This window comes from Streptomyces sp. Qhu_M48 (assembly GCF_051305195.1).
Classification (GTDB): Bacteria; Actinomycetota; Actinomycetes; order Streptomycetales; family Streptomycetaceae; genus Streptomyces.
Genome location: NZ_CP195433.1, coordinates 114,220 through 211,279, shown reverse-complemented (window position 1 = coordinate 211,279; position 97,060 = coordinate 114,220). Strand labels below are relative to the sequence as shown.

73 protein-coding genes, 1 tRNA gene and 3 pseudogenes (1 of these 77 cut by a window edge) are annotated in these 97,060 nt (G+C 72.4%); 31 read left to right on the top strand and 46 right to left on the bottom strand.

What is annotated here, in order from left to right; translation table 11 throughout:
- Nucleotides 1–161 precede the first annotated feature (161 nt).
- Nucleotides 162–1,076: an NAD(P)-dependent oxidoreductase gene (locus tag ACRRSS_RS37260; protein WP_435975665.1), complete on the bottom strand. Its 915-nt coding sequence runs from the start codon at nt 1,074–1,076 to the stop codon at nt 162–164.
- A gap of 324 nt (nt 1,077–1,400) precedes the next feature.
- Between ACRRSS_RS37260 and ACRRSS_RS37255 the strand changes: the two genes are divergently transcribed.
- Entirely contained in the window at nt 1,401–3,401 is a 2,001-nt protein-coding gene (locus ACRRSS_RS37255) for a BTAD domain-containing putative transcriptional regulator (protein ID WP_435975664.1), read from the top strand.
- Nucleotides 3,402–3,471: 70 nt separating this feature from the next.
- On the opposite strand, the gene ACRRSS_RS37250 is transcribed toward ACRRSS_RS37255, so the two are convergent.
- The 3 genes from ACRRSS_RS37250 to ACRRSS_RS37240 all read right to left on the bottom strand — a co-directional run bounded on the left by ACRRSS_RS37250 (nt 3,472) and on the right by ACRRSS_RS37240 (nt 7,509).
- Nucleotides 3,472–4,314: an NmrA family NAD(P)-binding protein gene (locus ACRRSS_RS37250; RefSeq protein ID WP_435975663.1), complete on the bottom strand. Its 843-nt coding sequence runs from the start codon at nt 4,312–4,314 to the stop codon at nt 3,472–3,474.
- A 303-nt stretch (nt 4,315–4,617) separates the two neighbouring features.
- A complete protein-coding gene (locus ACRRSS_RS37245) occupies nt 4,618–5,799 on the bottom strand; it encodes an acyl-CoA dehydrogenase family protein (RefSeq protein WP_351906772.1) in 1,182 nt (393 codons plus the stop codon).
- Between the two features lie 279 nt (nt 5,800–6,078).
- Nucleotides 6,079–7,509, bottom strand: a complete 1,431-nt coding sequence (locus ACRRSS_RS37240; protein ID WP_435975674.1) for an MFS transporter — start codon at nt 7,507–7,509, stop codon at nt 6,079–6,081.
- A gap of 222 nt (nt 7,510–7,731) precedes the next feature.
- Between ACRRSS_RS37240 and ACRRSS_RS37235 the strand changes: the two genes are divergently transcribed.
- On the top strand, nt 7,732–8,169 hold the full coding sequence (locus tag ACRRSS_RS37235) for a winged helix-turn-helix transcriptional regulator (protein ID WP_351906770.1): 438 nt from the start codon (nt 7,732–7,734) through the stop codon (nt 8,167–8,169).
- A 49-nt stretch (nt 8,170–8,218) separates the two neighbouring features.
- On the opposite strand, the gene ppk2 is transcribed toward ACRRSS_RS37235, so the two are convergent.
- The 14 genes from ppk2 to ACRRSS_RS37165 form a co-directional block, all read right to left on the bottom strand.
- Entirely contained in the window at nt 8,219–9,262 is a 1,044-nt protein-coding gene (gene ppk2, locus ACRRSS_RS37230) for a polyphosphate kinase 2 (protein ID WP_435975662.1), read from the bottom strand.
- Nucleotides 9,263–9,365: 103 nt separating this feature from the next.
- Nucleotides 9,366–9,542 carry a hypothetical protein gene (locus ACRRSS_RS37225; protein ID WP_435975661.1) on the bottom strand — a complete coding sequence of 59 codons (177 nt, stop codon included), beginning with the start codon at nt 9,540–9,542 and terminating at the stop codon, nt 9,366–9,368.
- Nucleotides 9,543–9,605: 63 nt separating this feature from the next.
- Nucleotides 9,606–9,773 (bottom strand): hypothetical protein, encoded by a 168-nt coding sequence (locus tag ACRRSS_RS37220; protein ID WP_435975660.1) that lies wholly within the window; start codon nt 9,771–9,773, stop codon nt 9,606–9,608.
- Between the two features lie 91 nt (nt 9,774–9,864).
- On the bottom strand, nt 9,865–10,401 hold the full coding sequence (locus tag ACRRSS_RS37215) for an ArsR/SmtB family transcription factor (protein WP_435975659.1): 537 nt from the start codon (nt 10,399–10,401) through the stop codon (nt 9,865–9,867).
- An 88-nt stretch (nt 10,402–10,489) separates the two neighbouring features.
- Nucleotides 10,490–10,705 (bottom strand): MbtH family protein, encoded by a 216-nt coding sequence (locus tag ACRRSS_RS37210; RefSeq protein ID WP_435975658.1) that lies wholly within the window; start codon nt 10,703–10,705, stop codon nt 10,490–10,492.
- Nucleotides 10,702–20,169, bottom strand: coding sequence for an amino acid adenylation domain-containing protein (locus tag ACRRSS_RS37205; protein WP_435975657.1), 9,468 nt, complete (start codon nt 20,167–20,169; stop codon nt 10,702–10,704). The genes ACRRSS_RS37210 and ACRRSS_RS37205 overlap by 4 nt, the downstream gene beginning before the upstream one ends.
- Nucleotides 20,166–27,125: an amino acid adenylation domain-containing protein gene (locus tag ACRRSS_RS37200; protein ID WP_435975656.1), complete on the bottom strand. Its 6,960-nt coding sequence runs from the start codon at nt 27,123–27,125 to the stop codon at nt 20,166–20,168. Before ACRRSS_RS37200 ends, ACRRSS_RS37205 begins: the two co-directional genes overlap by 4 nt.
- Nucleotides 27,118–28,044, bottom strand: coding sequence for a 3-hydroxyacyl-CoA dehydrogenase family protein (locus tag ACRRSS_RS37195; protein ID WP_435975655.1), 927 nt, complete (start codon nt 28,042–28,044; stop codon nt 27,118–27,120). Before ACRRSS_RS37195 ends, ACRRSS_RS37200 begins: the two co-directional genes overlap by 8 nt.
- 38 nt (nt 28,045–28,082) lie before the next feature.
- Nucleotides 28,083–32,840: a condensation domain-containing protein gene (locus tag ACRRSS_RS37190; protein WP_435975654.1), complete on the bottom strand. Its 4,758-nt coding sequence runs from the start codon at nt 32,838–32,840 to the stop codon at nt 28,083–28,085.
- 16 nt (nt 32,841–32,856) lie between these two features.
- Entirely contained in the window at nt 32,857–34,821 is a 1,965-nt protein-coding gene (locus ACRRSS_RS37185; RefSeq protein WP_435975653.1) for a non-ribosomal peptide synthetase, read from the bottom strand.
- Between the two features lie 11 nt (nt 34,822–34,832).
- Complete coding sequence (locus tag ACRRSS_RS37180; RefSeq protein ID WP_435975652.1) at nt 34,833–35,984, bottom strand: HAD-IIIC family phosphatase; 1,152 nt, start codon at nt 35,982–35,984, stop codon at nt 34,833–34,835.
- Entirely contained in the window at nt 35,981–37,135 is a 1,155-nt protein-coding gene (locus ACRRSS_RS37175) for an acyl-CoA dehydrogenase family protein (protein WP_435975651.1), read from the bottom strand. The genes ACRRSS_RS37180 and ACRRSS_RS37175 overlap by 4 nt, the downstream gene beginning before the upstream one ends.
- Nucleotides 37,119–37,400 (bottom strand): acyl carrier protein, encoded by a 282-nt coding sequence (locus ACRRSS_RS37170; RefSeq protein ID WP_435975650.1) that lies wholly within the window; start codon nt 37,398–37,400, stop codon nt 37,119–37,121. The genes ACRRSS_RS37175 and ACRRSS_RS37170 overlap by 17 nt, the downstream gene beginning before the upstream one ends.
- On the bottom strand, nt 37,397–38,440 hold the full coding sequence (locus ACRRSS_RS37165) for a 3-oxoacyl-ACP synthase (protein WP_435975673.1): 1,044 nt from the start codon (nt 38,438–38,440) through the stop codon (nt 37,397–37,399). The genes ACRRSS_RS37170 and ACRRSS_RS37165 overlap by 4 nt, the downstream gene beginning before the upstream one ends.
- Nucleotides 38,441–38,586: 146 nt before the next feature.
- On the opposite strand from ACRRSS_RS37165, the gene ACRRSS_RS37160 reads away from it, so the two are divergent.
- A complete protein-coding gene (locus ACRRSS_RS37160; protein WP_435975649.1) occupies nt 38,587–39,417 on the top strand; it encodes a M23 family metallopeptidase in 831 nt (276 codons plus the stop codon).
- On the opposite strand, the gene ACRRSS_RS37155 is transcribed toward ACRRSS_RS37160, so the two are convergent.
- The 8 genes from ACRRSS_RS37155 to ACRRSS_RS37120 form a co-directional block, all read right to left on the bottom strand.
- Nucleotides 39,402–40,250: a nuclear transport factor 2 family protein gene (locus ACRRSS_RS37155; protein ID WP_435975648.1), complete on the bottom strand. Its 849-nt coding sequence runs from the start codon at nt 40,248–40,250 to the stop codon at nt 39,402–39,404. The genes ACRRSS_RS37160 and ACRRSS_RS37155 overlap by 16 nt on opposite strands.
- Nucleotides 40,247–41,731, bottom strand: coding sequence for a phytoene desaturase family protein (locus tag ACRRSS_RS37150; RefSeq protein WP_435975647.1), 1,485 nt, complete (start codon nt 41,729–41,731; stop codon nt 40,247–40,249). Before ACRRSS_RS37150 ends, ACRRSS_RS37155 begins: the two co-directional genes overlap by 4 nt.
- On the bottom strand, nt 41,728–43,464 hold the full coding sequence (locus tag ACRRSS_RS37145; protein WP_435975646.1) for an ABC transporter ATP-binding protein: 1,737 nt from the start codon (nt 43,462–43,464) through the stop codon (nt 41,728–41,730). The genes ACRRSS_RS37150 and ACRRSS_RS37145 overlap by 4 nt, the downstream gene beginning before the upstream one ends.
- Nucleotides 43,461–44,216 carry a class I SAM-dependent methyltransferase gene (locus ACRRSS_RS37140; protein WP_435975645.1) on the bottom strand — a complete coding sequence of 252 codons (756 nt, stop codon included), beginning with the start codon at nt 44,214–44,216 and terminating at the stop codon, nt 43,461–43,463. Before ACRRSS_RS37140 ends, ACRRSS_RS37145 begins: the two co-directional genes overlap by 4 nt.
- A 50-nt stretch (nt 44,217–44,266) precedes the next feature.
- Nucleotides 44,267–44,845, bottom strand: a complete 579-nt coding sequence (locus ACRRSS_RS37135) for a hypothetical protein (RefSeq protein WP_435975644.1) — start codon at nt 44,843–44,845, stop codon at nt 44,267–44,269.
- Nucleotides 44,842–46,575: an alpha/beta fold hydrolase gene (locus tag ACRRSS_RS37130; RefSeq protein ID WP_435975643.1), complete on the bottom strand. Its 1,734-nt coding sequence runs from the start codon at nt 46,573–46,575 to the stop codon at nt 44,842–44,844. The genes ACRRSS_RS37135 and ACRRSS_RS37130 overlap by 4 nt, the downstream gene beginning before the upstream one ends.
- Nucleotides 46,576–46,930: 355 nt before the next feature.
- The gene (locus tag ACRRSS_RS37125; protein WP_435975642.1) at nt 46,931–47,122 is read right to left on the bottom strand and encodes a hypothetical protein; all 192 of its coding nucleotides are present in this window, start codon (nt 47,120–47,122) and stop codon (nt 46,931–46,933) included.
- Nucleotides 47,123–47,165: 43 nt separating this feature from the next.
- Nucleotides 47,166–47,357 carry a hypothetical protein gene (locus ACRRSS_RS37120; RefSeq protein WP_351906710.1) on the bottom strand — a complete coding sequence of 64 codons (192 nt, stop codon included), beginning with the start codon at nt 47,355–47,357 and terminating at the stop codon, nt 47,166–47,168.
- A gap of 755 nt (nt 47,358–48,112) precedes the next feature.
- Here ACRRSS_RS37120 and ACRRSS_RS37115 point away from each other — a divergent pair.
- The gene (locus ACRRSS_RS37115; protein WP_435975641.1) at nt 48,113–48,715 is read left to right on the top strand and encodes a hypothetical protein; all 603 of its coding nucleotides are present in this window, start codon (nt 48,113–48,115) and stop codon (nt 48,713–48,715) included.
- A 161-nt stretch (nt 48,716–48,876) separates the two neighbouring features.
- Here ACRRSS_RS37115 and ACRRSS_RS37110 read toward each other — a convergent pair whose 3' ends face one another.
- From ACRRSS_RS37110 to ACRRSS_RS37100, 3 genes are all read right to left on the bottom strand, one after another.
- Nucleotides 48,877–49,860, bottom strand: a complete 984-nt coding sequence (locus ACRRSS_RS37110) for a phosphotransferase family protein (protein WP_435975640.1) — start codon at nt 49,858–49,860, stop codon at nt 48,877–48,879.
- Between the two features lie 98 nt (nt 49,861–49,958).
- A complete protein-coding gene (locus tag ACRRSS_RS37105; RefSeq protein WP_435975639.1) occupies nt 49,959–51,254 on the bottom strand; it encodes an MFS transporter in 1,296 nt (431 codons plus the stop codon).
- Nucleotides 51,251–51,790, bottom strand: a complete 540-nt coding sequence (locus tag ACRRSS_RS37100; RefSeq protein ID WP_435975638.1) for an ArsR/SmtB family transcription factor — start codon at nt 51,788–51,790, stop codon at nt 51,251–51,253. The genes ACRRSS_RS37105 and ACRRSS_RS37100 overlap by 4 nt, the downstream gene beginning before the upstream one ends.
- Nucleotides 51,791–52,022: 232 nt before the next feature.
- On the opposite strand from ACRRSS_RS37100, the gene ACRRSS_RS37095 reads away from it, so the two are divergent.
- Nucleotides 52,023–53,735: an FG-GAP repeat domain-containing protein gene (locus ACRRSS_RS37095; protein WP_435975637.1), complete on the top strand. Its 1,713-nt coding sequence runs from the start codon at nt 52,023–52,025 to the stop codon at nt 53,733–53,735.
- A 149-nt stretch (nt 53,736–53,884) separates the two neighbouring features.
- Here the strand turns inward: ACRRSS_RS37095 and ACRRSS_RS37090 are convergent, their stop codons facing one another.
- From ACRRSS_RS37090 to ACRRSS_RS37080, 3 genes are all read right to left on the bottom strand, one after another.
- A complete protein-coding gene (locus ACRRSS_RS37090; protein ID WP_435975636.1) occupies nt 53,885–55,306 on the bottom strand; it encodes a mycothione reductase in 1,422 nt (473 codons plus the stop codon).
- Nucleotides 55,307–55,644: 338 nt separating this feature from the next.
- Nucleotides 55,645–57,714, bottom strand: a complete 2,070-nt coding sequence (locus ACRRSS_RS37085; protein WP_435975635.1) for an ATP-binding protein — start codon at nt 57,712–57,714, stop codon at nt 55,645–55,647.
- Nucleotides 57,715–57,864: 150 nt separating this feature from the next.
- Nucleotides 57,865–58,083, bottom strand: coding sequence for a hypothetical protein (locus ACRRSS_RS37080; RefSeq protein WP_435975634.1), 219 nt, complete (start codon nt 58,081–58,083; stop codon nt 57,865–57,867).
- Between the two features lie 174 nt (nt 58,084–58,257).
- Between ACRRSS_RS37080 and ACRRSS_RS37075 the strand changes: the two genes are divergently transcribed.
- The 4 genes from ACRRSS_RS37075 to ACRRSS_RS37060 all read left to right on the top strand — a co-directional run bounded on the left by ACRRSS_RS37075 (nt 58,258) and on the right by ACRRSS_RS37060 (nt 61,241).
- Nucleotides 58,258–58,797 carry an EF-hand domain-containing protein gene (locus ACRRSS_RS37075; RefSeq protein WP_435975633.1) on the top strand — a complete coding sequence of 180 codons (540 nt, stop codon included), beginning with the start codon at nt 58,258–58,260 and terminating at the stop codon, nt 58,795–58,797.
- Between the two features lie 84 nt (nt 58,798–58,881).
- Nucleotides 58,882–59,451: a dihydrofolate reductase family protein gene (locus ACRRSS_RS37070; RefSeq protein ID WP_435975632.1), complete on the top strand. Its 570-nt coding sequence runs from the start codon at nt 58,882–58,884 to the stop codon at nt 59,449–59,451.
- Nucleotides 59,452–59,686: 235 nt separating this feature from the next.
- A complete protein-coding gene (locus ACRRSS_RS37065) occupies nt 59,687–60,358 on the top strand; it encodes a DUF4097 family beta strand repeat-containing protein (protein WP_435975631.1) in 672 nt (223 codons plus the stop codon).
- Nucleotides 60,359–60,425: 67 nt separating this feature from the next.
- Nucleotides 60,426–61,241: an alpha/beta fold hydrolase gene (locus tag ACRRSS_RS37060; RefSeq protein WP_435975630.1), complete on the top strand. Its 816-nt coding sequence runs from the start codon at nt 60,426–60,428 to the stop codon at nt 61,239–61,241.
- On the opposite strand, the gene ACRRSS_RS37055 is transcribed toward ACRRSS_RS37060, so the two are convergent.
- Both ACRRSS_RS37055 and ACRRSS_RS37050 read right to left on the bottom strand, forming a co-directional pair.
- The gene (locus tag ACRRSS_RS37055) at nt 61,227–61,763 is read right to left on the bottom strand and encodes a GNAT family N-acetyltransferase (protein WP_435975629.1); all 537 of its coding nucleotides are present in this window, start codon (nt 61,761–61,763) and stop codon (nt 61,227–61,229) included. The two genes, ACRRSS_RS37060 and ACRRSS_RS37055, sit on opposite strands and share 15 nt — an antisense overlap.
- A 393-nt stretch (nt 61,764–62,156) precedes the next feature.
- On the bottom strand, nt 62,157–62,786 hold the full coding sequence (locus ACRRSS_RS37050) for a TetR/AcrR family transcriptional regulator (protein WP_435975628.1): 630 nt from the start codon (nt 62,784–62,786) through the stop codon (nt 62,157–62,159).
- A 92-nt stretch (nt 62,787–62,878) separates the two neighbouring features.
- On the opposite strand from ACRRSS_RS37050, the gene ACRRSS_RS37045 reads away from it, so the two are divergent.
- Nucleotides 62,879–63,532, top strand: coding sequence for a CatB-related O-acetyltransferase (locus tag ACRRSS_RS37045; RefSeq protein WP_435975627.1), 654 nt, complete (start codon nt 62,879–62,881; stop codon nt 63,530–63,532).
- Between the two features lie 274 nt (nt 63,533–63,806).
- Here ACRRSS_RS37045 and ACRRSS_RS37040 read toward each other — a convergent pair whose 3' ends face one another.
- Nucleotides 63,807–64,208: a RidA family protein gene (locus tag ACRRSS_RS37040; protein ID WP_435975626.1), complete on the bottom strand. Its 402-nt coding sequence runs from the start codon at nt 64,206–64,208 to the stop codon at nt 63,807–63,809.
- A 100-nt stretch (nt 64,209–64,308) separates the two neighbouring features.
- On the opposite strand from ACRRSS_RS37040, the gene ACRRSS_RS37035 reads away from it, so the two are divergent.
- The 3 genes from ACRRSS_RS37035 to ACRRSS_RS37025 all read left to right on the top strand — a co-directional run bounded on the left by ACRRSS_RS37035 (nt 64,309) and on the right by ACRRSS_RS37025 (nt 66,964).
- A complete protein-coding gene (locus ACRRSS_RS37035) occupies nt 64,309–65,382 on the top strand; it encodes a helix-turn-helix transcriptional regulator (protein ID WP_435975625.1) in 1,074 nt (357 codons plus the stop codon).
- Between the two features lie 124 nt (nt 65,383–65,506).
- Complete coding sequence (locus tag ACRRSS_RS37030) at nt 65,507–65,986, top strand: hypothetical protein (protein ID WP_435975624.1); 480 nt, start codon at nt 65,507–65,509, stop codon at nt 65,984–65,986.
- A gap of 66 nt (nt 65,987–66,052) precedes the next feature.
- Nucleotides 66,053–66,964 (top strand): ADP-ribosylglycohydrolase family protein, encoded by a 912-nt coding sequence (locus ACRRSS_RS37025; RefSeq protein ID WP_435975623.1) that lies wholly within the window; start codon nt 66,053–66,055, stop codon nt 66,962–66,964.
- Between the two features lie 280 nt (nt 66,965–67,244).
- Here the strand turns inward: ACRRSS_RS37025 and ACRRSS_RS37020 are convergent, their stop codons facing one another.
- Nucleotides 67,245–68,015, bottom strand: coding sequence for a hypothetical protein (locus tag ACRRSS_RS37020; protein WP_435975622.1), 771 nt, complete (start codon nt 68,013–68,015; stop codon nt 67,245–67,247).
- Between the two features lie 56 nt (nt 68,016–68,071).
- On the opposite strand from ACRRSS_RS37020, the gene ACRRSS_RS37015 reads away from it, so the two are divergent.
- The 4 genes from ACRRSS_RS37015 (at nt 68,072) to ACRRSS_RS37000 (ending at nt 72,505) form a co-directional block, all read left to right on the top strand.
- Nucleotides 68,072–68,785, top strand: a complete 714-nt coding sequence (locus ACRRSS_RS37015) for a bleomycin resistance protein (RefSeq protein ID WP_435975621.1) — start codon at nt 68,072–68,074, stop codon at nt 68,783–68,785.
- A gap of 28 nt (nt 68,786–68,813) precedes the next feature.
- Nucleotides 68,814–69,287: a nuclear transport factor 2 family protein gene (locus ACRRSS_RS37010; protein ID WP_435975620.1), complete on the top strand. Its 474-nt coding sequence runs from the start codon at nt 68,814–68,816 to the stop codon at nt 69,285–69,287.
- An 846-nt stretch (nt 69,288–70,133) separates the two neighbouring features.
- Nucleotides 70,134–71,366, top strand: a complete 1,233-nt coding sequence (locus ACRRSS_RS37005) for a ParA family protein (RefSeq protein WP_435975619.1) — start codon at nt 70,134–70,136, stop codon at nt 71,364–71,366.
- A complete protein-coding gene (locus ACRRSS_RS37000) occupies nt 71,363–72,505 on the top strand; it encodes a ParB/RepB/Spo0J family partition protein (RefSeq protein WP_435975618.1) in 1,143 nt (380 codons plus the stop codon). Before ACRRSS_RS37005 ends, ACRRSS_RS37000 begins: the two co-directional genes overlap by 4 nt.
- A 219-nt stretch (nt 72,506–72,724) precedes the next feature.
- Here ACRRSS_RS37000 and ACRRSS_RS36995 read toward each other — a convergent pair whose 3' ends face one another.
- The gene (locus ACRRSS_RS36995; RefSeq protein ID WP_435975672.1) at nt 72,725–73,312 is read right to left on the bottom strand and encodes a GNAT family N-acetyltransferase; all 588 of its coding nucleotides are present in this window, start codon (nt 73,310–73,312) and stop codon (nt 72,725–72,727) included.
- A gap of 233 nt (nt 73,313–73,545) precedes the next feature.
- On the opposite strand from ACRRSS_RS36995, the gene ACRRSS_RS36990 reads away from it, so the two are divergent.
- A complete protein-coding gene (locus ACRRSS_RS36990; protein WP_435975617.1) occupies nt 73,546–73,971 on the top strand; it encodes a hypothetical protein in 426 nt (141 codons plus the stop codon).
- A gap of 911 nt (nt 73,972–74,882) precedes the next feature.
- Here ACRRSS_RS36990 and ACRRSS_RS36985 read toward each other — a convergent pair.
- Complete coding sequence (locus ACRRSS_RS36985; RefSeq protein ID WP_435975616.1) at nt 74,883–75,557, bottom strand: hypothetical protein; 675 nt, start codon at nt 75,555–75,557, stop codon at nt 74,883–74,885.
- Between the two features lie 273 nt (nt 75,558–75,830).
- A pseudogene (locus ACRRSS_RS36980) lies at nt 75,831–76,300 on the bottom strand (hypothetical protein).
- 896 nt (nt 76,301–77,196) lie between these two features.
- Between ACRRSS_RS36980 and ACRRSS_RS36975 the strand changes: the two are divergent.
- From ACRRSS_RS36975 to ACRRSS_RS36965, 3 genes and pseudogenes are all read left to right on the top strand, one after another.
- Nucleotides 77,197–78,174 carry a bifunctional DNA primase/polymerase gene (locus tag ACRRSS_RS36975; RefSeq protein WP_435975615.1) on the top strand — a complete coding sequence of 326 codons (978 nt, stop codon included), beginning with the start codon at nt 77,197–77,199 and terminating at the stop codon, nt 78,172–78,174.
- Nucleotides 78,171–79,832, top strand: a pseudogene (locus ACRRSS_RS36970) (phage/plasmid primase, P4 family); the annotation flags it as partial. The gene ACRRSS_RS36975 and the pseudogene ACRRSS_RS36970, both read left to right, overlap by 4 nt.
- Before the next feature lie 254 nt (nt 79,833–80,086).
- A complete protein-coding gene (locus ACRRSS_RS36965) occupies nt 80,087–80,461 on the top strand; it encodes a DUF6009 family protein (RefSeq protein WP_435975614.1) in 375 nt (124 codons plus the stop codon).
- 122 nt (nt 80,462–80,583) lie between these two features.
- Here the strand turns inward: ACRRSS_RS36965 and ACRRSS_RS36960 are convergent, their stop codons facing one another.
- From ACRRSS_RS36960 to ACRRSS_RS36950, 3 genes are all read right to left on the bottom strand, one after another.
- Nucleotides 80,584–80,799 carry a hypothetical protein gene (locus ACRRSS_RS36960; RefSeq protein WP_435975613.1) on the bottom strand — a complete coding sequence of 72 codons (216 nt, stop codon included), beginning with the start codon at nt 80,797–80,799 and terminating at the stop codon, nt 80,584–80,586.
- 31 nt (nt 80,800–80,830) lie between these two features.
- Nucleotides 80,831–81,067: a hypothetical protein gene (locus ACRRSS_RS36955; protein ID WP_435975612.1), complete on the bottom strand. Its 237-nt coding sequence runs from the start codon at nt 81,065–81,067 to the stop codon at nt 80,831–80,833.
- A 104-nt stretch (nt 81,068–81,171) separates the two neighbouring features.
- Nucleotides 81,172–81,678 carry an ankyrin repeat domain-containing protein gene (locus ACRRSS_RS36950; RefSeq protein ID WP_435975611.1) on the bottom strand — a complete coding sequence of 169 codons (507 nt, stop codon included), beginning with the start codon at nt 81,676–81,678 and terminating at the stop codon, nt 81,172–81,174.
- Nucleotides 81,679–81,738: 60 nt separating this feature from the next.
- Between ACRRSS_RS36950 and ACRRSS_RS36945 the strand changes: the two are divergent.
- A pseudogene (locus tag ACRRSS_RS36945) lies at nt 81,739–82,496 on the top strand (histidine kinase); the annotation flags it as partial.
- 88 nt (nt 82,497–82,584) lie between these two features.
- On the opposite strand, the gene ACRRSS_RS36940 reads toward ACRRSS_RS36945, so the two are convergent.
- Nucleotides 82,585–83,118, bottom strand: a complete 534-nt coding sequence (locus tag ACRRSS_RS36940) for a VOC family protein (RefSeq protein ID WP_435975610.1) — start codon at nt 83,116–83,118, stop codon at nt 82,585–82,587.
- Nucleotides 83,119–83,455: 337 nt separating this feature from the next.
- On the opposite strand from ACRRSS_RS36940, the gene ACRRSS_RS36935 reads away from it, so the two are divergent.
- A complete protein-coding gene (locus tag ACRRSS_RS36935) occupies nt 83,456–84,031 on the top strand; it encodes a transcriptional regulator (RefSeq protein WP_435975609.1) in 576 nt (191 codons plus the stop codon).
- 27 nt (nt 84,032–84,058) lie between these two features.
- On the opposite strand, the gene ACRRSS_RS36930 is transcribed toward ACRRSS_RS36935, so the two are convergent.
- A complete protein-coding gene (locus ACRRSS_RS36930; protein WP_435975608.1) occupies nt 84,059–86,740 on the bottom strand; it encodes a DUF6185 family protein in 2,682 nt (893 codons plus the stop codon).
- 845 nt (nt 86,741–87,585) lie between these two features.
- Between ACRRSS_RS36930 and ACRRSS_RS36925 the strand changes: the two genes are divergently transcribed.
- Both ACRRSS_RS36925 and ACRRSS_RS36920 read left to right on the top strand, forming a co-directional pair.
- Nucleotides 87,586–88,245, top strand: a complete 660-nt coding sequence (locus tag ACRRSS_RS36925) for a peptidoglycan-binding domain-containing protein (RefSeq protein ID WP_435975607.1) — start codon at nt 87,586–87,588, stop codon at nt 88,243–88,245.
- Between the two features lie 175 nt (nt 88,246–88,420).
- Complete coding sequence (locus ACRRSS_RS36920; RefSeq protein WP_435975606.1) at nt 88,421–89,821, top strand: choice-of-anchor A family protein; 1,401 nt, start codon at nt 88,421–88,423, stop codon at nt 89,819–89,821.
- 183 nt (nt 89,822–90,004) lie between these two features.
- On the opposite strand, the gene ACRRSS_RS36915 is transcribed toward ACRRSS_RS36920, so the two are convergent.
- Nucleotides 90,005–91,171 carry a competence protein CoiA family protein gene (locus ACRRSS_RS36915; RefSeq protein ID WP_435975605.1) on the bottom strand — a complete coding sequence of 389 codons (1,167 nt, stop codon included), beginning with the start codon at nt 91,169–91,171 and terminating at the stop codon, nt 90,005–90,007.
- A 115-nt stretch (nt 91,172–91,286) separates the two neighbouring features.
- Here ACRRSS_RS36915 and ACRRSS_RS36910 point away from each other — a divergent pair.
- Nucleotides 91,287–91,361, top strand: a tRNA-Trp gene (locus tag ACRRSS_RS36910).
- 126 nt (nt 91,362–91,487) lie between these two features.
- The gene (locus tag ACRRSS_RS36905; protein WP_435975604.1) at nt 91,488–92,765 is read left to right on the top strand and encodes an MFS transporter; all 1,278 of its coding nucleotides are present in this window, start codon (nt 91,488–91,490) and stop codon (nt 92,763–92,765) included.
- 984 nt (nt 92,766–93,749) lie between these two features.
- Here the strand turns inward: ACRRSS_RS36905 and ACRRSS_RS36900 are convergent.
- Nucleotides 93,750–94,130: a winged helix-turn-helix transcriptional regulator gene (locus ACRRSS_RS36900; RefSeq protein WP_435975603.1), complete on the bottom strand. Its 381-nt coding sequence runs from the start codon at nt 94,128–94,130 to the stop codon at nt 93,750–93,752.
- A 74-nt stretch (nt 94,131–94,204) separates the two neighbouring features.
- On the opposite strand from ACRRSS_RS36900, the gene ACRRSS_RS36895 reads away from it, so the two are divergent.
- From ACRRSS_RS36895 to ACRRSS_RS36880, 4 genes are all read left to right on the top strand, one after another.
- Complete coding sequence (locus ACRRSS_RS36895) at nt 94,205–94,957, top strand: NADPH-dependent F420 reductase (RefSeq protein ID WP_435975602.1); 753 nt, start codon at nt 94,205–94,207, stop codon at nt 94,955–94,957.
- Nucleotides 94,917–95,567, top strand: a complete 651-nt coding sequence (locus ACRRSS_RS36890; RefSeq protein ID WP_435975601.1) for a hypothetical protein — start codon at nt 94,917–94,919, stop codon at nt 95,565–95,567. Before ACRRSS_RS36895 ends, ACRRSS_RS36890 begins: the two co-directional genes overlap by 41 nt.
- Nucleotides 95,568–95,751: 184 nt before the next feature.
- Entirely contained in the window at nt 95,752–96,009 is a 258-nt protein-coding gene (locus tag ACRRSS_RS36885) for a hypothetical protein (RefSeq protein ID WP_435975600.1), read from the top strand.
- 573 nt (nt 96,010–96,582) lie between these two features.
- Nucleotides 96,583–97,060, top strand: the start of a protein-coding gene (locus tag ACRRSS_RS36880) for a threonine synthase (protein ID WP_435975599.1). It continues 707 nt past the right edge of the window; only the first 478 of its 1,185 coding nucleotides appear in the window; the start codon lies at nt 96,583–96,585; its stop codon lies off the right edge, out of view.

Sequence of the window (97,060 nt, the reverse complement as noted above, 5' to 3'; positions counted from 1 at the left end):
ATCGATTCCTCTCGGCGTCCGATTTTCGATGGCATTCTCTGAAGGGGTGGGGAGACCCCTTCTGGTATCAGAATGCAGCACGGCCTCCGGTCGCGGAAGAAGGCACTTTGAAGTCACCTACTTCTCCCGCGGTTACCGTGCCTTCCACCGCGTGTCCACCTTCAGGGACGCGGGCGGAACCGGTCCACGACGGCGGCATAGCTGTCGCCGCCCCGGCCGTCCGCGAGCGCCTCGTCCACCAGGCCCCGGAAGAACCGCGGCAGCGAGACGTCCACCCCGGCCGCCTCGCTCTCCTGGACGAGGTGGTCCATGGCGGCGGCATGGGTGTCGAGGGTGGCGTCCTTCGCCACCGGGGCGCCGGCGTCGATCTGTTCGGCGTAGGCCGAGACGAACTCGGTGATCGAGGAGATCCACCGGTTGGCGAGCACGGCGAAGTCGGCGGCCGGGACCTTGGCCGTCCCCACCAGGGCCGCCCCGTGCAGGAAGCTGTTCAGGACGCCCCACATGAGGTGGAGGAGGGCCACGTCGTGAAGGGCGGCGATCCCGGGATCGGTGCCGAGGTGCAGGCAGGTGCCCAGGTCACGCAGGACGGGCAGGTGCCTGAGGTAGACCTCCTCGTCCCCGCTGTGGAGCAGGACGGCCTCCGGGCCTCCCATGGACCGCGGGACGGCCATGATCGCCCCGTCGAGGTAGGAGGCGCCGTGGCCGGAGGCCCAGGCGGCGAGCTCGCGTGCCTGGTCGGAGGTGCTGGACGTCAGGTTGACGACGGTGCGCCCGCGCAGGGACTCCCCCAGGGGGTCGAGGACGGACCGGACCGCCTCATGGTCCTTGAGGCACACGATCACGAGGTCTCCGCTCGCCGCCAGCGCGGCCGCCGCGGTGGGCGCGACCCGGGCGCCCTGGGTGATCAGGTCGCCGTCCCTGCCGGGGGTCCGGTTCCACACGGTGGTGGTGCGCCCCGCCCTCAGGTGCGCGGTGGCGATCGCCCGCCCCATCAGGCCGAGACCCAGAATCGCCACGTCCGCTTCGGCGTCGGCTCCGTCGCGGATCACCGAAGCCGCCTCGTTGTCGATCATGAATTTCACCTTCTCTTTTTCCTGGCCTGTCCCGCCCGGGAAAAAATATTCCCGTCACGCACTGCTCAAGATTCTTTCAAGGGACTGGTGAGAGAGTGGCGGAAAATCTGCGGGAAGTGCATCACAGGCCTTCCGGCGCGTCAAGGATTGCCAACCTGATTCGGCCCGTGGGTATTTCCGAATGCACGTCAAACCTTGGAGCGGGGGGCAATGAGGTTCAGATTGCTAGGGCCGTTGGAAGCGATATCGGCGGACGGGCCCGTTGCCCTGGGTGGGACGAAACAGCGCGCGACACTCGGCTATCTGCTGCTGAATGCCAACCGCGTGGTGGCCACGAGCGAGCTCGTCGAGGCCCTCTGGGAATCGGAGGACGTTCCGGCCACGGCCCGGAAGATCCTGCACAACGCGATATGGGGACTCCGGACGATTCTGGCCGAGAACACCGGCCCCGGAAACCACCCGGCCCCCGAGCTGGTGACCAAGGCGCCCGGCTACATGCTGCGGGTCGACCCCGACGACGTGGATCTGCTGGTCTTCCGCCGATGGGTGGCCGCCGGCCGCGCCGAACTCGCGGCGGGAGCGCCGGAGGAGGCCTCGCGGCGGCTGCGGAAGGGCCTCGACCTGTGGGGTGGGCCGCTCCTCGCCGACCTCGCCGAATCGGGTATCACCTGGCCGGAGCTCGACGCGGCACGCCGGGACCGGCTCGACGTCCTGGAGGACCTCTTCGAAGCCGAACTGGAGTGCGGTCGCCACCATTCGATACTCGGCGAGCTGACGATGATGGCCGAGGCGGAGCCCTGGCGAGAACGGGCACGCGGGCAGCTGATGCTCGCGCTGTACCGCTGCGGACGGCAGGCCGACGCGCTGAACGTCTACGAGCGGGTGCGGTCCTCCCTGGTGGAGAACCTCGGTCTGGAACCGGGCCACGGTCTCCGTACGCTCCAGCACGCGATCCTGACCCACGACCCCGCGCTCGCCGCGGACGCCTCGACTCCGCCGCGCGAGGCCCTCGCCCCGGCCCTCGCGCGGCGGCCCCCCGTCGAACAGCCCGCCGGCGCGCCGCTCGTGGTGCCGCGTCAGGGCGGCACGGCCGTGACCGAGCGGATCCCGGTGAGCGCGCTGCTCGTGGGACTGCGGATGGACAGTCTCGACGAGGTGTCGCCCGGGGAGATCGAGACGGCCCTGCACACCGTCGAGGACGTCATCACCCGCTTCGGCGGCACCGTGGTCGCCGCGATCGGATCGCTCACCCTCGCCCTGTTCGGTGTCGACGGGCCGGGCGACGACGATCCCGAGCGGGCCGTCCGGGCCGCCCTGGCGCTGCGCGAACGGTTCTCGGTCGACGCGCAGACGGCGCTCAGGGCGGCGGTGACCACCGGCAGGGCCCTCGTCCGCCTCAGCCCGGCCGTCGAGGCCGGCCGTCCCTCGGCCGTGGGCACGCTCCTCGACGACGGCCGGGCGATGCTGGGGCGCGTACCGGACGGCGACGTGTGGATGAGCGGTGCGGCGCGCCTCGCGACCGCGGCCTCCGTCGCTGCGAAGTCGGCCGACGACTCCTCCGACGCGTGGCAGGTCCTGGGCCTCCTCGGCGACGAGACCGCGTTCCGTACCGACCGCGAACACGAACTGGGGGTGCTCAACGGGCTGCTCGACTGGGCCCGGCACAGCTCGGTCCCCCACCTGGTGACCGTCCTCGGCGCGCCGGGTGTGGGCAAGTCCCACCTGCTCGCGGAGTTCGAGCGGAGCATCGCCGTGCAGTCCCCGGCGCCGGTGCGGGTCCTGACCGCGCGGGCCACCGGCGAGGGCGAGCCGCTCTCCGTGGCGGGAGTGATCCTCGCCCGCTACTGCGGTGTCCTCGCCGAGGACGCGGTCGAGGTCGCCCGGGCCAAACTGGCCGCGGCGGTCTGGCGGCTGCCCATGGCCAAGGCCCGCCGCGCCCAGACGTACCGGCGGCTCCTGCCGCTGCTGCCCGCGGGGGGCGCCCCGGTGGACCCGGCCGACCGGGTCGAGGTCCTGAACGTGTGGGCGGAACTCCTGACGGCGGCCGCCGCGCTCGAACCGGTCGTGGTCGTCGTCGACGACGCCCACCGGGCGGCGGACGCCGTGCTCGACCGGCTCGAATCGCTCTCCGACGGCGCCGGTACGGCCCCGCTGCTCGCCGTCGCCACGGCTCGGCCGGAGCTGCTCGACCGCCGGCCGGGCTGGGGCGGCGGGAAGCACCGGGCGTCGACCCTGACGCTGCTGCCCCCGCGGACGGACGGGTCGGCGGTGTCGGCGGCGGCCCGTCCGCAGGCGCCCTGGCGCGGGCGGAGCATCGCCGTCTGAGGCGGTACGTCACCGCGAAGGGGCCCCGCCGGACGACCGGCGGGGCCCCTTCGGGCCGGACTCCGGGGGCTCAGACGTTCCAGACGCCGCGCGCGGCGGCGTCCTTCACGAAGTCGGAGAAGTCGCGGGGCTCACGGCCCAGCACGCGCCGGACGGTGTCGGTGGGGACGGCGTTCTTGTTGTCGCGGATCTGGGCGACGAGGTCGGCGACGAAGAGCGCGTAGTCGGCGGGCACGTCGTAGCCGACGAGCTCGTCCACGTAGGCCTGGTGCTCGACGGGGACGTAGCGGATGTCGCGGCCGGTGGCCTGGGCGATCTCCTTGACGGCCTCGTCCAGGGTGAGGGCGCGGGCGCCGCTCAGCTCGTAGGTCTGACCGGCGTGGCCGTCCTCCAGCAGGGCCTCGACCGCGACGGCGGCGACGTCCTCGGTGTCGACGAACGGCTCGCGGCCCGAGCCGGCGGGCAGGGACACCTCGCCGGCGAGGACGCCGTCGAGCAGGACGCCCTCGTCGAAGTTCTGGAAGAACCAGTTGGGCCGCAGCACGGTCCACTCGGCGCCGGACTCCTGAACGGCGCGCTCGCCGGCTATCAGCGACTTGCCGCCGACCAGATCGGTGACCCGGGCCTGGAGCAGCACGATGCGGCGTACCCCGCTGCCGACCGCGAGGCCGGACAGCTCGCGCAGCGCGGCCTCGGCGTCCCAGGCGCCGGGCTTGTCCTGCGCGTCCACGAAGTAGGCGACGTCGGCGCCGGCGAGCGCGGGCTCCCAGGTGCTCTTGTCGTCCCAGTCGAAGCGGACGTCCCCGGAGCGGCTGGCCGCGCGGACGGTGGCCCCGCGCTCCTTCAGCCGGTTCACGACGCGGCGGCCGGTCTTTCCCGTACCGCCGAGGACGAGGACGGTGGTGTCGGTCATGGCGAGATGCCTTCCTGCACAGAGGGATGTACGAGATCACTCACGGGGGCGTACGAGCTCACGGGACGTACGAGATCAGGGGGGTGTACGGGACCGGGGCTGTACGAAACCCGGGGGTGTACGGGACCGGGGCTGTACGGGACCCGGGGGTGTACGGGACCGGGGCTGTACGGGACCCGGGGGTGTACGGGACCGGGGGGTGTACGAGGCCGCCCGGGGCGTACGAGACCGGGCCGCCCGCGCGTGCGGGCGGCCCGGTCTGGCCTGTGCGGCCGGTGTGTTCCGGTCAGCCGGAACGGCGGCTCACAGGAACGGGGTGTCCGGGGCGAGCCCGAGGATGGCCCGGCCGTGCACTTCCTGGTTGGTGTTGAAGGCGAACAGGGCGTGCAGGGCGAGGCCCCGGATGTCCCGGTGGAAGCGCTGGAAGGGGACGTCGCGCAGGATCACCGACGCGCCGCTGGCCTCGAACAGCTCGTCGACGGCCTCCTTCGCGAGCTGGATGGCGAAGGCCGCGGTGCCACGGGCGGCGGCCCGCTCGTCCACGGACGGGCTCGTGCCGGCGTCGGCGTGCTCCTGCAGACGGCGCAGCCAGTTCTCCTGGAGCGCCTCGGCGGCCGCGATCTTGTTGGCGGCGACGGCGACCTGGATCTGGGTGACCGGGGACTGGCTCTGGTCGGTCCAGGAGGTGTAGGTGATGCCGCGGCCCGGGAGCCGGTCGAGGAACAGCTCGTAGGCCCCCTTGGCGATGCCGATGTAGGCGGAGGCGCCCTGTGCCATGAAGAAGGGGACGAAGGCGTAGTTGCGGCCGGTGGCGCCGGTGTTGGAGCGGTCGCCGGTGGTCCCGCCGAGGATCTCGATCAGGCTGACCACGCGGTGGGCCGGGACCGTCACGTTGTCGGCGGTCGCCGTCGAGCTGCCGGTGCCGGCACCGTAGGCGGCGTGCCAGTCGTCGGCGATGCTCAGCTCGCTGAAGGGGACGAGGGCGGCGAAGGGGGCCGGGGTCCCGTCCGGGCCGACGAGCAGGGCGGAGAGCAGACCCCAGTTGGCGCCGCGGGCGCCGGAGAGCCACTTCCAGGAACCGCTGAGGGAGTACGAGCCGTCCTCGTTCGCCGTCAGGGTGCCGGAGGGGGTGAAGCCGGTGGAGACGCGGACTGCGCCGCCGGCGTACACCTCCTCCTGGGCCTTGTCCGGGAAGAGGCTGGGAACCCAGGAGCTGGACACCCAGATCATCGAGACCCAGCCGGTGGCCGTGTCGGCACGGGCGATCTCGCTCAGGATCCTGACCTGGTCGGCGACCGGGGCCTCGATGCCGCCGAAGCGACGCGGGACCGCCAGGCGGTACACGCCGGCCTTGTCGAGCAGCTCTATGTTCTCGTCCGGGATCCAGCGACGCTCCTCGCCCGCGGGTCCGCTCTTGCGAAGCGTGTCGACGAGGGCTGTCACCTCGTCCAGCACCGCGGTCACGGCACTGTCGGTCGTGGTCATCCTGTCTCCTCAGAATTTGCCACAGCAACTTAACGGCGCGAATTTCCTGCGCCGACGGGCATTTGTATTCTCTCGGAAGAGGGGTCACGTGCAGGTAATTCGATGCTCTCGAAGAAATCGAGCGGCCGGTTACCGGGGAACGGTTCCACGCCGGAGACGCAAGAGGGGCGAGGAGAGGGAGGGAGAACCGGAAAAGGAAATGGCATTGCCCTGGCCAACCGGGGCATGGAGGCCAGGGCAATGCGGCTCGCGCGCGGTGCGGGCGCGAGGTGGGGGGACCTACCGCGACGCCTCGATGCGCTGGGCCGTGTCGGGGACCTCCACGGCGGCCGGCTCGGCGTCGGTCGCGCCGGCTCGGCTGCGGAGGCCGAAGGCGCTGATGAAGGCGGCGATGAGGGCGGCGACCAGCGGCACGACCAGGGCGGCCTGGTAGCCGTCGAGGAGTGCCGCGGGCGAGGTGCCGTCCGTGGCCGCGATGTTGACGGCCGCGACACCGGACAGACCGAGGGCGGCGCCGAACTGGAAGGACGTGTAGAGCAGACCGCCCGCGACGCCCTGCTCCTCCTCGGCGATGCCGTCGGTGGCGACGATGGTGAGCGGTCCGTAGGCCAGGGAGAAGGCCAGGCCCAGGATGATCAGGCTCGGGAACATCGCCAGGTACGTCCAGTCCGCGCCGACCGGCAGGAACAGGGCGTAGGAGAGGGCGGCGAGGAGCAGACCGCCGAAGATCACCCGGGCGTTGCCGAACTTGGCCACGAGCTTGGGGGTGAGGGTCGGCGAGAGGATCGCGTCCACACCGATGACGATGAGGGCGAAGCTGGTCTGCAGGGTCGACCAGCCGCGCAGCTCCTGGAGGTAGAGCACCGCGATGAACTGGAAGCCGAAGAAGCCCGCCGCGAAGAGCATGCCGGCCAGGTTGGAGCGGACCAGCGACCCGTTGCGGAAGATGCCCAGGCGCACCAGCGGCGAGGACGACTTGCGTTCGACGGCGATGAAGATGAGGAAGAGCACGATGCTGGCCGCGATCGTGCCGATCGTCCAGCCGGCGGAGACGTGCGTGGCGCGCTCGACACCGAAGACGAGGAGCAGGATGCCGCCGGTGACGGTGATCGCGCCGGCGAGGTCGACGCCCTGGCCGGTACGGTCCGGACGCGCCGACTTCGGGATGAGGGCGATCGCGGCGATGAGGATGAGCAGGCTGAGGATGACCGGGGCGAAGAAGACCCAGCGCCAGTTGATGGCGGCCAGCAGACCACCGACGACCAGGCCGATGGAGAAGCCGCCGGCGGCGGTGCCGGAGTAGACCAGCAGGGCCTTGTTGCGCTGCGGGCCCTCGGCGAAGCTCGTCGTGATGATGGACAGACCCGCCGGGGTCATGAAGGCGGCGGCGACACCGGTCACGAAGCGGGCGACGATGAGCATCCAGCCCTCGGTGGCGAAACCGCCCAGGCCCGAGAAGAGCAGGAAGACCACGAGCCAGAAGACGAACATCTGGCGGCGTCCGAACAGGTCGGCGGCGCGGCCGCCCAGCAGCATGAAGCCGCCGTAGCCGAGAACGTAGGCGCTCATCACCCACTGGAGCATGCCGGTGGACATGTCCAGGTCCTCGCGGATCGAGGGCAGGGCGACGTTGAGCATGGCCACGTCGATGCCTTCGAGGAAGATCGCGCCACACAGCACGAACAGCACGCCCCACGCGCGCCCGCTCATGCGGTCGGTGCCGCTGCTCGAGGATTGCAGTGTGGACACAGAATTTCTCCTTGTACGCGAAGGGATAGCCATAGGGAATCAGCCGCATTGTTGCGGCAGGTGCTTGGAGTTCCCTTGAAGTTCGCGTGAGGACGCGGCAGGCTTGGGGCGAGTTGCAGAAGAAAGCGCCTTGTACCGGTTCCCACTTGTAACCACTGGCATCATGCGGCACGGTGGGGAACCATGGAAGAACGCACTTTAAAGTCACCAAGTCACTGCACGGGTACCGAGCAGGACTACGACGTACGCCAGTGGGACGCCCGTGAGGGATGCGAGGTGAGGCAGATCCTCGACCGCGTCGCCGACAAGTGGTCACTGCTCGCCATCGCGCACCTGGAGCGCCAGACACTGCGCTTCTCCGAGCTGCGCCGCCGGATCGAGGGCATCAGCCAGCGCATGCTGACCGTGACGCTGCGTCAGCTCGAACGGGACGGCCTGGTCCGGCGCACGGTGCACCCGGTCGTTCCCCCGCGCGTCGAGTACGAGCTCACCCCGCTCGGCGCGACCCTGCACACCACGATCAGGGCCCTGGTGGACTGGACGGAGAACCACCAGGAGGAGATCGCCACGGCCCGGGCCGCGTACGACACCCGTCTGGACGCCCTGGAAGCGGCGAACTGATCCCCCTCCGCCGGGGGCGTCGGCCCGAGGACGTCCGACAGAACTCCGTTCAGTGGGCGTCGTCAGGCCCGGGGTGCTCCCCCGGGCCGTCGTGGTGCGCGGCCAGGGGGGTGGGAGAGAGCGTCGAGGTCTCCTCGCCGGCTTCGAGGAGGGTGTCCGCGGCGCCGACCACCAGCGGGTCGGGCTCACCCACGGCCTCGGGGTCCTTGTTGGCGTAGTCGATGCGCCACAGCAGGCTGCGCATGGCCTCCAGGCGCCCACGCCGCTTGTCGTTGCTCTTGACCACCGTCCAGGGCGCGTAGGCGGTGTCGGTCGCCCTGAACATGGCGACCTTGGCGGCGGTGTAGTCGTCCCAGCGGTCGAGCGAGGCGAGGTCGGTGGGAGAGAGCTTCCACTGCCGCACCGGGTCCACCTGCCGGATCGCGAACCGGGTGCGCTGCTCGGAGCGCGAGACCGAGAACCAGAACTTCACCAGGTGGATGCCGTCGTCGACCAGCATCCGCTCGAAGAGCGGGCACTGACGGAGGAACAGTTCGTACTCCTCGTCCGTACAGAACCCCATGACGCGTTCGACCCCGGCCCGGTTGTACCAGGAGCGGTCGAAGAACACGATCTCGCCGGCGCCGGGGAGGTGGGCGACGTACCGCTGGAAGTACCACTGGCCCGTCTCCCGCTCGGTCGGCCTGTCCAGGGCGACGATCCGGGCGCCTCGGGGGTTGAGCCGCTCCGTGAACCGCCGGATGGTGCCGCCCTTTCCGGCGGCGTCCCGGCCCTCGCACACCACGACGATCCGCGCGCCGGTGTCCTTGGCCCACCGCTGGAGCTTGAGCAGTTCGATCTGCAGGATCCGCTTGGTCCACTCGTACTCGCCCCGGCGCACCTTGCGGTCGTAGGGGTAGTTCTCCCGCCAGGTACGGATCGGGTCGCCCGCCGCGCTGAGCAGTACGGGCTGCTCGGGGTGGGTGTGGTCCACGCTCAGCCCCCGGAGCAGATCCTCCCGGTTCTCGTCCCGGTCCTCGTCCCGGTTCTCGTCCCGGTCCTCGGTCTGCCCGTCCTGCCCGTCCTTGCCGTTCATCCCGGTCACGTCACTCACCTCGTCGTCCTGCGGCCTCCTCGGCCCCATGCCCCGATCATCGCGGTCCGACACGGTCGGCGGCGGTTCGGCACGGCTTGCGAGGGCGTGCTCCGGACGGGCCTCAGTGGTGGTGCCTGGCCAGACTGTGGACAAGGACGATCGCGGCGAGCACGATCACCACGATGTGGAGCCAGGCGGGGGCGGCCGACGCGTCGGCGGCGGTCACCATCGCCGAGGGGTCGGCGTACCCGGCGGCGTGGGTGTACGTCTCGGTGTACGTGGGGGTGAACGAGGACATCGTTGCCTCCTGAGGGGGGATCGGTCGAAGGCCGCCGCCCGTCCGGGAACGGGCGGGGCGGCGTCAGGGCCGACGGGACCGGCCGCCGCCGATTCCGGCGACGTGCAGGGCGAGCAGCCCGAGCCCGAGCAGCATGATGTTCGCCGAGGTGAAGACGTCGTTCGTCGCTATCTCGGCGGCGTTGATCAGAAACGCGATGACGAAGAGCACCGCTGCGCCTATGGCCAACATGGCCCAACTCCTCTGTCCGGTCGGGGTCAGAGGGTCCGTCTACCCCCGATCCCGCAGGGCAGCCCGATCCGCGCCGATCGGTTCGACGGGATCAGCGCCGCGCCGCCGTGACCATGATCAGCAGGGGTACGAGGCGGGTCGGCGGGATCTGGTAGCGGCCGCGCCCGGCCGTCTCCAGCCAGCCGGCGGAGACGAGCTGCCGCAGGTGGTGGTAGATCTGGCCGGTCGTGCCGAGCCCCTCCAGCTCGATGAGTTCGGCGACCGCCGTGCGTCCCCCGGCCAGCGCCTGGATCAGCCGCAGCCGCACCGGATGGCCCAGGGCGCCCAGCGCGTCGGCCGCCTCCGACCAGTCGGAGCTCAGGACCGAGTCCGTAGCGTCGGAGCGCTCCCACTCCACGAGCTCACCGTCCAGGCCGACCACGGAACCGGCGAACAGCACCCCGCCGCGCGCCACTTCCTGCAGGCGCTCCCGCAGCTGCGGCAGCGCCCAGTAGGCGTCGGCCGGAGCCTCGTCGGTGCCGGGGCCGCGGGGGTCGCCCCCCAGCCTGGCCTCCAGCTCGGAGAGCCGCCGCGCCATGTCGGCGACCTGCCCGGCCAACGCCTCCAAGGAGGGCGCGTACTCACTCATCCGCCCAGCCTATCGGTGGTCCTCCACGCCGTCCCCGCCGCGGCGGACGCACCGCGGGGGACCGTCGGCGGGCCGCCCGCGGGGTGCACTACGTGTCCGTCGGCAGGGCCGCGACGAGGCTCCTCGGACGCATGTCGGTCCAGGTCTCCTCGATGTGCCGGAGGCACGCCGCGCGGCTGTCGGGCCCGAAGGTACGGGTCCAGCCGGCCGGCACCCCGGCGAACCTGGGCCAGAGGGAGTGCTGTCCCTCGTCGTTGACGAGCACCAGGAAGACGGCGCTCTCGTCGTCGAACGGGTTGGTCATCGGATGACCTCTCTCTTGTCGTCGTCGTTCCGGAACTCCGCGCCGAGCAGATCGTCCACCGGCTGCCCGGGCCGCTCGGCGACGGCGTCCAGCAGGTGGGTCAGCTCGCGCAGAAGATCGTGGGCGGCCCCGGGCTCCAGCGCGTCCGGCCGGTGGTCGAGGCGCAGGTGCAGCAGGTCGTCGGCGGCGAACGCCACCAGGGTCAGCGGGTAGTGGGTGGCGTCGCGGCCCGTCACGGAGGTCACACGGAGCCCCGCCACGGGGCGCGTGAGCGCGGCCCGGTCCAGCGGATAGTTCTCGAACACCAGGTGGGTGTCGAACAGTTCCCTGCGCCCCACGGCGCGCTGGATCTCGCTCAGCCCGATGTGGTGGTGCGGCAGCAGCCGGGCCTGCTCGTCCCGCAGGCGGCGCAGACTCTCGCGTACCGTCTCCGAACCGTCGAGGCGCAGCCGCACCGGTACCGCGTCGATGAACAGGCCGATCATCGAGCCCATCCCCGGAAGGTCCGGCTGGCGGCCCGACGCGGTCGTGCCGAACACGACGTCCCGTGTCCCGAGGCGCCGGGCCAGCAGCATGCCCCACGCACTCTGGACGACGGTGTTGAGGGTGATCCCGTCGCTGCCCAGACCGCGCAGCGCCTTGGTGGTGGTGTCGGACAGGACGGCGCTCAGGGAGGCGGCGTGCACGGCGCCCCCGGGCACGGCGCGGGTCAGGCGCCGTGCCGCGGCCGTGCCGTCGAGGGCGGCGCGCCACGCCTCGCGGGCGGCGGGCGCGTCCCGGGTGGCCAGCAGCGCGAGGTGGTCGCGGTAGGGGGTGACCGGGGCGAGCGCCGTGGGGTCGCCCCCGTGGGCGTACAGGTCGAGGAGTTCCCCCACGAGCAGCGGCATCGACCAGCCGTCGATCACCAGATGGTGGTTGGTCAGGACGAGCCGGTGTTCGTCGGGGCCCCACCGGGTGAGGGTGAAGCGGAGCAGCGGGGGGCGGTCGGGGTGGAAGCGGCGGCCCATGTCGGCCTGGTTCAGCCGGTCGAAGACCCGCTCCCGGCGTGCCCCGGACACACCGGTGAGGTCGAGCTCGCGCCACCCCGGGACGGGCGCGGCGGGGACGACCTGGACCGGATGGCGCAGGCCGTGGTGGACGAACGCGGCGCCCAGGTGGGGATGGCGGGACAGCAGGGCGGTGGCCGCCGCGCGCAGGGCGTCCCGGTCCAGGTCGCCGCGGAGTCGCAGGACGCACTGCGCCTGGTAGACGTCCGGTGCGTTCGGCGCGTACAGGGCGTGGAAGAGCAGCCCCTCCTGGAGCGGGGTGAGCGGCAGGACGTCCGCCAGGTCGGGGTAGGCGTCCTCCAGCCGGTCGATCTCGCGCTGGTCGAGCCGGACGAGCGGCAGGTCGGAGGGGCTGCGGCCACCGCTGCCCCGGGTCCGCGCGTGCAGGACGAGGGAGTCGAGGGCCGCGAACCACAGGTCGGTGAGGAGACGGACCTCGGCCTCGGTGAGCTGACCGGCCGTCCAGCTCACCGAGGCGGTGAGCCGCGGTCCCTCGGGTCCGTCGGTCGTCAGCGCGTTGATGTCGAGGACGTGCTCCCCGAGGCGGCCGGCGGGTCCGGCGGCGCGGGACGTGGCCTGCTCCCCGGTGATGCTCCAGTCGGTGTCGGTGGCGGTGGCGAGCCGGCCCAGGTAGTTGAAGCCGAGCTGGGGCGGGACCCGGCCGTCGAGCGCGGGCCGGGCCACCGGGTCGAGGTGGCGCAGGACGCCGTAGCCGACCCCGCGGTCGGGGACCGCGCGCAGGGTCTCCTTGACCTGTCGGAGCGCGTGGCCGAGGGCGGGTCCCGCGCTCCGCACGTCGGTCCAGGAGCAGCCGGTGGGCGGCAGCCGGACCGGGTACAGGGCGGTCAGCCAGCCGACGGTCCGGGTCAGGTCGGTCCCGGGCAGGTCGGGGCGGCCGTGCGACTCCAGATCGACCGGCAGCCCGTTCGGGCCGGCCGGCCGGCCCCTGCGGCGGCGCCACTCCTCGACCGCGAGGGCCAGGCCCGTGAGCAGGACGGGCTCCACGCCGCAGTGGAAGGCCGCGCCGACCTCGGTGAGCAGGGGCAGGGTCCGGCCGGGCGGCAGCGTCGCGGTCAGTTCGCGCGCCGGCCGGGCCGCGCCGGGGGCGAGCGGCTCGGCGAGTCCCGGATCCGTCCCCGTCACCGTCTCCGTCCACAGCGGCAGTTCCGCACGCCGGGTCCCGTCCGCCCCCTGGGCCTCCAGCGTGCGGGCCCAGTCCGGGAAGCGCACGGGCGGCGCGGTGAGACCGGGGGTGGTTCCGGCGGCGAGGGCCCGGTCGGCGGCGGCGAGGTCGGACAGCAGGATCCGCCAGGAGACGCCGTCGACCGCCAGGTGGTGGACGACGAGCAGCAGACGACCGGTCAGGCCGGGTCCCCGGTCGAGGAACTCGGCGGCCAGCAGGTGCCCGGACCTCGGGTCGAGCCGGCCGCGGGCCTCGTCCAGGGCCCCGGCCCGCAGGACGGGCGGCCGTCCGTCGGCCGGGGCGAGGACCCGGCGCACCCGGTCGGCCACGCGGATCCGTCCGGTCGGCAGGACGTCGAGCCGCCAGTCCTCGCCGGTGGTGTCGAGGCGCATCCGCAGGGCGGCGTGCCGGTCGACGACGGTCTGGAGGACGGCGGTGAGCCGGTCGGCGGTCAGTCCGGCCGGGGTGCGGATGACCATGTGCTGGCTGAAGGTGTCGATGTCACCGGCCTGTTCGCGCCACCAGCGGATGATGGGGGTCGGCGGCAGCGGTCCGGCGCCGTCGTCCGGGCCCGTGGCGGGGGTGGTCGCCGGGTCGCCCACCGGCCGGGCGCGTTCGGCGAGTCCGGCGACGGTGGGTGCGCGGAAGATGTCGTTGACGGTGATCGCCAGACCGGCCTCGTACGCGCGGCTGACCAGCTGGATGGCGACGATGCTGTCGCCGCCCGAGTCGAAGAAGCCGTCGTGGACGCCGATCGCCGGGGTACGGAGCAACTCGGCGAAGAGGGCCCGCAGGACGCGCTCGCGTGCGGTACGGGGGTCGGCGGCGTCCCCGGGCCGTACGGTGCCGGGCGGGGTGTGCGGGCGGGACGCCGGGGCGGGCTCGGGCAGGGCGGCGCGGTCCAGCTTGTCGTTGCGGGTGAGCGGCATCGCGTCGAGCACCGCCCACACCGCCGGGACCATGTAGTCGGGGAGCGTCTCGGCGAGGTGTCGCCGCAGGGTCTCCGGGTCGGCCTCCGCGCCCTCGGCGGGGACCACCCAGGCGGCCAGCCGCTTCGTGCCCGGCCCGTCCTCGCGGACCGCCACGACGGCCTGGCCGACGGTGCCGTGCTCGATGAGCGCGGCCGCGACCTCGTCGGTCTCGATGCGGAAGCCCCGCAGTTTGACCTGCCCGTCGGCCCGTCCGCCGAACGCCAGGGTGCCGTCCGGCAGCCAGCGCGCCAGGTCCCCGGTCCGGTACATGCGGGCGCCGGGCGGGCCGTAGGGGTCGGCGACGAAGCGTTCCGCGGTCGGCCCGGGCCGGCCGAGGTAGCCGCGCGCGATGCCGGTCCCGGCGAGGTAGAGCTCTCCCGTCACCCCGACGGGCACGGGCTGGAGCCCGGCGTCCAGTACGTAGCTCCGGCCGCCGTCCAGCGGGCGGCCGACGGGGATGCCCCGGCGGCCCGCTCCGTCGGCCAGGTCGGCGTCCGTGACCTGGTGCCAGGTGGCGCAGGTCGTCATCTCGGCCGGGCCGTAGCCGTTGACGATCGCGGTGTCCGGGCAGTGGTGCCGGACGGCCCGGACGGCCCGGGGGGAGACGACGTCGCCGCCGGTCCACACCACGTCGAGGCCGCTCAGACAGGCCGGGTCCTCCTCCGCGACGAGCTGGAAGAGTCCGGCGGTCAGCCACAGGCTGGTGGGGCGGGTCTCGGTGATCAGCCGCCGCAGGGTCCGCAGGTCCAGGTCGCCGGGCGGGGCGACGACGACCTCGCCGCCGTTGAGCAGGGGCACCCACAGCTCCATGGTGGAGGCGTCGAAGGAGTGCGGGGAGTGCATCACCATGCGGCGGGCGGTGGTGGGTTCGTAGCAGGCGTCGGCGGCGAGGGCGAGGATGCCGCCGTGGGTGATGGCGACGCCCTTGGGCACGCCGGTGGACCCGGAGGTGAAGATGACGCAGGCCAGGTGCCCGGGGTCCGTGGGCTCGGCGGGACCAGCTGGACCGGTGAGGTCGTTGGAAACGGCAGGACCGGCGTCCGGGGGTGTGGAGCACGGCGGGGGCGGTGCGGCCAGGGCTTCGACGGCGTCGAGGACCGTCGGCGCCTCCAGGGGCGGCTCCCCGGCCGGCAGGCCCGGGCCGACGACCAGGACGGCGGCACCGGCCTCGGCGACGACGCGGGTCCGCCGCGCGTGCGGCGCCCGGATGTCGAGCGGTACGTAGACGCCGCCGCTCTTGAGGATCGCGAGGGCGGTGACGGCGTACAGGACGCCGCGCTCCATGAGGACGGCGACGCGGGTCTCCCGGCCCACCCCGGCGGCGACGAGGTGACCGGCCAGCCGGTCGGACCTGGCCGCCAGCTCCGCGTACGTCAGCGTCTCCGTGTCCGAGCGCAGGGCCACGGCGTGCGGCGCGCGGCGGGTGTGGGCGGCGATCCGCTCCGCGACGCTCCGGGCGGGGTCGCCGGGCGGGCCGGGCCTCGCCGGTGTCGCGCCCCACCGGAGCAGGAGTTCGGCGCGTTCCTCCGGGGCGAGCAGGTCGGCCGTACCGACGGCGGTGTCGGGGGCGTCGGCCAGTCGGCCGAGCAGCCGGACCAGCCGTTCGCCCAGGGTGCGGGCGGTCTCCGGGGTGAACAGGCCCGTGCGGTACTCGAGTACGCCGTCGAGCCCCTCGCCGTCGCCCCCGGGGCCGCGGCGCTCGTACAGGCTGAACGCCAGGTCGCACTTGGCGGTGCCGGTCGCGACCGTCGTGACCTCGGCCCGCAGACCGGGCAGGTCGAGCCGTTCGGGCGGTGGCGGGGTGAGGACCAGCATCACCTGGAAGAGCGGCGGGCCGGTCTCGGGGCGGTGCGGGCCCAGGGCCTCCACGACCCGCTCGAAGGGGACGTCCTGGTGGGCGAAGGCGTCCAGGTCGCCCGTACGGACCCGGCCGAGCAGCTCCCGGAAGGTGGGGTTCCCCGAGGTGTCGGTGCGCAGGACGAGCGTGTTGACGTAGAAGCCGACCGACGCGTCGAGCCGGGGGTCGGGCCGGTCGGCGACGGCGGTGCCGACCGGGATGTCGGTTCCGGCGCCGAGGCGGGTGAGGAGCACCGCGAGCGCGGTGTGGACGACCATGAACAGGCTGGCGCGTTCGGCGCCGGCGAGCCGGGCGAGCCGCCGGTGCAGCGCGGCGGGGACCCGGAACGCGGCGGTCGCCCCGTCGTCGGTGGGCGGCGCCGCCCGGTCGGCGGGCAGGGCGATACGGGACGGCAGGCCGTCCAGCGCACGCGTCCAGTACGCGAGCCGGTCCTCCTCGGCGGAGGAGCCGCCCCCGGGTCCGGGGTCCGGGGCGCGGTCGAGCGCGAAGTCGGCGTACTGGTACGGCAGGGGCGGCAGGCCGGTGGGCGGCGCACCGCGCAGCCGCGCGGCGTAGGCGGTCTCCAGGTCGGCGGTGAGCGTGCCGAGCGAGGCGTGGTCGCAGGCGATGTGGTGGAGGAGGAGCAGCAGCGTGTGGGGGCGGCCAGGGCCGGTGCCGAACAGGGTCGCCCGCAGCGGGGTCTCGCGGTCGAGCCGGAAGGTGTGCCGGGCGGCCCGGGCCAGCAGGGCGGGCAGTCCGTCCGGGGTGGTGTCCGTCTCGACAAGGCGGGGGCGGCCCGCCTCGGGCGGCAGGATCCGCTGGTGGGGGCGGCCGTCCTCCTCCTCGATGACGGTCCGCAGGATCTCGTGCCGGTCGGTCACGTCGCCCAGGGCGGCCGCGAGGGCCGCGCGGTCCAGGACGCCGGTCAGCCGGACCGCCAGGGGCACGTTGTAGGCGCGGTCGGCGCCGGTGTGGCGGTGCAGGAACCACAGACGTCGCTGCCCGGGGGAGAGCGGGACGCGCTCGGGGCGGCCGGGTGGCACCCGCGGGGCGGGCGCGGGGGCGTCGGCGGGGGCTTCGGCGGGCGCGGTCAGCCGGGCCGCGAGGGCGGTGACCGTGGGGTGGTCGAAGACGTCGCGGACGTCGATGTCGGCGTGGTGGGCGGCGCGGAGGGCGGCGGCCAGCCGGGCGGCCCGCAGGCTGTCTCCCCCGAGGTCGAAGAAGTCGTCCTCGGGGCGCACCCGGGCCGCTCCGAGGAGCCGCGAGAACAGGTCCGCGACGTGCCGTTGGAGCGGGGTCGCGAACACCGGGTCCGGCGTGGGGGGCTCGGTGTCGCGGGCCGCGAGGTCGCCCGGCGGGGGCAGGGCGGCACGGTCGAGCTTGCCGTTCGGGGTGAGCGGCAGCGCGTCGACGAGCACCAGTTCCGCCGGCAGGAGGTGGGCGGGCAGCCGGGTCCGCAGGGCTCGACGCAGCCGGTGGGCGAGGGGTTCGAGCTGCCGGCCGCGGTCGGTGACGGCCCGCGCGGGGTGGTCGGGGTGGGTCTCGGTCGGCGGGGCGTCGGCGGGAGGCGGCTCGGTCTCCGGGCTCCGGTCGGCGAGGGCCCGCGCGGGGTGGTCGCCGACCGGGACGACGTAGCCGACCGGGTGGTGGTCGCCTTCCGGGACGACGTAGCCGACCAGGCGGGGGTCGCCGTCCGGGGACGGTACGGCGGCGACGGCGGCGGCGGTCACGCCGTCCAGCGCGAGGAGCGCCGCCTCGATCTCGGCGGGCTCGACGCGGTGGCCCCGGATCTTCAGCTGGTCGTCCGCGCGCGCCAGGTACTGGAGTTCCCCGTCCGCCGTCCACCGGGCCAGGTCGCCGGACCGGTAGAGCCGGGAGCCGGGCGGGCCGAAGGGGTCGGCGACGAAGCGTCCCGCGGTGAGGCCGGGCCGCCCGAGGTAGCCGTGGGCGACGCCCGGGCCGCCGACGTACAGCTCGCCGGGGGTCCCCGTGGGCACCGGGCGCAGGCTGTCGTCCAGCACGTGGAGCCGGGTGCCGGGCAGCGGGACGCCGATCGGGCTGCCGTCGTGGCCGGCGTCGGCGGGGGCCAGGTCGCGGCGCGTGGTGTGGACCGTGGTCTCGGTGATCCCGTACAGGTTGACGAGGGTGGGGGCGGTGCTCCCGCCGTGGCGCCGGTACCAGTCGCGCAGGGTCCGCGGCCGCAGCGCCTCTCCCCCGAACACCACCCACCGCAGGGCGAGTCCGCGGCCGCGCGCCGGGTCCTCGGCGTCGGCGCGGTCCAGGGCGGCGAAGGCGGACGGGGTCTGGCTCAGTACGGTGACGCGCTCGCGGACGAGGAGGTCGAGGAAGGCGCGGGGCGAGCGGGCCACGTCGTGCGGGACGACCACGAGACGCCCGCCGTGGGCCAGGGCGCCCCACAGCTCCCAGACGGAGAAGTCGAAGGCGCAGGAGTGGAAGAGGGTCCAGACGTCGCTCGCGCCGAAGCCGAAGGGGGCGGCCGCGTCGGTCAGCAGGGCCACCGGGCTCGCGTGGGGGACCACGACGCCCTTGGGCCGTCCCGTCGATCCCGAGGTGTGGATCACGTAGGCGGGGTGCGCGGGCAGCAGCGGGGTCACACGGCCGGCGTCGTCGAGGTGCGTGGCCGTGGCCGCGCCCGCGTCCGTAAGCGTGACCGCGACCGTGGCCGTACCCGAGTCCGCGTCCGCGTCCGCGTCCGAGGACAGGACCTCAGAGGACAGGGCGGTCAGTTCCTCGGGCGTCATGACGCAGACCGGCCGGGTGTCGGCCAGGACCAGGCCGATCCGTTCGGCCGGCCACTCCGGGTCGAGGGGGACGAGGGCGGCGCCGGACAGGGCCACGGCGACGATCGCGGTCACCAGGTCGACGGAGCGCGGGAGCTTCACGGCGACGGTGCGGCCGGGCCCGGCCCCGCGCCGGACCAGGGCCCGCGCCAGGCGGTCGGCCCGCGCGCCGAGTTCGCGGTAGGTCAGGGCGGTGTCGGCGTCCTGCACGGCCACGGCGTCGGGGAAGCGGGACGCGGCCCGCTCGAAGAGCTGGGGAAGCGTGCCCGGCGCGGCGGTCCCACGGTGCTCGGGGCGGGGCGCCGAGCGGCGGCGTTCGGCCGCGGAGAGCGGGTCGTGGTCGCGGAGGGCGTCGTCCTGACCGGTGGTGAGCCGGTGCAGCAGCCGGGCGTAGCGGCGGGCCTCGGCGGCCGCCTCGGCAGGGCTGTAGCGGGTGGGGTCGGCGTCCAGGTCGATCCGCAGGCCGCCGCGCCCGTCGTCCGGGTACACGGTGACGGACAGGTCCTGGACGGGGCCGATGGCGACGTTGCGCATCACCGCCGGCCGGCCGGCGAAGTCGCGGCCGTAGCTGAACGGCAGGACGTTCACCGCCAGGCCGTACAGCGAGCCGCCCGAGCCGGTCAGGCCGAGGTCGCCCAGCTGGTCCTCGTACCGGTGGCGCCGGTGCGGGAGGACGGCCGTCATCTCGTCCGCCACCGCGCGCACCAGGTCGCGGGCCGGCCGGTGCGGGTGGACGGCGGTGCGCAGCGGGAGGATGTTCGAGGCCGTACCGGCGGCCAGCAGGGACACCTTCCGGTCGCGGGCCGGGACCGGCAGCCCCAGCACCACCTCGTCGGGGGCGCCCGCCCCGGCCCGGACGTGCGCGAGCACGGCCCCGGCGGCCGTGGCCAGCACCGGCCAGTCCACGTCGAGCCGCCGGGCGGTCGCCCGCAGCCGGGCGAACGCCCCGGCGGGCAGGCGGGCGCCGCCGCGCGCCGCCACGCCTCCGGTGGCGGCCGGGCGCACCGCGCCCGCCCCGGGCCGCCGGGCCTGCCAGAAGGCACGGTCGGCCACGGCCTGGGCCGAGGCCCGGTAGGCGCGTTCGGCGGCGGGCAGGGCGTCCAGCGGGTGCACGGCGGGCGGCAGGCGCTCCCCGCGCTCCAGCGCCGCGTAGAGCCGGCCGACCCGGCGGACGAGCAGGGCGCTGCCCAGGCCGTCGAGCACCAGGTGGTGGCAGGCCAGGTACCAGCGGAAGCGGTCGTCGGCCAGGCGCAGCAGCGCCGTACGGAACGGCGGCCCGGCGCCGAGGTCGAACGGCCGTGCCACATCGGCCCGCATCCACTCCATGGCGGCGGCGGCCGGGGTCGGTGCGGCGCGCAGGTCGACCCGGGTGACGCTCCACGGCGGGCCGGGGCCGTCCCACTGCCGTGGTTCGCCGTCGTCGGCGACCGTGAAACGGGCCCGGAGCGGCGCCGTCTCGGCGACGGCCGCCGCGAAGGCCGTCTCGAAGAGGCCGGGGTCCACGGGTCCGGCGATGTCGAGGGACACCCCCACGTGGTAGCGCCCGGGGCCCGCGAGCCGGTCGCCCAGCCAGATGCCGCGCTGAGCCGTGGTCAACGGCAGCGACGGCCGGCCGGGGCCGGTCACCGGGGCACGTCCGACTCCGTGCCCCGGCCCCGCAGCGGCAGGGCGAGCGTCTCGGCGATCTCCGCCAGCGGTCCGGGCCGTCCCATCTCGGCGTGCGGGCAGTCGACGGGACGCACGTCGGGCTTCCCGCCGTCGACGTACGGCTCCCACTGCCGCGCGGCCGCGTCGGCGGAGGTTTCGAGGGCGGTGAAGACCAGCAGGTCACCGGTGTAGCGGGAGGGGGTGTGGTCGTGGGAGAGGACGGCGTTGTTCGTGTAGACGCGGCAGAGCGTCTCGATCATCGCCTCGTCGAACGTCGCGAGGAGTCCCGGGTAGGCGCGGGCGATCTCCAGGAACCGCGGGTAGGTCATCTCCTCGTCGGCCCAGAGGGCGGGGTCGTACCCGAAGAACTGCAGGACCGTCCGCATCACGTGGTCGGGACCGAACCGCAGGGGGGTGCTCTCCGACCCGGCATCGCTCCCGGCATCGCTCCCGTCGTGGCTTCCGCCACCGCCACCGCCCACACCAGCGCCACCGCCAGCGCCGGCGTCCTCGTCGGCGGGGATCGCGGCCGCGGCGGCGGGGATCGCGTCGAGGACGGCGAGCAGGCCGACCTCCTCCCCCGCCCGCTGGAGCTGGACGGCCATCTCGTGCGCGACGATGCCGCCGAACGACCAGCCCAGCAGGTGGTACGGACCGGCCGGCTGCACGGTACGGATCTGGGTCACGTAGTCCGCCGCCATCTCGGCGATCGACCCCGGCAGGACGCGTGATCCGTCCAGGCCGCGCGCCTGCAGTCCGTACAGCGGCTGGTCGGCGCCGAGCGGTCCGGTGAGACCGGCGTACGACCAGGCGATCCCGGCCGCGGGGTGCACGCAGAACAGCGGTGGGCGGCTGCCCTCCTCGCGCAGCGGCAGCAGCACCCCGGTGCCCCCGTCGAGGGCCGAGGCGTCCGCCGTCCGGTGGTCCGCGGCCGGGACGTCCGCGCCGCCGCCGGCGAGGAGTCCGGCGGAGTCGAGGGAGCCCACGAGGGTGTGCGGCGCGTGCGCGCTCCGGGTCAGCAGGGCGACGAAGCGCCGGGCCAGGTCGTCGGCCCGGTCCGGGTCGATGAGGTGGGGGCGGTACTCGACCTGGACGGTCACGATGTCGTCGCGGTGGCTGATGACCACGCCCAGCGGGTAGTGCTGCCGGTCGTCCCCGGAGGCCCGGAGGAGTTCCAGACCGGGCGCGGGGCGGCGCAGGGCCTCACCGTCGAAGGGGTAGTTGGCGAAGGACATCATCGTGTCGAACATGTCGCCGCTGTCGGTGATGCGGCGGATGTCGGTGAGGCTGATGTGCTGGTACGGCAGGAGCCTGGCCTGCTCGTCCTGGATCCGCGCGAAGAGGTCACCGAGCGACTCGGCGGGGTCGATCCGCACCCGGGTCGGCACGGTGTTGATGAAGAGACCCACCATCTTCTCCACCCCCGGGAGTTCGGCCGGGCGCCCGGAGACCACCGAACCGAACACGACGTCCGGGTGACCGGTCTCCTCACCGAGCACGAGCGCCCAGCAGGTCTGGAGCACGGTCGCGAGCGTGAGCCCGTGCCGCCGCGCGGTGCCCACCAGCGCGCCGGTCACGTCCTCGTCGAGGGAGAACCGCAGGTGCCGCGAGGGCAGCGGCTCGCCGGGCTGTCGGTTCCCGATCCTGGTGGGGGTGAAGTCCGCGAGCGCGGTGCGCCAGGCGTCCTCGGCGGCCTTGACGTCCACGTGGGACAGCCAGCGCATGTACTCGCGGAACGGTGTGCCCGCGGGCAGCGCGTGCGGCGTCCCGGTGACCTGCGCCCGGTAGTGGGCGAACAGCTCCCCGACGACGACGGGCAGGGACCAGCCGTCCAGCAGGATGTGGTGGGTCGAGAGCACCAGCCGACGGCGGCCGCCGCCCAGGTCGACGAGGAGCACCCGCAGCAGCGGGGCCCGGGCCGGGTCGTAGGGCCGGGAGCGCTCCTTGACCAGGAGCCGTTCGGCCTCGCGCTCCTGCTCCTCCTCCCCCAGACCGCTCAGGTCCGTCTCCTGCCAGGGCACGTCCACGCCCGGGCGGAAGATCTGGACCGGCTGGGGAACCCCGGTGTGCACGAAGGCGGCGCCGAGGTTGCGGTGGCGGTCCAGGAGGGCGCGGAAGGCCGCCCGCAGGGCCGTGGTGTCCAGGTCCCCCTCCAGTTCCAGCCAGAACTGGACGGTGTACAGCGCGTGCGCCGAGTCGTCGGAGTCACCGTCCTCGGGGCTGTTCAGCGAGCCGAGGAGGAGGTGGTAGAGCATGCCCTGCTGGAGGGAGGAGAGCGGCAGTATCTCGTCCAGACCGGGGTGTTCGCGCTCCAGCAGCTCGATCTCCCGCTGGCCGAGCGCGACCAGGGGGAAGTCGGACGGCGTGCGGCCGCCCGCGCCCGGCTCGGCCGCGTGCGCGGCCAGCGCGTCCAGCGCCTCGAACCAGTGGCCGATCAGCTCGTCGACCCGGTCGTCGTCCACGATCCCGTCCGCCCAGGAGAAGGCGATGCGCAGCGCGGTGCCCTCCGCGGTGTCCTCGGTGAGAGCGTTGACGGACAGCGGGTGGTCGAGCGGCATGCCGGCGTCGGCGCCCGCGGTCATGCCCGTCTCGGGAGCGGGCGACCAGTCCCCCTCGCCGCCCTCGGAGGGCAGGAGGAAACGGCCGAAGTAGTTGAAGCCGATGTCCCTGGGCGCCGCGGCGGCCAGCCGGCGCCCGGCCTCGGGACCGAGGTACCGGAGCATGCCGAAGCCGATGCCCTTGTCCGGGATGGCCCGGAGCTGCTCCTTCACCCGGCGCAGGGCGCCGCCGAGTTCGGCCCCGGAGGGCACCGCCCGGCCGGCCGACGGGACGCCGGGGGCCATGCGCACCGGGTACATGCTGGTGAACCAGCCGATCGTGCGGGACAGGTCGGCGCCGGGCACCACCGGTTCACGGCCGTGGCCCTCGACGTCGATCAGCACGTCCTCGGTGGTGCCGAGGCAGCGCTGCACGGCCACGGAGAGCGCCGTGAGGAGCACGTCGTTGATCTCGCAGTGGAAGGCCAGCGGGATGGTGGTGAACAGGTGCCGGGCCCGCTCCGCGCCGTAGACGACGGTACGGGAGCGGGCGGTGCCGGTGGTGTCGCGGGACGGATCCAGGGCACGCCGGGCGAACCGGGGGCCGGGGACGTCGAGCGTCCGCTCCCACAGGGGGAGTTCGGCCAGCCGTTCGGGGGTGCGGGCCTGCTCCGTCAGGGCCCGGCTCCAGTGCCGCAGGGACGTCTCGACCGGACGGAGGACGGGCGTACGGCCGGCCTCGACGTCCTGGTAGGCACCGACGAGATCGGGCACCACGACCCGCCAGGAGACACCGTCGCAGGCCAGGTGGTTGGCCATGAACAGGAGCCGGCCGGGCCGGTCGGGGCCGGCGTCGAACCAGACGACGCGGATCACGCGGCCGTCCGCCACGTCGAGCTCCCGCTGCGCCCGCGCCGTCTCCTCCGACAGGAGCCGCAGGAGCGCGTCACCGGAGACACCCCCGGCGGGGACGCGGCGCACGAGGTCCGCGGCGAGGACGCCGCCGACCGGCCGCACCTCAAGGGACCAGCCAGGCGCCGAGCGGTCGAGGCGGAGCCGGAAGGCGTCGTGGTGGTCGACCAGCGCCTGGACGGCGGTGGTCAGCCGGTCGGTGCGCAGGCCGCCGGGGACCCGGAGCAGTACGGCCTGGTGGAAGCCGTCGATGGGGCCGCCCTGGTCGCGCAGCCAGTGCATGATCGGGGTGAGGGGGACGTCGCCGACGGCCGCCGAGTCCTCTCCGGTGCTCCGCCGGCCGGTCTCCCGGGCGACGCGGGCGAGGGCCTGGACGGTCTTGTACTCGAAGATGTCCTGCGGGATGAGGACGAGTCCGGACTGGCGCAGGTGGCTGACCAGCTGGATGGACATGATGCTGTCGCCGCCGAGGTCGAAGAAGCTCCGGTCGCGCGGGACCTCGGTCTCGCGCAGCACCTCCGCGAAGGCGGCGGCGACGAGGTCCTCCCGGGAGGCCGGCGCGTCGGGCGCCGGAGCGGGCTCGGGCGGGGTCGTCACGGCGAGCGGCACGGGGTCGGTCTCGCGGGCGAGTTTGCCGTTGGGGGTACGCGGAAGGGCGGCGGTGAACCGGAGTTCGGCCGGCACCAGGTGCCCGGGGAGGCGCTCGGCGAGCCACGCGCGCAGCTCCTCCGGCGCGGGCGGCGCGGCCGTGGCGGAGGGAACCAGGTGGGCGACGAGCCGGGGGTCCCGTACGTGGTCGGTGCGGACGACGGCCATCGCCTCGGCGACCCCGGGGTGGCGGGTCAGCGCGGCCTCCACCTCGCCCGGCTCCACGCGGAATCCGTTGATCTTGATCTGCTCGTCCACCCGCCCGAGGAAGTCGAGCTGCCCGTCGCCGCGGCGGCGCACCAGGTCACCGGTGCGGTACATCCGTGTTCCCGGCGGACCGAAGGGGTCGGCCGTGAAGCGGTCCGCGGTCAGCCCCGGGCGTCCGAGGTAGCCGCGGGCCAGCCCGTCGCCCGCGAGGTACAGCTCCCCCGTCCCGCCGGGCCCGACCTGCGCCAGCGTCTCGTCGAGGACGTGGGCGCGGACGTGGCCGAGCGGCCGGCCGATGGGCGGCGCCGCTCCGTCCGGTGGACCGTCGGCCCGCGACGCGGTGGCGTACACGGTGGCCTCGGTCGGCCCGTAGACGTTGACCAGCCGGGTGCCGGGCATCGTCGCGGCCACCCGGGCGGCCAGCGCGGCGGGGAGCGCCTCGCCGCCCAGGGCCAGGGTCCTGGCCGACAGGTCGAGGTCCGTGCGTTCGAGGAGTTTGCCGAGCACCGAGGGGATCGCGCAGACCAGGCCGCCGGACCACCGGGGCGGGTCGGCGTCCAGCAGGGACAGCAGGTTCCGGACGACTTCGACCGTGCCTCCGGCGGCCAGCGGTGTGAAGACCTCGGCGACGGAGACGTCGAAGCTGAACGAGGTGGCGGCGAGCGTGTGCCGGAGCGCGTCGGCGCCGAACTCCTCCTCGGCCCAGGCGAGCAGCGGCAGCACGCTCCGGTGCGCCACGACGACGCCCTTCGGGGTGCCCGTCGACCCCGAGGTGTAGATGACGTACGCGGGGTGACCGGGGTCGAGCGGAGCGGCCCGGTCGTCGTCGGTGATGTCGTGTGCCGCGGCCGACGCCAGTTCCGTACGCACCGACGGGTCGTCGAGGACGATCACGGAGCCGCCGGGCGCGCCGAGGTCCCGCCCGGCGTGCTCGGTGTCGGTGAGGAGGCAGGAGGGCCGGGCGTCCTCGACCATGAGGCGGAGTCGTTCGTCGGGGTAGGCCGGGTCGAGCGGCAGGTACGCGGCGCCGGACTTCAGGACCGCGAGCATCGCCACGAGCGTGTCGGCGGAGCGGGGCAGCAGCAGGCCGACCAGCTGTTCGGGGCCGGCTCCGCGCGCGATGAGCAGGCGGGCCAGCCTGTTGGCGCGTGCGTGCAGCTCACGGTAGGTCAGTTCGCCGGTCCGGTCGCGGACGGCGACGGCGTCCGGGGTGCGGCGCGCGGCCGCGTCGAGGAGCGACGTCAGCGTGCCCTCCTCCGCCCGGGGGGTGGTGACGGGCAGTGCGGGGGCGCCGTCGGCGGCGGGCTCCTCGGGGAGCTGCGCGGTGAGGGAGGCCACGGTGTGGCCGGGCGCGGAGACGGCCGCGGTCAGCAGGGTACGGAGCTGCCGGGCGTGCGCGTCGGGTGCCGCCCCGGCGCCGTCGCCGGCCGGCCCGATGACGACGAGGAGGATCCGGCCGTCCGGCTCCTCCTCCAGCAGGAACCTCGGCGCGGTGGACGGCTCGACGCCGAGGGCCCGGGCGGTGGCCCGGTGGTCGCCGAACCGCAGGACCGGTGCCGCTTCCCGTACGTCGGCGATCGCTTCGTACAGCCGGGATCCGGGCTCCTTCGCCCCCAGGGCGCCGCAGACCTCGGCGTGCCGGAAGCGCTGGTGCCGCCGGACCCGGCGTGCCTCGCGGCCGGCCTGGCGGACGAGGTCCGCGAAGGGCGCGGCGGGCCGTACGTCGAGGCGCAGCGCGGCGATGTCGCCGGCCGCGCCCGGCACGCGCTGGAGGGTCCGTTCGTGGCGCCCGTCCACGGGCAGGCCGAGGACCACGTCGGTCGTGCCGGAGGTGCGGTGCAGATGGGCGGCGACGGCGGCGAGCAGGACCGCGCGCGGGTGGGTGCCGCAGTAGCGGGCGGTGGCGCGTACCCGCTCCGCGTCGGCGACCGGCAGCGGGACGGCGGCCGAGGCCGTGGTGGCGTCCGGTGTTCCGGCCGGTCCGGTCGGTTGGACCGGGGCCGTCGGGGCGGTCGGGGCGGTCGGGGTCAGGCCCGTGAGGCGGTCCCGCCAGAAGGCGGCGTCCTCCTCGGGCGCCGGCGAGGCCCGGTAGGCGGCCTCGGCCTCGGTGAGCCGCGCGAGGGCGGGGAGCACCCCGTCGGAAGGGGACCCGCCCGCCGCGAGCGAGGTGTACACCTCGGCGGCCCGGCGGCCGACCAGCGCGCATCCCCAGCTGTCGAGGACGCGCCGGGGGTGCCGGTGGAACCAGGTGAAGCGGTCGTCGGCGAGGCGGATCAGGGCCTGCGAGGAGCGTGACGCCCCTCCGCCCGACGCCAGCTCCGCGCGCAGCCAGGTCTCCAGGGCGGCGGCCGGGTCCGCCTCGTCGGCCAGGTCCACCATGGCCAGCGGCACCGCGCCGCCGTCGGTGAACCCCGTACCACCGGAGATACCACCCGTGGTGCCGTCGGTTGTGCCGCCGGAAGTGCCGTCGGAGGTGTCGCCGGTCGTCGCCCGCAGGCGGACGGCCTCCGCCTCACCGGTCACCTGCCGGATCGCGCGCTGCAACAGGGCCACGTCCACCGGGCCGTCGATGTCCACGGCCTCCGCGACGAGGTCACCGGACGTGGTCCGTGCGATGCCGTGCTCAGACATGGGTGTCAGCTCCTGCGGGCCGCGGGGGAACGATGGACCTGTGCGACGGGTACGGGTGGAAACCGCGGCCGGCCTTCCGGCCGACGCTTCCCTCCGCGACCAGCCGTGACAGCAGTGGGGTGGGCCGGAACCGTTCGTCGCCGGTGAACCGGCCCAGTACGGCCAGCGTGTCGAGCACGGTGTCGAGACCGATCAGGTCGGCGGTGCGCAGCGGCCCCGTGGCGTGCCCGAAGCACTCCTGGAAGACGCGGTCCACGGTGGCCGCGTCGGCGGTGCCGGCGTCCACGACGGCCGCCGCCTCGTTGACCGTCAGCATCAGCACCCGGTTGCTGACGAACCCCGGCCCGTCGCCGACCACGATCGCCTTCTTCCCAAGGCCGGCCAGGATGTCCAGGGTCCGCCGGACGGTCTGCTCGCCGGTGGCCGCGGAGGTGGCGACCTCGACGGTGTCCTTCAGCGGCGCCGGGTTCATGAAGTGGGTCCCGACGACGCGTTCGGGGCGGCCGGTGACGGAGCCGAGATGGCCGATGGGTATCGCCGAGGTGCACGAGGCGAACACCGTCTCGGCGGGGCAGACGCGGTCCAGGGTCCGGAGGATCTCCTCCTTGAGGGAGACGCGCTCCGGAGCGCAGTCCACCACGAAGCGGGCGCCTGACAGGGCGTCCAGGTCCGCCGCCCACACCACCCGCTCCTCGACCGGGCCGGAGTCCTGGCCGCGCAGCAGCCGCGCGGCGCGCGTCCAGGCGCGCACGCGCTCCGGACCGCTCGCGCGCGCCGCCGGATCCGGGTCCACGACGACGACGGGGTGGCCGGCCGCGGCGAAGCACTGGGCGACACCGACGCCCATGGTGCCGGCCCCGACGACGCCCACCGGAGTCCCGGCCGTGTCCGACGGCTCACTGTCCTTGCTCTCACCCACGTAAAGGGTTCCTTCCCGGTCGGTGCGCGCTCGTGGTGTCATGCGGCGGACGCGGCGACGGCGCGCGCCAGGGCGACGAGGTCGTCGGCGAGGGCCACCACCGTCCCCTCGTCGAACAGTTCGGTGCGGTACTCGACGGTGACCCCGTCGTCGGTGACGCTCCAGTGCAGGTCGGGGGCGGGGCCGTCGACCCGGGCACCGGTGCCGTACGGATCGGCGGTGACGTCGAACGACCGCGGCCCCCCGGCGGGCGGGGCCGCCTCCGCCTCCGCGCACAGCCGGGCGATCCGGGCGGTGAGCTCCGTCAGGGACGGCTCGTCCGCCACGTCGACCCGCAGGGCGAGCGGCGGCCCGGCGGGCCGCACGAGCCCGAGGAGCAGCGCGTCGGACTCGGCACGGTCGGTGAGCAGGGTGACGAGGGCGGCCAGCAGCCCGGCCGCGCCGAGGCCCGGTGCCGGACCTCCCGGCAGGAAGACCTCGTGCAGAGCCGTCGTACCGGCGCCGCCCCCCTGGGGCCGCGGCCGGTCGGTCGGCGGTTCGAAGGGGCGCAGCCCGGCCAGGAGGTCGGATCCGCGCGCCGCCGGACGGCCCGGCAGTACGGAGAGCGGGGCGTCCAGGTCCTCCGTCGCGGCCCACAGCAGGTCGACCCACGACTGCGTGAGGGCCGCGATCGTGCTCCGGTCGAAGAGATGGGTGCTGTACTCCACCACCACGTCCAGGTCGTCGGCGCCGGCCCGTTCTCCGACGACCACCGACAGGTCGAACTTGGACGTCCCCGGCGGAAGCCCGGGGAACAGGGGCCCGCCCTCCTCGTCCACGGCCGGCCCGAACAGGCTCTCGCCGAAGACGAAGTGCGGCGGCAGCGTCTGGTGGACGTACATGACGTCGAAGATCGGGTTGCGGGCCGGGTCACGCTCGGGGGCCACTTCGCGGACGACGGCGTCGAAGGGGATCTCCTGGTTCTCCAGGCCCTCGATGACGTCGGTGCGGACCCGCCGCAGCAGCGTGCGGAACTCCGGGTCGCCCGACAGGTCCGAGCGGAGCGCGATCGTGTTGTTGAAGAAGCCGAGCAGGCCCCACAGTTCGGGACGGGTGCGCCCGATGGTGGGGGTGCCGACCACGATGTCGTCCTGACCCGACCACCGGGACAGGGTCATGCTGAGCCCGGTGAGCAGCACCGAGAAGAGCGTGGCGGACTCCTCCACCCCGACCGCGCGGAGCCGGTCGACCAGCGCGGGCGGAAGGGTCAGGCCGTGGGCGGCGCCCGCGAAGTCCATCCGGGCGGCGCGCGGGCGGTCGGTGGGCAGCGTCAGCACCGGGGGCTCGGCGAGCCGTTCCCTCCAGTACCGCAGCTGGCCGTCGAGCAGCCCCCGCTCCATCAGCTCGCGCTGCCAGTGCGCGTAGTCGCGGTACTGCACGGGCAGCGGTTCGAACCGGTGTACCCGGCCTTCGCGGCGGGCCTCGTAGAACTCCATCAGCTCGCGCATCAGGATCTGCGGCGCCCAGCCGTCGTTGACCGCGTGATGGGTCAGCCAGCAGAAGAGGTGGTCGTCGGGGGCGAGGCGGATCAGGGTGACCCGGACCAGCGGGTCGCGTTCCACGTCGAGGGAGCGCTGGGACTCGGTACGGATGATCTCGCGGGCCGTGCGCTCCGCGTCGGGCCGCCCCGTCAGGTCCTCGTAGCGGAAGAAGTCACCGAGTTCGGGACGGACGGAGAGCCGCGCGCGGCCGTCGACGGCGACGAAGTTGGACCTCAGCGCCTCGTGGCGCTCGGCCAGGTCCTCCCAGGCGAGACGCATGGCCCTCGGGTCGATCGGGCCGCGGTGACGGGAGGCGCCGGGGAGGTTGTAGAGGGTGGTGCCCGGGTCGAGCTGGTGGTGGAACCACATGCGCTCCTGCCCGTACGAGAGCACGCGGGCGTCGGAACGCCGGATCGGCGGGAGGGCGTCCTCGTCCTGCCGGGGTACGGCCGCCGGTGCCGGCGCGGGGGGCGTGGCCGCGGCCGTGTCCGGGGTCCGGTCCGTGTCCGGGGCCCGGTCCGTGGCCGGGGGTGCCACCCGCCGGGCCTCCACGGCGGCGGCCAGATCGGCGACGGCCGGGTGGTCGTAGACGTCGATCATGCGCAACTCGACTCCGAAGCGCTGCTCGACCCGCTTGAGGAGGAGCAGGGCGATGATCGAGTTCCCGCCGAGGGCGAAGTAGTCGTCACCGGGAACCACGGCGTCCGCGTAGAGCAGCTCGGCGAGCGTCTCCCGGAGCCAGGGCAGCACCTCGGGCAGGGGGTCCGCGGCGGGGGGCGCCTCGACCGTGGAGCGCGGGGCGGGTACGGGGGGTGGAGTGGGTACGGGGAGTGAGGCGGGTGCGGCGGCCGGGGCGGGCGCGGGGGGTACGGCGCGCCCTGTACGTACGGCGGCCGGAGCGGGCACGACAGGCGCGGCGGGCGGCACGGGCACAGGCGCGGGTGCGGGTGCGGCAGGTCGGGTCGGCGCGGCAGGTGTCTCGGCGGCGGGTATCGCGGCAGCCGTCCGAGCCTCGGTCCTCGCCTCCGTCCGGACCTCCTTCCCCGCGTCCGTCCGAGCCTCGCTCCGAGCCTCCGTCCCCGCCTCCGTCCGAGCCTCCGCCCGTGTCTCCGTCCGGGCCGTGAACGTCTCCCCGGGCCGCCGTGCCCAGCAGGGCACGCCGCGGAACGGCTGGCCCGGCAGCGGGACGCGTCGGGCGTCCGGGGTCTGCGCGTCCCAGTCGGGGTCGTGGCCCAGCTCGTAGAGCCGGGCGAGGACGCCTAGTACGCCGTCCGTCGCGGCTCCGGCGGTGAGCACCTCGGCGCCGGGCCGGTCGGCGAGGTGCTCCGTCAGCAGGTCGCTCAGCTCCCCGCGGCCGCCCAGCTCCACGAACACGACCGGCCCGAGGGCGAGTTGTTCGTCGGCGGCGGCCCGCAGCCGGTCCGGGCTCAGCGGCGCGGCGGTGACGTCGCCGCTCGCGAGGTCCCTGGCGTCCTCGTCGGTGAACGTGCCGTTGAGGTGGCGGACCGCGTAGCGGGAGAGGCCGGAGCTGATCAGCCCGTCCGGGGCGATCCCCGCCCGGAGGAGCGCGGCGTGGGCGGCCAGCTGACCCCGTACGGCGTCGGCGTGACCGGCCGGCACCCGCAGGGCGGCGGGGAGCGGGGACGGCTCGGTGATCCCGGCGGGCGGTTGCGCGTCACCGGAGAGCAGAAGCACGACACGGGGCCGCGCGGACGCCGTGGCCGCCGAGGACGTGACGGACCCGGCGGCCCCCGCGGCCCCCCTGCGCCATGTGACCGCCGCCGCCAGCTCGGCCGCCAGGCGCCGGGTGCGGTCGGCCACCACGCCCACCCGGAAGGGGTGGTGCTCCCGGCCCGTGTTCAGCGTGCGGGCGACGTCGTCGAGCGCGAGGTCGCCGGAGCGGAGCGCGACCGAGAGCCGCTCGCACACCTCGTACAGATCGGCCTCGGTACGGCCCGACACACCGATCACCCGGGCCGCCGAGGCCGAGGGGGCGACGGGTACCGCGGGCGGCTCCTCGACCACGCAGTGCGCGTTGACCCCTCCGAGGCTGAAGGAACTGACGCCCGCCCGCCGCGGCCCCGTGGTCCGCCACGGGCGCAGCGCCGTCACCACCTCCAGGCCGGCCCCGGTGAGGTCCACCTCCGGCGCGGCCTCCCGGAAGTGCAGGGAGGGGTAGAGCTCTGCGTGCCGCACGCTGAGGATCGCCTTGACCAGTCCGGCGATGCCGGCCGCGTGGTCGAGGTGGCCGAGGTTGGTCTTCAGGGAGCCGATCGGGAGGGGCCCGTCCGTCCCTCGCCGGGCGAGGGCCAGCCCCTCCACCTCGACGGCGTCGCCCAGCCGGGTGCCCGAGCCGTGCGCCTCCAGGTAGCCGGCCGTGCCGATGTCGAGACCGGCCCGGTCCCAGGCCCGGGTGATGACGTCGGCCTGGGCGCGGGCGCTGGGGGTGGCGATGGTGGCGGAGTGACGGCCGTTGTGCGCGGTGGCGGTGCCCCGGATCACCGCGTGGACGTACGCGCCCTCGTCCAGGGCCCTTTCGAGGGTCGTGAGCAGCAGGACCGCGCCGCCTTCGCCGGCGCCCGCGCCGTCCGCCGCCGCGTCGAAGGCCCGGGAGCGGGCGGTGGGCGAGGCGATGCCGGGGAAGTCGCCGGCCGCTGCCGCCGGGGCGATGACGTGGCGCAGGCTGACGCCGCCGACGACGGCGTAGTCCGCCTCCCCGTCCCTGAGTTCGCGGCAGCCCTGGTGGACGGCGACGAGCGATCCGTTGCACCCGGTGTCGACGCCGTAGCAGGGACCGGTGAGGGCGAAGAGGTGGGCGACGCGGGCGGGCAGCGCGAAGGGCATGTTGCCCATCAGGCTGAGGGTGCCGGGTTCGCTGACGAACGGCAGGTAGCCGTTGCCGGGCGAGCTGAACACCACCGCCGTCCGGCTGTCGCGCAGGGCGGCGGGGGCGTATCCGGCGTTCTCCAGCGCTTCCTGGGTGAGGTGCAGGGCCAGCCGGTGCTGGGGGTCGGTGACCTCCGCCTCGTACCGGGAGAGGCCGAAGCGCTCGTGGTCGAAGAGGTCGATCCGGTCCAGGTATCCCATGTCCGGGTAGTCGGGTTCCGGGTCGAGGCCGGTGGAGGCGATGCGCTCCGCGGGGACCGGCCGTACGGAGTCCCGTCCGGCGCGCAGGTTCGCGCGCAGGGTGGTGAGGTCGGCCGCCTCGGGCAGTCGTGTCGCGATGCCGATGACCGCGATGCCGCCCGGGGCGGCACCGGTTGTCTGCGCCTTCACGCGGAACTCTCCTTCGTCACAGCTCGTAGGCGACCGGGGCGGGGCGGGCGACCGCCGGCGGGGACGGCGGGCCGGCGTCGCCGGAGGCGGCAGCGGTCCGTTCTTCGAGGGCGCGGGCCTGGGCCGCGATGGTGGTGAGGTCGAAGAGCTCTCCGACGCGCACCGTCCCGGGCCACCGTTCGTCGAGTGCGCTGTACAGCTCGATGACCTTGAGCGAGTTGCCGCCGGCGCCGAAGAAGTTGTCGTCGGGACCCGCGTCGTCGTGCCCCAGGACACCGGCCCAGATGTCCCGGACGGCTCGTCGCAGGACGGTCTCCTCGCCTCCCGCCGGGCCGTCCTCTCCTCCCGCCCGGCCGTCCTCGCGCTCCGGCCCGGGGGCCGGCTCCCCGGTGGCGGGGGGTACGAGGGCGGCGAGCGACCTGCGGTCGGCCTTGCCGGTGGAGGTGAGCGACATGCGGTCCAGCGGGACGAACCGGGTCGGCAGCGCCTGTTCGACGAGGTGGAAGCGGCAGTGCCGGCGCAGTTCGCGGGGCTCGGGGGCGGTCCGTCCCGGCGCGGGGGTGACGAACGCGGTCAGCATCGGTTCGCCGCCGTCGCCGTCGGGCCGCGTGCAGATCACGACGGCCTGGTCGACCGCCGGGTGGGCTTCGAGGGCGGCTTCGACGTCCCCGAGTTCGACGCGGGCGCCGCGGATCTTCACCTGCTGGTCGGTCCGGCCGTGGTAGTGCAGCGCGCCGTTCGCGTCCCGGTGGGCGAGATCCCCGGTGCGGTACATCCGGGCACCGGCGGGGCCGAACGGGGAGGCGACGAACCGTTCCGCCGTGGTCCCGGGCGCGCGGGCGTAGCCGAGGGCGACGAAGGCCCCGCCGATGTACAGCTCGCCCTTCTCGCCGGTGCCCACCTCGCGCAGCCTGTCGTCCAGGACGTGGGCGGTGGCGCCGGGCCACGGCCGGCCGATGGGTACGCGCTCCGACGCGGGGTCGGGCCGGTCCTCCACCGTGCAGGAGACGACGGTCTCGGTGGGCCCGTACTCGTTGACCAGCCGGGCGTCGGGCAGCCGCGCGCGATGGCTCGCGACCAGTTCGGGCGTGCAGACCTCACCGGCGACGACGACCACCCGGAGGCTGTCCGGGAGCCGTCCGGGGCCGGAGAGCAGCAGCCGGTAGTAGGACGGCACGACGACGAGGTGGGTCGCCCGGTGGCGTTGGGCGAGCCGGACGAACTCGGGGGCGAGCCGGAGTTCGCGCGCGGTCGGGAGCAGCAGGGTGTGGCCGTGGGAGAACGACCAGAACATGCCGGCGAGCATGCCGTCGAAGGACAGGCGCATGGCCATCAGGAACACCGAGGGGCCGGTGCCGTAGACGGCGCCGCGCGGGCGGACGGAGTCCGCGAGCTGGCGGCGGCTCACCACGACGCCCTTGGGCGGGCCGCTGGATCCCGAGGTGTAGATGAGGTAGGCGGGGGCGCTCTCCGGGACGGGGGGCGCCGCCGGTCCCCCGGCCGCGCGGGCCCCGGCCTCGGCCAGGGCCGTGAGGTCGAGGTCCTCGACGGCCATGAGGGGCGGTGCGTCGTCGAGGCGGGCCGGGCCCGGGTCGTCCCGGCCGCCGATGACGACGGCGCACGCGGTGTCGTTCAGGAGGGCGCGCAGCCGGGCCTCGGGGAGGTCGGGCTCCAGTGCGGCCCAGGCCGCTCCGACCCGGAGCGCCGCGAGGACGGCGACGACGGCGACGGCGCTCTGTTCGAGCCGGACGCACACCGTGGTCCCGGGGCGGGCGCCGGCGGTGCGCAGCAGTGCGGCGAGGCCGGCGGAGGCGTCGGCGAGTTCGCGGTAGCCCATCGAGGTGTCGCCGATGACGAGGGCGGTGGCGAGCGGGGTGCGGTCGGCCTGCGCGAGGAACGCGTCGAGCAGCGACGGCGTATCCGGGGCGGCCCCGGGCACCGCGGTCCCGTGGGCGGCCGTACCGGCCTTCTCGGCGGTCATGCCGGCCTCCCTCACGCGTCGCGGACGAGCAGTCGGACGTGGCTGCCGGGTTCGCGGACCGGGTGGTCGGCCGGCACTTCGAGGACCATCGGCGTCCGCTCGCCCGGGCCTGCCCCGACCACCGGTCCGTGGCCCGGTTCCGCCGCGACGACCGCGACTCCGTCGCCCACGCCCGCACCCGCCGCCGGTCCGTCGCCCGGTTCCGCGGCGACGGGCGCGTATCCGGCGAACCGCAGGGTGACGAGCATGGTGCGGTTCACGGCGGTCGGTACGAAGTGGGTGACGGGGCGGCGGCCTTCGGCGCGGGCCTGCCGGACGAGGTGGGCCAGCATCAGTTCTCCGGCGCCCCGGGAGGCGACCCGGCACGACATCAGCATCAGGCGCAGCACCGATTCCGTCGGGGTGAGTTCGGTGACGGAGAGGCCGACGATGCCGTAGTCGCCGAACCGGTCCCTGAGCCGGGCCAGCCGGACCTGGTGGTCGGGCGCGGTGCTGAGGCGGCGCAGTTCCTCCTCGCCGTAGATCAGGCCGGTGCTGTTGAGCTGGTGGGTCCGTACGGTCAGTTCGCTGGCCCGCGCGAGGTCGTCCTCGGTGGCCGGGGCGATCTCCATGACGAGGCCGAGCGAGGCGAGGAACGCCCGCCGGTCGCCGCCGGCCTCCTCCTCGGCCTGCCGGCGGCGCCACTCGGTGCGGTACAGCTCGCGGCGGCCGGCCGCCTCGGCGGTGACGTGCGCGGGACGGAACTCGGGGCGTGCGGGGAGGTGCGCGGCGAGGTCGGCGGGGTAGCAGCGGACCATGGGCAGCGCGGCGGCGACCTCGGCCCGTTCGACGGGGTCGTTGTCGACGAACGCGATGGTGTCGAGGCCGATGTTGAGGGTCTCGGCGATGCGCCGGACGGCGGTCGACTTGTCGCCCCAGCCGATCCGCGCCGCGCAGAACCACTCACCGAGCCCGGTGGCGTCGAGGTGGGCGGTGGCGGCGTCGTGGTCGCCGCGGCTGACGGCGGCGTGCAGGATGCCGCGGGAGTCGAGGGTCTTGAGGGTCCGCTCGGTGTGCGGGAAGGGCGGGGGGTCGTCGCCCTCCAGGACGACGCCGTCCCAGAGGGTGTCGTCCAGGTCCCAGACCAGGCACTTGACGGTGGGCGGCTCCTGGGAGGCCGTCATACGACCGCTCCGAACCGGCGTAAGAGCTGTTCGGCGATGTGGGATTCGGCCACTTCCTGGGCTCCTTCGATGATCTCCATGACCTTGGCGTCCCGGTAGTGCCGTCCGGCGCGGCTGTCCGGCGCGATGCCCGCGGCGCCGAGGATCTGTACGGCGTCCCGGCCGGCCCTGGCGGAGGCCTCGGCGGCCGCGTACTTCGCCACGATCGTCTCGGTGACGCCGTGCCCCGGGCCGCGGGTCCGCGCGCGGCCCGCCCGTGCGGCGAGTTCGCGCGCGGCGGCCGCCCGTACCGCCGTCCTGGCCAGGAGCGCGCCGACGGACTGGTGGTGGCTGAGGGGTACGCCGCCCTGGACGCGGGCGGCGGCGTGCGCGGCGGCGTCGGCGACACACGCCTCCGCCATGCCGACGCAGCCCCAGGCGACCGTGTAGCGGCCGTGGTCGAGGGCGGTCGCGGCGACGTGCGACAGACCGGCTCCGGGCGGGGCGATCCGGTGGTCGGCGGGGATTCGGACGGCGTCGAGGGTGACGTGGGCGATCCCGGCCGCGCGCATGCCGAGCTGGCCGGTGACGGGTTCCCGGCGTACTCCGGGGCGGTCGGTCTCGACGAGGACGGTGGTGAGCCCGTCCCGGTGGCGGCCGAGGACGAGCAGGAGGTCGGCGGACTGCCCGAACGTGACCCATTTCTTGCGGCCGGTCACGAGGAGCCCGTCGCCGGACTCCTCGATCACCGTCGCCACCTCGCCGAGCGCGCTGCCCGCGCCGTCCTCGGTGGCCGCGAACCCCGCGGTGAGGGTGGCGTCGGCCAGGAGCGGCAGCCAGTCGGCGCGTTGGGCGCGGGTTCCCCAGCGCAGCAGTGCGGCGGCGACCATCGACTGGACGGTGAGCAGGCCGCGCAGGGCGCTGCAGACCCCGCCGAGATGGGCGGCGACCTCACCGAGTCCGTCCGGTGCCAGGTCCCGTCCGCCGTAGCGGGCGGGCAGGTCGGCGGCGAGCAGACCGGCGGCGGCCAGGGTGCGCGGGACGTCCGGCGGGACCCGGCCGTCCGTGTCCCAGCGGCTCGCGGCTTCCCGTACCGTGGCGGCCAGTTCGGCGGCGGCGGCGACCAGGGGCGAGGTCCCGGTCGCGCCGGCCGCCTCAGCTGTCGCCGGCATGGACCGGGGTGGGGTCGGCGCTGCCCGTCTTGGAGTGGACGAAGGCGGTGAGGCGGCGCGCGGTGCGGAAGCTGTCGAGGTCGAGGTCCTCGACCTCGACGGTCAGCGAGAACCGGTCCTCGACGTAGGTGACGAGCTCCAGGGCGAACAGCGAGTCGACGAGCCCGAGGGCGAAGTAGTCGTCGTCGGGACCGACGGTCCTGCGGAGCGCTTCGGTCAGGAACCGGGTGATCTCCTCGGTCGTCGCGGCGGGTTCACGGCTCATGCGATGCTCCCCGGTCCGCGGTGCGGACCCATCTCGACCAGCAGGACGCTCCACGCCGCCACCGGGCTCACGTTGATGAGGACGGCCAGGTCGCCCTCGGCCAGTTCCTTGCGGGCCAGGGCGGTGGAGAGGTTCAGGAAGGTGTCGTTGGCGCCGAGGTGCCCGAGGCCGCGGAGGTTGTCCCGGCAGGACGGCAGCAGTGTGATGTCCAGGGACTCCTCGGTGAACGCCAGGCCGCCGGCCGAGAGGTTCTGGCTGACGTAGCCGGCGATGTCGGCGCGGGTGAGGCCGTTTCGCGCGAGGAGCTCCGCGACCATTTCCGCGAGGCGGTTCCTGGTCTCCATGGCCAGCCGGAAGGAGTAGCCGGGCGGGTCCGCGCACTCCTCGCGCCACTGCGCGGTGGGGCGGTCGCGGTACTCCAGGCCGAAGAGGTTCCAGTAGCGGCCGTTGGTGCGCTGGACGAGGTCGAGGAGGTGGAACGGCGCCCCGGCGTGGGGGTGGCCGAGCAGGAGCGCCAGGCCGCTGTCGCCGTTGACGGTCACCGGGTGGCGGTAGCGCCGCTCGGCGGCGGGCTTGCTGCCGTGGACGACGAGCACGGGGCCGAGGCCGGGGTCGGCGGCCAGCAGGCCGCGGGCCGTGAGCAGGGCCGGGGTGGAGGAGACGCAGCCGAGTCCGCCGACCGAGAAGGTGAGCGCGGCCTCGGCGCCCAGCGCGTGCTGGAGCCGGGTGGCGTCCGAGCTGATCAGGGTCTCCGGGGCGCGCGGTTCGACGAGGATCAGCGCGCCGAGTGCGGCGGCCGGGAGCCCGGCGGTCTCCAGGGCGGCGCGGGCGGCCCGTTCGGCGAGGTCGGCGGCGGTGAGTCCGTCGTCGACGGCCACGGTGTCGATGCCGAGTCCGAGGCAGGTGAGGCGCTCGGCCTCGTCGAGTCCGGCCAGTTCGGGGAGGTCCGCGACGGGCCGGGGGCGGTCCGGGAGGTACCGGCCGACGGCGTCGATCGCGATCTTCGGTGCGGTGGTGCGGAACGTGCCCTCGGCGCCCATGTGCGCTCCCAGCGTTCGACGCTTCGTCATCGGAACACTAAGGTCGTTCTACGGAATTGCGCAAGTACGTAATAACCCAACCAGCTGTCACCCGCATCTGGAATGCTGGGGTCCTCCCCGACGTCACCTCCGTGAAAGGCCCCTTCGTGCAGACCCTTTGGAAACGCCACGGCCTCGTGGTCGCCGCGGGTGCCGTGTGCATCCTCGTCAACCGCCAGGGCATGGGCCCGTTATGGTTCACCGGGATCGCCCTGCTGGTCGGCGGCCTGCTGATGCGCCGGGCCATGACCCTCGGTCAGCGGCCTCCGAGCGACGAGGCCCCGCCCCTGGCGCTGGCGATCCCGGTGTCCGGCCGCTGGATGGCCCGTAACGGCCCCGCGACCAAGGTCCCCAGCCACACCCACAACCTGGCGCAGACCTACGCCATCGACCTCGCCCGGCGCCCGGCGCCGGACCCCGTGTGGCTGTGGCCGGTGGCCCGCCGCCCCGAGTCCTACCCGTCGTTCGGCGAGCCGCTGTTCGCCCCCTCGGACGCCCGCGTCGTGTCCGTCTCGGACACCCAGCGGGACCACCTCACGCGGTCCTCGCTGGGCGGACTCTTCTACGTCCTCGCCGAGGCCTTCGTACGCTCCCTCGGCAGCCCCCGGCACCTCCTGGGCAACCACGTCGTCCTCGACCTCGGCGACGGTGTGTACGCGGTCTTCGCGCACCTGAGGCGGCGCTCGGCCGCGGTGGCCGCGGGCGACCTGGTGACACGGGGCCAGAAGCTGGCCGAGTGCGGCAACTCGGGGAACTCCTCCGAACCGCACCTGCACTTCCAGCTCATGGACAGCCCCGACATCACCTCGGCCCGCGGCCTGCGCTTCACCTGGCGGTTCCGGGACGACGAGGGCGTGGAGCACGAGGGCGCCCCGGCCGACAACACCTGCTTCGTCCCGGTCGAGTCCCTCCCGCCGGACCCCTACACCGCTCCGTGACTCGGTTCGAGCAGGAAGCGGGCCAGCCTGACGCGGCCGTCCTCGGCGAACTCGCCGAAGACGAAGACCTCCTGGGTACGCGACGGCTTGCCGCCCTGGCTGGTGGTGTACCGGGCCGCGAAACGGTTCCCGTCACGCAGCGCCTCGTGCACCTCCACCGGGTACTTGTGCCCGCGCGCACGACCCTCCTCCAGGGCCTTCAGCACCCCTGACCGCTGCATCGTCTTCCCCCCGATCCGGTGCACGGCGTCGGGGGTGAAGAGGCGGTCGTGGACCGAGGCGACCGGTTCCGCGCTGTCGTAACCGGCCGTGTAGTAGGTACGGAGGAAGTGCGCGGGGTCCTGCGCCGGCGTCGGCTCGACACCCGGCGCCGGCGGCGGCGCGGGGACCGTGCCCGGGGCGGGACCGGAGGCGCTGTCGGGCTCCTCATCCCCGGAACCGGACCAGCCGGCCCCCGTGGTCGCGAAGGTCGTGGTCCGGGCCACCCGGCCGTCCTCGGCGATCTCGGCGAAGACGGCCGTCTCGGTGGCGCTCTGCACCTTCCACAGCACCGGCGTGCTGACCGTGTACCGCGCGGCGGCGAGACGGCCCTCCACGTTCACCTCGTGGATGTGCAGCTCGTACGGCGCGCCCAGGGACCGCCGGTTCTCGATGTCGTGCAGGAGCTTCTTCCGGTCCCACACCTTCCCGTTGACCTCGTGGGTGCCCTCGGGCAGGTGGTAGCGGTCCCAGACCTCCTCGACCGGGTCCGAACCGTCGAACGCGTCGGCGTGGTAGGTGCGCAGGTATCCCGCGAAGTCCTCGGCGGCAAGGTTGTGATGGGCGGTACTCATGCTGTTCTCCTGGCTGTCGGGCGGGACGTGGCACCACCCCCCGGCCCCAAGGGCGGCGGGGTGGACAGGTGGAACTCGCGCCGCAGGGCCGTCCGGGCGGCGAGGTAGCCGCACATGCCGTGCACGCTGGGCCCGGGCGGAGTGGACGCGGAACAGAGATAGACGCCGGGCAACGGCGTCCGGTACGGATTCCAGGCGGGCGTCGGCCGGAGCACGGACTGCGTGAGCGTGATGGCCCCCGCGCCGATGTCGCCCCCGGGATAGTTCGGGTTGTACGTCTCGTAGGCGGCCGCCGAGATGCCCCGGGCCGCGACGACCGTGTCGGCGAACCCCGGGGCGTACCTCTCGATGCGGCGGGTGATCAGCGGCACCGGGTCCCGGTCGTCGCCGTTCGGCACGTGCGCGTACGCCCACAGGGGGCGCCGGCCGCCCACCGCCCGGCCGGGATCGGCCACCGCCGGGTCGACGAGGAGGACGAACGGCTCGGCGGTCGGCTCGCCCCGGGCGGCGGCGTTCTCCGCGGCGACCGTCTCCGCGCGGGTGCCGCCCAGGTGCACGGTGCCGGCCCGCCCCACCGCGGGATCCGCCCACGGGACGGGCCCGCTGACGAGGAAGTCCGCCTTGGCCGCGCCGGGGCCGTACCGGAACCGGCCCAACGCCCGCCGGTAGGACGGCGGAAGCCGGTCACCGGCCAGGGCGAGCAGCCCCTTCGGCGTGGTGTCCAGCATGACCACGGGGGCGTCCAGCTCGGCCAGGTCCGTGACCCGGTGACCGGTGTGCACCACACCGCCGTGCGCCCGCAGGTCCTCCACGAGCGCCTCGGCGATCCGGACGCTGCCGCCCCGGGGCAGGGGCCAGCCGGTCGCGTGGGCGAGGTGCCCGAGCAGCAGGGCGATCGCGGCGCCCGGGAAGCTCGGCAGCCGCCCCACCGCGTGCGCGGCCACACCGGTGAGCAGGGCGCGGGCGGGCTCGGTGCGCAGCCCGCTGCCCCGCAGGAGGTGGTCCAGGACGCGTGGCCCGAGCAGCGCGGGTGCGGCGGGGTCCCCCGGCAGGGACCGCTGGCCGGACAGCACGAAGTCGGTCACTCCCCTACTGTGCCTCACCAGCGGGGCCATCAACCGCTGCCATCGTGGCCCGTCCGGGCCCAGCCCTTCCGCGGTCTCCCGGAGGTCGCGGTGGGCGAGCCCGGAGACACCGCCGTCCAGCGGATGCGCGTAACCGACCGGCGGATGCAGCAGTTCGACCCCGCGGGCCGCGAGGTCGAACTCACGGAAGAAGGCGGACGCGGCCGCCATCGGGTGGACCGCGGCGCACACGTCGTGCCACACCTCGGAGTCGAACAGAGCCTCCCCGCGCAGGCCGCCACCGGGGGTGGCGGCCTGCTCGTGGACGTGCACCGTCAGCCCGGCGCGGGCCATGGTGACGGCGGCGGCGAGACCGTTGGGGCCACTGCCGACCACCGCGACGTCGGGACGGGTCACGCGGGCGCCGCCTCGGTGGCGAACTGCTGCCCGGCGAGCCGCCGGTACACCTCGTCGGACTCGATCAGTTCGTGGTGCGTGCCGATCGTACGGATCCGCCCCTCCTCCATCACGAGGATCTGGTCCGCGTGCACCACCGTCGACAACCGGTGCGCGATGGCGAGCACCGCGCACTCGCCGGCCGCCTCCGTCATCGCGTCCCGCAACGCGGCCTCGGTGTCGCTGTCCAGGTGCGCGGTGACCTCGTCGAGGAGGATCACCGCGGGCCGCTGGAGCATCGTGCGGGCGATGGCGAGCCGCTGCCGCTGGCCACCGGAGAGCCCGGCACCGCGCTCCCCGAGCTCCGTGTCGAGCCCGTCGGGCAGCCCGGCCACGAACTCCTCCAGGCTGGCCAGCCGCAGCGCCCGGGTGATCTCGTCGTCGTCCGCCCCGGGGTTCGCGTACGTGAGGTTCTGGCGGATCGTGCCGCGCAGCAGCGGCGCGTCCTGTTCCACGTAACCGACCATCGACCGCAGTTCGGCGAGCCCGAGGGCGGCCGTGTCGTGGCCCCCGACCCGGATCGTGCCGGACTCCGGCCGGTAGAAGCGCTCGATGAGCTGGAACATCGTCGTCTTCCCCGCACCCGAGGGGCCGACGATCGCGGTCAGACCACGGCGCGGCAGGGTGAAGGAGACGTCACGCAGGACCGGCGCGTCCTCCCGGTAGAAGAAGCCCACGCCCTCGAACTGGACAGCCGGAGCCGTGTCCGCGACGGGCCGGCGCTCCCGCTCCACCCCGGTGGCCCCGGGGCCGCTCTCCTCCTCCTGCGGGATGCCGCCCAGCTCCTTGACCCGCTGGACCGCGGCGCGGCCCTGCTGGATCTGGCCGATCGACATGAAGAGCATCACCAGCGGGGCGACCACGTAGAAGAGGTACATCACGAACGCGGTGAGGTCGGCGGGCGACAGCGACCCGGTCGCGACCCGCGCCATGCCCCAGGCGATGACCACGGCGAGGGAGAGCTGCGTGCCCACGTTCATCATCGGGGTGAGCAGGGCGCTGAACCCGCTCACCCTGATCCCGCTCACCCGGACCTGACCGGCCAGCCGGCCGAGCTCCTCGGTCTCCCGCTCCTCCGCGCGCGAGGCCTTGACCGTGGTGATCGCGCCCAGCACGCGCTGGAGACCGGAACCGAACGCGCCCACGTTCTGCCGGGCCTGGAGGGCGGACACCCGCACCTGGCGGGCAAGGAGCAGCGCGATCCCGCTCGCGAGGCCCAGACAGGCGACCGTCGCGAGCAGCAGCTTCCAGTCGAGCCGGGCCATCAGGACGACGGCGCCGACCACCATGAACACGGAGGAGACCACCTGCGCCAGGGCCTGGGTGATCACCAGGCAGGCGATGGAGGTGTCGGACACGGTCCGCGAGAAGACGTCTCCGTGTTCGAGGCGCGAGAAGTGCGGGAACTGACTGCGCAGCAGCCGGCCGCCGAGGATGCGCCGCACGTCGAACGTGATGTTCTCGCCGGCCCTGCCGATCGCGTACGCGTGCCCGGCGCTCAGCGCCGCGTCCGCGACGAAGAAGACCGCGATGAGCGTGATGGTCCCGGCGATCGGCCTGCCCGACGCCACGGCCTCGATCAGCCTGCCCAGCATCCAGGGCTGGGCGAGCGTGGCGGCCGCGCCCACCAGGCCCATGCCGATCCCGGCGATCAGCAGGACCCGGTGGCCGCGGACTATCTCCCGGAGGTTCATGCCGACTTGGTGTACGAGGCGATGAACAGGCCGGCGGCGGGGACGTACGGGTTGCGCTCCCAGTCGCTGTAGTGCCCCTCGGGCACCAGGCCGGCGTCGCGCGCGTACCCGTCCACCTCGTCGGGCGTGAGCAGCCGTACCGTCTCGGTGCCGATGCGGTGGGTGCCGTCCGCCTCGTACCAGACCGTGGACACCTGCCAGATCCGCTGGTCCGCCACGAGCGTGGCGTGCAGGTGGATGGCCGTGTTCGGCTCGGGATAGGGCAGGAAGATCGACGCGCGGGTCAGCCCCTCGTGCTGGGCGACGATGCCCGGCCGGTTGTGCGCCTCGACCACCAGACGGCCGCCCGGCCGCAGCTGCTCGGCGGCGCGGGCGATGGCCTCCCGCTGTCCCTCGGGGTCGAGGACGAGCGAGAGCGTCGAGCAGACGCAGTAGACCAGGCCGAACTCGCGGTCGGCGCGGAAGGTCCGGATGTCCGCGAGCTCGCCGGTCACCTCGCCCCGGTCGGCCTTCTTCTCCAGAGCCGTCAGCATCTCCGGCGAGGAGTCGACGCCGAGGACCGGGCCGACGCGGCGCGACAGGGGCAGGGCGATCCGGCCGGTGCCGACGCCGAGTTCCAGCGTCCCCGTGGCGGGGTCCGGGTGGAGGGCGACGAGCCCGTCGACGGTGGCCCGGGTGGACGCGTCGTCCTGGAAGATGCGGTCGTACCAGCCGTCGAACTGCTTGCCGTACCCGATGTCGGCGATGGTCATGGATTCTCCGTTCCTGTGTGAGTGATACCGCCGCGCGGAAAGCCCAGCCCTCAGGCGGCCTTCAGGAATCCGGGCGGGGCGGCCACCATCGGCTGGTAGGTGGAGACGTAGAGAACCTCGGGATCCTCGCTGTCGTCGTGACCGCTGGCGCGCACCACGGAGAACTGGAACCCGCGTGCGACGGAAACGTCCTGGGCGTCCCTGATCTGCTTCCTGATGAATTCCGACAGGACCCGGAACGACGGAGAACCCGTCGGGTCCTCACCCTTCGCGATGTTCTTGATGATCGCGCTGCAGACGTCGAAGACGGCTTTCTCCGTCCGCCGGGACGAGAACCAGAACGCCTGGATCATCCGGCGGTTCTCGATCAGGTCCAGCTCCACCCAGGGCGAGGTCTGACGATTCTCGTCGAGGGTGCGGTACAGGTAGTGGTAGTCGTGCGTGGCGGGATTCGGCGCGAAGAACTTCCAGTTCGGCACGAGGGAGAACAGGTCCTTCTCCCGCGCGCGCTCGAACGCCGGATGCGGGTGCTGCGCCGCCATCGTCGTCAGGAGCACCCCGGCTCCCACCAGGCGGGTGACGGCGCCCGGTCCCGTGAAGGCGTCCTTGAGGAATGCGGCGGGCTTCACTTCGACTCCTCCACGTTCTCCGGGAGGCTCCCGGCGGGCTCACCGGCGGCGGGGGCGGCCGGCGTCGAGCAGTGCTCCTCCACGAAGCCCACGATCAGGTCGGCCACCGTCCGCGCGTGCCGCGCGTCGGTCAGGATCGTGTCGTGGCCGCCCCGCTCGACGACCGTGACGTCGCCGTGGCTGCCGGTCTCCTGGTGGGAGCGGACGATGTCGTGGTACATCAGCAGCTGGTCCGGGTCCATGTCGACCGTGACCTGCGCGGCGACGACGAGGCCCGGGGCCGGCACGGGGGCCAGCTCGCCCTCGAAGGCCTCCAGCTCGGCACGGACCGACTCCCATTCGCGGGCGGCCGCCGTCCAGAGCCGGGAGTCGGCGTACAGCGCGAAGGCCTTGTCCCGGTAGGCGTACGGCAGGTGGTCCACCCAGCGGGGACGGGACATCAGGGCCCCGGTGCCCAGCTTCGTCCAGCGTGCCAGCTCGGCCAGCGACTTGGTGAACAGCTCGCTGCCCCGCTGCTGGCGCTCCGAGCGCACCAGCTGCGCCGGGTGCGTCGGGTCCAGGTAGACGACGCCGGCCACCCGGTCACCGAGCTGCTGGGCCACCCGGCGGTTGAGCTCCGCGCCGAGGGAGTGCCCGACGAGCACCACCTTGCGGTCGTCCGGCAGGGCCTTGCGGATCAGGTCCTCCAGGTCGTCCACGGACTCCTGTACGGAGTAGGGGGCGTCCCTCAGCCGCCGGCTGGGCCCGTAGCCCGCGCGGGCGAAGCTGAGCACGGGCTGGCCGATGTCGAACGCCAGCCGCTCGATGATCCACGAGAAGTGCTCGGTGGTGGAGGCGAGCCCGTGGTTGAAGACGAGGACGGGACGGTCGGGGATGTCCTGGCCGCCGACGTCGTACGACAGCTCGTTGCCGTACCGGGTGGTGACGGTCCGGGAGTTCGGCCATCCGGCCACCGCGTGGGCGCGGCGCTGCGTCGCCACGACGCCCGCGACGGTGACTCCGGCCGCCAGCAGGGCGAGCGCGGTCTTGACCATCCGGTCGTCGCGGTCGGCGACCACCGGGAACGACTTGGGGGCGGACGTGTAGGCGACCATGGGGTGCATCGCCGGGAACGCCGTCATGAACCGGCCCAGTCCCATCACGAAGGCGTTGGCCACGTGGAAGCTGCCGACCGCGCCGAGCATCGGCCGGGTCATCCGGCCGCCGGCCAGGTAGACGACGGGGAAGAGGCATTCCATCGCGAGAACCGCGTGCTGCGTGACCTTGGCCGCGCGGGGGTAGCGCTGCGTCAGGCGGTAGGCGCGCTCGAAGCCGTACGTGCGGGTCCGCAGGACGCCGGGCAGGGCGGAGCCGTCACGCCACTTCGTCCCGGCCAGCTTCGCCACACCGGACAGCGCGTACGACATGTTGGCCTGGATCGCCAAGTACCACATCAGGGCGTCCTTGACCTCCGTGCTGCCGGCCAGCCGCGCGAGGCCGGTGACGGCCTGGACCTGGGTGGCCACCTGGTCCGAGCCGTCGGTGCCGTAACGGTGGCGGGCCTGGAGGACGGTGGTCGTGAGGCCGAGGTAGAGGTCGCCCGCGGCACGCCACCTGCTGTTGCCCGGGGCGAGCATCGCCAGGCTGCACGCGACGCGCGAGGCGTGCAGGGCCATCGTGGTGCGCCGTCCGCTCACCACGTCGGTGATCTTCTGGATGGCCGGGTTCTTGCTCTCCGGCGTCTGCCTCATGATGTCCCAGTCGTTGAGGCCGCCGGGCCTCAAGTTCCGGTGTTGGTGCAGGTATTCAAGGGACGAGGAAAGGCTGGAGAGAGCCGCGAGGCGTTCCGATATGCCGATCGCGCGAGTTCTTGAAATCGGAACCGGGGAAAAAATCGAACGGGAAAGCCGCTTTATCACATTCATACCGAAGTTTTACTCCGCGTCGAATCGGCTGCGGGGCTACCGAACGGTAGGATCGGGTGCCTGCCGGGCCACGATTCCAGCGTGGCCCGGCAGGTCTCTCCGCCTCCGGACTCAGCTCCCGGAAGATGTTCCCTGGAAGCCGACCAGGCTTCCTGTGCCGTGCTCAGTCAGACGCGAGCACTCAGTCGTTCGCCCCGGCCTCGTACGCCTGGACGGTGACCCACGCCGCACCCGCGCCGCCGGCGAATCCCACACCGAAAGCGATCAGCGCCGGCGTGGCCTGCACGGGCATCATCGCGCCGAACTCACCGTGCGCCTCGTCCGACAGCTTCGGCGGGGTGACGGCGACGACGCTGTCCACGATCCTGCTCATTCCGGTTTCCTCCTGAGAGTTGGTCGTGCGGGGGATGGCTGGGTCAGCCGTTGACGCGGCCGGTGACGTAAGCGCCGACCACGGCGCCGGCGCCGACGACGGCACCGCCCACGTACCAGCAGGTGGCCACGGCGGCCGGGGTGGCCAGGACCGGGCCGGCGGCGTCGTCCTGGTAGCCCTGCTCCAGCGAACCGAGGTCCTGCGCGTTCATGAACCCGGCGATCTTGTGCTCCATTACCGGTATCTCCCGTCTGTTTATGGCGATTAAGACTTACGAGCCGAGACCGAGAACTCTCCTGGGTCGCCGGACGTGAAAAGAGATCCTTCGCCGGACTGTGCCGGAAGAGCCGTGGAACCCCCGCAGGCGGAGGTGCACGGCTCTCGACCTACGCGCGTCACAAACAAATCGGACTGACTGATTCCGAGTGCTGTGAACACGTGAAGATTCCGAATCCTGTTCCACATCCGTGCCACCCGGAACAAACACCGGACGGCTTGTCAAGCCGCCGACGCCTGTTCTTCGAGCGCCTGTTCTCATGGTGCGCGGATCACGCTAGCCGACCACCGATCGCCCGCAACAGGCCACCTGAACCTTCTGACTTGATCTGACACAGTCGCGCTAAAGATCTTCGAGCTGCGAAGGCGGCCCGAAGTGGACCTTTCTCAGATATGCCTGAGTTAAAGCATCAGTAAAGGAAGGCTTTATTCTGCCTAGCCGGACGCTCCGAAGGGCCCCGTCCCGGCCGGAACTGGGCCTCGGACGGGGCCCGTCGAGGGGGTGCGAGGGTGGGACCGTCAACCCCCGCGCGGGCAGGGTCGCCGCCTGCGGGCGGGTCGCCGGGCCCCCGAGGCCCTCCGACTCCCACCGGTTCGTGTGAGGGGGCGGTGAAGGAGCTTGCGAAGGGGTGAACTTCTCCCCCGAGGCGCCCTCCACGGCCTCCTTCACGCGACGCGGCGGCGTGGCCCTGCCCGAGCGGTTCGTCCGCACCCGTGCCCGAGCGGTTCGTCCGCACCTCGGTCCCCGACCCCCGGGGCTGGCTCCGGCTGGACGGGGACCGCACCCGCACCGACCGCTACGACGACCACGTGGGTCTCGCACCGGGCAGGATGAGCGGCATGGTCGATGATGGAGACACGGACTTCCCGCTGCCGCGGGGTGCGACAGGCTTCTTCCTAGCGATGGACGGCCCCCTTCCGGAAACCGACCTGCGACCGTTCCGGACCGCTTTGTACGCCGCTGCCCGAGTCGTCGAAGGCCAGGTGGGCGAGATCGAGAGCCAGGAGTACCCCCGGACCTTCCACACCGCGTCGATCGTCGATCGCACGGGCGAGAGCGTCGTCCTGTGTCACGCCCATCACCCCTGGATCGCCTTCGCACAGGAACGCCGGAACTGGTACGCGGAGGAGTTTCTCCCCCCTCCGCCGTGGGCCTCTGCCTTCGCTGAAGCAGGCTTCGTGGTCCTGAGCAGCGAGCAGCTTGCCACCCCTCTCTCCGACGTGGACACATCAGAGCTCACCAAGGGTGAGTGGCGCCACATCCGCTCCTACGGCATCACCACGCTGGGCGGAACGCTCTTCAACGCGTGGGCCTGATGATCAAGCGGAGTCGTTGCACGACAAGTTGAGTACCTGTTCGCCTGCGGGTGACGCGCCTGGTCATGCTCAGCCGTTCACCACAACCCGCGCACTCCCGCTCTCCGGCAGTCCTGCCGCACGCTCTCCGGCAGTCCTGCCGCACCAGCCGGCACGAGTCCTCAGCCGTACCGGCTGAGGAGTGCTTGGAGGTAGTCCTCCAAGCGCTGGGCCAGCACAGACGACGTCAGGTCGTCCCTCCCGAGTTCGCGCCAGGGCTCGGCGAGCTTCTCCGCGTCCGGTGCGAAGGCCAGCGCATCCAGAAGGCGCCAGTACAGGTGGTGAGCCGGGTCGTCGCCGAGTGTTCCACCGGCTGCGACGTAGTGATCCGCCACCTGCATGCCGACGGGCACTCCGTGCAGCAGAGCAAGCGCCGTGGAGCAGTGGGCCACGTCCAGGTCGGCGGGCCCCCAGGACGTCTCCACCCAGTCCACGACACCGGTGATCGTCAGGCTGGCTCCTTCTCCGGTGAAGAGCACGTTCCCGGGGTGGAAGTCACGGTGGAGGAAGCATGGCCGGTGAGCCGGGGGCGGACGGCGGATCACGTCCACGGCACGCTGCCACACCTCCGGTTGTCTCGGGGCCTCGGGAAGTCGCACCCGCTCCGGACTGGTCCAGGCCTGATAGGCGCGTGGCTGGGATTCTTCCGGAACGGTCAACCCGTGAATCATCACGAGCTGCCGGGCAAGAAGCTCGGTCTTTCGCTCGATGTCCTCTCCGTCAAGCCTGAGGTTCCCTGGCAGCAACGACATCAGCAGAGACGGGTGATCGCAGTGTTCGGCTGCCGCATCGACACGATGAAGACGAGCGGCCGGCACGGCCGTGTCCGCGAGCAGCCGGAGGACGTCCGCTTCCCGCGTGAGCAACCCCGGCGAGTGCTTCACGTAGAACGGTTTGACGAACGACCGGAGCACGAGGGAGTACGGCTCGCCCTCCCCCTCGACATCGAGACGGCGCATCTGTGACGTCCATCCCCCACGCAGCGCTTCCACGGCACGAATCCGGTCCCCGGGACGAAGGCTCTGCTCCACCCACGTACGAGTGTGGGACCAGCCCAGGTCTTCGACATCGGTTTCGACAACGGCCGCGTTCTCCCCCTCACCCATGACGACAGACTAGTGATCGTGAAGGAGCGTCCCGAGGCGAACCTTCGGAAAGAGGTTCTGACGCGGTTCCGGGTGTCGTGACGCCTTCGCGGCAGACGTCACAACAGCTCGGGCGCACCCTCCCGGGCGGGGTCCTCGGATGCCGGGTGATCGGCCCCGCCGGCCGGGGCGGCGGCACGCAGCGCCGCTTCGACCCGGCGGTTGCCGGTCATGGACGCCGTGACGGCCGTCATCGCCAGGAGGAGGCCGGCGGCGGCGTAGAGCGGGGCGCGGATGTCGTAGGCGGTGGCCAGCCAGCCGCCGAGGAAGGCCCCGAAGGGGGCGGCGCACATGGCCAGCATGCGGGAGGTGGAGGCGACCCGGCCCATCAGGTGGGCGGGGACGATCGCCTGTCGCAGGGAGGGCGCGAGCACCATCGTGGCGCCCATGCCGGCCCCGCAGACGGCGAGCGCCAGCCCGGCCACGTACGGGTTCGGGGCGGCGGCCAGGCCCAGGATGGCGAGCCCCTCGACGGCGGCCGTGCAGGTCAGGGCGGTGCCGGTGCCGAGCTTCCGGCCGAGGTACGAGGCGATGCCCGCACCGAGCAGACCGCCGGTGGCCTCCGCCGTGAGGAGCAGGCCGAAGCCGAAGGTGTCGATGCCGAGACGGTCGTGCGCGAAGAGGGCCAGGGCGGTCTCCACGGCGAGGAAGGCGACGTTCCCGACCGCCGGGCGGAGCGCGAGCCCGAGCAGCAGCCGGTCCCGGAAGACGTACGAGGCCCCGGCCCGCGCTTGCCGCAGCAGCGACTCGCGGTCCTCCGGCACGGGCCGGGGCAGGGCGGGAAGCGACCGTACGAGCAGTGCGGAGAGCAGGAACGACACCGCGTCGGCGAGCAGCGGAACCGCCCGCCCGAGCGCGAGCAGCACACTGCCCGCGGGCGGCCCGGCGAAGCCGGACATGGCGGTCTGGGCACCGCGCAGGCGCGAGTTGGCTCGCTCCAGGAGCGCGGGGTCGCGGCCGAGCAGATCCGGCAGATAGGCCGTGGCGGCCGTGTCGAAGAAGAGCCCGCCGAGGCCGAGCAGGAAGGCGACGGCCGCGAGCAGCGGAATGCTCAGCACGTCGAGCGCGGCCGCCGCCACCGGGATCGCGAGCAGCACCGCACGCGCGACGTCCGTGACCCACATCGTGCGCCGACGGTCCCAGCGGTCCACCAGCGCACCGCCGAGGACCCCGAAGAGCAGCCACGGGAGCGTCCCGGCGGCCGTGACGACGGCGAGCGCCATCGGATCGCGCGTCAGCGTCAGCGCGATCAGCGGCAGCGCGGCATGGGACACCCCGTCACCGAACGAGGACACCGTCTGCGCGGTCCACAGCCGTCCGAACCCGGCCGGAAACTTCCTTATGTCTGAGGTCACTTGGCGCCCCCATCGGCCTTCCCGCGCGGTGCCGGGTGGAACAGCGCGAAGACGAGTGACGCGTCCGGCAGCGAAGGATCGGACAGCTCGCGGTACTCGTCCGCCAGGGCCTCCAGCCGCGCCCCCAGCTCCGCGAACCGCTCCTCGGTGAGCCGCAGATGCGCCATCCGCACGTGCCGCTCGGAGTCCGCCGGCGCCGCCTCCAGGTCCGCCACCGCATGCCGCATCAGCACATCCGGCCCTCCCTCGCCCGGGTCCGGCAGCGCGATCCCCCGGGCGGCCATGGCGTAGTACCGCTCGGTGACGCCCCGGACCTTCCGCGTCCGCACCACCTTCACCAGGCCGGCCCGCTCCAGCAGCCGTACGTGATAGCTGGAACTCCCCTTCGCGAGGCCCACCCGTTCGGCGATCTGCGTGATCGTCGCCGGCTCGAAGCGGAGCACGGCCATGATCCGGTGGCGGGTGAGATTGGAGACGGCGCGCAGCTGCTCGTCGGTGGTGACGTGAAACGTCTCGGGAAGATCATCGGTGGGCATGCGAGTAATGGTCAACGGTTCTTGACCATTGCGCAAGGGGATATGCGGACGGGAGTCGGCGGCCTCCCCCGGTAGCCGCTGTCGGGCGCCCGGGCACCGAACGGCCGCCGGAACGTGGTCCGACGGGGGTGGCCGCTCGTCCTCATGGCGCGGGGCAGGGCGGGCCCGCGCGCGGCAGGTGCCGGGTGGCGTGTTAGCGTCCGCCCGATTGTTCGAATGTGTGGGGGATATTGTGCGAAAGTTTCTGGGCGCGGGCATGGCTGCCGCGCTGCTCGTCACCGGCGGGGCCGTGGGCGCCGGAACGGCCGTCGCGGCGGGGGATCCGACCTTCGAGTTCTCTCCGGTCGAGGACAAGGTCCTCATGCCCGGCGAAGGCTGGACCTGGCTGTCTCCGCCGAGCACCGGCGGGCAGAACAGCGGGGAGCCGGACGGCACGTACGTCTACGCGCTGAGCAGGAAGCCGCTCACGGACGCGACCTGGTCCGGCGGCGGTCTGCCGGCCGGGCTGAAGGTGGACCGGGCGGACGGCTGCGCGCCGAAGGCCGGCAAGGCGGGCGTCTACCTGTGTGATCTGAGGTCCTGGGGCAACCCGGGGCCGGACATCTCGGCGACGGGCACCGCCGCGAACGGCCTGACGGCCTACTACGGCCTCGTCTACGTGCCGCGCGGGGCCAGCATCGACGCGGGCATCAAGGAGGCGCAGACCGCTGCCTCCAAGCCCATCGGCACGCGCCGCGCGCACGCGACGATCACGGTCAGGACCAAGGCGCACGTCGCGCGGAACACCCTCACGATGACGACGCCCACGCTGGCCGCCGGCGGCTCGGTGAAGCACACCGTGAAGCTGCACGCGGTCGACAAGGGCCACCTCTCGATGTACCTGAACGCGGCCCCCGGATTCCGTGACTGGGACGAGGGCGAGCTGAAGGTCACGGCCGACGGCATCACCGCGGGCGGCGCCACCGGCGCCACGTGCGACCACTCGCTCGGTGAGGTCAGGGACTTCCGCTGCGACATCACGAAGCCCGGTGACTACACCATCACCTACGGGCTGAAGGCCGGGTCGGCCACTCCCGCGTGGCGGGTGCGGAACACCGCGACGTACGAGGTGTTCACCTTCGGCACCGGCAACCCGGAGAAGACGTCCGACTTCGCGATCAGCAGTTCCGTCCCGGTCATCGAGCGCCACCGGCTGGTGGGCCGCGACGCGGAGGGCTGGCTGTGGGACTACCGGGGCACGGGCAAGGGCTCCTCGCCTCTCCACTCGCCCGACCCGGTCGGCGGCACCTTCGACTGGAACCTGTACTCGGCGCTGACCCGGCTCGGCCCGGTCACCGTGCAGAGCACCGGTCCCGGCGCGGTCGCGCGGGACAGGAGCGGCGTGCTCTGGTTCCACCGGAACTCCGGTGACGGCAGCGTCTACCAGTCCCGCCTGCGCGTCGGCGGCGGCTGGAACATCTACAGCTCGATCGTCGGCGGCTCGGACCTGACCGGAGACAGGAAGGCGGACCTGCTCGCGCGGGACACCGCCGGCGTGCTGTGGCTGTACCCGGGCACCGGCACCGCGACGGCGCCGTTCTCCACCCGCGTGCGGGTCGGCGGCGGCTGGCACGTCTACAACTCGATGGCCGGCGGCACCGACGTGACCGGCGACGGCAAGGCCGACCTGGTCGCCCGCGACGCCGCGGGCAAGCAGTGGCTGTACGCGGGTACGGGCGTGTCGACGCGTCCCTTCGGCGCCCGGGCACAGGTCGGCACCGGCTGGCAGACGTACAACTCCATGGTCGCCACGGGCGACCTGAACGCCGACCGCAAGGCGGACCTGGTGGCCCGGGACACCACGGGCGTGCTCTGGTATTACGCGGGCACCGGCTCCGCGTCGAAGCCGTACGCCCCGCGTGTGCGGGTCGGCGGCGGCTGGCAGCGGTACAACCTGCTGTTCTAGAGTCCCGAGCAGCCACTCACGACGGCCTCCGCCCCCTCCGGGGCGGGGGCCGTCGCGCTCCCGTCACAGCCGTCCGGGCCCCCGGCCCACCGGAACAGGGCGGGGCACGTCCGTGGAGTCCCGACGGAACACCACGCGGGGCCCGGCCGTCATCCGGGGATCTCCGGGTCGTCGAGGGAGAGGTCGAGCAGGGCGTTCTCGATCACCTCGGGCATCGCCGGGTGGATCCAGTACTGGCCCGTCGCCATCGCGCGCGCGGGCAGGCCGAAGGACATGGCCTGCACCAGGGGTTGGATCAGCGTCGGCGCCTCCGGTCCGATGATGTGCGCGCCGATCAGTGCGCCGGTGGCGGGGTCCGCCAGGAGCTTCGCGAAGCTGGTGGTGTCCTCCATGGCCCAGCCGTACGCCATGCCGCTGTACTCCCGCGTCGCGGTCACGAAGGGACGGCCGGTGGCCCGCGCCTCCCGCTCCGTCAGGCCCACCGAGGCGATCTTGGGAGAGGAGAACACCGCGTGCGGGACGTAACGGTGGTCGGAGGCGCGGGGAGCGTCCGGGTGCAGCAGGTTGTGCTGGACGGTGCGGGCCTCGTGGTTGGCGACGTGCTTGAGCTGCCACGGTGAGGAGACGTCTCCGAGCGCCCACACGCCGGGCACCGAGGTCGCCTGCCGGGCGTCCACGACGATCCGGCCGTCCGGGTGCAGCGCGAGCCCTCCCGCGGCCGCGTCCACGAGATCGGAGTTGGGGCGGCGGCCGGTGGCCACCAGCAGCTCGTCGACCTCCAGCGTCTCCGCGCCGTCCGGCCCCTCGAGATCGAGGACCACGGTGTCCCCCTCCCTGCGGGCACGCGCCAGTTTGCGGTTCAGCCGGACGTCCCACCGCTGCCGCGCGAGCTCGGTGAAACGGTCCGCGACATCCGCGTCCTCGTGCCGCAGGAGGACCCCGCCGCGTGCGACGACGGTGGTCTCGACGCCCAGGGAGGAGAAGACGTGGGCCAGCTCGGCGGCGACGAAGCCCGAGCCCAGGACGGCCATACGCCGGGGAAGCCGTTCCATGCGCATGACGGTGTCGCTCGTGTGGTGACCGAGCTCCTCGTCCAGGCCGGGGACGTCGGGGACGACCGGGCGGCTGCCGACGGCCACGACGACCTGGTCGGCGGTGATCGTGACGGGCCCGTCCGCGGTCTCCACGGTCAGCCTGCGCTCGCCGGTGAAGCGGGCCGTACCGCGGTAGAGGGTGACGTTGTCGCGTCCGGTCGCACGGTAGCGCTCGCCGTCGGCCGCGATGGGGTCGATGCGCCCGAAGACACGGTCGCGCACGGCGGGCCAGTCGACGCCGCGCAGAGCCAGGTCGACGCCCAGCTCCGCGCCGTGTTCCGGCGCGCGGGCGGTGTCGGCGGTGTGCACGAACATCTTGGTCGGAATGCAGCCGACGTTGAGGCAGGTGCCCCCGAAGCTGCCGAGCGGGCTGACGCCTTTCTCGACGATGGCGACGCTCCGGTCGGCGAACCGCTCGTCGACGATCGAGTTTCCGGAGCCGGATCCGATGACGACGAGATCGAAGTGACGGTCCATGAAGGGGATTCCTCTCGGCTGGTGGTGGCGGCGTCCCTGCCGCGGACCTTCATGGCACCGGGAGCTGCCCGTACGGCTCGCGCCGCACGCTCGCCGGCGGCGCGATCGCCTTCGGTGCGTTCGGCACGGTCCGGCCGCGGTCCCGGCCGACGCCCGGCGCGGCCTGCCGTCCGGCGACGGTTATCGACGGCCGTCGATGGCGGTCGATGGCGGGGGTGGCCGAGGAGAGCGTAGTCGTAGCGGCCCCGGCGTGCCCATGCCGTGGCCGGCCATCGCGGTCACCGGCGCCGGGTCGGGGCCGGGGGTCGGGGTCTGGCCCGCCGCGGCCCGCGTCACGCTCACCGCGCGCCGCGCCGTGGCGCCCCCCACTCCTCCCCGCGCTCCTCCCCCCGCTCCTCCCCGCGCGGGGCACCGCCTTCTTCCCCGCGCGGGGCACCGCACTCCTCCCCCCGTACCCGCGCGCGGGGGGACGGCAGGCACACGTGCCGCCCCCGGCGGCCCGGCGCGTCCTGGTCGAGGTGGACGAGCAGGCCGCGCAGGGCGGCGTTCGCCTGGGGGGCGTCGAGCCGCGCGTCGAGGAACGTGAGGGCACGGCGGGCCCGTTGGCGGGCGCGGCCCGTGTGTCCGGTGCGGTGGTCGACGAGGGCGCGGGCGTAGTGGGCGAGGGCCGTGCCCCAGGTGTCGTGGCCGCCGGTCCGCTGACCGAGGGCACGGCGTGCGGTGCGGGCGGCCAGGGCGGGGGCGGTCCGGGTCTGGACGACGGCCAGAGCGGCGAGGCTGACCATGGGGCCGGGGCCGCCGGGAGCGTGGGCGGGGATGGTGTCCGCGGCCTGCCGGTAGTACTCGGCGGCCGCGGTGAGGTCCTGCCGCCGCCAGGCGAGCGTGCCGTGCGCGTGGGCGATCCGGCCGACGAGGGCGTCGTCGCCGGCGAGGACGGCCGCGGGCCAGGCGAGGTCGAGGAGGCGGCGGGCCGTGGCGGGGTCCTGGCCCGCGGCGAGCCACCCGGCGAGCCACTGCCCACGGGCGGCCAGGGGACTGCCCGCGGGCAGGATGGGCAGCAGCGCGAGCAGTCGGCCGGCGCCCTCCTCAGCACGGTTGTGGGCGGCCCACCAGAACCACAGGTGGAGAACCGTCTCCAGCGCGGCCTCCGGGTGGTCGCGGTGCCGGGCGGCGCGGTGGACGAGGTCGGTCAGGTCGGCGTGTTCGTCATGGACGAGCTGTACGGCCTGCTGCTGCAGTCCGGTGTTCCACAACGTCTCGGCCACCGCCGCCACACTCCGGCAGTGGCGGGCGTGCCGGTCCCGCGCCGCGACGGACTCGCCCGCCGCTTCGAGGCGTTCGGTGCCGAAGTCGCGGGCGGCCCGGGACAACCGGTAGCGGGGCTCGCGTACGGCACCGACCTCCCCCTGCCGTTCGAGCACGCCGATCGACGTCAGTTCGGCGAGCGCGGGACGCACGTCGTCGTGTGCGAGATCGGCGCTCTCGCACACGAAGGCCGCCGCCCGCTCGGTGAAGGTGCCCGCGAACACGCCGAGACGCCGCCAGACCTTGCGTACGGCGGGTTCGCACAGGGCGTGTACGGAGCCGAGCGACGCGCGGACCGACCGGTGGCGTCTGATGGTGCGGGGACCCGGGTCCGCGAGCCAGCACTGTCCGCCCTCCAGCCGGGCGACGAGCCGGCTCGGGGTGGAGTCCTCCAGCTGGGCCGCGGCCAGTTCGAGCGCCAGGGGCACACCCTCCACCAGTGCGCACACCCGGTCGACCGCCCTCCGGTCCGCCGTCACGGTGCGCCCGCGCCCGACCGCGAGGGCCTGGAGCAGCTCGGCCGCCGGTGAGAGGCCTTCCGGCGGAGTGTCGGTCGCCAGGGGTGCGAGCCGTAGGACGTGCTCGCTGCCGAGCCCCAGGGCGCGGCGCGCCGTGACCAGGACCCGCAGGGTCGGCAGACTCATCAGGAGCGACTGCACCAGCCTGGTGCAGTCACCGTGCACCGGATCGACGTCGTCCAGGAGCAGGAGCAGCTCGCCGCCGGTCAGGGACCGCATCGCGGCGGCGAGATCCGGGGTACCGGAGTGGCCGTACACGCCGGTCGCCGAGTCCAGGGCCCGGGCGATGCGCGCCGCCAGGGCCCAGGGGCCGGCGGGAACGCCGTCGTGCCAGCGGACACGGACCATGGCCTGCCAGGGACCGTCCTGCGGACGGGCCACGGCCGCCAGGGCCAGGCCGCTCTTGCCGACCCCGGCCGCGCCCGTCACGGTGACGAGCCGGTGTTCGGCGAGGGCCGCCCTCAGCGCCGCGAGTTCGGTGTCCCGGCCGATCAGTCCGGGTCGCCCGCGGGGACGGTCCGTGAGCCGGACGTCGTCCTCCTGGCCTGCAGCCCACACGTTCGCCACTCCCCTCGGCTGGATCACCTTCACGGCGTGACGCCAAGGCCCGATCCGGCACGGACCACGTCCCGAATCCCGCAGGTCCTGGTTGCAGAACCGTCACTGCAAAGGCGTCACCGCACCCCAACGCCCCACCGGTGCGCGAGGTAGCGCCCGTGCGGCGCCTATCACCCTTCACGGTGAAGGAGCGGGATTCTTCCCGTCGGTCGGCTTCAGCGCGGCCGGTACCGGACCGCGCCGGGGCCGCGCCCGGCGGCGCGGGTGGCGCAGCGTGTGGTTGAACTCCGCCAGGACCACGTCGATCTCGGTCAGCCGCGCCTCGGCCGCGCCCTTGTGCGGGTCGCTCCACAAGGCGGCCTCGAAGGTGCTCGGCGTGACCACGCCATCGGACACGGGCGCCGGGACAGCCGCGACGGGCGCCCGGTGCAGCTGGCCGGAACCACCGGGGACCCGGGACTGGACCGTACGGGTGACGGTTCGGGCGCATGTGCCGGTGGGGGCCGGAGGGCGGTGCGGCCTAGAGTGACAGGCCGTCAGGGCTCGTTCCGGGGTGTGAGGGAGGCTGCTGTGGCCAGTCGGTTCCAGGAGCAGAAGCTCAAGGGGATGTTCGCAGCGTTCGACGCGGACGGGGACGGACTCCTGCGCGAGGCGGACTTCCGCGCGCTCGTCGTGCGCTGGAACCGGCTGCCGAGGGTGGCGGCCGGCACGGAGCTGCGGGCACGGGTGGAGTCCCTGCTGATGGGGTGGTGGGCGGCCTTGCTGGAGCGGGGCGACACGAACGGGGACGGGGCGGTGGACATGGGCGAGCTGCTCGCGCTCGTGGACGAGCTGCCCGCGATGGTCGCGACCGTCACGGCCACCGCCGAGACCGTCTTCGAGGCGGTGGACGAGAACGGTGACGGGGTGATCTCCCCCTCCGAACACCGTCGGCTCGTCGAGACCTGGACCGGCCGGTCGGTCCCGCTCGACGGGATCTTCGAGCTGCTCGACCTCAACGGGGACGGGCACCTCAGCCGCGAGGAGTTCGCGCTGCTGTGGCGCCAGTTCTGGATCAGCGACGACCCGACCGAGCCGGGCAACTGGCTCTGCGGCCGCTTCGCCGCCTGACGGACCCACCCCGGTCGGGCGGGTCGTGACGAGCCTGACGCCCGGCAGTCGTACGGTCGAGTCCGTCACCGAGGAGGACTTCCGATGCGCGGCGTGACCTATTCGATGAGCGTCTCACTCGACGGCTACATCGTCGGGCCGGACGGCGCGTTCGACTGGGCGGCGCCCGACGAGGACGTCTTCCGCTTCTGGATCGACGAGATCCGACAGGTCGGCGTCCACCTGCTGGGACGACGGCTGTACGAGACGATGCTGTACTGGGAGACCGCTGACGAGGACCCCTCGCTCGACGAGGCCGGCCAGGAGTGGACCGCGCTGTGGAAGCCGCTCCCCAAGGTGGTGTTCTCGTCCACGCTGTCGGAGGTGCGGGGCCATGCCCGCCTGGCATCCGGCGGCCTGACGGAGGAGATCGAGCGGTTGCGGGCCGAGCCCGGCGAGGGCGACATCGCGATCGGGGGCGCGACGCTCGCCGCCGAGGCGGCCGGGCTGGGGCTGATCGACGAGTACCAGGTCATGGTCTACCCGGTCCTGGTCGGCGGTGGTGTTCCGTACTTCGCCCGTGAGGAGCGCCGGGTGGATCTGGAACTCGTCGAGACGCGCGTCTTCGGCTCAGGGGTCGTGTACCTCCGCCACCGCGTGGCGCGCCAGGCGTGACGTGAGGTGACCGCCGCTGCGGCCGGAACCGGCGGCGCAGAGCGTTCACGCTCATTCCATTGCAACGAACACACCCCTGACGTTGCGTTACCCGTCAGCCTCATTGCAACAACTTTCCCGCATCTACCAGCGGTTATGGCATTCCTGCGCAACGAGTACGTTGCCAGACTCGCGAACGCAACGTAGCTTTTCCTTCATCGGAAACACCGCGCCACACCCGACGAAGGAACACACCATGCAGAAGTTCGCCACCCCCACCGCCCTCACCACCGTCCTCGACATCCCCGCCGGCACCATCCGCCTCATCGCCTCCGACCGCACCGACACCACCGTCGAGGTCCTCCCCGCCAACGCCGCCAGCACCCGCGACACCAAGGCCGCCGAACAGACCACCGTCACCCACACCGACGGCGTCCTGCGCATCGAGGCCGCCCCCACCACCCACCGCATCCTCGGCCCCTCCGGAACCGTCGAGATCACCATCCAGCTCCCCGCCGGCTCCCACGTCCAGGCCAAGACCGCCAGCGGCGAACTCCGCGGCGTCGGACGCCTCGGCGACGTCACCTACGAAGCCGCCCAGAGCACCGTCAAGCTCGACGAGACCGCCGCCGCCCGCCTCACCCTCCAGGCCGGCGACATCCACATCGGCCGCCTCGGCGGCCCCGCCACCCTCACCACCCACAAGGGCGACCTCAACATCACCGAGGCCCGCACCGGCACCGTCACCCTCCACACCCTCGCCGGAACCATCACCATCGGCGCCGCCCGCGGAGTCTCCGCCTCCCTCGACGCCGCCACCACCCACGGCCGAATCCACAACTCCCTCAACAACACCGAAGGCGCCGACGCCCCCCTCACCATCCACGCCACCACCGCCCACGGCGACATCACCGCCCACAGCCTCTGACCCACACCCCCCACCCCTGCCCCAACCAACCCCGCAGCACCCGACCCGCACCCGAGGAGCAACCACCATGACCGGGAAGCAGCCCGCCGCGACCAGCAAGCAGCCCGCCGCCTGGACCGGCATGGTGCCCATCGAGGACACCGCGCTGGCCGTGACCGACACCGGCGGTACCGGCCGCCCCGTCGTCTACCTCAACGGTTCCTACGCCGACCAGTCCCACTGGCGGCACGCGATAGCCGAACTCGGCGGCGACTACCGGCACATCACCTACGACGAGCGCGCCCGCGGCAGGTCCGAGCGCGCCACGGACTACTCGTTCGAGGCCTGCCTGCGCGACCTCGACGCCGTCCTGACCGCCAGGGGCGTGGACCGGCCGATCCTGGTGGGCTGGTCCTACGGCGCCATGCTCGCCGTCCACTGGGCCGCCCGGAACCCGGAGCGCGCCCTGGGAGTGGTCTCCGTCGACGGTGCCATGGCGCACGAGTGGCTCGACGACGCCGGCCGGGAACAGGTCCGCAAGCTGTTCCGCCGGCTGAGCCCGCTGTTCCCCCTCGCCCGCCCGCTCGGCATGGCCGCGCGCATGAGCGCCGCGCAGCACGCCGAGATCAACATCGAGATCAACGAACTCTGCGCGCCCGCCGCCCTCAACCCGGTCTTCGACCGCCTGACCGTGCCGACCCGGTACGTGCTCGCCACCGGCGGCAACCTGGGCGGCGACCCGGTGCTGATGGAGAAGATCCGCGCCGACCTCGACCCGGTACTCGCCCGCAACCCGAACATCCGGGTCAGCGCGAAGGTCCCGAGCAACCACTCCAAGATCCTGCGCAAGGACTTCCGGGCCGTCGCCGCCGCGGTGCGCGAGGTCGACTCACATAGGGAGTGAGAGGAGCCGTACGGGCTCCGAAGGCCAGTGCGCGTCGTCGCGCAGGGGCGTCACCATGGTCCGCAGGGGCATGGTCACCCAGCGGGCTTCGGGCTGTTCGACGAGTACGTCCTGGTCGAGCGGGTGCCATCCGAGGCGCTGGTACAGCGGCACGAGCGGAGGCCGGCAGAACAGGAGCGCGTGCTGAGGACCCAGCGTGCGCGCGTGGTCGAGCGCCGCCGCGACGACGAGCCGCGCCAGCCCCCGACCTTGCATGTCGGGTGCGACGGCCACGCCGCCGACACCCACCACCTCCGTCTCGGCGCCACCGATCTCCACGGGCAGCCGCAGGAGGCCGGCGTGGGCCACGAGCCGTTCGCCGTCTCTGACACCGAAGTGCTCTTCCTTGGGCAGCCAGGTCAAGCCGGTCGAGGCGACACCGAAGGGGTCGTCGCCGGCGCCGAGGATCTCGTCCTGCTCGGCCCTCGTGTACCGAGGCAGACGAACTACGGTCGGTACTACGGAGAATGGGTTCTCAGGCATCCCCCCATGATGATCCATCCGTCCCCGGACGAACCACCCGCCCGCCCCCGACCAGCTGCGACAGACCCACTCCCCCACCCCACGAACCCGAGGCGCGGGTCGCAGCCCACCCACACAGTCCACAGCCCACACCCACGCAACCCACAGCCCCCGAAGGCCTCCCCCCGGACACCCGAAGCGCCGCGGCGCCCGGTCAGCTTCTCGTACAGCCAGGGCAGTGCCGGAAGGACAGGGTGGGCGGGGCGACCGAGTGGATCCACTGGCGGTCCGGCGCCGTCCTACTGCTGCCCGGCTGATCGCCGACCGTAGCCGCGGCCCGATGTTCCTCACGCAAGGCCCCCGCCTGGACGGCAACCCTGGACGCGTGCTCGGAGACCGGCCGGCCCGGCTCTCCTACCGACGGACGGAGAAGGCGCCCCCGGCGGCCGCCAGGACTGCCGCCTCCGCGGCCCGTTCCGGGAGTTGCGGGTCCGGATCGGCGCGCAGGAGCACCAGCTGGTGGTAGAGCGGCGCCGTGGCGGCGATCAGCAGGCTCCGCGCGTCCGTGTGCTGCGCGGGGAGTTCACCGCCGCGCTCGATGGCTCGCTCGACGAGGATCTCGCACTGGGCGTACCGGTCCGTCCACAACCGCGTCTGGGCCCGCGCGGCCTGTTCGGAGTGGAACGAGGCGGCCATCAGGGCGACGGCGAACGACGGCTGTACGACCAGGGATTCCTGGATCTCCTGGTTGAGGGCCGTCAGATCGCCGCGCAGCGAGCCGGTGTCCGGCGGCTGCCAGTCGGTCTCGCCGGCGGCGTCGATGACGTCGACGAGCAGGCCGCCGACATCGCGCCAACGCCGGTAGACGGTGGCGCGGTGCACTCCGGCCCGCGTCGCGACACCCTCCATCGTGAGCCCTTCGTGACCGCCTTCAGCGAGTTCGGCGCGCACCGCGTCGAGAACCTGGGCGCGGACGCGGGCGGTGCGACCGCCCGGACGGCGGTCCGACGTCGACGTCGTGTCCAGTGGGTCTGTCTTCGGCACTCGGTATCCGGTTGATCAAGGCGACAGGGCTGTGCCAGCATCTTAACGCGACGGTTGTCGCTCAAGTCCACTGGAGAGGAACCGCCTCCACGATGCCGCCCGTCCCCGCCGACCCCACCGTGCTCCACCCGATGCCCGAGCACCCGCGCGTGGTCCTGCTCAAGCGGCTGGTGAAGTCGCCGCTGATCGAGGTCGGTGACTTCACCTACTACGACGATCCGGACGACCCGACCGCGTTCGAGACGCGCAACGTCCTGTACCACTACGGTCCCGAGCGGCTTGTCATCGGCAAGTACTGCGCGCTGGGGACGGGCACCCGGTTCATCATGAACGGCGCCAACCACCGCATGGACGGTCCTTCCACCTTCCCGTTCCCCACCATGGGGGGCTCCTGGGCTGAGCACTTCGACCTGATCACCGACCTGCCCGGCCGGGGCGACACGGTCGTCGGCAACGACGTGTGGTTCGGCCACGGCGCCACGGTCATGCCCGGTGTACGCATCGGTCACGGCGCGATCATCGCCGCCGGCGCCGTGGTCACGGGCGAGGTCCCCGACTACGGCATCGTCGGCGGCAACCCCGCCCGGCTCATCCGCACCCGCTACGACGCCGCGGACATCGCCCGACTTATCGCCGTGGCGTGGTGGGACTGGCCCGTGCAGCACATCACCAGGCACGTACGGACGATCATGTCGGGGACCGTCGCCGATCTGGAGGAGGCCGCCGCGCGGATCGACCAGCCCTGACACCGCGTCCTCGCCACACCGCCCGCGCCCGTCCGGCACCGGAAACGAGTGCTCGCCCATGGCCGCCCGGCGCCGCCCTCATCCGAGGACCCGTACCGCAGTACGACCGCGGGACTGCTGGTCGAAGTCGCCGGCGGCGAGGTTCTGCCACATCGCGGCCGCGCTCGCACCCCGCGCACCCCGCGCACCCCGCGCACCCCGCGCACCCCGCGCACCCCGCGCACCCCGCGCACCCCGCGCACCGTGCGAGCGGCCGCCCCGGGCCGCCGACGGCTCAGGCCCGAGCAGCGACCGCCTCGACCTCGAACAGCACGTCAGGCGCGGCCAGGCTCGCGACACCGATGAGGGTCTGCGTGGGCGGCTTCGTACCCCAGGCCTCCCCCACGGCTCCGGCGATCGGCCCCAGCTTGCTGACGTCGTGGTTCACCACGTACGTCCTGAGCTGGACGACGTGGCTGAGGTCGAGGCCATGGGCGGCGAGGGCGGTGCCGACGTTGCGGAACGCCTGCCTCACCTGCTCGGCGAAGTCGGCCGAGACGACCGCGCCGTCCGGGCCCGATCCGTACTGCCCCGCGACAAACACCAGCTCCGTCCCCGCGGGAACGGCGGCGGTGTGGCTGTAGCCGAACGGGACCGGGTCGTGCAGACCGTCCGGATTGACCAGGGCGTGTGCCATGTGGAGCACCTCTCGTGAGCGATGGGTCCGTCTCGTGCTGAAATGAAGCCTCCCAACGAAACACGACATCCAGTGTCACGTATTCAGGTAGCGTTTTCGGGTGCGCGCCGATCGGTTGGTCTCGCTGGTACTGCTGCTGCGGCAGCACGGTCGACTGTCGGCGGCGACGCTGGCCGAAGAGCTGGAAGTGTCCACCCGCACCGTGCTGCGTGACATCGACGCGCTCTCCGCGGCCGGTGTCCCGGTCTACGCCGAGCGCGGTCGGCACGGCGGTTTCGAGCTGCTGCCCGGCTTTCGGACCGAGCTCACCGGACTGAACCACGACGAGGCGCTCGCTCTTCTGGTCGCCGGATCGCGGCGCGGCGCCCAGACGTTCGGCCTCGGCCCGGCACTCGCCTCGGCCATGCGCAAGGTGGTGGACGCGCTGCCCGAGAGCTACCGGGCCACCGCGGCGGGCGCGACGCAGCGACTGCTCATCGACCCGGAGACCGACGTCCTCGCGCGCCGGCTGGTCACCGAGGAGGTGCCGGACGCCGTGGTGACGGAGATCCGGCGCGCGGTGTTCGCCGGACACAAGCTGCGCATCCACTACGAGGCCGTGGACCAGGCCCCGAAGTGGCGCACGGTGGACCCGATCGGGCTTGTCACCGTGCGGGAGCAGGGGTACCTGTTGGCCACGAGGTCGGGCGCGGACCGCACGTACCGGCTGTCCCGTGTCCTGGCCGCGGAGGAACTCCCCGAACCGGCACAGCGCCCGGAGCGCGTCGATCTGGACCGGGCCTGGCAGGAACGCAGCAGGCGGTTCCGGACCGGGGGCGACCAAGTCACCGTGCTGGTACGGATGGACCCGGCGCGACGGGCGGACCTGGTGGGCACCGCACTGGCCGTCCTGACCGAGGAGACGGAGGACACCGAGGACGCCGAGGAGACAGACGGGGCCGACGAGACCGACGGGGCCGAGAAGACCGACGCGACCAACGAGACCGACGGGGCCGACGAGAGCAACGGGCGTGTCCGACTGCGACTGGAGGTGACCTTCCAGGACGCGAGACACGCCGAGTGGGCGCTGTGGCACCTCGGCCCGCACGCGGAAGCCCTGTCCCCGCAGTGGTTGCGCGACTCCCTGCACCGGCGGGCGGCCACAATGGTCACTCGCTACGGAACGCCGTCCTGAGAGCGGTTCGCCCAGTCTCCGATCCCCGGGTAGCCGACCAGTGGAACGGTCGACCCATGGAACGGTCGACCAGTGGAACGACCGACCAGTCGAACGGTCGGTGCCGGGCCGTAGGGTTCACCGGATGAGTGACCTCCATGAGCTGACGATCGCTGTCGACCTGCGGGACGAGATCTCCGAGACGGAGCTGGTCGAGCTGAGCTGGCACCTTGGGATCGGACCCCCACCGGAGCGCCCCCTGTCCCTCGTCACCGAGTTCCCTGTCGTGGTGGTGGACGACGACGGGACCCCGGTGATCGAGGACGATCCCCGTCCCCTGCTGGCCGGCCGGGGCGCGGCGTCGCGGGTGGGCGGTGCGCTCTGTTCGGCACTGGCCGACCGGGCGGACCTGCCGCGCGGGGGCTGGTCGTTGACGTCCCGTCAGGAGGTCCACCCGGACGAGTTCGACCGAATCGGCGAGCTGCTCCGCTGGCTCGCGGCGAGGGCTCATGACACACATCTGGCCGGGGACGGCGCGGTCAGGATCGGGTTCCTGAGGTTCTGCGAAGCCGAGACCCCGGACGTACTCAGGGTCGAGGGCGGCCAGGTCGGCTGGCCGACCTGAAGGACCGTCACAGACCCCACCGAAAGGGGAGTGCGGGGCGCACCGTCGCCTTGGCACACTGCTCCCATGATCAACGTCCCCGCCACCGCACTGGATTCGTTGTACGGGCTGTCTTTCGGTGACGCCTTCGGCGACCGCTGGTTCGGCATCCTGCGCCGGAACGGTTCGGCGGCTCTGGAGGCACGGACCCCGCCTCCGGAGCCGCTGTGGCAGTGGAGCGACGACACCGCCCAGGCGCTGGTGCTCGTCAGGGAACTCGCCGAAGGCGGCGGCACCGTCGACCAGGACCGTCTCGCCCTGCGCTTCGCGGAGGCGTACGCCGAGGACACGCACCGCGGTTACGGAGCCTCGATGCATGACGTACTCCGTCGGATCGGCGCGGGCGAGCCCTGGCGGGACGTGGTCGCCGGACAGTTCGAGGGCCAGGGCTCGTGGGGCAACGGCGCAGCCATGCGCGCGGCCCCGCTCGGTGCCTGGCTCGCCGCCGACCTCGACGCGGTCGCCGAGCAGGCCGCCCTCCAGGGCGCGGTCTCGCACCACCACCCGGAAGCGATCACCGGGGCGGTCGCCGTGGCCCTCGCGGCGGCGCTGGCGACGCGCAGCCGGGGCGGGCCCGCGCCGACGCGTCCGGACTTCCTCCGGGCGGTCGCCGAACTCCTCCCCGACGGCGACGTCCGGTCCGGGGTGCGGATCGCGGCCCGAATGCCGGCACGCACCTCGGTACGGCACGCCGCGGAGGTCCTGGGCTCCGGGTACCGGATGTCCGGGCCCGACACCGTCCCCTACGCGCTGTGGTGCGCGGCGGGGCACCTCGACGACCTGGAGGAGGGCCTGTGGGTCACCGTCGCCGGGCGCGGCGACATCGACACCACCTGCGCTGTCGTGGGCGGGGTGATCGGCGCCCGCACGGGCGTCGCCGCCCTCCCGCCAGCCTGGCACGCGGCCCGCGAACCGCTGCCCCCGATCGGGCCGGAGTAAGGGACACCCACCGGGGACGGGACCTCCTCCAGATCGCGCTTGGGCATCAGGAGCGGCTCACCGCCGAACAGTCTGACGGTCCGCCCTCGGCCCTGATCGAGATCTTCGTGGCCTCGATGTCGTACTTCTGCGCGATGTCGTCCGCATCGCGCTGGGGTTCTGATAGCGGTACTGGCACTGCAGGTTGCGGCGGACACCGAAGGGCCGGAGTTCGACGGTCGTCCCTCCCTCCTGACCGGGCTGCTCACCGCTCTGCCGCAGCAGCACCGAGACCTCGCCGTCAATGGCGGAGCGGCGTTCGGTGATCTCGCCGAGGAGCCGGGAGGACTTGGTGGAGATGGCGTGCGTCCGCTCGTCGATCAGCCTCAGGATGCCCTGCTCGTCGCGGGCGCAGGCCCTGCTCGAAGCGGTTGATCACCGCTTCGAAGCGGCCGAGGAGGTCGACGTCGGTGTCGGTGTCGGTGTCGTCTTGGTTGTGGTCGGCGCACCCCGTGTCGGGGTAGTCGTCGGAGGGGGCGTCCTCGTGCGGAGGCGGGTCCGCGCGGTCGTCGTGGGCCGGTTCGTCGCTGTGCGGCTCGTCGTCGTGCTTGTCCGCGTGGAGGTCGTCGTGGAGGTCGAAGTGCGGCGCGTCGCCGTGATCGGCATCGACGTGGAAGAAGTCGAGACGTCCGGGGGACGAGTCGAGGTGGTCCTGGTCGCCGTGGCCGTGAGGCCCGTCGATGTGGCCGGCGTCCACGTGGGGCGAGTCCAGATGGCCGATGTCGAAATGCGCGATGTCGTGGTGGCCGAGCAGGTCGCCGTGGCCGGCGTCGATGTGCTCGGCGTCGAAGTGGGGATGTCCGGGTGGCCGCCCCGAAGGGGTCCGGCTCTCTCTCGTCCGGCACGGGACCTCGCCGACGGTAGCGAACCGCACGTCGCTCCCGGAGCAGCCGCACCCCGAGGAGGCGCCTCCGGCCTCCATCGGCCGACGGCCGTCCGGCGGAGGGCAGGGCGGCCGTCGGACCGCCCCGCCCCTCCAGCCGCACCTCTCCCTCCCCTCCCCCTCCCCCACCCGCCCTCTCCCCTCGCCCCTCCCCCGCACTAATCAAGTTTGACTAGACTGACGGGATGAGTGAGAAGACCATTCCGATCCTGCCGTGCCGGACCATCCCGCCCGTGCTCGACTTCTACGTCGCTCTCGGGTTCGAGGTGACCTTCCACCAACAGAGCCCCAACCCGTACGCCGTCGTCGAACGAGGCGGCATCCAGCTCCAGTTCTTCGGGATGAAGCAGTACGAGCCGACCTCGTCCGTCAGTACCTGCTACGTCCTCACCGACGACATCGACGGGCTCTACGTTGACTTCCGGGCCGGCCTCAAGGCGGCCTACGGAAGGATCCCGACCCGGGGCCTCCCGCGTATCGGGCCGCTGAAGGACACGTCCTACGGTGTGCGGCAGTTCCTCATGACCGATCCGGGCGGCAACTGCATCCGTGTCGGACAGCCGACGAGCGAGGACCAGCACCACCGGCCCGCCCCCAAGGAGACCTTCGCCCGGGCCCTCCACATGGCATCCCTCTTCGCGGACTCGAAGGACGACCCGGAGGGAGCCGCGAAGATCATCGACCGGGTGCTTCGCCTGGACGACGAACGGCCCACGCCCATGGAGCTGTTTCGCCTTCTGGTCCTGCGAGCGGACGTCTCCGGTCGCCTCGGTGACAGGACGACGGCGGCGACCGCCCTCGACACGGCCGCCGCACTCCCCCTCACCCCCGAGGAGCGGGAGTCGCTCCACGACGACATCGAGCGCCTCGGTGACCTCCGGGACCAGGAACTGCCGTGACTCCACAAGGTCCTGATAGGACATGCGGATGACTATCGAAGTGCTGGATCCCGTGGACCGCCTGCTCGCCGAACGGGCTTGTGAGCGTCTCGTCGTCGAGTTCGTCCACCGGCTCGACCTCGGTGACCCCGGTGCCGTGGCCGAGCTGTTCACGGATGACGGGGTCTGGGAGTGGACGGAAGGCGACCGCCGGATCGAGGGTCGTGACGCCCTCCGGTCGTACTTCGCAGGCCGGCCCGGGGACCGGCTCTCGCGCCGAATATGCACGAACATCCTGGTTACGGTCACCTCCGAGGTGACAGCCACCGCAACCACCTACTTCACGACCTACCGTGTCGACGGACACGAAGGCGGCTTCGCACCCCCACGGGCCCCAACGCAGGTCGGTCACTACGAGGACACGTTCCTCAAGGTCGAAGGCCACTGGCTTCTCGACTCCCGCTCCCTCCATCTGGCCTTCGCCGGACCGACCGAGCGCCTGGAGCCGGCGGAGAGGGAGTGAGCCCGCTCCCCCCGCATCAGGCGGCAGGAGCAGGAACGTGCCGGTCACCCCCGCCCGGGACGGCCGTCAGGTCCGGCTTCATAACCGGGTTATGACCGCCGCGCGGGAAGGGACGCCCGGCTCAGCTTCATAACCGGGTTATGACGGGCACCCCCGGGCCGTCGTGAGGTCCGGCTCACAACCGAGCTATGGCCGGCGCTCGGGGCGGGGACCCGGCCCCGGCTTCATAACCGGGTTATGACCGCCGCGCGGGAAGGGACGCCCGGCTCAGCTTCATAACCGGGTTATGACGGGCACCCCCAAGCGTTCGTGAGGTCGGGCTCATAACCGGGCTATGGCCAGCGCTCGGGGGCGGGGGCCCGGCCCCGACTCGTGAGGTCCGGCTCACGACCGGGCTATGACCGGCGCTCGGGGCGGGGACCCGGCCCCGGCTTCATAACCGGGTTATGGCCGGCACCCTGGGACGGCGCCAGCCCGACTCCATAACCCGGTTATGACCGCGCTCGGGGCGGGCGCCCGGCCCCAGCTCCATAACCGGGTTATGACCGGCGCCCCAAGCCGTCCCCGGGCCCGACTCCATAACCGGGTTATGACGGGCCACCAGGACCGCCGACCAGCCTGACTTCATAACCGGGTCATGACCACCTCGGCCATAACCCGGTTATGAAGCCCACCCCACACGCCAGTTCAGTCCCCGCGACGGATCGCTCCCTGAAGGGAGCCCGTCGGGGGCCAGGGCTCAACAGCGGCTTCATAACCCGGTTATGAAGCACTCAAGTGACATTCCGCTGTGAACCTACCGTGTCGATGCTTGAATCGATCTTCAAGGTTAGTAAGGTGTCGTCCATGACTCAGCCCTCACCTGGCGACCGCGAGAAGGTCGTCTCGAAGCTCCCGGCCGAGCTGCAACGCGACCTGAAGGTTCGAAGCGCTCAGTACGGCGTCGGCATCCAGCACGCCGTCGAAGCCGGCATCACCGCCTGGCGGGGGCTGGGGTCCAACCTCCCCCCGATCGACACGGCAGGAGCGAAGTCCTTCTCCACCTTCCTTCCGGAAGGACAGTGGGACGGCTTCCGCGCCGACTGCGGCGCCCGGGGCGTCTCCATCGTCCAAGGCCTCTCGCAGTCGGTCGCGCTCTGGCTGGAGAAGAACCCGGCGCCCGCCGTGCTCCGGCCCCGGTACGTCCGACGCATCATCGTCTGCAACCAGAAGGGCGGCGTCGGCAAGACAGCAGTGGCCGCCGGTCTGGGCGAGGCGATGGCGGAGGACTCCGACCAGCTGCACATGGTCCGCATCTCCAAGCACCTGGCCGCCCTCATCGAGGAGACGACGGACGCCTTCGACCACGAGGAGCTCCCCGGCCTCGGCCTGCGCGTGTTGCTGGTCGACTTCGACCCGCAGGGGCACATGACCAGCCAGCTCGGTCACACGTCGCTGCCGATCGAGGGCGACAGCCTGACCAAGCACATGTCCGGCGAGGCCAAGGGCCAGCTCCGGGACCTCATCGTGCAGGTCGACGACGAGCGGTTCGGTGACCGGCTGCACCTGCTTCCGGCCTGTACGGACGCGTTCCTCCTCGATGTGAAGCTGTCCGGCGTACGAGCCAGGGAAGCGGCTCTGGAGCGCGCCCTCAACGCCGTCGAGGGCGACTACGACGTGATCGTCGTGGACTGCCCGCCGAGCCTCGGCCTGAGCATGGACGCCGCCGCCCACTACGGACGCCGACGGGACGGCGAGGAGCCCGGCAGCTCCGGCATCCTCGTCATCGTCCAGGCCGAGGACAGCTCCGCCGACGCCTACGACCTCCTCACCTCCCAGCTGGAGGACCTCCGCACCGACATGGCCCTGGACCTCGACTACCTCGGCATCGTCGTCAACCAGTACGACGCCCGCCGCGGCTTCATCGCCACGTCGTCGCTGCAGGGCTGGATCGACATAAAGGATCCCCGAGTGGTCGGAGTCATCGGCGACCTGAAGGAACAGAAGGAGGCCGTACGCATGAAGAGGCCGCTCCTCGCCTATGCCCCGCGCTGCGACCAGGCCGTCGGCATGCGCGCACTCGCCAGGGAGATCTCATGAGCAAGGCCGACCTCCTCGGCGCGAGCAGCTCCTTCCAACGCGCCCGGCCCGTCAGCGCCCGCCGCGCCGCCATCAACCAGGCGACCAGCGCGCCCACGGATGGTGTCGCCGCGCCGACCGAGCTGCCGGTCCACGTCGTCAGCCTGAACCCGGACAACCCCCGGAGTGAACTCGGCGACCTGGCCGACCTGGCCAACAGCCTCCGGGACCACGGGCAGAAGACGGCCATCAGCATCATGACCCGCTTCGCCTACCTCCAGGCCAACCCCGGTCGCGACGCGGATCTGGAGCCCGACACGCAGTACGTCGTCATCGACGGCAACTCCCGCCTCGCGGCGTCCCGTGAAGCAGGCCTCAGCACCCTCAAGGTCATGGTCGACGACGAGCTCGGAGCCGACCCCGACGGCGTCCTCGAGTCCGCACTCGTCGCCAACATCCACCGCAGGGACCTGGACCCCCTCGACGAGGCCAAGGCCCTCCAGAAGCTTCTCAAGCTGCACGGCACACAGGAGAAGCTGGCCGAGCGGCTCCACCGGACGCAGGCCTGGGTCTCCCAGCGCCTCGCGCTGCTGAACCTCACGCCCGAACTGCAGCAGCGGTTGAAGGAGGGAACGGAGCAGGCCAAGCACCTGCGCCGGGTCGGGAACAAGAAGCCCGAGGAGCAGGAGTCCCGCCTCGCCGAGATCAAGGCCCAGGAATCGGTGGCCAAGGAGGCACAGAAGCAGGCCAGGAAGATCCGACCGGACACGGAGCCGTCTTCCACCGGTCAGAGCGGCGGTCTTCATAACCCGGTTATGAAGTCGTCCTCCGACGATCAGGACGCGGGGCAGCCCTCGTCGCCCTCTGGTGTTCATAACCCGGTTATGAACACCAGCGTGGTGGCCGTGCCCGATCCACGCTCGGCGCAGGCCCCTGACGAAGCCCTGCCCGCGCTGCGGAGCGACGGCAGAGCGCTCATGGACTTCGCGCGCGAGAACCTGGACGCCGACCAGCGGAGCGCCATGCTGCAGCGCTACTTCCAGCTCGCCTCGGGCGTCGACGAAGTGGCCGAGGACCTGGGTCGCGGCCTTCGGCCGAAGGACCGCCACGACCTCGCCCTGATCGTCCGAACGATCTCGGACGTGCTCGACAAGCCGTAGCAGCGCGCCGTAAGGGCCGACCTCCTTCTCGGAGGTCGGCCCTTACGCGTACCCCACACGCGACGAGGACCGCACCGCGCGGACGCGTCGGCGGGGAGACGGCGGACCGGACTGAAGGAAGACAGCGGCTGGGGGAGAGGGAGACGGATCCACCCGGGTCGGTGCCGATCCTCGGCGGGGGAGAGGCACACGCCTCACGGCAAGCCCGACCCCGCGCCCTCAGCCGCCCGACAGGGACGGTCGGTACCGGGTGGCAGGCTCCGCACAGTCCTCGGGCTCGCGCAGGCCGACGCAGTCAAAGGCCCAGAAGGCCTCGGAGTAGACGAAGGTGCCCGTCATCCACGGCTCGTGAGCGGACAGCCGGGCGACCTGGAAAGCGGCTTCGGGGATACGCAGCGACGGCGAACGGAAGCCCACCGCGCCGGCAGCCTCGAATCCGCGCGTGCCGTAGTAGTGCGGCGAACCCTCCAGGAACACCAGCGGCACGCCCTGGCGGTCGGCCGCCTCCAGGGCGTGGGCGATGAGCCGCGTACCGATGCCCTGACCCTGGAACTCCGGGACCACGCCCAGCGGTGACAGGGACAGGACGTCCACGATCCGGCGCGGAGCATCCAGCCGCGTCGCGCTCAGCAGGACATGCCCGACGACCCGGTCGCCGACGACGGCGACGAAGGACATCGGCGCCCACGCGGCCTCCGCGACGCGCAGCGCCTCCACGAGCCCGGGAACGCGATCGCCGTCACCGAAGGCGAGCGTATGAACCTCGCGCACATCCCCGTGATCGTCAGCGGTTTCCTTCCGGATCACCACCCCGGTACCACCAGGAGCGATCCGGGAGCCTTCGCTCGCATCGTGTGACGTCATGGCGGCGAGCGTAGATCGCGGGGCGTCGATTGTTCACCGGATTTAGCCAGCAGCGGTTGTACACCACTAGTTGAACACCACTCGGGGGGCTGGTCCCACCACAGAGAACCGAACAGCAACCTCGTGCTGCGGCCAGAACTTCCAAGCCCCCAGGGAACCAGCGCTGGGGGGTTCGTGTGCTTGATCGCCAAGGACACGACTGCCAAGATCATCTGCTGGAGCGCCAAACCGCCGCACCGATGGTCTGGCGAGCAACGGGCAACGGAGAGCGCAGTTTTGAGGTCGCGAACGATTCGGACGCAGTGGTGCTGGTGACGTTGACGGCCCTCGCCACCGGCACCAGTGCCGGAACGGGACCGGGCTCGGGCGCCTCGGCAGTCGGCAAGGCGGACTTCGACACCGTCTTCACGACCGAGGAGAGGTTCAAGCAGGCACTGCCCGACCCGGCATCGATGGCTGGGTGGACCCCGCAGGACGCAAGCGCACGCATCGAAGAGGAGCCCAAGTCCGCGGAGCGGTGCGGTCCGGACCCCGACTGGGAGTGCGCCAGGATCGCGCGCGGCGATGCGAACTTCGAGGCAGCCGGCGAAGAAGCCCACTGACCCATGACAGAGCGTCACGGTTTCCGGCGAGTGGACGGCCTGGAGCGTGACATGAGCGGGTGCCGTGATCATGCCTCAGCGACCGAGGTGGGACGGGGGAGTGGGAGTGGAGCGCTACACGGCGGATCAGCTTCGGGTGATGTCGTTCAAGGAGCACATGCGGGCCCGTGCGGCCCGGTACTTCCGAGTTGAGCGGGACAAGCCCGAGCTGCCACTGAGGTGTTTCAGCGGGTGGTCTGGGACACGCTGTCGCGTGTGGGAGGAATGCCTCGCGCGCAGGCCCTACGGAACCAGGACCACGTCTACCTCGATCCCTCGTACTTCGGTGCGGGCGAGGCCCTCGCCGGGACACTGCGGCCAGAGGAACTGGACGGTGAGGAATGCGAGGTGCACACCTCAGCTGCGCCGTTCCGGATGCACGATCTGCGCTCAGGCGCCGAAGGCTCAGCGGGGGAGTAGGACCCGTCTCCGTAGCAGATCGAGGCCAGCACGACCGTGCATCTGACGCTTGAGCATCGTGTCCGGTTCGTCCACACCGACCAGACGAGGCGTGGCAGCGGGCGGATCCGGGAGCGAAGCCATCAGCCTCAACCCTCAAGGTTCAGCTTCTCACCGACGCACGGCCTCCCCGGCCCAATTCACCCCGTATCACGCAACTAACGACCTGGACAGGCCCGGAACGGACGCGAAAAGCGCTGTACGGCCCACTGGCGGCCGATCGCGACCCCCCGCACCCGATCACACCAGAGCGATCCGGAACGGCGCTCCCAGCCCCCATTCTGGCGGCCACGATTTCCGCCGTTCTAGTTAAATGCGCCCGTCCAGGCCGGAAATCATATGTCTCATCAACTTTTGATCGATCTAGCTAAAATTCGACCATTCCGCTGTCAGCCGGAGCCGGGGATGTCAGATCAAGGGTCCGACCGTGGGGGAGGCGCCCGGCCAGACCGGATCGAACGGCTCACGTGCGCGAGCGCGCGCATCACCTCGATCGCCTCGTCGCCCCGGCCGTGCCGGGCCAGAAGACGGGCCAGTTCTGCCGCCCCAAGGACCCGACATGCGGGGGAGTCGTCCGGCGACCGGTAGACGGCGATCGCACCGTCCACGTCACCACGCTCCTCCAGCAGCTCGGAGAGACGCTGTGCGGCGAGCCCGCCGGGCTCGGCCGCCGCGTAGGCGCGGAGCTCCTCGATCCGCTCGTGCCGAGCCAGCAGATCCGCCAGCGCGTCACGGTTGTTGACGGAGGTGATCTGCCGGGAGTGCAGCAGAGCGACCGCCTCGTCGATACGGCCCTGACGCTCACGGATCGTGGCGAGCAGACCGATGGCCGTATCGGGGTCGAGCCCTCGGCAGCACCACGGGTCCTGACATCGGTGCCCGGCCGGTATCCGTGCGGCCAGCAGCCCGGCGGTCTCCTCGTCCCGACCCGCCCCCTCGGCCAGCTCGACCAGAGCGAAGGCCAGGCACGGGTCCTCGATTCCGGCGATCAGCCGCGTGACCGCTTCGTTCTGGCCTCCGTGCCGGGCGAGCAGACGCGCGAGCAACTCCAGCCTGGAACCTCCGCTCCTGGCATACGGCCGGGCCAACGCGATCGCCTCCTCCGCCCGCCCCAGCCCTCCAGGAGCTCCACCTCAGCGCGGACAGCCGTCCACCAGCCCGTGGCCACGTACGGAGCGAGGACCTCCAAGGACTCCTCCTGCCGGCCCCGGTCGCCGAGCAACCGCGCCCACTCCAGCGCGCAGAACCACTCCCCACCATCGGCCTGAAGCTGCACCACCTGCTCGTGGCCGAGCTCGAGAAGGCGGGAGACCACGAGCGGAGGGATGCAGCCGGAATGGGTCCGGGCCCGGTGGTCAAGATCAGCAGCGTCCATGGCGACACCTCCTGGAGCTGGTCGAGGAAGCCGTCGCCGACGGGCGCGAGGAGTTCCACCCCTCACCGAGCTGAGCCCGGAAGAGCGGCGGCAGGTCATCACCCTTCTCACCCAGGGTGAAGCCGGACGGATACCCGAGTCCCACACGGTCCAGTGCGCGGGCCACGGCCGTCCAGGACCCGACATCCGGGCAGTACCCGGTGGAGTGGTTGCTGACGCCGCTCACGGCCCATCGGCCCCTTCCCGGCCGAAGCCGATCTCCCCGGCGCTCCACACGTGGCCTCCGCCGGCGCAGGCCACGTGTTCGCTTCTCCGAGGAGCCAGCAACAGCTCACCCTCCGCGCAGACGACGAAGCTGAACGGCTCGGCCAACTCCTCCGAGGACCGCCCAGCAACCCAGACCTCGAAGTCGACCGCGGAGCCGACCCTGAAGCCACCACTGCCCGGCCGGACCAGGGCCGTCACGTCAACTGGCCCGACGTACCGGTATCGCCGCCCCCACCCGCTCACACGAGCCAACCCAGTGCATTTCCCGGACTCCCCACCCACGCCCTGACCCAGCCCTGACCCAGCCCGGTCCCTCCGCCCCGGTCCCTGCCCGGGGGGCCCTGGGGCCCAGTCCCTGCGCCCCAGGGCGGGCGGACGCAGGGTCCCAGGGTCCAAGGGCCTCAAGTCCCTGAATGGGCCCTGCGTTCAGTCCCTGGGTGTTTTGCCTGGTCAGAGCGGGTTCTGCTCTCTACGGAGGGACTGAAGGGACTCAACTCTCTAGTTATGAGCTGTACTCACGTGTTCTTGTACGCGCGCGCATACAAATACTGTCTAGATAGCTCATAATTAGGGAGTTGAGTCCCTTCAGTCCCTGATTCAGGGCTCCTAGGCCTGTGACCAGGCAAAACACCTCAGGGACCGACAGTCCCTGAGACCCTCGGCCGGACCCTCTCCCCGGACCCTCGCGGTTGGGTCCCTCCCCGCCCGTACGCCCCCGGCCCCCGGGCAGGGACCGAAGTCGGGCGACCTCCAGCCCCCACCCCCAACCCCGAAGGACATCTAGCCCAAAAAAGAGAAAAGGCCCAGTCGATCTCAAAACGGCAAGGGACCCAAGGGACCGAGAAACTGATGCAGCGCCACGGCGCGCGTGGCTCCTGCGGGATTGGAGGGAGATCCGTTCTACACTTCCGGATCAGAGTCCCTTCGGTCCCTTGGCGGGCCCCCGCAGGGACCGGCGTCGACCCTGAGGGATGAGGACAGTTCACGTGCGGAGCCCGGAAGCCCCTCGGCCTGCCCAGGCCAGGCGTGGCACTCCGCACGCTGTCGCGCGCTGGTGCGCCGAGCAGGGATGGCCGGTCCACCCGTTGACTCCGGGACGCAAGACCCCGACCGCCAACTGCGAAGCGTGCCGTACGCGGAGCCACGACCCGAAGGCCTGCCCCTGCCCGGCCGAAGGCAGGCCCTGCCACGGTTTCCACGCGGCGACCACGGAACCCCGCCTCATCGACGCCTGGTGGACAGCCACCCCGGCCGCGGGCATCGGCGTCGCCTGCGGTCCGGCCGACCTGGTGGTCATCGACATCGACGCGCACACCGCCGAAGTACCGGACAGAAGCCGCCTGCTCCCGGGCATCCCCATCCATGACTCGGTCGACCTGGCCGGCCTGGCCTCGGGCTTCGACACCCTGGCGCTCCTCGCCGCCTACCGGGGACAGCCGAACCCCGCCGACGACACGACCACACTGCGGGTACGCACCCCCTCGGGGGGACTCCACGTCTGGTACCGCAATCCCGAGCCGACGGCGAAGTACCGTTGCTCGACGGGCTCAAGTCCCAAGGTCGCCCTCGCCTGGCAGGTCGACGTACGAGCGGAGGGCGGCTACATCGTCGTCCCCACCACCCGTACCGCCGACGGGCGTTACGAGGCCCAGGGACCGACCCGTCTACCTGCCCCGCTGCCGGACTGGCTGAAGGCCGACCTGATCAGGACCGGACACCTGATCCAGCCCACCGCCGCGACCGTGCCCGCGCCCGCGCCCGCGGTACGACGCCACCGGAGAGCCGTAGGCGCCCGCCGCCTCCTCGACCCCCTGCTGAGCGAGGTCGCCCACTGCGCGGCCGCGCAGGAGGGAATGTCCTTCACTGAGAAGCTCAACCGCGCCGCCTACACCGCAGGCGGCCTGGTGGCAGCCGGCCACCTCGACAACGACACGGTACGGAGCGAACTCCAGGAGATAGCGGACCGAGCCCGCCCCGGGAACTCCCGCCGCAGCACGCAGATCATCGACGACGGCCTGACCGCTGGTGCCAGGCGGCCGCTCCACCCCGAAGGACGATCATGAGCAGGGCCGAAGACATGCCTCGCTTCGACGCGGATGCCGCTGCTCAGCAGATGCTGGCGTTCACCCAGGACGACCCCGCGGTGACGCTGCCGACTCAGAGCCCGACTCAGAGCCCAGCCCTGCCACAAACCCCGGCCCCTGCCCCGACACAAGGCTCGGCCCCGACTCGCAGCCCAGTCCAAAGCTCAGCCCCGCTCCCGCCCCACAGCGGAACCCACCCCACGCCCACCAACACGCCCGCCCCCACCACAACGCCCGCCCCCGCCCCCTGGAGCACTCCCACCCTCCTGCCCCCCTCCCTCACGGACCGGGGCAACGCACGCCTGTTCGTCCAGCTCTACCGCGACCGGTTCCGGCACGTGGAAGGCCTGGGCTGGCACTCCTGGGACGGCTACCGCTGGAAGCGGGTCGGCGGAGAGAAGGCGGCCCTCTGGGCTGCGGGCGAAATGGCCGAGGACATGGCCGACACCGACCCGCGCGGCATCCACAGCAACAGGGAAATCGCCCACCACAAGAAGCGCACCCTGTCGACCACCGGCATGAAGGCCCTTCTCATCCAGGCGAAGGCCTCGCCCGACATGTCCGTGGACCCCGACACCCTCGACGGCGACCCCTACGCCCTGTGCACCCCCGCCGGGGTCGTCGACCTGCGTACCGGCCAGATGCACAAGGCCGACCCCGCGCGCGACTTCCACTCCCGAGCCACCAGCGTCGCCCCCCAGCCCATGCCCGCGCCCCGCTGGCAGCTCTTCCTCACCGACACCTTCGGAGACGACGCCGAGGGCAAGGAGATGATCGACTTCCTGCACCTGCTCCTCGGCTACTCCATCACCGGAGACGTCGGAGCCCAGGTGCTGCCCTTCCTCCACGGAGAGGGCAAGAACGGCAAGAGCGTCCTGCTCGACACCATGATCCAGATCCTCGGGGACTACGCCGACGCCGCCCCTCCCGGCTTCCTCATGGACCGGGGAGCCTTCAGCGAACACTCCACCGAGCTCACGGAACTCCACGGCCGTCGCCTGATCGTCTGCTCCGAACTCAAGCCCAACGACAAGTTCGACGAGGCACGCGTCCGCCTGCTCACGGGCGGAGACAAGATCAAGGCGCGTCGCATGAGGCAGGACTACTTCTCCTTCACGCCCACCCACCACCTCTGGCTCCTCGGCAACCACCGGCCCGAGGTCACCACCGGAGGCTTCGCCTTCTGGCGCCGCATCCGCCTGATCCCCTTCACCCGCACCGTCTCCGAGGGACGGCGCATCGACAACCTCGCCTCCGAACTCGTCCGCGACGAAGGCCCCGGCATCCTGCACTGGCTCATCGAAGGAGCCGGCCGCTACCTCGCCACCCGCGACTCCCTCGAAGGCCCCGGCCGCGTACGTCTCGCCACCAGCGCGTACGCCACCACCGAGGACCACATCGGCCGCTTTCTGACCGAATGCTGCACCCGAGCCGACGACCCCGGGGAACTCCGCGTCGAACAGGGCCTGCTCTACGCCGAGTACAGCTCCTGGTGTCTCGCGGGCGAAGGAATCCGGCCCGCCACCCCCCGCGCCTTCGCCACACGCGTCCGGCAGGAGGCGGGCCTCGCCTCACCCGCGGACATGATCAAGTCCAACGGCCGCAAGTACTACCCGGGCATCGCGCTGCTCACAGACACCCCCGACCCGGCCCCGACAGCCACACCGCCCACGGTCACACCCACCACACCCCTCACAGCCACACCCCCCACGCCTCCGTCCCCCACGCCTCCGTCCCCCGCCCCCACACCCCACGGCGACGGCGCACTTCACCACGGGCGGCCGTACGATGAAAATCCGGCCCGGGGCCCGGTACCGTCTGCGGGCACCCCCCGCCCCCCGCGCCAGGCCTCAGCCGGCCAGGCGGACACGACCAAGGAAGGGCTGCAGCCATGAGCTCGCTGTTGACCGAAAGCGATCTCATCCACGAGGCGGACATCGTGTGGCTGGAGAACACGGACGGTCTCGACTACGTCCGTCAGGCCCTCGACAAGACCAGGCGGCGCAACACCCGCCCGCCCTACCTCCGCGACGGCCGCATGGTCGGCTACGCCCTCCTCGGCAGCACCGCCGAATCCGACCCCGACAGCGGCCTGTACAAGCGCAGGGTCTTCTTCCTCCTGCCGCACGACCGGGACAGCGACCCCGACGGCGTCTACCAGGAAGGCGCCCCCGGCGAAGCCGTGGACCCCCGCACGGTCGCCCCCAGACACCCCGGCGCCAAGACCACCCGCTCCCAGCACGGCCCCGCGGCCCTGTCCGCCTGACCGGACGCCGCAGCACTCACCGGCCGCAGCACTCACCGGCCACAGCACCCCGTAGCGGCACAGCTGCACACAACATCGCGCCCCGGACCCCAATCGGGATCCGGGGCGCTTCGGCCCACTGCTCAGGCCTCGACGTACGCCACGATCGTGATCTGGCGAAGGGCGGTCACGAAGTAGATCACCCGTACGCCGTCGACATCGTCCGCGTAGTCGCGCAGCAGGCTGTCCGGCACCGGAGTGCCGAGCTCCGGGTTGACGCTGATCGCGACGACGACACGGTCCAGCCGGTGCGTCTCGGAGGCCGTCAGCTTGGAGAGCTGGCTCAGAGCGGGCTCCACCAGGACCACCTGGGACCGCCGGGGTCCGTGCTCAGGCGACACGGGACTGCTCGCCGGCGAGGCGCTCCAGATGGGCGTCGCGGGCGTCCTCCCACAGCACACCGGACTCCGCGGCCGGGTAACCGCGCGCGGCGATGTCCTCCAGGACCGAGGCGAGGACGTCGACCTTCGCGCGCTGGTCGGCGGCGTACGCGCGGACGGCGGCGGCGCCGTGCTCGTCGAGGGGCTGACGGTCGGGTACGGGCGCGGTGGCCGGTTCCTGGCTCATCCGGGGCTCCCTGGGGCTGTCATCTGGCGGGTGCCACCACGGTATCGCCGCGCCCGGCGACCCGGGCACGATCCGAACTCCCCGCTCCTCGCCCCCACCGTTCCTCATACGACCCTGAGCAGTGCCGCGATTGCGTCGAAGCCGCGGCGCTCCGCGTGCGGCAGGGGAGTGGCACCGTCGGCGTCCGCGAGGTGGGGGTCGGCTCCGGCGGCGAGGAGCAGTTCCACGACCTCCTGGTGCGCCCGGCCTCCGTCGCCGAGGATGACGGCCTCCAACAGGGCGGTCCAGCCGAGGTCGTTGACGTGGTCGACGTCGATGTCGGTCTCCCGAAGCACCGCTCGTACGTACGCGACATGGCCACGCTCACTCGCGGGGATGATCGAGATGCCGCCGAAGCGATTGCGCAGGGTCAGGTCGGGGCCCGCGGGCAGCAGGGTACGCATCATCTCGACATTGCCGGTCACGCCGGTGACGAGCCAGGCGCTGTCGTGGCGGCGGTCCTGGGCGTCGGGGTCGGCTCCGGCCGCGACCAGGACACGGGCGGCCTCCACGTGACCGCCCAGCGAGGCGAGCAGCAGCGGGGAGCGAAGTTCCTCGTCGCGGGCCTCCACGGAGGCTCCCGCGTCGAGGGCGGCACGGACGTCGTGGGCGTCCCCCCACCCCCACCCCTCACGGCGGCCGCCGGCTTCTGGCTGGCGGCCGTCATCGGGGTCTGGCTCACCCTGGTGATCCTCGCGCCGAGCTTCGCCATGTGCGCGGTGGCGCTCTTCCACACCGCGATGCGTTCGCTGCGTACCCGGTCGGCGATCATCCTCGCCCTGATCACGGCCTTCGTCGTGGTCGCGCAGGTGAAGCTGCGGCTGCGTTTCGGCTTCGACCCGATCCTGATGCTCGGGCCGCCGACCGTCGCCGCCCTCGCCACAGCGGTGTTCCTCCACGCCCAGCGCCAGGCCGTCAGGCTGCAGGCCGTCATCACCGCCCTGATCCGCACCCGGCGCGAGCTGGCCGCGATCGAGCGCCGCGAGGGCACCCTGGCCGAGCGCCAGCGGCTCTCCATGGAGATCCACGACACCCTGGCGCAGGGCCTGTCCAGCCAGCAGATGCTGCTGCAGGCCGCCGACCGCACCTGGGACAGCGACCCGGCCACCGCCCGCCGCCACATCCGTACCGCCGAGTCCATCGCCGAACACAACCTCGCCAAGGCGCCGCCCTGACCCTCACCTACCTCGACGACCAGGTGGTCCTCGACATCGCCGACGACGGCCGGGGCTTCGACCCGGTCGAGAAGCCGGGCGGGGTACGAGGACACGGACTGCCCGCGATGCGTGCGCGGGTGCAGCGGCTCGGCGGCACCCTCACCGTCGAATCGACACCTGGCGAAGGCACGGTGCTCTCCGCCGCGATCCCCGTGTCCTCACCAGGGCCGTGACGCCGGTACGGATCCTCCCGCGGTCCGACGCCCGTACGAGCCCCTCCCACGGAGCCAGGCGGTGTGAGGGGCAGGAGGCGCTGCCGGCTCAGCTGTTCGTCCTGACGGGTGCGCTGCTGCGTCCGTGGGGTCGACCGCTGAGCTCGGCGTCGAGCGTCTCCTGAGCCACGCGCATGCCCTCGGCGTACACGGGCTCCTGCAGCCGCTTCCACATCTCCTCCTCGGAGGGGTGCTCGACGCAGCAGGTCACCCACCAGATGTTCCCGAAGGGATCCTTGATACGCCCTCCACGCTGTCCGAAGGCGTTGTCGGCCAGGGAGGTGACGATCTGGCCGCCGGCGGCGACGGCTCGCGAGAACGCCTCGTCGGCGTCGGCGACGAACACGCGCAGCAGGCTCGGCATGGCGGGCCAGTCCGCCTGTCGGTCGAAGGCCAGCACGACGGTGTCGCCGACCCGGATCTCGCCGTGACCGATCGAGCCGTCCTCGGTCGCCACCCGAGCGAGCTCCTCGCCTCCGAAGGCCTGGGCCACGAAGTCGAGAAAGGCCCCCGTGTCGTCGGTGACGATCCAGGGTGCGACGCTGGTGTAGCCCTCCGGTGCGGCGCTGGTCTGCTCAGGCATGGCGGCGGTCCTTTCGCTGGTGTCGACGTCCACCACCAACGCTAGGCATGAACTAGGTCAAATCCTGTCCTAGACGCCCGCCGACCGTAGCCCCGGCCCGGCCGTAGCCCCCGGCGCCACCGCAGTCCCGCCCGGCCCGGCGCCGGTCGGAAACGACTCACTCCCGCGGTCGATGCATTCCGGGATCAGGAGCGAGTGAATTCCCCTTCTGTACGCGTGTTCTGACAGGTTCGTCACGAGAATGGGCCCCGGCGGATCTGGTATTTTGGTGATGTTAGTCAGGTCTTGATGCTGATGCTGATGCTGATGGTGCAGCGGATGTGGGAGGGGGTGGGTTGTGCCGGAGCGGATTAACGAGTTCGGGAAGTTCGGGGCGCGTGGAATCAAGGGACACGAGCTCGTCGCCCGCCAGCTGGACGATTTGGCGGGTTTCGTGGCGACGCCCGTCCAGCAGCGCCGTGGGCTCATGGCCCGCCTCAACTACCTGACCCGCAGCGAGCACGCCCGCAACGCCGCCCGTGAGGCAGGCCTGACCGTCACCGACCGGACCCTCAAGGCGTGGACCGAGGGGAAGCGTTCTCCGTCGCGGAAGAATCTGGAGCGCATCGAGACCGCGTATCGGACGGTGCGGCGCCATAATGTGGCCCGGTACCTTTTGAGCCGATTGAACCGGCAGGGCCGTGGCACGCGGGTGGAGTTCCATCCGCTGAGCCAGTCCCAGGTCGCTCGCCCATTCCAAAGGGTCGTGGAATACCGGCATCTGAACGTGCGTCGGTGGGACGGAATTGTCGGGGCCTGGGTGGACCACGATTACAGTCGCCTGGACGACGTCTGGGTCAGCGAAGTGGTCCAGGACCTCGGGTCCCAGTGGGGTCAGTACGAGTACGTCTCCAACATCGGCTTCTCGGCCTGACCCGGAACGCGGGAACGTGCCCTACCCCTACCCCTTCGGCTCCGGCGGCTGCGGAGCGGAGTCGGGTTCTGCGAGGAACTGCCAGATGCTGATCATGGCGACGATCTGGGCGATGAGATAGGCGAACTGCAGCGAGTAGTAGCGCATCTGGTAGACCGACAGCAGGAGACCCATGCGGCTCTGCCAGTAACGGCGCTCGGTGCGGAAGGTGTCGAAGTCCATCGCGATGGCGGTGACCGTCAGGACGAAGAGCATCGTCGACACCGCGAGCGCTATGCCCGCGGTGCTCTCGTCCGTGAAGTGCAGGACAAGCCCGTCGGCCGCGGCGGGCAGCGCGAACGCGAGCGTCACCGGCAGGGCCTTCGCCGCACCTCGCTGCCCGGGGAGCCGGCGCCACAGGGCACCGAGGACGAAGGCGGCTCCGGTCCAGGTCGCCATCCAGCCGACGAGGGCGAGCAGGAGGCTGGGGACGCCGAACTGGTCGGAGAGGATCCCGGCCCAGCCCTCGCCACGGATGTGCCAGACCCAGATCATGAGGAAGGACGCCGGCACCGCCGGGATCAGGGACAGGCGGGCGCAGCGGCTGCCGTTGGCCCACCAGGTGTCCCTCGGTCCCAGTGCGAGGGCCGCGTCCACCACGGAGATCTTCGCCGGGAGCCGGTCCGCGAACCCCGGCGCGGGCGGGGTCGGGGGCCAGTCGTGCAGGTTGCTGAGGCGCCGTTCGAGGTTGCTGCGCTTCGGCGGCACGTCGCCGAACATGCCCTGGTCGAGCCGGCGCAGCTCCGCGTGGATCTCACGGTAGGAGCGAGACTTGTCGAGGAGCGTCGCCCGGCCGGCCGCGTCTGCCACCGTCGCCAGTGGGCGCCCCGAGCCTTCGAGGGGCTGGGAGAGGGCGGAGCGCCCGGCGAAGGGCGCCACGAACCCGTACAGCGCCAGCATGCCGAGCAGCTGCCACAGCAGCGAGATCGTGCCGAAGCCGGCGACGTACCCGCCGGGAAGCGTCACCACCACTCCGAAGAAGGTGACGACGAGCAGCCGGTCGGCCGGTTCTTCGAGCGGGGAGACGGCGGTCGCCGAGCGCCGGGCGCGCAGGACGGCGAGCATCGCGACGGCCGTGAGCAGCCACAGGTAGGAGGAGAGCCAGTCCTGGGCCCGGGGTACGGAGAACAGGGACTCCCACACGAAGTTGTTCCAGTGGTCGCGACCGTACTGGGGGACGGAGCGGTCGCTGAGCCAGGAAGCCCGTTGCCAGGCGCGTTCCTCGGTGAGGGCGAAGAAGGCCGATACGAGGATCGTCCAGGCCAGGACAGCCGGACCGGCGACGCGGAGTCTGAGGACCCGGTCGTTCCCGGGGAAGCGGCGGCTCCCGGGCAGGAGACCTCCGTCCGTCGCCAGGCGCCAGGCGGCGGCGGCCCACGCGAGCGAGCACAGGGCGAAGAGGCAGACGGACGCGGTCGTCTCGGCCGCGAGCGCGAGGCCGGACGCCCTGAAGAGCGCCTCGCTCCGCAGATCGAACGTGCCGGGCGCCGTCGCCACCAGCAAGGGCGGCACCGTGAGGCAGGCGAGCGCCGCCCAGACCCGAGGAGTCGGCCGCGCCGAGGTGAGCAGCACGGCCACGAACGCGAGGGCGAAGCCGTGGTCACGGAGGGCCAGATCGTTCTGCCAGAAGACGTCGTCCCGTAGCTCCTCTCCGTACTGCTGGAGCACCGCTCTGCCGTCGATCAGGAGGCCGAGGAGCACGGACGCCATAGCCCACTGGGCGAGGTTCCGCAGTGTGCGGTCCTGCCGGGCCGTGGGAGCCGTTGACCGCCGACGGTAGAGGACCACCCCGTAGAGGAGAAGGGCACTGGTGAGGACGCCGGAGACCATGTAGCCGCTGCGGTCGAGGAGCGCGACGACCGGGCGATTGTTCCGGGCGCCCCAGGAGCGCTGCCAGGAAGGCTTGAGCCGTACGGACACCGCAGGGACAGGCTTGGTCGCGGCCGCCTTCGCTGCGGCCTTCTGCCTTCCCTTCTCCGCTGCCCCCTTGTCGGCAGTCCCTTTCTCGACCGCCGGCTTCTTGGTGGCCGTACCCTTCGTCGGATTCCTGGCCGCCGGCTTCTTGGTCGACGACGGCGCCGGATGCCACAACAGCGCCGTGGCGCCCTCGCCCCCGTCGGGCATCGGCGTCGCGGTCTCGGCGCCCGGGCCGCCGGGGTCCACCTTGATCTCGGTCCAGCGCGCGCCGGCGAGGGCGCGGGGCACGTCGAGCCCGATCGTCCACCGGTCATCGGTCGCGCGCACCCTCCATACGCCGGCGTGGACGGTGTCCTGCACATTGACCCAGGTGTGTGTCCGGTCGACGACCGTCACACCGCCGTCCTTCTCCGCCGTCACCTCGGGCGGGCCGTCGCGCCACTCGGACCAGAGCCGGTGCTGGCCGACCTGCGGACGGGTGATGCAGGCCATTGCCCGGATGTACTCGGGGCTTTCCTCACTCAGCAACAGGTTCCTGGCGAAGGGCCAGGCGGCGGGCACCTCCACGCGCAGCTCGGACCGCACCTTCGTGGACGTGCGGTTCCCGTGCTCCAGCAGCACCCAGGTGCTGACGCGTGCCGTGGCCAGTTTCGTGGACCGGCAGTCGTCCACGGGGGCGGGTGCCGCCGGGGGCGCGGCGGCGAGCAGCAGCATGAGGAGCAGGAGCAGGACGCCCGCCGCTCGCCCTGACACGCACCCGCCGAATGATCCCGTCACGGCACGCACGACACGGCTACGACCGCTCAACAGAGCTTCCCCCCTAGGAATCCGCGAACGCCATGATGTCGCACGCGTCCCCGGCGGGACAGCCTTGCCCGCGTACCGGACCGCCGACGGTGGGCGGTGGGCGACCCGAGGCGGGAGGCGGGGCGGGAGGCGGGGCGGGGGAGGTGTGGCGCGGGACGAGGGAGGTGTGGCGATAGCGGGGTGCGTCATGCTCCGACGCGGTTCCCCCCCCGTGGCGGGGAGGCGATGGATCAGACGGTCAAAAGCTGAGGGAACGGCAGGAAAATTCAACTCCTTTGCGCTCAATGCGACATGAGGAGGCGCTCCGGATGCCTCGCGAACGTGACGCGCGTCACTTATTAAGTGTTGTTTAAGAATCAACGTCGCGAGTGTCACCTTTTCACGCGATTTCACCGCAGTTGACGCTCGCCTTGAACGTCGGTCAAATTCTCCTCGGTTCCACCCCGCATCCTCGCGATCTCGCCGTATCGACCACGGTTTCACCTCATCTGGAGCACTTGATGCGCGACAGGACTGCCCTGACCACAGCAGTCACCTCCGGCGCCCGTGAAACGGTGCCGGCCCCCACTCAGGGCAACCGTGTCTTCGGAAAGGTCGCAGGGCTCGGCGGCGACGGCCCGGGCGCGCGAGAGCAGGACGTCGAGCTCTTCGACTCCACGCTGAGCATGCCGAAGGCCACTGGGGAGGCCGGTTCTCACGGGCGTCACAAGGCGGGGAAGCCCCGCTACGTACGCAAGTCGTCCCGGTCACGCAGGGCGCCGAGGACACCGAGCCGCGAGAGACAGGTCGGCATGTCGCTCCCGCTCCTGCTCTCTGGTGCTCTCGCGGCCGGGATCGGGCTGACGGTGGGTCTCACCTCGGGCCTGCACCGGACGTCGCCGGACAGTGTGACCCTCACGATGCCCGACCTCCCGTCGCCCAGTGCGACCCCGGAGACCGAGCCCCCGGCCATGACACCCCCGGCCACGACACCCCCGGCCACGAAGCCGCCGACCACTCAACGGACTTCCACCCGGACCACGGCGCTCGCGGCCCCGACGACATCAGCCCCGCCCTCCGGCCACCCCTCCCGGCAGCCCCCGCCCCCGCCCACCGCCCCGCCCCCGACCACGCACAAGCCGAAGCAGTCGCCGACCCGTGACTCCCAGCGGCCCGAGCGGCCGGACGAGGGACTCCTCCGGCTCGGCAGCACCGGCCCGGAGGTCGAGGATCTCCAGCGCCGACTCCAACAGCTGTACCTGTTCCTCGGGGTGGCGGACGGGATGTTCGGCGAGGCGGTGGAGGTGGCCCTCAGCCGCTACCAGGCGGCCCGCAACATCCCGGAGGAGTGGGGCGTCTACGGCCCCCTGACCCGAGCGGCGCTCCAAGCGGAGACCGATCGGGACGACCGCGAGAACCACGACGACCGGAACGACTGGGGCGACCGCGAGGACTGGCGCTGGGACGACTGACCCACCCCCCTCACCCCCCAACCCCTCACCCCCTCACCCCCCCACCCTCCTCCCGGACCCTCACCCCCCACCCCTAAACCCCTAAGCCCTGACCCGTCTCCACCCCTCACCCTCCCCACCACCAGAGAACGGCACAGCCATGCCCAAAACGATCACCGGAACCACGACCACGCGGATGCGTGGAGCAGTGGCACTCGGCCTCCTCCTCGGCCTCTCGGCCCCGGGAGTCGCTCTCGCCGCGCCCCTCACCCCCACGCCCGGGCAGTCCCCGTCGTGCCCGGCTCCCGGCAAGGAGCCCGGGATCGCCCACAACCCCCGCTTCACCGACGCCAACGTGGCTCTGTACGCGGGTGGCGACTACACCGCCGACGGCGCGACGGCCGAGGCGGAGGGCCTGCTGGTCGTCCGGGGCGACGCCACCTTCGCCAAGGAATCCGGAGGAGTGTTCAACGTCGGCCGGGTCGGGGCCGGTTCGGGCATCCTGCCCGAGTCGGGCTCGGTGATGCTGTCGGTCGGCGGCAACCTGAAGATCGCAAAGGGGACCACCGTCGACGTGGGCCACGGCCTGACGGCGGGCCCGCGCTACGGCGGCGCGGTCCGGGTCGGCGGGGAGGTCGACGAGCAGGGCTCGCTGGTGACGAACGGCGGGGCCCTCTCCACCGGCATGGGCGTGCGGGAGGCCCTGAGCCCGTACGACACGTTCGGCGACACGGTCAGAGGAGAGTCGGTCGCGCTCGGAGCGCTGAAGCCCACCGGCAGGAGCGTCCGCTCGGGCGGCACCGTGACCTTCGAGGGCGGCGGCGACGCGGCCGGCCCGCAGGTCTTCGAGATCTCCGCCAAGGACATCGACGGGGCCTCGGCCTTCGACTTCCGGTCGATCCCCGAAGGAGACGCCGTCGTGGTCAACGTGACGGGCGGCCAGGCGGTCGGCATCGCGCCCCTGTCGGTCGGGTTCAACGGCGACCGGGTGGACACGTACGACTCCCCGGGCTTCGGCGAAGCGGCATCGCGGATCCTCTACAACTTCGAGGAGTCCGGCTCGATCAGCCTGGGCGGCGGGGGCAACTTCATGGGTTCGGTCCTCGCGCCCAAGGCGACCGCGGACCTGACCGCCAGCACCAACGGCCGTGTCTACGTCGGCGGCGACATCCGCACCCACGGCACGGGCAACGAGAGCCACAACTACCCCTGGACCGGCTCATCGAAGTTCGCGTGCAAGCCCAAGCCGACCGCGCCGGAGAGCCCGGACGGCACGCCTGAGCAGCCCGGTCCCTCCCAGCCCACCTCGACGCCGTCGCAGCCCGGCGCCGAGAACACACCCCCGACGGAGCCGGGCACGTCCACCCCGACGCCTGCCCCGCCCACCGAGACCCCCGCACCGTCCACTCCGACGCCCGGACCCTCCGAGTCGACGCCCGCGCAGCCCACGACACCTCCGACAGGCGGCAAGGACGGCGGCTCACTCGCGACGACGGGCGCGGGCCAGTTCGCGCCGTACGCGATCGCGGCCGCTGCGCTGGGCGCGATCGGCGGAGCGATCCTGCTGGTCACGCGCCGTCGCAAGGCACAGGGCTGACGCAGCCCGCGTCACCCTCCCCGGCCCCGGGTTCGACGGCAGCACGTCGAACCCGGGGCGCCGACCGACAGTGCGGACCACCGACAACCGACACACACCACGCAAGCCCTTCCCGCCGGCCCCCACACACCGCCCCCCCAACCCCCCACCCCCCCAACCGCACACCGCCCCCCACCCAATCCCCTAATAAACCCCACCCGGCCGAACCCACCAGCACTCGAACGACTCCGATACCGGGGACGCCACGAACACCTCCACGTCGCCGAAGGCCAGGTCGGCCACCCGGTGCAGAGCCGGAACGTCGTCGACGAGGACCGGGGTCGTCTCCACCCACTCCCCGAGACGAGCGGGCAGCGCCACGGCGACGACGCGCACCCCGCCATCCCTCTTCACGTACAGCGGTCGGCCGTCCCCGTACGCGGCGGAGGGCGCGCCGAAGAACGTGTCGCGCCCGAGCGCACCCCGCACGATCGCCTCGAAGCTCCGCCACCACGCGGATCCGATCCCCGTCCGGGTCCAGAACCGCTCGTACGCCGCCGCCTTCTCCTCCTTCGCGGCCTGAGCCTTCCGGCGGCGAACGTCCTCCGCCTCCCGCTCCGCATGCCGACGCGCGGACTCCTCCTGCGCGGCGGCCGCGTAGTGGGGCGCCGTCCAGAACCGGCCCCGACAGGCCTCCCAGGGTTCGCCCGGTCCATAGACGATCCGCTCCTCGTGCTGGGCCAGGCGTCCGTCGAGGACCCAGGCCACCGCGTCGTCCAGCGCGACGGCCTCGACCGCCTGCCACCCGCTACCGGCCGAGTACCGGGCGATCACACCGCGCACCGTCCGCGGCCCCCCGTCGGGGCTCGTGACGTGCAGGGACGGAACCGCCGCCATCCACGGCCGGGGGCGCTGGCGGTCGTCGAACCAGCACACCTCCACTCCGTCGGCCGCGTACCGCTCGGTGCGCTCGCGCACGGCGTCCTCGGTGATCGGCGAGAGCTGGGCCTCCAGCGCGTACCGGAGCCCGTCCGGAGAGACGGCGAGTACATCGGCCCGCCAGGCGCCGTGGGGCGCGGCGGCCTCCAGGAGTACTTCCCAGCCGGCGGCCCGTCCGGCCGCGGCGAGGTCCGACTTGAGCAGCAGGTGTCCGACGCTCTCGCCCGCCATGGGACAGTCGGGAGTGCGCCGCCGGTGGGCGAAGTGCCGGAGCCCTAGAACCGACTTACGGGCGACCATCCGGCCCTCACAGGCCGCGCAGGACAGCGGAGCCCGCGCCCGGTGGATGTCCTCCCAGCCCACTCCGCACCCCAGATCGGGCTGGGTGGCGTCCAGCCTTCCGTGTTCGGGGTGCTGGGCGGTGAAGGGCATTGCCGGAACCTTCCCACGGCCGGACCGCCGCACGCCGCCGAAAAACCACTCCATCGTATGGTCACCAAAACCAGTGGCGCCAAGATCGATCCAGGTGCCAAGCTCCTTCTACCGAAGGGGCGTAGCTCAGCCCGGCCAGAGCAGCGGACTCCAAACCCGCATGTCGCAGGTTCGAATCCTGTCGCCCCTGCACGAGCGGCAGAGCGGCCAGGCCCTCAGGGACCTGGCCGCTCTCCCGTAGATCGAGCTTCCCGCCCACGACGACCGGGAACGGCGCACCCCCGACGGCGTGTACGGCCGTTGCTAGCCTCCTTCCATGATCAAGGGACGTTCGCCGGGCCGAATAGCCCACCTGGCCGGGGCCAACAGGTCGGAGCGCGTACTGATCCTGGCCAGCTTCGTGAACCGGGTCGGCAACGGTCTCTTCAACACGGCGTCCGCGCTCTACTTCACGTTGGTCGTGGACCTCCCGGCGGTGCAGGTGGGCGCCGCCCTCACCGTCGCCGGCCTGATCGGGCTGATCGCGGGGATACCGGGAGGCCATCTGGCCGACCGACACGGCCCACGCACGATCATGATGCTCGCCCTGGCGGTCCAGGCCGTGGCGATGTCCGCGCTCGTGCTGGTCGAGAGCTGGACCGCCCTCACGGTCATCGCCACCGTCGACCAGCTGGCCGCGGCCGCCGGCGGCGCGGCCTGGGGAGCCCTCGTCGTCCGGGTCGGCCCCGACCGCCCCGCGATGTTCCGGGCGAAGCTCCGCACGTACGTCAATCTGGGCGTCGTCCTGGGAACCGTCGGGGCCGGATTCGCGGTCGCGGCGAACTCCCGTACCGCCTACACCGTGCTGATCCTCGGCAACGCGGCCAGCTTCGCACTCTGCGCCCTCCTGCTGTTCCTGCTTCCCCACTACAAAGCGGTGGCGGCGCCACCGTCGCAGGAGCGCCGCTGGATCGCCCTCACCGACCGCCCGTTCGTCACCTTCACGGCCCTCTACGGTGCGATGGGGCTCCAGTACCCGGTGGTGTCCCTCCTCCTCCCGATCTGGATCTCGGAACACACGGACGCACCGCGCTGGACCGTGGCCGCGGTATCCGCGATCAATTCCGGCGTCTGCGTCCTGCTGCAGGCCAGAATCGGCTCCCGTATCGAAACCCCTCACGACGGCGGCAAGGCGTTCCGTACGGCAGGACTGCTCTTCCTCGTCAGCTGCCCGATGATGGCCCTGGCCGCGCACACCCCCGTATGGGCGGCCGCCGCCCTCGTGGTCGCGGCGATCCTCGTCCACAGCGTCGGCGAGATCTGGGAGTCATCGGCCGGCTTCGCCCTCGGCTTCGGCCTCGCACCGGACCACGCCCAGGGCCAGTACCAAGGGGTCCTCGGAATGGGCTTCAGCGCTGGCCAGGCACTCGCCCCCGCCCTCCTCACCACCGTCGTACTCGGACTGGGCACGACGGGCTGGCTGCTCCTCGGCGCGTTCTTCGCCACCCTGGGAGCCGCCGGCCCCTCGCTCGAACGCTGGGGCACACGAACCCGATCGCACCAGACAGCCGCAACCGCGGACACCGACGGCACTCCGGGCGAGGCACACGCGTAGCTGACGAAGCGGCAGGAGCGACTGCCAGAGCATGACGAAGCTGATCGATGGGGATCTGCACGGGTTCGCTTGGCCACGAGCGCCCTTCACGCAGCCACGTCGGCAACGACACTCGGCATCGACACATGGAGAACGACGTTGGCCGGCTCCACTTGTTCGTACGGTTCGGGGGAGGCGCGATCTGCTCTGCCCGCGCGGCCCCGGCTTCCCTTCCGTTCCGGGCAGCCGCCTGGATGCCGACCTGCCTCTTCCTGGTGGAATCTTTCCCTCTTACCGGGGATCGGTGCTGCTCACATGGGGTGAACGAGCCCCGTGACTCGTTCCCGGACCAGGGCCGGAGGCGTTGATGGGGATGTGAGTACCTCAAGCACCGCCCCGATACAGACCGCTCCTCTCGCCACCCCCGCTCCTTCCGCCGGGGACGACTCGGGTGTGGACACCGCGCCCTGCGCCATAGTGGTCGAACCCTGTGCCGCTCTGGGCTTCATGAACGCCGCTGCCACCACGGGGCGGCAGACGGCTCGGGTCAGCTCACCGTCGACGACGGCCACGTCATGATGTTCATACTCCTGACCTGCGTACCCATGGTCATGGCGGTCGTCCTGGTCCAGCTGGAACCCTGCGAACCCCGCCACAGCCGAAGGCGCGTGGCCCAGCCTGCCCGTCCCGCACCTCGCAGAACGTTGATCCACTGCCGTCTGGCACTCCCGCTCCCGGAGGCAACGGCGTAAGCGAGAAGAGGCGTTGGGGCGGGCAACAGGACGCAGGCCCCCACACCTGCCTCACCCCACACCTGCCCCACCGCACACCTACACCCCCGCACACCTACACCACCGCACACCTACACCACCGCGCTGCGGCTGATCGCCGGCCCAGCCCCCCGTGTGGTCCCCCACCACGGTGTGGGACCACACGGCATTTCTCCCCAGCCCCTTCTACCAGGCGGGGGTGTCGTGGGCGACGGTGGTGTCGCCGCCTCCGGCACTAGCGTGCAGAAGGCGGGGACTGAGGGTCGGGAGTGCACGCTGCTTCCTGGGCTGCCATGACCTCATCGCCGTACTCGAAGGCCCATGCGCCCACGGCGTCGATGGGCGCCAGCAAGGTCCGGCCCAGAGCGGTGAGTCGGTACTCGACCCGTGAAGGCGCGTCGGAGTCCGCCCGGCGCTCGACCAGTCCGTTGAACTGCAGCCGGCGCAGAGTCTCGGTGAGCACCTTGGAACTGATGCCCCCGATCCGCTCCCGCAACTCGACCGGGCGCCTGGGACCGTCGCGCAGTGCCCAGAGCACCACGGCATTCCAGGTGTTGGAGAGCAGGTCGAAGGCGAGGCGGGCGCGGCAGTCGGCGAGGAAGGCGTCGGTCGTCACGTACCACATGGTGCCCGAACGGCCGTCTAGCGTCGGTGTGAACGGTCGGAGCAGGCACGGAGAGGGACCAAGCGATGAGAATCGGCGTACTGGGCACGGGCAACATGGCCGATGCGCTCGCCACCCACTGGGTGCGGGCCGGGCACGACGTGATCATCGGGGGACGGGACCCACACAAGGCGGAGCGGCTCGCGACGCGCATCGGAGGCAGCGCGAGACCCGCGAGTCCGCGCGAGGCGGCCGACTCCAGCCAGGTGGTGCTGGTCGCACTGCCCTTCGGGGCGGGAGTGGACGTCGTACGGGACCTGCACGTGGCCCTGGAGGGCAAGGCGCTGCTCGACTGCTCCAACCCGGTCGGGCCGGGATTCCGGCTGCTGACGGAAGGAGGCCCGTCAGCCGCGCGGCAACTGGCGACGGCGGCACCGGGAGCCCACGTGATCAAGGCGTTCAACCTCTGCCACGAGGACGTGTGGCGCATGCGGCCCCCCGTCTTCGACGGGCGACCACTGGCCGTTCCGGTCTGCGGAGACGACGAGACCGCCCTCGCGCGCGTGCGTGAACTGATACGGGACGTGGGCTGTGAACCCGTGGCCGGCGGCGGTCTCGAACGCGCGGGACTCCTGGAAGCGACCGCCGCGCTCTTCATCGGGCTGTGGGTCGGCGAGGGAGCGGATGCCCAGGCGATCGCCCCTCCGCTCGCCTACGCGGCGGGACCGAGCCACCAGGACGTGGAGGGCGGTAGGCGGCTTTCCGGTGAGGGGGCGGGGATACGGGACACTCGGCCAGGTGATGACGATGCAGCCCGTCCTGGAGACGTACGCCCCTGACGGCTTTACCCTCTGGCCCGTTGCCGAGGCCGAGTCGTTCGGGTACCTGGCACTCAGCGGTGGGCTCACCTTCGCCGAGGTCGGGACGGCGGTGATGCGCATCGCCGCATGCAACGACATCGACCCCGATCCCCACGCGGGAGACGACCGCCCTCCCCGGCCGGCCGACCCGCTCGGATCATTCCTGCACGGACTGCTCACCTTCGACAGCCCCTTCGCGGCCGGCGGCCTGCGGGTCGCGGACAGCTCCACAGGCGCCACCTTCCTCCCCGGCTGCTGCAACGGTCTGGAGGAATGGCGCGCCTGGCACACAGTCATCGGCGGCAGCGGACCGGTCTCCTTCGGCCATGACCCCGACCCCGTGGCCGAGCTCATCGGCTACACCGTCCGGCTGACCGTCGACGTCGAGCGCGACGACAGCCCAGTGATCGAACTGCCGACCATCGAGCTCGGCCACCTCCTGGACGGGGCCGAGCGAGACCTGACCGACTTCCTCACCCTCGCGACCGACTGGGCCTCCCAGCACCTACCCGACCACACGGCCCCCGTCGCAGCCGCCCTGGCACGAGCTCTCGACCTACCCATGCCGGCCGTATCGCCAAGTCGATAGAGACACCACCTGATGGAGGCGACGAGACCACACGACGAGACCGAACCCCACACCCCACACAGATCAAGCGCGCCGCGCCGCCCCCGCACCCAGGAACCCCACAGGCGCTCGGTGTCCGCCGTGGACCCATCCACGTTCGGTTCTCTCTCACGTGACCTGTGGGGGCGGGACGCGTTCATCAGCCATGCGAAAGATCATCACGTGCGGCCTGCTGGCCGCCGCGGCCCTCTCCGCCGCCACGCCCGCCTTCGCCGACAACGACAGCAACTTCGGCAGCGGGGTCAACGCGGCGAACAACTGGAACTTCACCGCCGCTGACGTATGCATCCAGGAACTCGCCGTGGTGCCCGCCCTCAGCGACTGGACCGGCGACCACAAGAACAACTGCTCCAACGGCAACGTCATCGACCACTCCGGCAGCACAGTGCCGCCCGGCCACTGACGACACGCCTCGCACCTCCACCGAGCACTGCCCGCACCGCCCCTCACACGCCGGCATCCGCACGTACCCGTGCACACGTCACGGTGGCACGTGCGGGTGCCGGCGAACCTCCCCCTCCCGCCACGCCCGCCGGTGATCACCGCAGTAACGAAGGGTCTGCCCGCCCACCCGTCGACCTGACGCAGACGGCCCGGACCGCACCAGGAAATCCGGATCGTGCTCGCGCCATACGCGTGCGGTGCGCGCCACACCGCGTTCAGAGCGGCATTGAACGGATAGGGCTCAGCGGCAGCGAGCACGGCGGGAAGAGCCGAGTGCGGCCTCGAACCACGCGGCAGCCGTCCGCGCCACTGCCACCCCTCTCAGTGCCGCTCCACGGCGGCCTCGTGGGCCACTCCTCCAACGCCCTGCCCTGCCCGGGATGCCGGGCGGTCGGCAGCCCCGCACAACCCTTAGACACACTGTGTAAATCTGGATGACGCGTCTAATGTGGAGCGGGTCAGGGTGTGCCTGTCGGTCCGCGGGACCCGGCGACACGCGAACACGTCGAGCGAGGAGAAGGCGGAACAGCCCATGAACGCCGGACAGCACTCAGACATCACCGCCCCTCACCTCTACGACCGGTCCGGAAAGCGCTACAGCCTGGACGACCCCCGCTGGCGAGGCGAGGACGGCAGCCCTCTCGCCGTGAGCGCACTGCCGGGCCTGCGTCCCGACCAGATCGACGTCGCGGAGCGGTCCTTGTGGCGCTACCACGCGGCCCTTCCGGTCCCGGCCGCCCGGCGGGTGAGCCTCGGCGAAGGGTGTACGCCCATGGTGCCGATGGACTGGGGCGGCCGACGCGTCCACTTCAAGCTGGAGTGGTTCAACCCGACCTCCAGCTTCAAGGACCGGGGCGTATCGGTGATGATGTCCCACCTCGCTGCGCACGGCGCCGACCGCGTACTCGAGGACAGTTCCGGCAACGGCGGTTCCGCGGTGGCCGCCTACGCCGCCGCCGCCGGCATCCGAGCCAAGATCATCGTTCCCGCCGCCACATCGGCGGCCAAGA

Excerpts from the sequence above, each read along its gene's own strand:
- ACRRSS_RS37030 (WP_435975624.1), top strand. The coding sequence starts at position 65,507 with ATGAGTGACCTCCATGAGCTGACGATCGCTGTCGACCTGCGGGACGAG.
- ACRRSS_RS37210 (WP_435975658.1), bottom strand. The coding sequence starts at position 10,705 with ATGACCAACCCGTTCGACGACGAGAGCGCCGTCTTCCTGGTGCTCGTC.
- ACRRSS_RS37240 (WP_435975674.1), bottom strand. The coding sequence starts at position 7,509 with ATGAGCGGGCGCGCGTGGGGCGTGCTGTTCGTGCTGTGTGGCGCGATC.
- ACRRSS_RS37180 (WP_435975652.1), bottom strand. The coding sequence starts at position 35,984 with ATGACGGCCTCCCAGGAGCCGCCCACCGTCAAGTGCCTGGTCTGGGAC.
- ACRRSS_RS37060 (WP_435975630.1), top strand. The coding sequence starts at position 60,426 with ATGACCGGGAAGCAGCCCGCCGCGACCAGCAAGCAGCCCGCCGCCTGG.
- ACRRSS_RS36915 (WP_435975605.1), bottom strand. The coding sequence starts at position 91,171 with ATGCCCTTCACCGCCCAGCACCCCGAACACGGAAGGCTGGACGCCACC.
- ACRRSS_RS37015 (WP_435975621.1), top strand. The coding sequence starts at position 68,072 with ATGAGTGAGAAGACCATTCCGATCCTGCCGTGCCGGACCATCCCGCCC.
- ACRRSS_RS36925 (WP_435975607.1), top strand. The coding sequence starts at position 87,586 with ATGTCGCTCCCGCTCCTGCTCTCTGGTGCTCTCGCGGCCGGGATCGGG.
- ACRRSS_RS37220 (WP_435975660.1), bottom strand. The coding sequence starts at position 9,773 with ATGTTGGCCATAGGCGCAGCGGTGCTCTTCGTCATCGCGTTTCTGATC.
- ACRRSS_RS36885 (WP_435975600.1), top strand. The coding sequence starts at position 95,752 with ATGCGAAAGATCATCACGTGCGGCCTGCTGGCCGCCGCGGCCCTCTCC.
- ACRRSS_RS37200 (WP_435975656.1), bottom strand. The coding sequence starts at position 27,125 with ATGTCTGAGCACGGCATCGCACGGACCACGTCCGGTGACCTCGTCGCG.
- ACRRSS_RS37250 (WP_435975663.1), bottom strand. The coding sequence starts at position 4,314 with ATGACCGACACCACCGTCCTCGTCCTCGGCGGTACGGGAAAGACCGGC.
- ACRRSS_RS37155 (WP_435975648.1), bottom strand. The coding sequence starts at position 40,250 with ATGAGTACCGCCCATCACAACCTTGCCGCCGAGGACTTCGCGGGATAC.
- ACRRSS_RS37225 (WP_435975661.1), bottom strand. The coding sequence starts at position 9,542 with ATGTCCTCGTTCACCCCCACGTACACCGAGACGTACACCCACGCCGCC.
- ACRRSS_RS37175 (WP_435975651.1), bottom strand. The coding sequence starts at position 37,135 with ATGCCGGCGACAGCTGAGGCGGCCGGCGCGACCGGGACCTCGCCCCTG.
- ACRRSS_RS37090 (WP_435975636.1), bottom strand. The coding sequence starts at position 55,306 with ATGGACCGTCACTTCGATCTCGTCGTCATCGGATCCGGCTCCGGAAAC.
- ACRRSS_RS37005 (WP_435975619.1), top strand. The coding sequence starts at position 70,134 with ATGACTCAGCCCTCACCTGGCGACCGCGAGAAGGTCGTCTCGAAGCTC.
- ACRRSS_RS37185 (WP_435975653.1), bottom strand. The coding sequence starts at position 34,821 with ATGACCGCCGAGAAGGCCGGTACGGCCGCCCACGGGACCGCGGTGCCC.
- ACRRSS_RS36965 (WP_435975614.1), top strand. The coding sequence starts at position 80,087 with ATGAGCTCGCTGTTGACCGAAAGCGATCTCATCCACGAGGCGGACATC.
- ACRRSS_RS37235 (WP_351906770.1), top strand. The coding sequence starts at position 7,732 with ATGGAAGAACGCACTTTAAAGTCACCAAGTCACTGCACGGGTACCGAG.
- ACRRSS_RS37125 (WP_435975642.1), bottom strand. The coding sequence starts at position 47,122 with ATGAGCAGGATCGTGGACAGCGTCGTCGCCGTCACCCCGCCGAAGCTG.
- ACRRSS_RS37130 (WP_435975643.1), bottom strand. The coding sequence starts at position 46,575 with ATGAGGCAGACGCCGGAGAGCAAGAACCCGGCCATCCAGAAGATCACC.
- ACRRSS_RS37245 (WP_351906772.1), bottom strand. The coding sequence starts at position 5,799 with ATGACCACGACCGACAGTGCCGTGACCGCGGTGCTGGACGAGGTGACA.
- ACRRSS_RS36920 (WP_435975606.1), top strand. The coding sequence starts at position 88,421 with ATGCGTGGAGCAGTGGCACTCGGCCTCCTCCTCGGCCTCTCGGCCCCG.
- ACRRSS_RS37040 (WP_435975626.1), bottom strand. The coding sequence starts at position 64,208 with ATGGCACACGCCCTGGTCAATCCGGACGGTCTGCACGACCCGGTCCCG.
- ACRRSS_RS37110 (WP_435975640.1), bottom strand. The coding sequence starts at position 49,860 with ATGGGTGAGGGGGAGAACGCGGCCGTTGTCGAAACCGATGTCGAAGAC.
- ACRRSS_RS37070 (WP_435975632.1), top strand. The coding sequence starts at position 58,882 with ATGCGCGGCGTGACCTATTCGATGAGCGTCTCACTCGACGGCTACATC.
- ACRRSS_RS37055 (WP_435975629.1), bottom strand. The coding sequence starts at position 61,763 with ATGCCTGAGAACCCATTCTCCGTAGTACCGACCGTAGTTCGTCTGCCT.
- ACRRSS_RS37165 (WP_435975673.1), bottom strand. The coding sequence starts at position 38,440 with ATGGGCGCCGAGGGCACGTTCCGCACCACCGCACCGAAGATCGCGATC.
- ACRRSS_RS37065 (WP_435975631.1), top strand. The coding sequence starts at position 59,687 with ATGCAGAAGTTCGCCACCCCCACCGCCCTCACCACCGTCCTCGACATC.
- ACRRSS_RS37100 (WP_435975638.1), bottom strand. The coding sequence starts at position 51,790 with ATGCCCACCGATGATCTTCCCGAGACGTTTCACGTCACCACCGACGAG.
- ACRRSS_RS37140 (WP_435975645.1), bottom strand. The coding sequence starts at position 44,216 with ATGACCATCGCCGACATCGGGTACGGCAAGCAGTTCGACGGCTGGTAC.
- ACRRSS_RS37260 (WP_435975665.1), bottom strand. The coding sequence starts at position 1,076 with ATGATCGACAACGAGGCGGCTTCGGTGATCCGCGACGGAGCCGACGCC.
- ACRRSS_RS37000 (WP_435975618.1), top strand. The coding sequence starts at position 71,363 with ATGAGCAAGGCCGACCTCCTCGGCGCGAGCAGCTCCTTCCAACGCGCC.
- ACRRSS_RS37010 (WP_435975620.1), top strand. The coding sequence starts at position 68,814 with ATGACTATCGAAGTGCTGGATCCCGTGGACCGCCTGCTCGCCGAACGG.
- ACRRSS_RS37045 (WP_435975627.1), top strand. The coding sequence starts at position 62,879 with ATGCCGCCCGTCCCCGCCGACCCCACCGTGCTCCACCCGATGCCCGAG.
- ACRRSS_RS36905 (WP_435975604.1), top strand. The coding sequence starts at position 91,488 with ATGATCAAGGGACGTTCGCCGGGCCGAATAGCCCACCTGGCCGGGGCC.
- ACRRSS_RS36895 (WP_435975602.1), top strand. The coding sequence starts at position 94,205 with ATGAGAATCGGCGTACTGGGCACGGGCAACATGGCCGATGCGCTCGCC.
- ACRRSS_RS37170 (WP_435975650.1), bottom strand. The coding sequence starts at position 37,400 with ATGAGCCGTGAACCCGCCGCGACGACCGAGGAGATCACCCGGTTCCTG.
- ACRRSS_RS37120 (WP_351906710.1), bottom strand. The coding sequence starts at position 47,357 with ATGGAGCACAAGATCGCCGGGTTCATGAACGCGCAGGACCTCGGTTCG.
- ACRRSS_RS37025 (WP_435975623.1), top strand. The coding sequence starts at position 66,053 with ATGATCAACGTCCCCGCCACCGCACTGGATTCGTTGTACGGGCTGTCT.
- ACRRSS_RS36955 (WP_435975612.1), bottom strand. The coding sequence starts at position 81,067 with ATGAGCCAGGAACCGGCCACCGCGCCCGTACCCGACCGTCAGCCCCTC.
- ACRRSS_RS36940 (WP_435975610.1), bottom strand. The coding sequence starts at position 83,118 with ATGCCTGAGCAGACCAGCGCCGCACCGGAGGGCTACACCAGCGTCGCA.
- ACRRSS_RS37145 (WP_435975646.1), bottom strand. The coding sequence starts at position 43,464 with ATGAACCTCCGGGAGATAGTCCGCGGCCACCGGGTCCTGCTGATCGCC.
- ACRRSS_RS37215 (WP_435975659.1), bottom strand. The coding sequence starts at position 10,401 with ATGAGTGAGTACGCGCCCTCCTTGGAGGCGTTGGCCGGGCAGGTCGCC.